Here is a 112,951-nt window from a genome sequence, read left to right as displayed (position 1 = left end):
GGCGTCGACTTCGTCGTGTTCGCGCCGCGCTGGCTGGTGGGCGAGGACACGTTCCGGCCGCCGTACTTCCACCGGAACGTGATGAGCGAGTACATGGGGCTCATCGAGGGCGCGTACGACGCGAAGGCCGAGGGCTTCGTGCCGGGCGGCGGCTCGCTGCACAACATGATGTCGGCGCACGGGCCCGACCGGGACACGTTCGACAAGGCGAGCGCCGCCGAGCTCAAGCCGCAGAAGGTCGACGACGGCCTGGCCTTCATGTTCGAGACGCGCTGGCCCGTCACCCTCGCCCCGCAGGCCTCGACAGCCGGGCACCTTCAGCGCGACTACGACGACGTATGGCGTGGCCTGGAGCGCCACTTCCGCGGGTAGCTGCCATGGCCGCCGCATTGCACCATTCCCCCGACGACCGGTACGGATAACCCGTGACGTCATTCGCCCCGGACTCGATCGTCCTGAACCGCAAATTGCCGCTCTGGTATCAGGTGTCGCAGTCCCTGCGCGCCTCGATACTCGGAAGATCGCCCCAGGACCCGCTGCGCCTGCCCACCGAGGAGCAACTCGCGGGGCACTACGGGGTCTCCGTGCTCACCATGCGACAGGCGCTGAAGGAGCTGGAGGACGAGGGACTCATCACGCGGCACCGGCGCCGCGGCACGTTCATCGAGCCGGATGCCCAGCAGGGCGCGCCGGTGCGCCTGTTGGGCTCGGTCGACGCGATCGTCGCGCAGCAGTCCGGCATGACGACGCGGCTGCTCGACCACGGCACGGTGCCGGTCCCCGTCGCCTTCGCCGAGCACTTCCCGGGGGCCGGGGCCGTCCCCACGTACCACCGGCTGCGCTTCGACGAGAAGACCGGCGAGCCGACGAACCACGCCCGCAACTACCTCCGTCCGGACCTCGGCGACCGCGTCGACCTCGCGGACCTGGAACGGTGGCCGATGACGAAGGTGCTGCGGGACGTGGTCGGCGTGCGGATCAGCCGGATCACGGACTCGGTGCAGGCGCGGCTCGCGGATCCCGAGACGGCGCGGCTCCTCGAAGTGCCGCTGCTCAGTCCGATCCTGCATTACACGGGTGTCACGTACGACGAGGAGGGCAGGGTGTTGGATGTGGCGGTGATCCATTACCGGGGGGACCGGTTCTCGTTCACGGTGACGTTGGACGCGGATTGAGCAGGTTCAGCCCCGCCGGCGTTTGAGGCGCGGGGTCCGGGGCGGAGCCCCGCGTCCGCAACACCGTTGCCGCGAAAAGGGGGAGACGTACCATGCCGGTCGTGACGAACGACCCGCTCACCGAGGCCATCGGACTCGCGGACCTCATGCCCTGGTCCGTCGCGCCCCTGCGCCTGGGACGCGGCTGGCCGGTCGCGCCGGACGCCGCGTCCCTGAAGGCCCGTTGGAACGCCTTCGTGCGCGCAGGACAGGACGAGCGCGAGGGGCTCCTCGAACCCTCACGCGCCCGTACCCTGCACACCGCCGCCGCCCAGCTCCCCGGCCAACGCACCGGCACCGAGCCGCTCGCGCACGCGGAAGGGCCCTGCCCGGACCCCGTACCGCTGCTGCACGGCCCGTTCGACGAGCAGTGGCTCATCCCCGACCAGCGGCTGCTCGACGCGGCCCGGCCGGAGCTGTGGCGGGTCATGGACGAGCGGCAACTGTTCCTGGTCGAGCAGGGGCACGTGCCCGGCGCCGGCGGCCCCGCGCTGCTCGCGTCCGCCGTGCTCCCGGAGGGCCGCTCCCCCGCCGGCCGGCCCGGCCGCATCCGCCCGCTCTACCGCCGCCCCGGCGGCGTGGAACCGAACGTGGCGCCGGGCCTGCTCACCCACCTCTCCGGCGCGTACGACCGAGAGGTGACGGCGGCCGATCTGTTCGCGTGGATCCTGGTGGCGGGCGCCCGCGACGGCTCCCCCGACATCCGCGTGCCGCTGCCGGACGACGCGGACGTGTGGGTGCGCGGGGTCGAACTCGGGCGCCGCGTCCTGTGGTTGGAGCGGCGTGGGGCGGACGGCGACCGGCCGAAACTTCCCGGCGGCCGCCGCCCGTACGTGCGCGCCCCGCTGCCGTCCCGGCCCACGGAGGTCCTCTACGACCGCGAGGAGGAGGCCCTGGTCGTCGGCGACGGGCGCATCTCCCCGGTACCGGCGGCGGCCTGGGACTTCCAGGTCAGCGGGGTCGGGGTCCTGGAGCAGTGGTTCGCGCGCCGCACCGCACCCGCCGAACCCGGCACCCTCGCGGCCCTGCGCCCGTCGACCTGGCCGCAGCCGTGGACGTCACAACTCCTGGAACTCATCACGGTCCTGACGCTCCTCGCGGAACTCGGGCCGCAGCAGGACGAGTTGCGCGAGGCCGCCCTCGCGGACCCGCTCACGACGAAGGACCTGGAACGGGCCCGCGTGCTGCCCGTCCCGGACCCCGCCCGCCATCCGGCCACCGTCCTGGACCACCAAGAAGAGGGCCCGGGCGGCCAGTTCGCGATCCTGTGAACCCGCCCACTGTCAGCGCGGCGGCTCATCCGCCGCGAACCCCTCCAACGTCCGCCGCAGCGCCCGCTCGAACACCGCCTCCAGGTCGATCGGGCCCGCGTCCTCGGCGAACGACGCCGCGAGGCGCGGGTACCGGCCCGAGGCCACCTGCCCGCCCAAGTAGGCGATCCGCACCGCCTGTTCCTGCTCGGCGCTCCACGGCAGGGAGCGGGTCCGCTCGGCCGTCGCGATCTCGTTGGCGACGTACGTCGTGACCACGCTCGTCACCGCCGCGACCAGCTCCATCTTCGTGCCGTACGGCAGGTCGAGCGGGTCGAGGCAGGTCAGGCAGTACTCCAGGTACGCGAGCGCGTTCGGGCTGAAGCCGTAGACCGGTGACATCAGCCCCGGCAGCCACGGATGCCGGTGCATCAGCGCCCGCGACTGCCGGGCGAGGCCGAGGATGTCCGCCCGCCAGTCGCCGCTCGGCTCGGCGAACTCGTACTCGGCGCTGACGGCGTCGACCATCAGCTCGTACAGGTCCTCCTTGCGCGGCACGTAGTTGTACAGCGACATCGTGCCCATGCCCAGCTCGCCGGCGATCTTCCGCATGGACACCGCGTCGATGCCCTCGGCGTCGGCGACGCGCACCGCCGTCGCCGCGATATCGGCCCTGCTGTGCGCGGGCCTCGGCCCCCGCCCGGCGCGCTCGGGGCGCGCCCAGATCACTTCGGGTTCGGCCGCTCGGCCCGCCATTGATCATCACCTCGCGCACCATCCTAGTTACGTACACCGTACGTAGTGCGCTACGGTGATCCCATGACTTCTACGTACGCTGTACTTAGTGAAGGTCTGGAAAAGCGCTTCGGCAAAGGGCCGAAGGCCGTGCACGCCGTGCGCGGACTGGATCTGGCGGTGCGCGAGGGCACGGTGTGCGGTCTGCTCGGGCCGAACGGAGCCGGCAAGACGACCGCCGTCCGACTGCTCACGACCCTGCTCCGCCCCGACGCGGGCACCGCGCGTGTCGCCGGGCACGACATCACCGCGGACCCGCACGCCGTGCGCCGCCGCATCGGCGTCACCGGCCAGTACGCGTCGGTCGACGGGGACCTCACGGGCCGCGAGAACCTCCGCCTGTTCGCCCGCCTGCTGCGCGCGCCGGGCGCCCGGGTCCGCGCCGACGAGCTGATCGAGCGCTTCGAGCTGACCGACGCCGCCGACCGCACGGCCCGTACGTACTCCGGGGGCATGCGCCGCCGTCTCGACCTGGCCGCGAGCCTGATCACCCGCCCCGCCGTGCTCTTCCTCGACGAGCCGACCACCGGCCTCGACCCGCACAGCAGGAACGGCATCTGGGAGGCCGTGCGCGAGCTGTCCCGCGAGGGCACGACCGTCGTCCTGACCACGCAGTACCTGGAGGAGGCCGACCAGCTCGCCGATGACATCGTGCTGATCGACGAGGGCCGCGCCGCCCACTCGGGCACGCCCGCCGAACTCAAGGCACAGATCGGCCACTACGCGGAGGTCGTCGTGGCCGAGGAGGCGGGCGAGCAGGCGCTGCACGCGGCCGCTGTCGTCCTCGACCAACTCACCGGCGCCCGGCCCCGGTTGGACGCGGAGCGCCGCACCGTGGGCGCCGTCGTTCTCGATCCCGCCGTCACGCTCCCCCGCGTCGTGCGTGAACTCGACGCGTCCGGCGTCCCGTTGCTCGACGCGACGCTGCGCCCGCCCACGCTCGACGAGGTGTTCCTGCGCCTCACCGTCACCGGTCACCAGGCCCAGGAGGTCGCCGCATGAGTACCGCCATCCTCTACGACGGCACAGCCATGCTCGGCCGGCACCTCCAGCGCGTCCGGCACGCCCCGGCCATCCTGCTCATGACGCAGACCATGCCGATCGTGTTCCTGCTGTTCTTCGGCTACGTCTTCGGCTCCGCGCTCGCCATGCCGGGCTCGGACTACCGGGCGTTCCTGGTGCCGGGCATGCTCGTGGCGACCGCGGCCAACGGGATCATGACCGGGATGTTCGGCGCCGCCCAGGACTCGCACCGGGGCGTGATGGACCGCTTCCGTACGCTGCCGATGAGCCGGGCCGCCGTGCCGCTCGGGCAGGCCGTCGCCGATCTGCTGACGACGGCGGTCGGCCTGGTGCCGCTCGTGCTCGTGGGGCTCGCGATGGGCTGGCGGATCGAGGGCGGGCCGCCCGCGGCGTTCGGCGCGTTCGGGCTGCTCCTGCTCTTCCGGTTCGCCGCGACGTGGGTCGGGATCCTGCTCGGGCTCGCGTCGCAGAGCGAGGAGGCGGCGGGACAGTTGGGCGGCGCCACGTTCATGCTGCCGCTGCTGTCGAACGCGTACATCCCGACCGACGGGATGCCCGGCTGGGTGCGCACCCTCGCCGAGTGGAACCCGATCAGCGCGGTGGCCACGGCCGTGCGCGAACTGTTCGGCAACGCGCCGGTGCCGCACGGCGCGGCCTGGCCCGTGGCGCATCCGGTGGCGGGCTCGCTGGCGTGGTGCGCGGTGCTGCTCGCGGTGTGCGTGCCGCTCGCCGTCCGCCGCTACGCGCGCGGCGGACGGTGAACAGCCGCCCGTTACGGGCTACTTCTGGGGTTCAAGCGCCGGTCCGAGCGAGGAGAACTTCTCCTGGGACACGACCCGCTTCGGCGGCCAGGTGATGTTGTTCGGCGGCCACTTCTGCCCGGTCTTCTTCAGGAACCACGCCGGCGGCTCGTACATGGGCGGCTCATAGCCGTCCGGGATCGCCGTCTTCCACTCGACGTCCTTGGTGCGGTCCTTGAACTCGTCCTTGATCGCCTTGAGCCGCTCCGGCTGGGTGATCAGGTCGACCGCCGTGGCCGCCAGATACTTCGCGGCGGCGAGCACGGCCGCCTGCCCGGGGGCCGCGGCGGCGCAGGCCGCGGTGGACCAGGTGTGCATCTTCGTGCCGATGGGGGCGAGCGCCGAACCCATCGACACGGTCGGCACGTTCCAGCTGATGTCGGCGACGTCGGTCGAGCCGCCGCCGAGGAACACCGGGTCGGGCGGCTTGAGTTCGCCGACCTTGTCGTGCATCCCGGCCTCGGGAAGCCCGAGCGACTTCTGCAGATCCTTCGCCAACTGGTGTGCCTCGGCGCTGAATTTCGGCGGGCCGATCTGCCGCATGTTGTCGTGCAGCAGCTCCGCGAAGGACTTGGAGGGCAGCTGGTTCCAGCAGGCGGAGGTGATCCGGTGCCGCACCGTGGTCTGCGAGGCCTTGGCCGCGGCCTCGGAGATCGCGATCACCTTGTCGAGCAGCACCTGGACGCGGGCGGTGCTGCCCTCGCGCACGTAGTAGCTGATCTCGGCGATCTCCGGCGTGACGTTCGGGATGTCGCCGCCGTTGTTGATCACCCAGTGCAGCCGGGCGGAGGGCGCCATGTTCTCCTCGCGCAGGAACTCCGACATGGTCGCCATCATCACGGCGGCGTCGAGCGCGGACTTGTTCCCGAGCGGGGTGCCGCCGTGTCCGGCGACGCCGAGGAACGTGAAGGTCACGGCGGTCATGGCGTTGCTGGTGCCCCAGCCGGTGGCGTTGGCGGTGGAGGGGTGCCAGTCGAGGAAGGCGTCAAGACCCTCGTACACGCCCTTGCTGACCGCGTACGTCTTGCCGATCAGGGTCTCCTCGGCGGTGGAGCCGAAGAATTTCACGGTGACGGGGAGCTTGTGCTGCTTGGCGGCCTGCGCGACCGCCGCCGCCGCGGCTGCGGCCGCCGTGCCGAGCGCGCTGTGCCCGCAGCCGTGTCCCGGGCCGTAGCTCGGGGCGAAGGGGTCGTGGATGTACTCGCGCGGGTCGTGGTGTCCGACGCCCTTGTTCTGCGAAAGGCCCGGCAGCGCGTCGTACTCGCCGCTGAACCCGAGCACCGGGCCGCCGCTGCCGTAGGAGTAGGTCGCGGTGAACGCGGTCGGGAAGCCGGCCGTCCCGAACTTCACGTCGAATCCGGCCCGTTCGAGGAAACCGGCCTCGGCGAGCGAGGAGTTCCACTCGCGCAGCGACAGCTCGGCGTGCTCCCAGATCTCCTCGTTCAGGCCCGTGATGCGGGAGCTGTTGGCGCCGATCCAGCCGAGGGCGGCGGACTTGGCGGGGCTGTCCTCCGCGAGGCCCTCGGGCGCCTTGTATTCGAGCGGGGCCGCGTCCGCGGCGTCCGCCGCGGCGGCCATCGCCGGGTCCGCCTGGGCGGTCATCGCGGCGGTGGTCACTCCGGCGGCGCCGAGCATCTGCATGATGCGGCGTCTGCTGATCTGCGGGCCGGGCGTGGACTCGGGCATCTCGTGCTCGTGGTGGTCGTGCAGGTCACACACGCGTACCTCCCGGGGGTGAGGTGGGTGTAGCTGTAACTGCCATCGACGATCACGCGCCACACTGGCCCCTGGAGGTTGCCCCGTCAACATCTGTGCGTGACAAGGGCGTTACGCGATGTGCGGACCAGCGGGCACGACAAAGGCCCGCATCGTCCTCTCTGCCGGAGTGTCCGCCGCGTGCCGTGGGGATGACGGTCGCTGTGATGCGCGGCGATGCACCGGACGGCGCGGAGGCGCGATACGGGCCTTGTCTCTTGCTTGAGCGGCCGCTGTCTAGTGGCCGCCGAACAGCGAGCGGCGAAGCCGCCGCAGTGGCGCGAAGAGCGAGACCCTCCGCATCCGTGCGCGGCTGCCGCTGCGCTCGTGCGCCGTGTCACGCGTGGTCAGCTCGCGCATCAGTGACGTCGCCTCCACCGTCTCGCGCTGCGGGACGGCAGGGCCGCCGAGCACCGAGAGATGGCGGTCGAGGCGCGAACTGGTCGCACTGTTCCCGCAGGTGATCGCAGGCACTCGCGGCCTGCTGCGCACTGTTATCTGTTCCATGTCACTCCCCACCCGTACGAGGGCACCCGGCCCGGGCAGGTTAACCCTATCGCCCCAGCGCGACACTCGTGTATCCCGGTCGCAGTATTCACCTCCCTCGTAAGGGGGTTGACGGTTCGAAAGCGATCACTCTCCGAATCCGACCGATTCCAGGGCGAGTTGGACAAGTGGGGCTTCTGTGGGGCGCTCAGAACCGCCGTCCGGCTCCGTCGTGACAGCGAGTGAGGAGGCGTCCGGAGTCAAGCCGGAGGCCACCACCGGCGTGTCGGAGCCGTCCTCGGGCAGCACACCGAGGGAGCGCGGCGGCGCCGACGGCTCCATCAGCCACAACTGGTGGACCTTGCCGCGGGGCGGCGCCTGGAGACCTGTGACAGTGATCACCGCGCTGCCCCGCTCCGGCGACGCGACGACATTCAGCCCGTCCGCGCGGACCGCACTGGCGTCCGGAGCCGCGAGCACCGCCGCCACCTCGCGCGCGGCGGCGCGCTGCTCGTCGAGCCGGTCCGAGGTGCGCTCCAGCTGCACGGCGAAGAGCGCGGCCACGGTGAGCGCGCCCGCCCCCGTGGCCACGCCGAGCGGCACGAGGAGCCCACGCGCGCGTGGCGCGGTGCGGGGTCCGTCCGCCGCGGGGGCCTGGGGCGCGGGCACCTGGGCCGTGAGCTGTACGGCGGCCAGCACCCGTTCGCGCAGTTCGGCGGGCGGGGCCACGGAGGCCGAGCAGGCGAGCCGCACCGAGCTCTCCGTCAGCGCGCGCACCTCGTCGGCGCAGGAGTCGCAGCGCGTCAAGTGCCGCTCGAACCGGGCCCGTTCGCGGTCCTCCAGGGCGTCAAGGGCGTAGGGCGCGGCGAGGGCGTGGACACGCGGCCCCCACGGGACGCGGTGCCTCTTCGGAGCCCTGTCGTTCCTCGGGCCCCTGTCGTTCCTTGGGGCCCTGTCGTTCATCGGTGGCCTGTCGTTCATGCGGCCCTACCTTCTTGAGTGCGTCCCAGTAGGTCGCGACCCTGGGACTGCGCGGGTGGGGCAGGGATGGTTTTCATGCTGGCTGCCCTTGATGGCTCGGGACGCTGATCCCCCTGCCCCGCCACTTCTTCCGGACTGCTGATTAGGCTCTGCGGACCATCGCTTGGTAGGGCGAGGACAGGCGGAAGGAGGTGCGCCGCACGTCGTCCGACCAGGGGAGGAACACTGTGTCCAGCACCGCCGGGTACGACATCGCCAAGGAGTTCCACTGGCTTACGGCCCTCGACGACCGGGGCCGTGCGTTGCTCAGCCACCGGGTCGACAACACACCCGAGGCAATCGAGCACTCGATCAGCGAACTGCACGTCATCGAGGCCGAACACGGCACCGTAACCATCGGGCTGGACATCCTCGGCGGCATCGCCGGCCTGCTCGCCGCGATGCTGCTGGCCGAGGGCTTCACCTGCGTGCACGTGCCCGGCCTCGCGGTCAATCGGGCCCGCCGAGCGACCCGCGGCGGCGAGAACAAGTCCGATCCGCGCGACGCCAAGGTCATTGCCGAGCAGGTCATGCTCCGCGATGACCTGCGGATCGTCGAACTGCCCGAGGAAACCACCGTGGAGCTGCGGCTGTTGGTCTCCCATCGCACCACGCTGGTCAAGGACGCCACCGCCCGCACCGCGAGGCTGCGCGACCTGCTCACCGGCATCCATCCCGGCCTGGAACGCGCCACCGACCCGACCCGCAAATCCAGCCTGATCCTCCTCAGCCACTACGTCACCCCGGCCGAGATCCGCCGGGCCGGAGCCGCCCGCATCGCCGACTACCTGCGCCGACGCGGCGTCAAGCAACCCACTGCGCAGACGCTGGCCGACGCCGCGCACACAGCGGCCCTCGCCCAGCCCACCACCGTGGTGGGCGAGCGACGCACCGCGATGCTCATCCGTGAGCTCGCCGCCGAACTCCTCGCGGGCAAAAACCGGTTGAAGCAGATCGAGACCGAGATCGCCGGCCTGGTCGACGTCCACCCTGACGGGGCCCTCATCCAGAGCCTGCCGGGGATGGGGGCCGCACTCAGCGCCGAGTTCCTCGCCGCAGTCGGCGACATCCACCGCTTCACCGGGGGCGACGCGCTGGCCGCGGCCGCGGGTCTGGCCCCGGTCCTCTCCCAGTCGGGAAAGGTGCGCTACTCGCGCCGCGCGACCGGCGGCGACAAGGCCCTCAAGCGGGTCTTCTACCAGGCCGCGTTCTGCTCGATCCGGCGCGATCCCGCCTCGCGAACCTTCTACGACCGCAAACGAGCCGAGGGCAAACGACATCATCAGGCCCTGATCGCCCTGGCCCGACGCAAGGTGAACGTCCTCTACGCGATCCTGCGCGACCGCCAGCCCTACCGAGCCCGGCCGCCTCTTCGTCTCGTGGCTTGACAACAGCATTAGGCAGCGTCCCCCAGGCAGGCGCGCAGCCGGGTGAGACCGTCGCGCATCCGCGTCTTGACGGTGCCGAGCGGAACGGAGAGGCGCTGCGCGACCTCCCGGTAGGTGTACCCCTCGTAGTAGGCGAGGGTCACGGAGCGGCGCTGGAGTTCGGTGAGCCCGTCGAGGCAGCGGCGGACCCATTCGCGGTCGAGGTTGGTCTCGACCTGCTCGGCGACCTCGTCGAAGGCGGTGCGGTGCCAGCGGCTCGCGGCCCGCTCCTCGCGCTCCCTGGACGCGCGGGCGCTCCGTACCCGGTCGACCGCTCTGCGGTGGGCGTGGGTGAGCACCCAGGCCATCGCGGTCCCCCGGCGCGGGTCGAAGCGTGCGGCGTCCCGCCACAGTTCCAGGAACACCTCCTGGGCGACCTCCTCGGACTGGGCGGGGTCGCGCAGCACCCGGAGCACGAGCCCGTACACCGCGCCCGCCACCAGCTCGTACAGCTCCTCGTACGCCCGCACGTCGCCCTGCCCGACCATCGGCAGCAACTTGTCCGCCCGCATCGGTTCCCCTCCCGCCCGGCGGCGCGGCCCGGTGCCGCGCCGCCCCCACTACGTGGTTCGCGGCCGGGCCCGGTCCGGATCGGGGGCGCCGCGAAGTTTCGTGAAGGAAGTACGGGCGGACGGGCACGGAACGCGGGCGGGCCGCTCGGTAATCCGCCGCGCATCGGTCCGCGGTCGACCAATCCGCCGGGCGCGGTGCGCCGAATGGCTTGGCGTCAACCGCACTTCGTGCACGGACCGCGTGAGGACGGACCCATGACCTCTCAGTCAGCGAAGCCGACGAACACACCGGCTTCGGAAAGCCCAGACACGGCACGCGGCGCACCCCGCGCGCGCATGCGGCACCGGCGACGGGGCCTGGCGCTCCTGGTCTGCGGCGGCCTCGCCGCGGGCGGTGTCGCGGCCGCCGGCGCGACGGGCCTCGGACCGCAGTCGGCCGAGGCCTCCAGCCACCGCGAGGCCCCGCTGATCTCGGGCCAGCCCCAGTACGACAACACCGACGTGTACGCGTTCGTGAGCCCCGACAAGCCGGACACCACGACCCTAGTGGCCAACTGGACCCCCTTCGAGGAGCCCGCGGGCGGCCCGAACTTCTACCCGTTCCCCGAAGACGCCCATTACGACCTGCACATCGACAGCGACGGCGACGCGCAGGGCGATCTGCTGTACCGGTGGACGTTCAAGACCCACACCAAGAACGGGAACACGTTCCTCTACAACACCGGCCCGGTGAAAAGCCTCGACGACCCGAACCTGAACGTCACGCAGACCTACGACATCGATCTGCTGCGCCTGAAGGACCAGAAGATCGTGTCCAAGTCGAAGATCGCCGACGATGCCCCGGTGGCGCCGTCGAACGTCGGCAAGGCGTCGATGCCCGACTACAAGACGCTGCGCGACCAGGCGGTCAAGAAGGTCGGCGGCGGCGTCACCTCGTACGTGGGCCAGGCCGACGACCCGTTCTTCCTCGACCTGCGCGTCTTCGACCTGCTGTACGGCGGGAACCTCTCCGAGGTCGGCCGGGACACGCTCAAGGGCTACAACGTGAACACGGTCGCCCTCCAGGTGCCCACCGCGTTCCTGACGGAGTCGAAGGACCAGCCGACCATCGGCGTGTGGTCGACGACCTCGCGCAAGGACGCGCAGGGCGACTGGACGCAGGTGTCCAGGCTCGGCAGTCCGCTGGTCAACGAGGTGGTGAACCCGCAGAAGGTCAAGGACCGCTTCAACGCGTCCTCACCGTGGAACGACAGCCAGTTCCTGCCGTTCGTGACGGAGCCCGAACTGCCCAAGCTGATCGAGTCGATCTACAAGATCAAGGCTCCGAAGACGCCGCGCAACGACCTGGTGGACGTCTTCCTGAAGGGCGTGAAGGGCCTCAACCAGCCGCCGGGCGTGCGCCCCTCGGAGATGCTGCGCCTCAACACGTCGATACCGCCGACGAGTTCACCGAAGCGTCTCGGTGTCCTCGAGGGCGACAAAGCGGGCTTCCCGAACGGGCGTCGGCTCTCCGATGACGTCGTGGACGCCGAGCTCCAGGTCGTCGAGGGCGAACTACTCGGCAAGAAGAACGACCTGGGCGACGCCGTCGACGCCAACGACAAGAAGTTCGAGTCGACGTTCCCGTACGTGGCGCTGCCCACGGAGGGTTCGCGCGGGCCGCTCGCCAAGAACAAGACGCAGAGCGACACCGAGGTCCGCGACCAGCTCACCGGCAGCTCGGTGTCCTCGGACTCCGGCGACGACGACACGCTCATGACGGCCTCCTTCGCGGCGGCCGGCGCCGGCTTCCTGCTGATCGGCACCGCGCTCGTGTGGTGGCGCGGCCGGAGCAGGCGGCGCGCGGGCTTCGGCCCGCCGTTCTCGGGCTGAGAGCCGCTGGGTGTCCGGTAACCAATGAACGGCGCGGCCCGCGTGCCTGATCCTCCACACCGCGGGCCGCGCCTCCCACCCGTCTTTTTGTCTCCTCACCGCTTCGTCTCCTCACCTCTTCGTCTCTCGGAACTCGTCCCTAGGAGCGCGCATGCAGGCCTTGTCCGGCAAGGGGATCGGGGCGTCGGGGCTCGGGCGGCTGCTCGCCCTGGGCGCCGCGCTCGCCCTCGCCCTCACCGCGGGCGCCCTGGTCGCCGACGACGGCTCCCCGCCGAAGGCCGTGACCACGGGCACCGCCCCGAACCCGGCGCCGGCCGGGCTCGCCTCCGGCGACCTCGACCGGGGCGTGTCCCAGCTGCAGAAGCATCTGAAGGCGCAGCCCAGGGACCACGCCTCGTGGGCGTCGCTCGGTACGGCGTACGTCGAGCAGGCGCGGGTGGGCGCGGACCCGTCCCGCTACCCGCAGGCCGAGCGCGCCCTGGCCCGCTCCCTGAAGCTGCGCCCCGGCAACGACCCGGCGCTCGCCGGGCAGGCCGCGCTCGCCGCGGCCCGGCACGACTTCGACGGAGCGCTGCGCCTCGCACGCAGGGCCCTGAAGGTCAACCCCTACGGCGAGGCGGCACTGGCGCTCCGCGTCGACGCGCTCGTCGAACTCGGCGACTACAAGGGCGCGTTGAAGGCGGCCGGCGTCGCGGACTCGCGCCGCCCCGGCATCCCGAGCTTCACCCGCTTCGCATACGTACATGAGCTGCGCGGCGACGCTACGACAGCGCGCAAGGTCCTGGGCCGGGCGCTCGCCGGCGCCACAGCGCCCGGCGACGTCTCGTACGTGGCCACCGCACTCGGCCAACTCGCCTGGCGTCAGGGCGAGTACAAGGACTCCCTGCGCCACTACGCGACGGCGCTGCGCGCGGACCCGGACGCGGTCGCCGCCCTGGAGGGGCGCGGCAGGGCGCGGGCCGCGAGCGGGGACACGGCGGGCGCGATCCGCGACCTGAAGACCGTCGTCGCGCGCGCCCCGCTGCCGACCGCGCTGGTGGAGCTCGGCGAGCTCTACGAGGCGCGCGGCGAAGACAAGGCGGCGAAGCGCCAGTACGCCCTCGTCGGCACCTGGCTGCGGCTCGCCCGAGCGGGCGGCGTCGACGTCGACCTGGACACGGCGCTCGCCTCCACGGAGCACGGCGACCGGGCCGCGGGCCTCAAGGCGGCGCGCGCCGAGTGGCAGCGCCGGCACACCGTGCACACGGCGGACGCGCTCGCCTGGGCGCTGCACGCGGCCGGGCAGGACGAGGAGGCGCTGCCGTACGCGCGGCGGGCCACGGCCACCGGCTTCGGCGAGGCCGCGTTCCTCTACCACCGGGGCGTGCTCGAACTGGCCGCGGGCGACCGGGCCGAGGGCCGCGAGCTGCTGCGCGAGGCGCTGGACCGCAACCCCGCCTTCTCGCCGCTGGGCGCGAAGGCGGCGCGGGCGGCGCTGGCCGGGGCCACGGGGAAGGGGGCGGGGCGATGAGGCGCTGGAAGCGGTACGTCGCCCTGCCCATGGTGCTCGGCGCCGCCACGGCCGGGCTCCTCCTGGCCGGCGCCCCGGGGGCCGCCGCGCACCCGCTCGGCAACTTCACCGTCAACCACTACGACGGGCTGCTCGTCGGCTCCGACACCCTGCGCGTCGACCACGTGGAGGACCTGGCGGAGATCCCGACGCAGCAGGCACGGCCCGAACTCGACGCACGGGGACGGACGTTGTGGGCGAAGGAGCGCTGCGCGAGTGCCGCGCGGCGCGCCGAGGCCGACGTCGACGGGCGTCGGACGGCCCTTGAGGTGCGTACGGCCGACGCCCGCCTGCGCCCCGGCCAGGCGGGCCTCAAGACGCTGCGCGTGGAGTGCGCGTTCAGCGCGCCGCTGCCCCGCGAGAAGCCCGGCGGGAAGCACAGCGATCAGCACGGCGGAAAGGTACGCGTCGAGCTGCGCACCGGCGCCGCCGAGGGCCCCGGCTGGCGCGAGATCACCGCGCGCGGCGACCGGATGACGCTGAAGGCCTCGAACGTGCCCGACACGTCGACCTCGGACCGGCTGACCCGCTACCCGAAGGACCTGCTGTCCTCGCCGCCCGACCGGGTCGCCGCCTCGGTCACGGCCGTGCCCGGCGGCCCGGCGGCCCCGGCGGCGGGCGGCGCGGCCGACGCCGACCGCGGCCGTCCTGTCGGCTCCGAGGTGCTCCCCCGCGGCGCCGACCGCTGGACCGAGGCCCTCACGGGGCTGGTGTCACGGCACGAACTCGGCCCCGGGTTCGGGGCGTTGGCCCTCGGTATCGCGATGGTCCTCGGCGCCCTGCACGCACTCGCGCCAGGACACGGGAAGACCCTGATGGCGGCGGCCGCCGCGGCCCGCAGCCGGGCGAGGCTCCGGGACGTACTGCCACTCGCCGCGTCGGTGACGGTCACGCACACGCTCGGCGTGATCGCCCTGGGCATCCTCGTCACGGCCGGCTCCGCGGCCGCGCCCTCGGTGATCGCCTGGCTGGGCCTGGCGAGCGGCGTGCTGGTCACGGCCGCCGGGGTGGGCCTGCTCCGCAGGGCGTGGCGCTACCGCACGGCGGCACGAGCGCACACACACGACCATGACCACGATCACGGCCATGAGCACGAACCCGAGCACGAGCACACGCATGACCACGGGCACGATCACGGCCACGCGCACCCGCACCCGCACCCGCACGCCATGCCCCAACCCACCCTCCGTGGAACCCTGTTCCTCGGATTCGCCGGAGGCCTCGTCCCCAGCCCCTCGGCCGTCGTCGTGCTCGTCGGCGCCTCCGCGCTCGGCAAGGCGTGGTTCGGCCTGTTGCTCGTGTTCGGCTACGGCGTTGGACTCGCGCTCACCCTCACCGCGGTCGGCTTCACGGTGGTGCGCGTCGGCGGCCGGATCGCCCAGGCCCTCACCGATCTGCCGCGGCCCGGACGCGGCCCGCTCGCCGCGTTCGTACGCCGTGGCCTGAGCCGCGCGGTGCCGTTCGGTTCGGCCTTCGTCGTGGTGGCCCTCGGCTGCGGATTGGTGTTCAGGGGGGCCGCAACAGCGCTCGGTTGAGCTACTTTTGTTCAGACTTGTCGTGCCGCGCTTGCTTGTCTTCCCACGAATGGGGGCGCCCGTGGTTGAGCGTGTGGTCGCCGGAAGGTACCGGCTGCTCGACCCTCTCGGCGAAGGCGGCATGGGAACGGTGTGGCGGGCCCGCGACGAGGTGCTCGGGCGCGAGGTCGCCGTGAAGGAGGTGCGCGCCCCCGCCGGGCTCCCGGACTCCGAGGTGCAGCGGATGTACGCGCGCCTGGAGCGGGAGGCGTGGGCCTCGGCGCGGGTCACGAACCGCAACGTCGTGACGGTCTACGACGTGGCCACCGAGGAGCAACGCCCTTGGATCGTCATGGAGTTGGTCCGTGGCGTCTCGCTCGCCGAGCAGCTGGACGCGGAGGGCCCGATGCCCCCGGCCCGCGCCGCGCACATCGGCGCCGAGGTGCTCGCCGCGCTGCGCGCCGCCCACGACGTGGGCGTGCTGCACCGCGACGTGAAGCCCGGCAACGTACTCCTGTCGAACGAGGGCAGGGTGGTGCTCACCGACTTCGGCATCGCCATGGTCGAGGGGACGTCGGCGCTCACCATGACGGGCGAGGTCATCGGCTCGCCCGAATTCCTCGCCCCGGAACGGGCGTTGGGGCGCACCCCCGGGCCCGAGTCGGACCTGTGGTCGCTCGGTGTGCTGCTGTACGCGGCCGTGGAGGGGCACTCGCCGTTCCGCCAGGACACCCCGCTCAGCACACTGCGGGCCATCGTGGACGAGGAGTTGCCGCCGCCGCGCCGCGCGGGACCGCTGGCGCCCGTGATCGAGGGGCTGCTGCGCAAGGATCCGGCCGAGCGGACCCCGGCGTCCGAGGCCGAGCACGACCTGCGCATCGTCGGTTCGGGCGGCACCCTGCGCGCGGGCCCGGTGCAGGCATCGCCGCTCTCCTCGCAGCCGACGATGACGTCGCAGCAGGCGCACACGCCCATGCCTCCCCCGGCTCCACTCCCGATGGGTGCACCGCAGACGGCCACCACGGCCCCGGTCCGCACCGACCCCGACTCCCGCTACCCGCGCCGCGCGTCGATGGCCATGATCGCGGGCATCGTGGTCCTGCTCCTCGCCATCGGAGGACTCACGTACGTCATGCTCAACCGCGACGCGGACCCGGGCGGGAACACGAACAACGGCGGCGGCACATCCGGAGGCGGGAACAGCGGGAACGGCGGGGGCACCACGGGCGACAACAACGGCGGCAGCGGGGGCGACACCGGCGGCAGCACCACTGGCGACAACAACGGTGGCAGCAGCGGCGGTTCCACCAACGGAGGAAGCGGCGGCGGCTCCGGCAGCGGCGGTCACACGACCACCCCGGCACAGTCCGTGCGGGTCAATGTCCGTGCGGTGCGCGGCAGTTATTCGGGCCCGTGCCCGCCGCCGGCCGCCGCGGCCCCGGCCTTCACCGCGACGATCACGGTCGGCCGCGCCCCGGCCTCCGTGCAGTACCGCTGGGTGGTGCGGGGCGGCGAGGCCTCGGACCCCGGCTGGAAGACGCTGAACGTCCCCAAGGGCGCCACGAACAAGTCCCGTACGGTCACCACCACGCAGACGCACTACGAGGAGGGCGGGACGCTGCGCGGCCAGATCGGTGTCGAGGTGCGCAGCCCGGTGGCGGTGACGTCCAACTACGTCTCGTACGCGATCACGTGCAAGGTGGTGACCCCGACGAGCGGGGCCACCACCGGTTCACCCACGTACTGAGGTCGGCCTAGGCAGCGGAGGCGAACACGGGCAGGTAGCCGCCGGACTGTCCGGCGGCCGTGGGGTGGTAGGACTCGCCGATGTTCGCCCAGTTGACGCTGTGCAGCCACGCGTCGCCGGAGCAGATCTCGTGCCCGGTGAACGTGCTGGTCACATCGCCGAAGGCGAAGCCCCGGGTGGCGGCGTTCTGCTTGATGGTGGAGTTGAGGAGGTCCGCGGCGCCGTTGATGGCCGAGCGCTCGTTCTCGGAGAGGCCCGCCACGCAGGTGCCGCTGAGCTTGTAGAAGCGGGGGTAGCCGAGCACCACCACGTGGGCGGCGGGCGCCTTGGTGCTGATCGCCGAGTAGACGTCGGCGAGCTTGCTCGGCAGGGTCGAAGTGACGTACGCACGAGCCTCGTTGACGCGGTTCACGCAGGTGGACTCGGAGTACAGGACGCAGGTCGTCATGACGTCGGCGAAGCCCGCGTCATTGCCGCCGATCGAGATCGACACGAGCCCCGTCCCGGCGCCGAGCGGGCCGAGCTGGTTGGCGATGACATCACCCGTACGAGCACCCGAGCACGCGGTGAAGTTAAAGCTTGAGGGTGAGTGGGCCGCCGCCCACAAGGCCGGGTAGGCCTTCGTGGAGCGCTTGCAGGCGCCGCTGCCGGAGTCGTAGCTGCCGGCGCCGACACCGGAGGAGTAGGAGTCGCCAAGGGCCACATAGCCCGTGGCGGCGGCGGAATCGGAGGCTTGCGCGGCACTCGCCCCGGTCAGGGCTGCCACCGCGGCAAGAGCGAAAGAGGAGACGTAGGCCGCAATCCGGAAAGATCTCATGGAACCTCCCTTTAGCAGGATCAGCAGGGTCTCTGCCGCCCGCTCTTGTTGCAGGTTCATGTCACGGATGTGACTTACCCTCGGCTCACCGGCGCTACGCCCGTAGAGCGCCGCCCAACTGGACTGCGGGGCTCCGGAGTTGCCCACGTGGCGTCCTTGACGCCACCCCCGGGACTGCGCCACATTGAAGCCCGGCATCCGGCGCTTCGGGGGGCAAAGTCGCCAATGCAGACCATCGGCATCAAGCCGTCTTCATCGGACGGCCTTCAGCTGCTCGCGGGGGCGGGCGTCGTCGCGGGAGGGGCGGGGCTCGTCCTCGCGCTCTCGCACGCCGGATCCCCGCTGCGCGGACCACTCGCGCTCTTCTTCCTGCTCGCCGCGCCCGGCGCCGCGTTCGCCGTCGCCCTGCGCGGACTCGACCCGTGGGCCCGGGCGCTCACCTCGGCGGCCGGCGCGGTCGCGGTCGTCATGCTGGTCGCCCAGGGCATGCTCGCCGTGCACCGCTGGTCGGTGGACGGCGGGGTGATCGCCGTGGCCGTACTCAGCGCTTCCGCTTTTCTTCTGCAATGGATCATCCGGCAACTGCGCGGGGGTGCGGGCCAGGAGATTCGTAAACGGATCGGGAAAATCCACTAAGAGGGGACGCAAGTTAAGGGAATGGCCAAAACAATAAAAACGTGAGGCCTCGTTCCAGGTATTGCCATACAGTCTCAATCATCAATACCGTCGTACATCCACCCGCATCGGACCAGCACGAAATGCGATCAAGGGGAGGGACCGAGGTCGCGAAGGTCCGGGGCGGGGCGCGGCAGGGGGGTGCCGCGTTCCGGTGAGCCGCTCGCTCCGGCGTCCGGCGCAGCCGGGTCGCGTGCCGCGCGACCGGTCCGACGAACCGGTGTGCAATGCCAGCTCACCCGGCCTGTACGGAGAGCTCTTCCGGCACGGCCGTCAGTGAGAACCCCCCTTTCGAACCGGACACGAAGCCGGACCGCCCGGGGGCGGGCGGTCCACCGGACGAGAGGGACCAGACTCATGAGCAGTTCCGTTGTGCCTCCGGTGATACCCGAGGGGACACCGCCGGAAGGCAGAATTCCCGCCCGCTACCGGGCCATCTCGACGCACCTGGCGATCGCGCCAAGGGTCAGCGTGGTCATTCCGGCCATGAACGAGGCGGAAAATCTTCCGTACGTCTTCAAGACCCTTCCCGAGTGGATCCACGAGGTCGTTCTGGTGGACGGGAATTCCACCGACAACACCGTGGAAGTGGCCAGGGAATTGTGGCCGGAAGTCGTGGTCGTACCGCAGCACGGAAAGGGCAAGGGGGATGCCCTGATCACCGGCTTCAAGGCCTGCAGCGGCGACATCATCGTCATGGTCGACGCGGACGGCTCCGCCGACGGCCAGGAGATCGTCTCCTACGTCTCCGCGCTCGTCTCCGGCGCCGACTTCGCCAAGGGCTCGCGGTTCGCCAACGGCGGCGGCACGGACGACATGACGCCCATCCGCAAGCTCGGCAACTGGGCGCTGTGCTCGGCGGTCAACGCCAAATTCGGGGCCCGCTACACCGACCTCTGCTACGGGTACAACGCGTTCTGGCGGCACTGCCTCGAGGACATCGACCTCGACTGCACCGGGTTCGAGGTGGAGACCCTGATGAACATCCGGGTCGTCAAGGCCGGCCTGAAGGTCCAGGAGATCCCGAGCCACGAGTACCTGCGCATCCACGGCGCCAGCAACCTGCGCGCCGTCCGCGACGGACTGCGCGTCCTCAAGGTCATCATGAAGGAGCGCTCGAACCGTCGCGCCCTGCGCAGCAGGCAGACCGCGTCGAAGCTCACCCTCGTGCGGGGGGACGGGTCTTGACGGAGCGACACGGCACGCGGATGACGGCGTCCGTCGTCATCTGCGTGTACACCGAAGACCGTTGGAGCGACATCCTCGCCGCCGTCGACTCCGTGCGCGCACAGTCGTACACCGCCCTGGAGACGCTCCTCGTCGTCGACCACAACCCGGCCCTCCTCGGCCGGCTCACCGAGAAGTTCGCCGGCGAGCCGGGCGTCGAGGTACTGGCGAACGCGGGGCCGCGGGGTCTTTCCGCCGGGCGCAACACCGGGATCGCCGCCGCGCGCGGCGACATCATCGCGTTCCTCGACGACGACGCCGTCGCCGAGCGGGACTGGCTGCACTGGTTCGCCGCCGGGTACGCCGACCCGCGCGTCCTCGCGGTCGGCGGGCACACCGAGCCGATCTGGGCCTCGGGGCGCAGGCCCCGCTGGTTCCCGGAGGAGTTCGACTGGGTGGTGGGCTGCTCGTACAAGGGCCTGCCGCCCGGCAAGGTCGAGGTCCGCAATGTGCTCGGCGGCAACGCCTCGTTCCGGCGCGGCGCCTTCGACATCGCGGGCGGCTTCGCGACCGGCATCGGCCGGGACGGCGACAAGCGCCCGCTGGGCTGCGAGGAGACGGAGCTGTGCATCCGGATCACGCGGGCGAGACCGGACGCGGTGCTCCTGATCGACGACCGGGCCGTCATCCACCACCGGGTGCCGGCAGGACGTGAACGCTTCGCCTACTTCCGTACGCGCGCCTACGCCGAGGGCCTCTCCAAGGCGCTCGTCGCCCGAAGTGTCGGAGCGGGCAAGGGACTTGAGACCGAGCGCGCCTACTCGACGCGGGTGCTGCCGGCCGGAGCGGTGCGCGGCGTACGGGACTTCGCGCTCGGCCGGGCCGGGGGCGCGGGCCGCGCCGGAGCGATCGTGACCGGGGTGCTGGCGGCGGCCGGGGGCTATGTGCTCGGCAGCTGGCGGGCGCGGGGCGCGGGCGCGACATTCACCGTGGCGGAGATCGACGCGCCCGCGAAGGAAGTCGGGAGAGCGGAGGCGGCGGCGTGAACGCCCAGCAGCGGTGGTCCGACGGCGGGTCGGTGCCGATCCTCATGTACCACGCCGTCTCCCCCGATCCGAAGCCCGAGACCCGTCAACTGTCGGTCTCGCCCGCCCAGTTCGCGGAGCAGATGGAGCTGCTCGCCGACCGCGGCCGTACGCCGCTGACCACCGCCGAGCTCGCCGGGATCTGGCGCGGCGGCGGCCGGGCGCTCCCGGACCGGCCCGTCCTGATCACCTTCGACGACGGCTACGAGGGCGTGCACACGCACGCCCTGCCCAGCCTCGCCAAGCACGGCTTCGTGTCCACCCTGTTCGTCTCGACGGGGTGGCTGCGCGGCTCGTACGACACCGGGGGCGGGCTCGACGCGATGCTCGACTGGCCCCAGGTGCGGGCGCTCGCCGGGCAGGGCATGGAGATCGGCGGGCACAGCCACACGCACCCGCAGCTCGACCAACTCGACGACGCAGACCTGGAGTTCGAGCTGCTGCGCTGCCGGGAGATCGTCACCGACGAGCTGGGCCGGGCACCGGTCTCCTTCGCGTATCCGTACGGGCACTCCGACCGGCGGGTGCGGCAAGCGGTGCGCGCGGCCGGGTTCGCCCAGTCGCTCGCCGTCGGCAACGCGCTGGCCCGGCGACCCCAGGGCCCCTACGCGCTGCGGCGGGTCACCGTGCGCCGCTCGACCGACGTCACCGAGTTCGAGCGGCTCGTCGACGGCCGTGCCATCGGCCGCACCTTCGCCAGGGACCGTGCCCTCACCAAGGGCTACGCCGTGGTCCGCAGAGCCCGGCAGGCCGGCCGCAGGGCGACCGCCCTGATCCCCGGCCCGCTCCGCCAGAAGGGCCCACGTACCCGTGTCTGACACGACGACCGCCCGCGCCAAGGCCGACCCGGCCACCACGACCGAAGCCGGATCCCCGGCCCCCGCAGGCCGCCGGCTCCGGCTGCCCGGCATAGGGCGCGGCAAGAAGGGCACAGAAGACGGCATGGGCGGGTCGGGGGGCGGGAGCCAGCTGTTCCGGAACGCCTATGCGCTGATGCTGAACACCGGCATCTCCGGCGTGCTCGGCGTCGGCTTCTGGCTGGCCGCCGCGCACTACTACACGGCGGACGCGGTCGGTCAGGGCTCGGCGGCGATCGCCGCGATGAAGTTCCTCGCGGGGCTCACCGCGGTGACGCTGACCGGGGCCCTCGCCCGCTTCATCCCGGTCGCGGGGCGCGCCACCGGCCGGATCATCTTCCGTACGTATGCGGGGAGTTCTGCGGCCGTCGCGTTCGCCGCGCTGATCTTCCTGCTCACGCTCGACGTGTGGGGGCCCTCGTACAGCTTCCTGCACGGGACGCTGAACGGGCTCGGCTTCATCGCCGCCGTCATCGCCTGGTCGCTGCTGACGCTGCAGGACGGGGTGCTCACCGGGCTGCGCAGCGCGCTGTGGGTGCCGGTGGGCAACACGGTGTTCTCGCTGGTGAAGTTGGGGCTGCTCGTCGCGTTCGCGGCGTCGTTCACGGCGACCGGGGTGTTCGTGTCGTGGGTCGTCGCGATCGCCTTCTCGGTGATCCCGCTGGGCCTGCTCGTGTTCCGGCGGCTCGTGCCGCGGCACATCGCGGCCACGGACAGCAAGGCGAAGCCGCCGTCGCTGCGCGAGATGGGCCGGTTCCTCGCGGGCGACTACACGGGCTCGCTGTTCTCGCTCGCCGTCGTCTACCTGGTGCCGGTGCTCATCGCCTCGCAGGTCAGCTCGGCGGACAACGCGTACTTCTACATCGCGACCACGATCGGCGGCACGGTCAACCTGCTGGCCATCAACATGGGCGCCTCGCTGACCGTGGAGGGTTCGCACGACCCGGCGCAGCTCGCCGCCAACACCCGGGCCGCGCTGCGCCGCATGGCCCGGATCATGCTCCCTATCTGCGCCCTGCTCTTCATCCTCGCGCCGTTCGTGCTGCATGTCTTCGGCGCCGCCTACGCGGACGCGGCGACCCCGCTGCTGCGCTGGTTCGCGGTCGGGGCGGCGCTGCGGGTGGTCATGGAGACGTACTTCGCGGTACTGCGCGCGCAGAGCCGCACCTCCGGACTCGCTTGGCTCCAGGGCCTGTTGTGCGTGCTCGTGCTCGGCCTGACGCTGCTGCTCCTGCCCCGGATGGGGCTCACCGGGGCGGGCGTCGCGGAGATCTCCTCGCTCGCCGTGATCGTGGCGATCGCCGCGCCGAAACTGTGGCGCGTGGTGCGCGCCGCGCCCGCCGCGGCGACGCCCGAGGACGCGCCGCCCGACGGGGACCTGGCCGACCTCGGCACGCCGAAGCCGGAGCCGGCCACGAAGGAGGGCCCCAAGTGGGCGCTGCGGGACGCGATGGACTCGGCCACGCTGCAGCTCGCGGTGCAGCTGAACCTGGACCACCAGGAGCGGCGGCCCGACGTCCGCCCGGGACCCGTGACACCGCCGGCCGGCACGCGCAGGCCCACGTGGGTGACCACGAAGGCTTCCGCCTCTGCCTCCGCTTCCGCCTCGCAGGCGTCGAGCGACATCCACGGGGAGGACGACTCGACTGTCCTGCCCGACCCGTATCCGGAGGCCGTGGACCTGGCCTTCGAACCCGAAACCGAGTTCGGGCGCGAATCAGATCCCGAATCAGATCTCGAATCAGATCTTGATACTGATCTCGGATCCGAACCCGGCCCCGGCCCGAGCGCGGTACCGGGGTTGGAGCCGGAGGCGGATCCGGCCGCCCCGGTACGCCCCGCCCAGCCCGCGCAGCGGACCCGGCTAACCCCCACCGTCGTCGTCCTCGCGCTGCTGCTCGTGGCGGCCGTCGGGCTCTACTGGGGGCCCGTCCTCGGGATGGGCGAGGCCGATCTGGACCGGATGGGCGGGCTCGGACTGATCTCCGTCCTGTCCCCCGTGACACTGCTCGGCGCGGCCCTGCTCATCGGCGTATTCGCCTCGCTCCTGTGGCTCGAACGGCCGCACAAACGCCTGCTGTTGCTCACGCTGCTCGCCACGGTCGTGTCCCTGCACGCGCTGCCCGCCGTCATCGAGGCGGAGCCGCGGTTCGCGACGGCCTGGCAGCACCTGGGCTTCATGGACTACATCGACCGCACCGGCTCCGCGGTCCCCGACCTGGACGCCCGCTGGAGCTGGCCCGGCTTCTTCGCCGCGGCCGCGTTCCTCGCGAAGGCCTGCGGTGTCAGCGATCTGACCGAGGTCATCCGCTGGTGGCCGACGGCCATCCAACTCCTCTACCTGGCACCGATGTTCCTGCTGCTGCGCTCCGTACGGGCCGGCTGGCGCGCCAAGTGGACCGGTGTCTGGATCTTCGTCCTGAGCGGCTGGGTGGGCCAGGACTACTTCTCACCGCAGGGTTTCACGTATCTCCTCTATCTGGTCTTCGTGGCGATCCTGCTGGTCTGGTTCCGGGCGCCCCGGATGCTGTGGGCGAAGCGGCGCCCCGGCGAGACCGAGGTCGAACCGACCGACAGACGGCAGCGCGCGGTGCTGCTCGTCGTCCTGATCGCCCTGTTCGCGGCGACGGTCCCGGCGCACCAGCTGACCCCGTTCGTGATGCTGGGCGTCCTCGCGGTCCTGGTCGTGGTCGGCAGGTCCGAACTGCGCGGCCTGCCCCTGCTGTTCGGCGTCATCGTCGTCGTCTGGCTCGGCTTCCTCGCCGAGCCGTACTGGTCGGGGCACTTCAACGATCTGTTCGGCGGCATCGGAGGCGTCGGCGGCAATGTGACGTCCTCGGTCTCCGGCCGTATCCAGGACGGCAGTTCGAGCCACAAGCTCGTCCTCTACACGCGCGTGCTGCTCGCAGGATCCGTCCTCGCGCTCGCCTGCTGGGGCTGGTGGCGGCGCCGCGAATGGAAGTACCGCGAGCGCTCGCTGCTCGTGCTGGCCTTCGTGCCGTTCCTGGGCTTCGGCATGCAGTCCTACGGCGGCGAGATGGCGCTGCGCGTCTTTATGTTCGCCCTGCCCGGCGTCGCGATCCTCGCCGCCCTCGCGCTCTTCCCGCGCACCGGCGCCACGGTGAAGGAGCGCGACAAGGACCGCATCAGCCTCGCCCCGCTGGCCGCGCTCATGGCGGGCCTGATCCTCATGGGCGGCTTCCTGGTGGCCCGTTGGGGCAACGAGCCGTTCGAGCGGATCCGTCCCGGCGAGGTCGCCGCGATGGACTACGTCTACGCCCATGACGACCCGACCGTGCGGCTGCTGTGGATGAGCAACGACACGGTCGACAACGTCACGCCCGCGCTGCCGTGGGGCGCCCGTGACATGGAGAAGGTCAATTACGTGCCGACGCTCGCACCCGTCGACCCGGTCCTGGTCGGCGGGCTCGTCAAGGCGCTCAAGGACGCGGGCCCCAACTCGTACCTCATGCTCAACAAGAGCCAGGTCGTCTATCTCCAGATGGACGTCGGCTACTCCAAGGCCTGGCCCACGCGCCTCGTCGAGAACCTGGACCGGCGCGAGGAGCTGAAGAAGGTCTACGTCAACGCGGACGTGACCATGTACCAGCTCCGCAAGGAACCGCCGGGCCCGGTCGCGAAGGCCGAGCCGGGGCCGATCGGACCGCAGATCACCTGGACGCCGTGGTCGCTGGTGGGCGCGCTCGCGGCGGCCGCGCTGATCGTGCTGCTCACGGCGCGCGAGGTGGTCCGGGTCGCACTGCGGCCGAGCGTGCGTCAACTCCGTTGGCTGCAAAGCACGTTCTGGTTCTCGCTGCCGCTGCTCGCGGTGGTGCTCGCGTCGCTGATCCAGCGGTTCATCACGATGGGCCTGAACTGACGACGGGCCTGAACTGACGACGCGCAGGGGGTGAAGTGGCTGCGGCAGCACTACCGCCGCAGCCACTTCACCTCGTAGCCCCGCATCTCGAACCGCTTGCCGTCGATCTTCGCGCTGATCGGCCGCTTCAGCGTGTTCACGACGAGCACGGCCTCGTCGTCGGCGAGCACCCGCACGTTCGGCACGTCGTCCTTGGCCACCGCGACCTTCTCGAACTTCGTGCCGGGCCCGAACTCCTCGTTGAACCGCGACACCAGGCCGTACATCGGCAGCGCGCCGCCGCCCGATGCACGGTCGGTGGGCCGCCACAGGCAGCCGGCGCAGCCCGCGCCCTTCTCGTCCTCGGGGTTCCAGTAGAACCCGGACGTCGCCCCGCCCATCACCATCGCGATCATCCCGGAGGCCTGCACGGCGACGCGGTGCGGCTCGCTCCAGCCCTGCCGCTCGTCCCTGCTGTCGGCGGGCTCCACGTAGTACTCGGCCCACCACAGCGGCAGCCCGTCGGTCTCCCGCTCGATCCACTCGCTGACGTCGGTGAACTTGTCGGTGGCGGCGAACTCGTCCGGCAGCAGCTCGTCGTCGTTCGTATAACTGGACCCGTCGACGACGACGAAATCGGCGCCCGCCTTGTTCTTGTTCCAGTAGTCGAAGGCGTCGACGATCCGCTCATCCATCCGCCCCCAGGCACCCTTGACGGCATCGGAGGTCCCGTCGGACTGCTGGGGATGGAGGCTGTCCATGACGAGATAGGGGCCGCCGACCATGATGTCCTTGTCGACCCTCTTCAGGGCCTTGTACACGAGGTTGTAGAGCTTCGTGTAGCCCTCGTAGTCCCAGCGGCCCTTGCCGTCGTTCCAGAAGCCCTTGAACTCGTTCCAGACGATGAAGTGCCGTACGTACGGGTACCGCTTGGCGACCGTCGCCGCGAGGTTCGCGTAGTCCTTGTAGTGCTCGGGGGACGGAGCGGTCTCCAGGCTGGCCTTGCTCCAGTCCGTGTTGCCGACGCCGGCCTTGCCGCCCTTCATCCAGTCGGGCGCGCAGCAGAGCGTGACCACGGGCGTGCCGCCGGACTTGCGGACGAAGTCGATCCGCCGGTCCATCTCCTCGAACTGGTAACGCCCCTTCACCGGCTCCGGGTTGCTCGCACCCCAGCCCATGATGTGCTGGTTCTGCGGCATCGGCCGCTCACCAAGGAGCTTCTCCGCGCGCTCGGTCGCGGCGGACGAGCCCTCGTCGGCGGAGAACTGCGTGTGCGTGAACCCCCAGCCGACCTGCGGCCCCAGCTCCTTCGGCGGCTCACCTGGCGTGCCGTGCACCCTGTCACCGTCGGTGGTGGTGCCCGCGGTGCTCTGCTTGCCGTCCGGCAGCGTGCTGATCACGGTCAGTACCAGGGCCAGTACGGCCATGCCCACGCCGAGCAGGGCGATGAGTCGCCATCGCCGTGCCCCCGATTCCCACCCATGACGTCCCATCAAGGACAAGAGTAACGAGGGGAGTTGGCGGAAGAACCAGCTCCGCTGCCACGGACTCGTAACGAGGTTCGACAGCAGGGGTGGGCGTGTCGGCCGGTACGAGGCCGGGGCACGCTGCGGAAATTGCGTGCGGGAGACCCGTTCGTGCCGGATCATGGCGGCATGTCTGCGAACCCTTTCGACGCGCTGCCGGTCCGGCTGGGCGTCGACGACAGCGACTCGCCTTCCGACGTCGTCGACGCGCTGTTCCTCGGCCGCTTCGCCACGGGCGAGCAGCCCTACTCGCACGCGATGAACATCGACCGGGTGCGCTCGGCCGCGACGCTGCTGCCGCCGGGCGCCCGGGTGCTGCGGTCCGCGCGCGACGACGACCGCAGCGCGACGCTCGCCGAGGGCGACGGGTGGACGCTGCTCATCTCCCGGTGGAGCAGGGGCGCTGACGTCACCGTGACGGCGACGACGGCGGAGCTGGCGGAGAAGGTGCTCGGGCAGGCCACGGACGGTGCGGCCGACGAGCCCGAGCCGCAGCCGGAGCACGTGGCGATGGGCTTCTGGTACGTGTCCCCGCGCCGCGGTCCGCACCGTACGACGCGCCAGATCTCGGCCGGTACGTGGGAGGAGGTGCGGCCCAACTACACGGCGCCGGTCGCCGAAGCGATGGACGGGCTGATGAAGACGCGCCCCGAGGACATCGCGGGCCGCCTGCTCCTCCTGCACGGCCCTCCGGGCACCGGCAAGACGTCGGCGCTGCGCACCCTCGCCCGCTCCTGGCGGGACTGGTGCCAGGTCGACTGCGTCCTTGACCCCGAGCGGCTCTTCTCGGACGTGGGCTATCTGATGGACATCGCGATCGGCGAGGACGACGGCTCGGCGAACGGGCGTTGGCGCCTGCTCCTCCTGGAGGACTGCGACGAGCTGATCCGCGGCGAGGCGAAGCACACGGCGGGCCAGGCGTTGTCGCGGTTGCTCAATTTGACCGACGGTCTACTCGGCCAGGGCCGCAACGTCCTGGTCGGCGTCACCACCAACGAGGACCTGGAACGCCTCCACCCCGCGGTGGTCCGCCCCGGCCGCTGCCTGGCCCGCATCGAGGTCTCCCCGTTGACCCGCCGCGAGGCCACGGACTGGCTCGGCACCGACGAGGGCGTGGGCCGCGAGGGCGCGACACTGGCGGAGCTGTACGCGTTGCGCCGGGGCATCTCCCCGACGTCGGTCCCGGACCAGCGGGGTGGGACGGAGGCGGGGCTGTACCTGTAGCCCGTCGTCCCGTTACGCAACGGGCTCGAGGTGCCGCTCCGCCTTGGGCAATCTGCCGCCTTGGGCGGCAGGGTGGGCAATGCGGCACCCCGGTGCCGCGCACCGCTACGAGTGGCCCTGCACCGCCTACGCGTACGCCGCCCGCACCGCGTCCCGCACCGCGGAAAGCGCCGCATCCTCCGACAGCCCAAGCCGCCGCACCCGCTCCGCATACGCCTGCGCCGCCGCCGAGGCCTCCCGCTCCGCCGCGTCCCCCGCGGCCGCGATGAGCGTGCCGTTGCGCCCCCGCGTCTCGATCACCCCGTCCGTCTCGAGGGCCCGGTACGCCTTGGCCACCGTGTTCGCGGCGAGGCCGAGTTCCTCCGCGAGCCCGCGGACCGTGGGCAGCCGGTACCCGACGGGCAGCACCCCCGACCGGGCGAGCTCGGAGATCTGGGCCCGCACCTGTTCGTACGGCGCGGCACTGTCGTCAATGCGGATCTTCAAGGTCACGCCGTCGATTCTCCCGCAGCACCGAAAAATAGGAGGCACCCGGTGGCGCGCGGCGCGTAGCGTGCGCCCCCATGACCGTGATCGTGCGCGCGCTGCACCTCGACCGTCCGGCCGACACCGAGGCCTTCGCCCGGATCCGCCGCACCTGCCTCCCCGCCATGCTCGCGACGCCGGCCTCCGTCGCGTACGATGCCGCAAACGCCCACCCCGACGCCCACTACCGCCAACTGCTCGCGCAGACCGGCGACGGCGAGGTGATCGGCACGGCGCAAGTCGGTATCGCGTACGACAGCCCGGAGCCCGGCCAGGGCTACGCGAACGTATACGTACACCCCGAGCACACGGGCCACGGCGCCGGCACCCTCCTCCTGCGCACGGCGGAGGAGCACCTCGGCCGGCACGGCGCCACGGAGGTGCACTGCTGGGCCCTGGACGCCCCGCGCAACCTCGCCTGGGCCGCCGCCCGCGGCTACCGCTCGAGCCGCAGCGCCCACTTCCTCCGCCTCGACCTCACGACCGGCACCCTCCCGCCCCGCCAACCCGCCCCGCCCCACGTGGAGTTGCGCACCGCCTCCGACTACGCGGCGGACCCCCGCCCCCTCTTCCACCTGGACGCGGAGACGGTCGCCGACGAACCGGGCGACATCCTGACCGAATTCACCGACTACGAACAGTGGTTGCGCGACACCTGGCACCACCCCCTCCTCAACCACGACTTGACGACGGTCGCGGTCGTGGACGGCCGCCCGGCAGCGTTCACGGCGGCCCGCACAGACGACGAGGGACGCTACTCGACGGGAATGACCGGCACGGCCCGCGCCTTCCGCGGCCGCGGCCTCGCCAAGCTCGCCAAGAACGACTCCCTGCACCGGGCCCGCACGGCCGGCATCACGGTGGCGTACACGGGAAACGACGCCGGAAACGAACCCATGCTCGCGATCAACAAATGGTTCGGCTACGTACTCGACGCGACGGAGATCCGCCATGTCCGCACCCTCCCCCGCTGACGACGCCCTCCACGTGCACCTGATCAAAGCGGGCCGCACAAAGATCAGTTACCCGGTGGACCTCCTTCACGACGACGGCACCCGCATCACGGTCCGCGCTCCCTGGGCAGGCGACGGCGTACGCGACTTCGGCTTCGTCCGGTTCGCCCCCGGCGACGTCTTCACCGAGCACTACTGGCGCGACCGCTGGTACGCCGTCAAAGAGGTCCGCACCGGCGACGGCACGCTGAAGGGCTGGTACTGCGACATCACCCGCCCCGCGGTCCGGACCGACGACGGCGACATCCGCTCCGAAGACCTGGACCTCGACCTGTGGGTGTCGGCGGACGGCAGCGACATCATCCGCCTGGACGAGGACGAGTTCGCCGAGAGCGGCCTCACCGACCGGGACCCGGAGGCCGCGCAGGCGGCGACGCAGGCCCTGGACGACCTCGAACTCCTGGCGGAGCGAGGCGAGTTCCCGCCCCTCCCGGATCCCCGCCCGGATCACCTCACGTAACGCCGACCACCGCGTACCGCTCGTCCGCGACTTCCCGCCCCCACAGCCGCGCGTCTGCCGACAGCGGCTCCCGCCGGACGTCCGCGACGAGCGGTGCGAGCGCGTCCACCAGCCGCGCCGCAGGTATCCCCGCCGGACTCACCTCACCCCACACCCCCTCCACCAGCACGAGCCGCCCACCGGGCCGCAGCAGCGAAACCCACCGCGCCAGCACCGCCCCGACATCGGGCAGCATCCACAGCACGTGCCGCGCGAACACCACGTCGTACGCCCCCGCCGCCACCGGCGGCTCCGCCGCGTCCCCGAGCAGAAACTCCGCGTCACGCCCCACGAGCTTGCGCCGGGCGAGCTCCAGCATCCGGGGCGCACTGTCCACCCCGGTCACCCGGTGCCCCCGCTCGGCCGCGAGGAGTGACATACTCCCCGTCCCGCATCCCAGGTCGACCACGTCACAGCAGCCCTCCGGCAACCACCCGGCCAGCCTCTCGGCCCAGGCGGCACGCACCTCGGGATCCCGCAGCCCATGGTCGGGGTCATCGTCGAACTTGCCCGCCATCGCGTCCCAGTCCAACGGTTCCAGCAATTGCATCATCTCCGGGGTGTGACATCCGCCAGTCAACTTCCCGACGAGCTGCCGGGCTTGCCGCTCAGGTCCATCACCGGCTGTGACGTCCTGGCTGCGTCCAGAATTCACGCGCCGAGGGCGAGTTCAGGGACCGTTGACCCGGCCCCGCAGACCCACACCATCCAACCCCTGTAGGCGATGTTGTGGGACGCATTGAGGTCAGCAGTCTCAACGAAGCCGCAGACCTGGCAGGCAAACACGGCCTGGGAAGGCCGGTTGCCCCGTGCGATGTGATGGCACTCGGAACATTCCTGGCTGGTGTACGCCGGATCGACATACACCACCGGTACTCCCGCCCGCTTCGCCTTGTAGACGATGAACGCGGCCAGTTGCGCAAACGGCCAGGAGTGGAGTGCGGCGCGTTGGGGCCTTCTCAGCCGTGCCCGTTCGCGGATGCCCGTGAGGTCTTCCAGAGCAATCCCGCGACCGGTGCGTTCAGCCTCCGCCACGATCCACTTCGAGATTTTGTGATTGGTGTCTTTGTTGCGGCGAGCCTCTTTACCCACTCGCCTCTTCGCCCGTCGTCTGGCGGACTTGGTGTTCTTCTTCTGTAGTTTGGCGCGAAGCTTCCGGTCGCACTCCCGCTTCCGGTTGGTTCTGCGGCCGGAATACCGTCGGCCGTCGCTGGTGGCTGCGATATTCACGATGCCGAGATCCACTCCAAGGAAACCGGCAGGTCGGCCGTTGAACTCCGCCTCGGAAACCTCACAGGTCGCGATCAGAAACCAGGATCCGTTCTCACACGTCAGATCGGACTCACCGCGACTGCTGGCCGCGAGCAGCACAAGCTGTTCAGCTTGCCCGGTGAAGGGGAGCTTCTTCAGGCGTCCGGACAGAGTCCAGATCGACACGGTGCGCTGCTCGTGCTGCCACGACAGCATCCGGTCGTCGTACGGCTGAGCCGCCTTTGCCCGGAAGGCAATCGGCTTGCCCGATACACGCTCACGCCGTCTGGAGCCGGGTTTCCCATAGCGGCATGCGCGCATCCCCGCGGCCAACGTCGCATAGGCATCGCAAGTCTTCTTGATCGTATGTTGGGCAGCCTGCGATCCCAGCTTCCAGCGCTCCCGGATCGTCCGGTACGTGAGCTTGCGCAGCTCCAGGGGGCGACGCGCGCTCTCTTCGAAGGCTGTGCGCGCTGCCCAAGTCGCCGCCTCGTTGCAGGCGTGCAGTGTCGTCTCAAGTGCCACCGCCTGCTCCGGCGTCGGCAAGAGCTTGACCCTTACCACCAGCTTCATACTCCGGGACGCTAGCCGATGAGTTCAGGCCGGGCATTCGAACAGATGACACCTCGCCCCCAGCGCGAACGAAGCACAGACCCACGGGGAACGCCCCGCTGTGGGACACGCCACTGACATTTGCGCTTCAATGAGTCACTCTCCGGGAACAGGTCTACAACGGCACCACGTTGGGGTCCGTGTAGGTACAGGAGGCACCATGCGCCGAGTGACCATGCACAAGCCGACCGGAGCGAGCACCATCACGCGCCGGCTGCGCGAAGACGCGGCCGACATGAAGCAGGACCGCCCCGAAGTGCGCAAGGACGTCCGCAAGACGTGGTGGCCGGACGAGTGAGCGGGGCCGGACGGATGCCGCGCAGACCCTGAGCCGTCAGGACGGCCCCAGCCGCTTGCGGTAGTGGATCCGGTCGTAGGGGCCGTCCGTGCGGCGCTCCACGATCTCGTATCCGTGGCGCGGGTACAGCTCCTGGTTCTCCCACATGAGTGCGTTCGTGTAGAGACGCACCTCGAACAGCCCGAGAGCGCGCGCGTGCTCGTCCACGAAAGCGAGCAGGCGGCGGCCCACCCCCTGCCCGTGGGCGTCGGGGTGGACCGCGATGCTGTCGAGGAAGAGGTGGTCGGGGTGTGGCTCGACCACGACCAGGCCGACCGGCTCCCGCGCCCCGGTGACGTACACCAGGCCCGCCGCCACGTTCGCCGCGTGGTCGGCCTCCATGGGCGCGGGTACGACGCCGATGCGGGCGATGTAGTGGTGGTACGCCGCGTCCGTGACCGCCTTGACGGCGGGCACGTCCGCGGCCGTCGCCAGGCGGATCCCGGGTTCTCGGCTCTCGTTGGTCATGTCGTCCTGTCTACGTCACTTCCCCTCTCGCGCACCACCAGCTTCTTCAGCAGCGGCCACGCCACGATGAGCAGGACGACCGCGTAGACCGTCACGGAGAACGGCGTGTTGACCAGGCCGCTGACGCTGCCGTCGCTGATCTGGAGGGCGCGGCGCAGCTGTTGCTCGGCGTTCGGGCCGAGGATGACGCCGATGACGGCGGGCAGGACCGGAAGTCCGTAGCGGCGCATGCCGAAACCGATGAGGCCGATGATCAGGAGGATGATCAGGTCGATGGCTTCGCCGCCTACCGCGTACGCGCCGACCGCCGCGAAGAAGAGGATGCCGGCGTAGAGGTACGGGCGCGGGATGCGCAGCAGCTTCGCCCAGACGGGGGCCAGGGGGAGGTTCAGGGCCAGGAGCAGCACCATGCCGACGAAGAGGGATGCGATGAGGCCCCAGACCAGTTCCGGTTCGCGTTCGAAGAGGAGCGGTCCTGGCTGGATGCCGTACTGCTGGAAGGCCGCGAGCATGACCGCGGCGACCGCCGTGGTCGGGAGGCCGAGCGTCAGCATCGAGACCAGCGTGCCGGCCGCGGATGCCGAGGACGCCGATTCGGGGCCCGCGATGCCTTCGATGGCGCCCTTGCCCCACTCGTCCTTGTGCTTGGACAGGCGCTTCTCGGTGACGTAGGAGAGGAACGTGGGGATCTCGGCGCCGCCCGCGGGGATCGCGCCGAACGGGAAGCCGATGAGCGGGCCGCGCAGCCACGACTTCCAAGTGCGCTTCACGTCGGAGCCGCCGAGCCAGGGGCGGCCGACCGGGATCGCCTCGCCGCTCGTGCGGCGCAGATGTGCGGCCACCCACAGGGCCTCGCCGATGGCGAAGAGGCCGACCGCGACGATGACGACGTCGATGCCGTCGGCGAGCTGCAACGAGCCGAAGGTGAGCCGTTGTTGGCCGGTCATCTGGTCGAGCCCGACCAGGCCGATCGTGAGGCCGATCAAAAGGGACGCCAGTCCTCGTACGCGGGACGAGCCGAGCACCGAGGTCACCGCGATGAACGCGAGGACCATGATGGCGAAGTAGTCGGGCGCGCCGATGTCGACGGCGAGCGAGGCGACCTTCGGGGCGAGGGCGACCAGCAGGATCGTGCCGATCATGCCGCCGGCGAAGTGTCCGATGGCGGCGGCCGCGAGGGCCTGTGCGCCGCGTCCGGACTTCGCCATGGGGTTGCCCTCCATGGCGGCGACCACGGCGGCGCTCTCACCTGGGGTGTTGAGGAGGATCGAGGTCGTCGAGCCGCCGAACATGGCGCCGTAGTAGATGCCCGCGAACATGATGAACGCGCCGGTGGGTTCGAGTCCGTACGTCACCGGGAGGAGCAGGGCGACCGCCATCGCGGGGCCGATGCCGGGCAGGACGCCGATGGCCGTGCCGAGCAGGACGCCGATCGCCGCCCAGAGGAGGTTGATGGGGGTGAGGGCCGTACCGAAGCCGTCGAGGAGGGAGTTGAGGGCGTTCATGGGGTCACAGCACCTCCATCAGGGGGCCGCCCGGCAGGGGGACGCCGAGCAGGTTGTTGAAGAGGACGAAGGTGAGGAGGGAGAGGGCCGCGGCGATCAGGGGGTCGCGGGTGAGGTGGCGGCTGCCGAGCGCGTACGCCGCGCCCCAGAACAGCAGCGCGCCCGCGATCGGGAAGCCGATCGGTTCGATGAGCACGGCGGTGGCGAGGAAGACGCCCGCGAGCAGCAACACGGTGCGCCAGTCGGCGGGTTCGGACAGGTCGACGTCCTCGCCGGCCTCGGCCTCTCCCCTGCCGCCGCGCAGTACGTCGACGGCGAGCAGGAGGGCGACGGCGAGCAGCCCGATGCCGACGACGATCGGGACGGTCTTCGGGCCGACGGGGCCGCGCTGGGCGATGTCGACGTTCATGGTGAGCGCGTCGGTGAGGACGAGTACGCCGAGCGCCAACAGGAGTACGCAGACGCCGAGTTCGGAGTGTTCGCGCAGCCAGGACGTGTGCGTGTCCTCGGCCGGGCGGGTTTCGGTGGCGGTCACGGGCTCTACCGGATTCACAGGCCCAGCTCCTTCAGTACGGACACGACCCGCTTGTCCTCGGCGTCGAGGAACGTCCCGAAGTCGTCGCCGACGAGGAACGCGTCGTCCCAGCCGTTCGTCTTCAGCGACTTCTTCCACTCCTTGGAAGCGTGCAACTTCCGTACGAGGTTGGTGAGTTTGTCGCGCTGGGCGCCGGACAGGCCGGGCGGGGCGACGATGCCGCGCCAGTTGGTGAAGTCGACGTCGTAGCCGGACTCCTTGAGCGTGGGCCCGTCGAGGCCGCTGGCGCGTTCGGGGCCCGTGACGGCGAGGAGGCGCAGTTCGCCGCTCTTGATCTGGTCGAGGTACTCGCCGACGCCGGAGACGCCGAAGGCGACCTTGTTGCCGAGGATGGAGGCGAGGAGTTCGCCGCCGCCGTCGAACGGCACGTAGTTGACCTTCTTCGGCTGGATGCCCGCGGCGCGCGCCATCAGCATGGGCGCCAGATGGTCGGGGCCGCCGGGCGAGGAGCCGCCGCCGACGGGCAGCTTGCCGGGGTTCTTCTTCCAGGCGTCGATGAGCTGCTTGATGTTCTTGTACGGGGAGTCCTTCGCGACCACGACGACGTCGGGCTCCTCGGTGAGCCGGGCGATGGGTGTGGTGTCGGCGAGGGTCTTCGGGGAGTGGTTGGAGCGGGCGGCCCCTACGACGCCGAGGCCCATGGACATCGCGAGTTTCCCGTTGCCGTGTTCGCCGGCGAGGCGGGTGAGGCCTACGGTGCCGCCCGCGCCGGGCAGGTTGAACACCTCGACGTTGTGGGTGAGTTCGGCGTCCTCCGCGTTCTTCGCGGCGGTGCGTGCCGTGATGTCGTAGCCGCCGCCGGGGGTGTTGGGGACCATGAGGCGCAGGCCGGGGATCTGGGTGCCGGTGTCGGCGCCGCTGCCCGAGGTGAGCAGCGGCGGCCCCACCAGGACGAGCAGCGCGGCCCCGAGCAGGGCGAGGGGTGTGCGCAGGCGCACGTGTGCCACCTACTTCTTGGGTTCGTTTTGACCGTGGGCTGGTTGTGAGGTGGCCCACATGTTGCCTACGCGTTAACAAGCTGTCTCCCTTCCGCAAGCAACGGACGTTGTGGTCCTTGTGGTCGCGCACCTACTCTGCGCCAGTGACAAAGGTCTTGATCAAGGTCTTGATCGTGGACGACGACTTCATGGTCGCGAAGCTGCACAGCCGGTACGTGTCCGCGATGGACGGGTTCGTGGTGGCCGGGGTGGCGCACAGCGGCGCGGAGGCGCTGCGCGCCGCGGAGTCGTTGCGCCCCGATCTGGTGCTCCTGGACGTGTACTTGCCGGACATGGACGGCATCGAGGTGTTGCGGGCGCTGCGGGCCGCGGAGGAGCGGGATCCGGCCCGTACCTCGGTGGACGCGCTGTTCATCACGGCGGCGCGGGACGCGGAGGTGGTGCGGGCGGCGCTGCGGGCGGGGGCGCTGCACTATCTGATCAAGCCGTTCAACCAGGCGGCGTTGCAGGAGCAGTTGAGGCATGTGGCGGCGCTGCGGACCCGCCTCGACGACCTGGACGAGGCCCGCCAGGAGGACGTCGACCAGATCTTCGGTGCCCGCCCGCCGGGTTCGCGGGAGCTGCCGAAGGGGCTCGCCGCACACACCGCGGACCTGGTGGAGCAGACGCTGCGCGCCCACCCCGGCGGCCTGTCGGCGACGGAGTGCGCCCAGGAGGCGGGCACGTTGTCGCGGGTGAGCGCGCGCCGGTATCTGGAGTTCTTCGCGGGTACGGGGCGGGCGCGGGTGACGCTCCGGTATGGCGGGACGGGGCGGCCGGAGCGGCGGTATCGGTGGGTGTCCTGAGCGGAGTCTGAGGGGCGCCTTAAGGGGGCCATAAAGATCCACTCGGAGCGCTCCCACGGGCCGAACAGCGGGTTTTTTCGGGCTAACTTCCTTGCCGCACCCCCCAATGCACTCGATGCGCTCGGTGCACTCAATGCACTCGATCAAGGAGTACCCCCATGCCCGCAAGCCGCCGCAAGCTCGCCGCGCTCACCACGGTCGGGGCGATCCCCCTCGCCCTCACCGCCCTGTCCGCAACGCCCGCGGCAGCCCACGGCACGCTCGGTGATCCGGCCAGCCGGGTCGCCGCCTGTTACGCGGAGGGCGCCGAGAGCCCCACGTCGGCGGCGTGCAAGGCGGCGGTCGCCGAGGGCGGCCCGCAGGCCCTGTACGACTGGAACGGCATCCGCGACGGCGAGGCGGCCGGCAAGCACCAGGAGAACATCCCGGACGGCAAGCTGTGCTCGGCGAACTCCGACGAGTTCAAGGGCATGGACCTGGCCCGCGACGACTGGCCCGCGACGAAGGTCTCGGCCGGCTCGTACACCTTCAAGTACAAGGTGACCGCCCAGCACAAGGGCACCTTCAACCTCTACATGACGAAGCAGGGCTACGACCCGTCGAAGCCGCTGAAGTGGTCCGACCTGGACATGGAGAACCCGGTCGCGACGAAGACGGACCCGACGGCGTCGGGCGGCTACTACACGTTCTCCGGGAAGCTCCCGGACCGCACGGGCCGCCAGCTGATCTACGGCATCTGGCAGCGTTCGGACAGCCCGGAGGCGTTCTACTCCTGCTCGGACGTGACGTACGGCGGCGCGTCCACCGCCTCCGCCACGACGAAGGAGGCGACGACGCCCTCGGACGAGCAGATCGCGGCGGACGCCGACAAGTCGACGGTCGACCACAGCGGCATGGACATGGGCGACGACGCGCACGAGACCCACGAGTCGGCCGCGCCCGCCGCCGATGACGCCAACTCCCCTGCCGCGCAGGGTGGTTTGCAGAAGCAGAGCCTCGCGGAGACGGGCGGCGACTCCACGACCCCGTACATCGCGATGGGCGGCGCGGCCGCCCTGGCGATCGGCGCGGCGGGCCTGTTCGCCTCGATGCGTCGCCGCGCGACGACGGCCGGCCGCCACGGCCGCTGATCGCAGCGTCACAAACCGGACCGCCGCCTCCCTGCCCTTCGGGAGGCGGCGGTCCTCATGCGTGGATCGGACGGACCGTCACCAGGTGGGCCTGATGGGTCCGTTGGGCGCGATGGCGAGCAGTCGCTCCGCGAGCGCGTGAGCCTCGCCCGCCCCGAGCCGCTCCACCCAGGGCCGCACCGCTTCGGCGGACGCCTCCTCCGCGGCCCGCGTGCAGTCCCACCCGCGCGCGGTCAGCACGACGAGCCGGGCCCGCGCGTCCTGCGGGTGGGGCCGCCGCTCGGCGTACCCCTTGCGCACCAGCTCGTCGACGAGCTGACTCGCGGCCTGCTTGGTCACACCGAGGTGGCCGGCGAGCTCCGTGGCGGTGGCGTCCCCCGGACCGTTCCACCACCCCGCCGAGGACCTCGTTGCCGGCCCCGCGGCGACCGCCAGATGGAAGCGCGAGTCGACCCGGTGACAGGCGGCGAGGTCGGCGACCTCCCCGTCGAGCATCCGCACCAGGACCCGCCGGTCCGCGGTGGAGCCGCGCCGCGCCGCGAGAGCGGCCGCGAACGGCTCGACCGCCGACCGGTACTCCATGTAGTCGCGGATGGTGGCCCTGAAGACGGCGGCCACCGCGGCCCGTTCCTCCTCCACCGCCGAGGCGGGCCGCACCCGTGTCCCGCCGGAGCGGCCGAGCGTGGTGACCACGAGGCCCTCCTCGGCGAGCCTGCGCACCGCCTGGCGGACCGTGTTGCGCCCGACGTCCAGCGACGCGTCCCCGCACACCCTCGCGCCCGGCGACACCGCCATCGTGAACGCGGGCACGGCGCTCGGGGTGGAGAACCCGGCGGACGAGCCCGCGACGATGTGGGTGACGACGTCGGTGGGCCTGGAGGCCGAGCTGGCGGACGGGACGCGGATCGCTCCGCCGTGGGCCCGGTAGCGCCGCCCGGTCAGGCCGCATGCGGCGCCGTCCCGTCAGGCCGCGTGCGGTGGCGCCGCGGCCGGGCGGATCGCGGTCGGGCCGAACTTCCTCCGGGCACGGTCGACCGCGTCCTCGATGCGGCGGTCCCGCTCGTCGGCCGGATCGAACAGGAGCTGCCGGGAGGCCAGTTCGGCCGGGATCAGGCGGTCGGCCCGCAACGCGAAGGACCGCACGCGGGCCCGCTGCAACCCGAGCCGGTCGTGGAGTTCGTACGCGAGCGAGGTCAGCGTCGGGGTGTGGGCGGACGCCTCACGCAGGGCGCGGGTACGCGTGGTCGTGCTGCGGTCCACGTAGCGCACGGTGAGGGTGAGGGCGCCGGTCGCCTGCTCCTCGGCGCGCAGCCGCAGGCCGAGCCGGTCGGTGAGCGCGAGCAGCACGGCGCGCTGCCGGTCGCGGTCCAACTCGTCCTGCGGGAAGTCGTGTTCGACGCGGATCGAGCGGGCCGGGGCCGCCGGGACCACCGGTGTCGGGTCGAGGCCGCGAGCCGCGTCGTACAGTCGACGCCCCGCGGCGGCGCCGAGGATGCGTTGCAGGGTGCCGAGCGGCGCGGCGGCGATCCTGCCGACGCTGTCGAGACCGTACGAGGACAGGGTGCGGGCGGTCGCGGGCCCCACGCCGTGCAGGGCGGCGGCGGACTTGTGGGCGAGAAAGGCGGCGACCGCGTCCAGGTCGTCGGGCAGCTCCCGCACCGCCGACGGCGGCCCGTCGACGGCGACCATCCGGGCCAGCATCGGATTCGCGGCGACGCCGATGGTCGAACGCAGCCCGTAGAGACCTCCGGTCCGCGCCCGGATCCGCTCGGCCAGAGCCACCGCGTCCGTGCCGAAGTAGCGCAGGCTGCCCGTGACATCGGCGAGCGCGGCGTCCGGCGGCAGCGCCTGCACGAGGGGCGTGAACTCGGCCAGCAGGGCGAGCAGATGGAGGTAGAGCTGCTCGTCCACCAGGTCGTGAAAGTGGACGTACAGGATCTGTGTCGGCACCGCTTCCCCACTTCCTCGCGTCGTCCGTGTCGTCCGCGTCATCCCGCACTCCCCGGGCTCTGGTGCCACAACTTGCGGCTCTGCTTGACGGGTTCGCCGGGCGGCTGGAGGTCCGCCCAGGGGTGCAGGTCGTAGCCCGTCTCCAGGCGGATGCTGCGGCCGTCCGCCGCCGTGTCCGTCGCGGGGCGCTCCGCGGTGAGCCGGTCCGTCACCGCGGACAGGCCGCCCGTGCGGCGCAGCTCGGCCAGTTCGGCCAGGTCCCAGGCGGCGGATCCGGTGACCGACAGCGCCTTGCCGCTGCCGCCGCCCCTGCGCTGCACCACGCCGCGTACGAGCAGCAGCCAGGAGTGGAAGACGGTGTGCGCGCTCGCGTCGTGGCTGTCCTCGAAGAACGCGCAGTCGACAAGGCCCGAGGTGTCGTCGAGCGTTGTGAAGATGACGCGCTTGCCGGAGCGGACCGGCGGCGTCTGCACGGCGCCCTTCGCGCCGGCGACCAGGACCACCTGTCCGTGCGGCAGGTCCTTCAGCCGGTGCGCGGAGGACACGCCCAGTTCGTCGAGCAACTCCCGGTGGTCGCCCAGGAGATGGCGCGAGGTGTCCATGCCGAGCACGCCGAGCTCGGCGCCGAGCCGTTCGGCGTCGTCGAGGTCGGGCAGCTGGGCGGGGGCGACCGTATCGGGGGCCGCGTCGGTCTCGCCGAGCGCCAACTGTCCCTGGGCACCGCCCTTCCCGCTCCGCTGCGACTCGGCGATGTGCAGCATCAGGTCCCGCCGGTTGCGCCCGAAGGCGTCCAACGCGCCGACCTGCGCGAGCCGTTCGGCGACAGGCCGGGAGGGGCGGGCGCGGGAGAGGAAGTCCTGGAGCGAGACGTAGGGGCGCCCCGCGACGATCCGCTCCGCCTCGGCCTCGCTCATGCCGCGCACATCGTCGAGCGCGAGCCGGAGCCCGTGAACGAAACCACCGAAACGGCCCGAACCGTCCCCACCATCAGACACCAGTTCGATTCGATAGGCCGGATCCGACGCGTTCACATCGAGCGGCAGCACCGGCACCCCCCACCGCCGCGCGTCCGCGAGCAGCAGACGCTTCGGGTACATGCCGGGGTCGTGCGTGAGCAGCCCCGCGTAGAACGCGGCCGGATGGTGCGCCTTCAGCCACGCCGACTGGTACGAGGGCACGGCGAACGCGACGGCGTGCGCCTTGCAGAACCCGTACGCGCCGAACGCCTCGATGATCTCCCAGGTCCGTGTCACGACCTCCTCCGTGTATCCGCGCGCCCGGGCCTGTTGCTCGAACCAGGTCCGCACCCGTCCGACCTGGTCCGCCTTCGAGAGCGCCCGCCGCGTGTAGTCGCCGAAGGCGAGGCTGCACCCGGTCATCACGTGCAGGATCCGGATGATCTGCTCGTGGAAGACGACCACGCCGCACGTCTCCTCCAGCGCGTCCTTCAGATCCGGATGCGGGTACGCGGGCGCCTGCTTGCCGTGCCGTGCTTTGATGAACGGGTCGACCATGTTGGCCGCGACCGGCCCGGGACGGAACAGCGAGATGTCCACGACCAGGTCGTGGAAGGTCTCGGGCAGCAGCCGCGCGAGCAGATCGCGCTGGCCCGGCGACTCGGTCTGGAAGCAGCCCAAGGTCTGGGAGGACTTGATGAGTTGATACGTCTTCGGGTCGCCCGGCGGCACCTGTTCGGGGTCGTCGAGATCGATGCGGTTGCCGGTCACCCGCTCGATCTCGCGCACCGAGTGCGCCATCGCGGACTGCATCCGCACCCCGAGGACGTCGAGCTTGAGCAGCCCGAGGTCCTCCACGTCCTCCTTGTCGAACTGGGACATGGGAAAGCCCTCGGTGCTGGTCGGCACGACCGGGGTGCGCCGCAGCAGGGTCGTGTCGGAGAGCAGCACCCCGCACGGGTGCATGGCTATCCCGCGCGGCAGCGCGTCGAGCGCCTCGACCAGGTCCCACAGCTTCGGCGGGTACGCCTCCGGGTCGATGCCGCGCAGCTCCGGCAGCTCCTGGAGCGCGAAGCGGGCGTCGCGGGCGCGGATGTGCGGGAAGGACTTCGCGAGCCGGTCCACCTCGGCCGGTTCCATGCCGAGGGCGAGGCCGACGTCCCGTACGGCGTGGCGGACCCGGTAGGTCTCCGGCATGGACACGGTGGCGACCCGCTCGGGCCCGAAGCGGTCCAGGATCGCCCGGTAGACCTCCAGGCGGCGGGCGGACTCCACGTCGATGTCGATGTCGGGCAGCTCCATGCGCTGCTCGGACAGGAACCGCTCCATCAACAACCCGTGTTCGACCGGGTCGGCCGTAGCGATGCCGAGCAGATGGTTGACCAGCGAGCCCGCGCCGGAGCCGCGCGCCGCGACCCGGATGCCCAACTCCCGCACATCGGACACCACTTGGGCGACGGTGAGGAAGTACGAGGCGTAGCCCTGCCGTTCGATGAGGCCCAGTTCGTCCTCCAGGCGCTCCCAGTACCGGCGCTTGTAGTCGTAGCGGCGGGCCAGCATCGCGGCATCGCAGCGCGAGCGAAGCACCCGGTCGGGGGTGCGCCGGGCGGCGCCGACGAGGTCCGGCTCGGGGAAGTGCACCCGGCCGAGCCCCAGGTCGTCCTCGGGGTCGACGCGGCAGGCCTGGGCGGTCTCCTCGGTGACGGCGAGGAGGCGGCGCGCGGTGTTGGCGCCGTATCCGGCGGCCTCGGCGACCTGCTCGGCGACGCGCGCCATGTCGGCGGCGGGCTTGAGCCAGCGTCCGCCGCTGTCGAGCGTGCCGCGCGGGTCGATCGGCACCAGGCGGCGCGCGGAGTCCAGCACGTCCGCGACCGGCCCCTGTCCGGCGTCGGCGTAGCGGACGGCGTTGCTGAGTACGGGGAGGATCCCCTGGTCGGCGGCGAACCCGAGGGCGCGGGCGGCGTGCCGCAGCGAGCCGGGTCCTGTGCCGCTCAGGCCGTGGGAGACGACCTCGATGCGCAGCGCGCCGCTCCCGTACCGCTCACGCCAGGGCGCGAGGAGCCGGGCCGCGCGGTCCGGGCGGCCGGCGGCGAGCGCGCGGCCGACGTCCGAGTCGGGGCCGAGCAGGACGAACACGTGGTCCGCACCCTCTTCGCCGAGCGCGTCCCAGGGCAGCAGCGGGCGTCGGCCCTGCCCGGAAACGGCGGTGACATCGCGGTGCGCCGCGGTGACGAGCCGGCACAGTTCGGCCCAGCCGTCCGCGCCGTCCCGGGCGAGGAACGTCACGCGCTGCGCCGACTCGTCGACGAAGGCGCCGCCCCGGGCGGGGGTGCGCCGCCGTTCGGTGCGTTCGACGGCTTCGGCCGGTGCGGCGACGGCGAGGTCCACCCCGAACAGTGGCCGGATACCGGCCCTGCCCGCGGCCTTGGCGAAGCGGACGGCGCCGCCGAGGGTGTCCCGGTCGGTCAGGGCGAGCGCGTCGAGGCCGCGCGCGGCGGCCCGCTCGGCGAGCGCGTCCGGGTGCGAGGCCCCGTACCGCAGGGAGAAACCCGAGGCGGTGTGCAGATGCGTAAAACCCCGCATCCGAACCACCTCGTCACTACTCCCCCCTCTATCCGACCTGTCACACCAGCCTCATCAGGGCCGATGCCCTCACCGTAAACCATGTTCGAATATTTGTGCGAGCCGAAACCGCCACCCGGGAGCCACCGCTCGGGAACCGCCGCCCAGGAACCCGCCCCCACCCGTTCGGCCCTCCCCGACTGCATGAGCCGGGGCCCCACCCGAGCGTTGAGGCATGAAGTTCGCCGAAGAGTTCAAGAACGCCGTCACACCCAGAGCCGCGCTCCTCGTCATCGGTGTCCTGGCTCTCCAGCTCCTGTTCATCACCTCGTACGTGGGGGCGCTGCACAATCCGAAGCCGAAGGACGTCGCGTTCGGCGTCGTCGCGCCGCAGCCCGCGGCGGCGAAGCAGCTCGCGCAGCAGCTGGACAAGCTGCAGGGGTCCCCGCTCGACGCGCGGGTGGTCAAGGACGCGAAGACGGCGCGCGAGCAGGTCCTGAACCGGGAGATCGACGGCGCCCTGGTGTTCCACGCGAAGGGCGCGCAGGACACCCTCTACGTCGCGTCCGGCGGCGGCACCGTCCTGGCGTCCGCGCTGGAGGGGCTGGCCACCACGATCGACGCCCAGCAGCAACGCACGGTGAAGACCGTCGACGTGGCGCCGGCGTCGGCGTCGGACTTCGACGGCCTGTCGGCCTTCTACCTCGTCGTCGGCTGGTGCGTCGGCGGCTATCTGTGCGCCTCGATCATGTCGATCAGCGCCGGGTCCAAGCCGGCGAGCCCGCAGCGGGCCGCCATCCGGCTCGGCTCGCTCGCGGTCTTCTCGATCGTGGGCGGCATCGGCGGCTCACTGATCATCGGCGACTCGATCCTGGGCGCGCTGCCAGGGTCCTTCTGGGGCCTGGCCGGGCTCGGCGCCCTGGTCACCCTCGCGGTCGGCGCGATCACGCTCGCCCTGGAGGAACTCACCGGCGTCGTCGGCATCGGACTCGCGGTGCTGCTGATCGTCGTCGCGGGCAACCCGAGCGCGGGCGGCGCCTTCCCGCTGCCGATGCTGCCGCCGTTCTGGCAGGCGATCGGCCCGTGGCTGCCGCCGGGCGCGGGCACCTGGGCGGCCCGCTCCATCGCCTACTTCAAGGGCAACGACCTCACCCAGTCCCTGCTCGTCCTGTCCGCGTGGGCGGTGGTGGGCATCGCCGCGACGCTGCTCGTGTCGGGCCTGCGCGAGAAGCGGCGGGGCGTACGGACGGCGGCCGCGGCGGAGCCCGCCGAATCGTGACGGTCACATGCTGCGGCGGAGCCCGCCGAATCGTGAGGTGACACGACTCGGCGGGCTCGGCCCGAAGCCCCGAGGGCCCTACTCGGTCCCGTAGTACGCCTGCCGCATCAGCCGCTTCATGTCGTCGATCATCGGCATCCGCGGGTTGGCGGGCGCGCACTGGTCGGCGTAGGCGTTCATGGCCTGCTGCGGCAGGGCCGCCATGAACTCCCTTTCGTCGACGCCCTCTTCGCGGAACGACGCCGGAATCCCGCACCGCTCACGCAGTTCCTCGACCGCCTTCGCGTACGACTCCACGCCCTCCTCGGGGGTGGCGGCCGGCAGGCCCAGCATCTTCGCGATGCCCTGGAGCCGCTCGGGCGCCCGGTACGTCTCGGCCTTCGGCCACGGCGTCGCCTTGTACGAGACGGTGCCGTTGTGCCGGATGACGTGCGGCAGCAGCAGCGCGTTGGTCCGGCCGTGGGCGACGTGGAAGGTGTTGCCGAGCGTGTGCGCCATGGCGTGGACGAGGCCGAGGAAGGCGTTGGCGAAGGCCATGCCCGCGATGGTCGACGCGTTGTGCATCTTCTCGCGCGCCTCGGGGGCCCTGGCGCCGTCCCTCACGCACGCTTCCAGGTTCTCGAAGATGAGCTTGATCGCCTGGAGGCACTGGCCGTCGGTGAAGTCGTTCGCGTACACGGAGACGTACGCCTCGGTGGCGTGGGTCAGCGCGTCGAAGCCGGAGTCGGCGGTCACCGTCGGCGGCAGGTTCATCGGCAGCATCGGGTCGATGATCGCGACGTTCGGGGTGAGCGCGTAGTCGGCGAGGGGGTACTTCTGGGCGGCGGCCGGGTCGGAGATGACGGCGAAGGGGGTGACCTCGGAGCCCGTGCCGGAGGTGGTCGGGATCGCGACGAGCTTCGCCTTCTCCCCCAGCTGCGGGAACGTGTAGGCCCGCTTGCGGATGTCGAAGAACTTCTCCTTCGTGTCCGCGAACTCGATCTCCGGGTGCTCGTACATCAGCCACATGATCTTCGCGGCGTCCATCGGCGAACCCCCGCCGAGCGCGACGATCGTATCGGGCCCGAAGTCCCGCATCGCGGCGGCGCCCGCCTGCACGGTGGCCAGCTCCGGGTTCGGCTCGACGTTGTCGATGACCTGCAAAGTCACCGCCGTGGAACGGGAGTTGAGAATGTCGGTGATCTTCTGCACGAAGCCGATGGCGCCCATCGTCTTGTCGGTGACGACCGTGACGCGGTGCACGTCGTCCATCTCGGCGAGGTACTTGATGGCGTTGCGCTCGAAGTAGATCTTCGGCGGGATCTTGTACCACTGCATGTTGGTGTTGCGCCGGCCGATCCGCTTGATGTTGACGAGGTTGACCGCGGAGACGTTGTTGGAGACGGAGTTGTGGCCGTAGGAGCCGCAGCCGAGGGTCAGCGACGGGAGGAAGGCGTTGTAGACGTCGCCGATGCCGCCGAAGGTGGAGGGCGAGTTGACGATGACGCGGACCGCCTTGACGCGGCGGCCGAACTCCTCGGCCAGCTCATCGTCCTCGGTGTGGATGGCGGCGGAGTGGCCGAGGCCGTTGAACTCGACTATCTGCGCGGCGAGTTCGAGGCCGTGCCCGGTGTCGTTCGCCTTGAGTGCGGCGAGGACCGGGGAGAGCTTCTCGCGGGTGAGCGGCTCAGCGGGGCCGACCTCCGCACACTCGGCGACGAGGATCGAGGTGTCGTCCGGCACCTCGAAACCGGCCTGCTCGGCGATCCAGGTCGCGGGCCTGCCGACGACGGACGCGTTCAGCTTGGCGCCCGCGCAGTCGCTGCCGTGGGCGGCGGCGCCGAAGACGAACTCCTCCAGCTTGGCCTTCTCGGCGGCTGTCACCACGTGCGCCTTCAGGCGTTGCAGCTCGGCGATGCCGTCCTCGTAGATCTCCTGGTCGAGGATGACGGCCTGCTCGGAGGCGCAGATCATGCCGTTGTCGAAGGCCTTGGAGAGCACGATGTCGTGGATGGCGCGGCCCAGCTTGGCGTCCTTCGCGACGTACGCGGGGACGTTGCCCGCGCCGACGCCGAGGGCGGGCTTTCCGCACGAGTAGGCGGCCTTGACCATGGCGTTTCCGCCGGTGGCGAGGATCGTGGAGACGCCCTCGTGGTTCATCAGCGCGCCCGTCGCCGCCATCGACGGCTCCTCGATCCACTGCACGCAGTGCGCGGGTGCGCCGGCCTCGATCGCCGCGTCACGCACGATGCGGGCGGCCTCCGCGGAGCAGTTCTGGGCGCTGGGGTGGAAGGCGAAGATGATCGGGTTACGGGTCTTCAGGGCGATCAGCGCCTTGAAGATCGTGGTCGACGTGGGGTTGGTGACGGGGGTCATCGCGCAGATCACGCCGACGGGCTCGGCGATCTCGGTGATGCCGTTGATCTCGTCGCGGGAGATGACGCCGGCCGTCTTCAGGCCGCGCATCGAGTTCACGACGTGCTCGCAGGCGAAGAGGTTCTTGACCGCCTTGTCCTCGAACAGGCCCCGGCCGGTCTCCTCGACGGCGGCCTTCGCCAGGTCGCCGTGGTGGGCGAGCGCCGCGAGCGACGCCTTCTTGACGATGTGGTCGACCCGTTCCTGGTCGTACGTCTCGAACCTCGCGAGCGCCTCACGCGCTCCAGCGACCAGTTCGTCGACCGTCCCCTCGGCTGAACCCTCGACATCCACGGCAGGCTCCCTTTTTCGCGCCTTTTCGCTGATGTCTCAATTCCACACCTTTACGCTCCGCTCATGGGGCGGAGAACGGCCCGACCCCAAGGGACCAAAGTCCCTGCGGATGCGGGGCGCCACGAAAAAGCCCCGCCCCCGGTTTCCCGGGGGCGGGGTACGAACGTGCTGGTCAGCCGATTTCCGTGCCCGTGGCGGAGAGCGCCTCCGTCACCGGCTGGAAGAAGGTCTCGCCGCCCGCCGTGCAGTCGCCGCTGCCGCCGGAGGTGAGGCCGACCGCCGAGTCGCCCGAGAAGAGCGAGCCGCCGCTGTCACCGGGCTCGGCGCAGACATCGGTCTGGATGAGGCCGTTGACGATGTCGCCGTTGCCGTAGTTCACGGTGGCGTCCAGGCCGGTCACCGTGCCGTCGTGCACCTGCGTGGTGGAGCCGGAGCGGGTCACCTTCATGCCCACGGTGGCGTCCGCCGCCTTGGTGATCTGCTGCGCGGAGCCGTTGTAGAGGTTGACCTCGCTGGGGTGGTCGACGTCGGCCGAGTACTTCACGAGCCCGAAGTCGTTGTCCGGGAACTGGGAGTCGGCGTTCGTGCCGATCTCCTGGCCGCTGGAGTCCGTCCACGTGGAGATCGACTCGGTGCAGTGGCCGGCCGTGAGGAAGAACGGCTCGCCGCCCTTGGTCACGTTGAAGCCGAGGGAACAGCGGCCGCCGCCCCCGGTGATGGCGTCTCCGCCCGCGATGAACGGCTTGAACTCACCCTGGCTGCGCTTGAGTTCGGCCTTGCCGCCGAGCTTGTCGACGACTCCGGTCAGCTGGTTCCAGTCGGAGCCCTTGACCGTGCGGTCGGCGGTGACGACGACCTTGTTGGTGGCGGGGTCGACGGCCCAGGACGTGCCCGGGATGGTCGCGTCCTGCTTCAGGGTCGTCCGCGCGCCCTTCAGCTCTGCGAGGGAGTTCTGGACGACTCTGGCCTTCGCGCCGGCGGCCTGCGCCGTCTGCGCGGCCTCGTCGTTCAGGACGTTGACGACGAGCTGCTTGGTCTTGGCGTCGTAGTAGCTGCCCGCCGAGTTCTCGCCCAGGTCCTTGGTCAGGCTCGAGGCGAGAGTTCCGGCCTTGGCGATCGAGAGCTTCTGGGCCACCAGGTCGGGAGTGTCGGTGCTGGCGTTCGCAGTCTGGAAGGTGATGCCCGCTGCGGCCAGGGCGAAGATTCCCGCTCCGACCACTGCGGCGCGCCGCTTGGGTATGCGTCGGTGCTTCAACTCACGTCCTCCTGTGGGGGGTTGGGATACCGGTTCGAGTGGGGTCGGACCGGTTCCGTGAGGCTGACTGGCCCACTATCCCGACCGTCACAGGGAGCACACAAGGTCGACTTCCGGACGCGCGTTCGTCAATCCTCGTACGCCCTTCACCACTTGAGTGCGCCCCCGCGCCGCACGTCGATCCCCACTGCAAACACTCCGTGCATCGATGGATGGGCGGAGGGTGAGGTCTAGTCCTGTCCGGATTTCGCCCCTGCTTGCTCGCCGTTCACCACGGGCTCGGGGGTGCCCGCCGCGCTCTTCTTCTCGAACGCGGGCGTGGGCGCCGGTGTCTCGGTGAGCCCCGGCAGCGCCCCCTCGGCGAGTTGGGTGACGGCCGCCTGCGCCGCGTGCGCCGCGTCCCCGGGCGTGGCCCGCTCCAGGAAGCGCAGGAGCTCGACCGGGAACGGCAGCACCAGCGTCGAGTTCTTCTCGGCGGCGACCGCCACCACCGTCTGCAGCAGCCTCAGCTGGAGCGCGGCCGGCTGGTCGGACATCACCTCGGCGGCCTGGGCGAGCTTCTTCGAGGCCTGCAACTCGGCGTCGGCGTTGATGACGCGGGCCCGCCGCTCACGGTCGGCCTCGGCCTGCCGGGCCATCGACCGCTTCATGGTCTCCGGCAGCGATACGTCCTTGATCTCGACCCGGTCGATCTGCACACCCCAGCCGACGGCCGGGCTGTCGATCATCAACTCCAGGCCCTGGTTGAGCTTTTCGCGGTTCGACAGCAGATCGTCGAGGTCGCTCTTGCCGATGATGGAGCGCAGCGACGTCTGCGCCATCTGCGAGACGGCGAACCGGTAGTCCTCGACCTGCACCACGGCCTCGGCCGCGTCGACCACCTTGAAGTAGATGACGGCGTCCACCCGCACCGTCACGTTGTCCCGCGTGATGCCGTCCTGCGCGGGCACCGGCATCGTCACGATCTGCATGTTGACCTTACGGAGCCGGTCCACGAACGGCACGACCATCGTGAACCCGGGCCCGCGCACGGACCGGGTGAGCCGGCCGAGCCGGAACACCACCCCGCGCTCGTACTGTTTGACGACCCGCGCCGCGGACATCACGTAGACCCCGCCGGCGCATACGACGGCCACTCCCGCCGTCACCAGTTCCTCGACCATCTCACGGTCCCCCAGGGTCCGAAGTGGGCGCAAAAGGCGTGTACTTCGACGGTAGCCCCGTAAGGGACACATAGGGAGAGCCCGCACACAGGGAGAGCCCCCGCCCGGCCGAAATGGCCGGACGGGGGCTCCTGCTGCTGGCTGCGACTGCCGAACGTGACGCGAAGGTGGAGCGGTCGGATCAGTAGACGCTCACGCCGTACGCGCTGAGCGCCTCGGTCACCGGCTGGAAGAACGTGGTGCCGCCGGAGGAGCAGTTGCCGCTGCCGCCGGAGGTGAGGCCGTAGGCGGTGGAGCCGCCGTACAGCGGGCCGCCGGAGTCGCCGGGCTCGGCGCAGACCGTGGTCTGGATGAGGCCGGAGACGACGTCGCCGCCGCCGTAGTTCACGGTGGCGTTAAGGGCGGTGACCCGGCCGCTGTGGATGCCGGTGGTGGAGCCGCGGCGGGTGACGGTGGTGCCCACGGACGGCGTGGCGGCGCGCGTGATGTCCACGCTGCCGACGGTGCCGGGAGGTGTGGAGACCCCGCTCGCGTACTTCACGATGCCGTAGTCGTTGCCGGGGAAGCTGGACCCGGTGGTGCTGCCGATGGTCGTGGTGTGACCGGAGTTGGACCACCAGGTCCCGGCGCCGTCGGTGCAGTGACCGGCGGTCAGGAAGTAGTAGGCCCCTGCGCTGTTCTTGACGTTGAAGCCGAGTGAGCAGCGCCAGCTGCTGGCGTAGATGGCGTCGCCGCCGGACACCAGCTTCTTGAAGGTGCCCGCCGTGCGCTCGATCTTGAGTGCGCCCGCGGTGTCACCCGCTTCCTTCCGGATCTTGTTGATCTCGGCCTGCGAGACCGTGCTGTCGACGGTGACGACGACCTGTTTGGTCTTGGCGTCGACGGCCCACGCGGTGCCGGCGACATCGGCGGAGCGCACCGCGTCGCGGGTCTGCGTGAGTTCCGCTGCGCTGAACGTGTTCGCTGTGTCGGACGCGTTGGCGGAGGGAATCGCGAAAGCTGCCACGGCGAGGAGACCGGAACCGACGGCGATCAGCCGGGTCGATCTGGCTCTGCCGCTGCGGGGGGTACTGCGCTTGTTCCTCACTGCTCGTTCCTCCCATAGGGAAGTCGGGGGCCCTCGTGGGGATGGGGCCCGTGAGGCGCAGCCAGGTGCACGGCGGCGATCCGGATTCCGGACACGTCGTGCTCCTGACAATCGCTGAACGGGAGTATTCGCCCGCTCAACTGCCCTGCACAAGAGCGCCTTTTGGACTTCCGCCAGATCTTCGCAATGCGCCCCCGCCCCGCTGGAGGAAGTGCGGGGCGGGGGCGTTCCGGGTCAACGGGACAGCGCGGGCGCCCGCCGTGGCCGCGTGCGCACCCCGATCACCTGGTCCATCAGCGCGCCGAGCACATCGCGTACGGACGCCCGGGCCCGGGCGTCGCACTCGACGACCGGCACATCGTCGCCGATGCCCAACGCCTCCCGGATCTCGGCCAGTTCGAACCGTTCCGCGCCTTCGAACCGGTTCACGGCGAGCACGAACGGCGCCCCCTGCGCCTCGAAGTAGTCGAGCGCGGGGAAGCAGTCCTCGATGCGCCGCGTGTCGACGAGCACCACGGTCCCGAGGGCGCCCTCCACCAGGTCGTCCCAGAGGAACGAGAACCGGTCCTGCCCGGGTGTGCCGAACAGGTACAGCGCGAGGGTCGGATCGAGCGTGATGCGGCCGAAGTCGAGGGCGACGGTGGTCGTCGTCTTGTCCTCGACCCCGTCGAGGGAGTCGACGCCCACGGAGACCTGCGTGATGGAGGCCTCGGTGTCCAGCGGTTCGATCTCCGAGACCGCCCCGATGAACGTGGTCTTGCCGACGCCGAGCCCACCGCTGACCACGATCTTCACGGCCAGCGGGGCGATGCGTTCAGAGCGCCCTGACATGGTCCCTGATCCTTTCGAGGGTGTGGAGCGGCAGCTCCGCGGGTTGCGAACACGACAGGCGGCCACCGACGACGAGGTCGGCGACGAGCACCTTGGCGACTCCGAGCGGAACCCCCACCGCCTCCGCGATGTGCGCGACGGTGGTGGGTTCCTGACACAGCGTCACGATGCGCTGGTGCTCGAACGCGAGCGGCGCGGCCCCCTCCGCCGCGTCGAGCGCGACCACGAGGGTCTCCAGGCGCAGATCGGCCTGCGCGGGCAGGGAGCGCCCACCGGTGATGATGAAGGGACGGACGAACTGCCCCTCGTCCGGCACTTCCGATGGCTCGCTCATCGCGGCAGCGTCTCCCGCAGATCGGCGATGAGCGCCGGCGTGAGGAGGTCCCCCGCCCGTTCGGCGAGGACGGCCATCTCGTAGCCCACGAGCCCGAGTTCACCGCTGCTGTCGGCGAGGACGCCGAGGCAGCTGCCGTCGCGGATCGCGGAGACGAGCAGGAAGCCGCGCCCCATCTCGATCATGATGAGTTTCACGCCGTCGAAGCTGTACCGCTTCGAGGCGCTGCGGGCGAGGCTGGACAGGCCCGACACGATCGCGGCGAGCCGGTCCGCCTCGGTGCGGTCGAGCCCGTCCGACACCGCGATGAGCAGCCCGTCGGAGGAGACGGCGACGGCGTCGCGCACGCCGTCGGTGGAGCGGACGAAGTTGGCGAGCAGCCAGTTGAAGGTCTGCGAGTCGCCCCGCGTGTCGACGGTGGTCACTTGGTGTCGTCCTGCCCTTCGGCGCCGTCCCCGGCCTCGGTGTTCCCCTGCTTGCCCCGCGTGGCGGCGCGCTCCTTCTCGACGCTGATGGAGCCGCGCATATGGGCGCTGCGCAGGCCCGACAGCATCCCGGACACCCCTTCGGGGGTGCGCTCGGCGGCGGGCCCCTCGGGCGCCGGCGACGACGGCGGCGCCGTCTCGTGCACGGCCTTGGAGATGGCGCTGCGCTGCGGCCGTTTGACCAGTCCGTTGCGGGTGCGGGAGGCAGAGGACGCCGAACCGGCGGGCTTCGTACGGGACTTGGCCTCGGCGCCTGCGGCGACCGGCGTCCGGGCCTCCTTGCGCGGGGCGGGCAGCTTGGCGGGCTGCGCGGCCGGCTCCTCGGGCTTCCCGGCAGCCTCGGCCTTCTCGGACTTCCCGGCCTTCTCCGCGATCTCGGCGATCTCGGCCTTCCCGACCTTGGGCCTGGCCTCCGTGAGCAGCCCCGCGGGCACCAGCACCCGGGCCACCACACCGGCGGCGGGCGCCTCGCCGAGCCGCACCTCGATGCCGCACTTGCGGGCGAGCGCGCCGACCACGAAGTGACCGAGGAACCGGGTGGGTTCGGCCATGAAGCTGGCATTCCCCGAGAGCCGTACGTTGGCCTCGGCGAGGGCCCGGGTGTCCATGCCGAGCCCGTGGTCGACGATGGCCACGAGATAGCCCTCACTGGTGCGCCGCCCCTCGATCTCGACGTCGGAGTCCGGCGGCGAGAAGCTGAGCGCGTTCTCCACCAACTCGGCCAGCAGGTGCGAGAGTTCAGCGACGACGGCACCCGAGATGTGGGCGGGCTCGACGCGCCGCAGCGTGACCCGCCGGTACTCCTCGACCTCGGACAGCGAGGCCCGCAGCACGTCCGTGACGGACAGCGGCGTCGACCAGGTGCGCGGGCTCGACTCGCCCGCGAGGACGAGCAGCGATTCGGCGTTGCGGCGCATACGGGTGGCCAGGTGGTCGAGTTCGAAGAGGTTGGCGAGGGTGTCGGGGTCGGCGTCCTCGTGCTCCAGCTTGTTGATGAAGCTGATCTGGCGGCGCACCAGGTTCTGGTTCCGCCGCCCGAGGCTGACCAGCGAGTCGGTGGCGTTCCTGCGCAGCACGGCCTGCTCGGTGGCGAGGTCGAACGCGGCGCTCTGCACCCGGTCGAAGGCATCGGCGACCTCCCGCACCTCGGCGCCCGCGCGGGCGTCCAGGGCGAGCGGCGCGGGCGGTTCGGGCGAGGCGTCACCGGCCGTCTGCACGGCGGCGACGGCCTGCGGCAGCCGCGCCCCTGCCACCTCGCGCGCCTCCCGGGCGAGGCCCGTGAGCGGCGCGGACACGGAGCGTACGCAGTCGTAGGCGAGCGCGCCGAGGGCGGCGATGACGGCGAGCGCGAGAAGCACGAACAGCAGCAGGTCGCGCTGGGCCGAACCCTCCAACTGCGCGGCCCGGTCCTCGACGTCGGCCCCGATGGAGACCTGTACGTCCCGCAGCCCGTTGATGGTCGACGTCATCGAGTCCCACCAGGCCATGGGCGGTACGTCACGGGGACTGAGGCGGCCCGCGCCGTGCACGGCGGTCGACTCGTAGCCGAGGGCCCGCTCGGCGTCGGGCGTGGCGAGCGCCGCGCCCAGGCGGCGTTCCTGCGCGTCCGTCGCGGTGCGCGGGAACGTGTCGAGCGCGGCGAGCCGGCCGGAGCGGATCTCCATGAAGCGGCTGTAGTCGTCGCCGCGGAAGTGCCCGCCGGCCCGTACCGAGCCGAGCACGATGGCCCGCTCCTGGCCCATGAACTCCTTGGCGGAGCCCAGGGTTTGGAGTGACTGGTAGGAGTCGCGCAGCGGCCCGTCGGCCACGTCGTCGAGGGCCCGGCCGAGCCCCGCGAGCTCGGCGATGGTGTGCGTGAAGTAGTCGAAGGTGGGCTTCACCTGCCCGGAGCCGTCGTCCGCGCCCTTGCGGATCCCGGCGAGCGAGTCGAGCCGCCCGAGCGCGTCGGACGCGGCCGCGGAGGTGCCCCGCTCGTCGAGCGCGCCTTGAAGGGCGACGCGCGCGGTGTCGGTCGCCTTGCGCTGGGCGGGCAGCTTCGCGCTGAACTGCCGCACCCCGCCGACGTATCCGGTGGTGAGGCCGCGCTCCTTCTGCAGCTCGTGGACGAGCCCCTGGATGGTGACCTCCAGCCGGGCGTCGGCGGCGGTCGCCGCGGCGTTGCGGTAGCCGGAGATCTGCTCGGTCGCGAAGAAGCCGAGCAGGGCGAGAAGTACGGCCGTGGCCAGGGCGAGGATGCGCAGGAGTCGTGTGCGGATGGTTCTGGGTCGGGAGGAGGCGGTGACGGATGCCGTCACCGACGAGACGAGGTCCACTGAAATGCCTTATGGAGAGGGCGAGTTGACGGTGCGGAAACGGTGCTTCCGCGCCCGGCCAACGAGCCCTCACCGGCTCCGGTCACCTCATCAGGTGGTTGTTTTACACCACCGAAACAGCCTTTCCGAAGGCGTGCAGGTGGCCCCGCACCACACCTTCGGGCCACCCCGGTCCGTATACAGGGCCAGCGCCTCACGCCCCGCAGTCACAGCACGAGCAGCAATCACAGCAGTCGCAGCAGTCGGGCCCGTCGCAGTTCCGGCAGCAGCCCTCGCGCTTCTTCCGGGACCACGCACCCTCGTACTCCTCGGCGCAGCACACCTTGCAGGTGCAGCACAGCCCGATCGCGACGGCACACCCGGCGAGGAATCCCCGCTTCCCCGGCTTAGGCGACTTCCCGAAGGGATCACCGCCGCCCGGACCACCGGGCCCGCCCGGGCCTCCGGATCCCCCTGGCCCTCCGACGCCGTTCGGATCGCCGCCGTAGGGATTGCCACCGCCGTAGGGATTCCCGCCGCCATGGCCGTCACCACCGCCGTAGGGATTCCCGCCCTCATACACCCCGTGACCCCCGTGCCCATGCGCATGCGCCTCCGCCCCGAACGCCCGGTCCACCGACCGCCCCAGCTCGTGCGCGAGCAGCAGATGCGCCAGCTTGCCGTCCACGAAGTCGACGTCGCGCAGCGCGAGCCGGATGCCGTGCAGGGCGTCGTCGGCGAGGCGCCGCGCCTCGGTGAGCGACGTGCCGGTGGCGGACAGCGGGTTCCAGGCGCCGGAGGCGGCATCGGCCTCCCGGTCCTCGACGGCGTCCAGCAGATGCGCGAGCCGCCCGAACAACCGGCCCACCTCGGCGAGCGGCTCGGCATTCCCCGGCCGCCCGGCGAGCACCGCCGTGTGCGCGAAGGCGGCAGCCGTCGCCGTCTCGGTCGGCTCGGTCACGGTCAGGACGGAGCCGCCCGGCCCGGCGAGCGCCTCGATCCCGGCCTGCCGCTCAACCGCGTCGAGCAGCACCGCCGTGTCGAACCCGACGTCAGATCCCGTACGCGCACCGGCCCTTCCCCAGCTCGCGGCGACCTTCCGCGCGGCCATGGCCACCGGCCTGCGCGCGAAAAGACCGTCCCGGTCGTCGACGTGATCGCGCACCTTCGCCGACGCGAGCACCAGGGAGACGGCCGCGGCGAGCCGCGCGCCCTCGCCCTGTGCGACGGACGCGCCACGCATGCCCCGGAGCGGACAGGGCCCGGCCTGCCGCCGCCGGCCACCGGCCGCGCCGGACCGCTCGCTCTGAGCCTCCGTCAGAACGGAGACGAGCAAACCGTCGTAGTTGGTGACGACACGGGCGAACTGCCCGTGGTCGCCGCGCAGTGCCAGACAGAGCCCGCAGAGATGGGCCGTCCACTGGGTTTTGAGGCTCTCACCGAGCCGATGAGAGCAGGGCCGAACCATGCCGAACAAGAAGACTCCCCCGTACGCCGGATGACGGCCCGTCACCTGGACCGCGCGACGACGGCATCGTATCGAGCCCTTGCGCGAGCTTCCCGTTCACCCGTACGCACCGAAGGTCACCCATACGCCGTGAAGAATCATATTTCACTCACCATCAGCAGCCGTATCCCGTACAACCCTTGGGAACTGGGGGACAACGTCACGCAGACTGTGCACCAGTACCGCAACGAAACCCCCGCGCGGCGGCTATCCCCTTGGCGCCGCATCTGCATCATGGACGAACATTGGGGATGCACGACATGCGGAACGCAGAGGAACCGCTGTGAGAGGAGGCGTCCATGGGATCGGTGCGCAAGGCGAGTGCCTGGCTTGGCCTCGTCGACGACAACGATGAAGAGCGTTACTACGACGACGACTACGACGAGGGGCCCGAGCCCGCCGCCGCCGGCGACGCGGCCTGGGTCACGGACCCGCGCGTGAAGGTCGCCTCCGAGGAGGCCCAGGAGAAGGGCCGCCGGATCGGCACCGTGACCCCGGACAGCTTCCGGGACGCGCGGCGCATCGGTGAGATGTTCCGGGACGGGGTTCCGGTCATCATGAACCTCACGTCGATGGAGGCGGCCGACGCCAAGCGCGTGGTGGACTTCGCCGCGGGCCTGATCTTCGGGCTCCGGGGTTCGATCGACCGGGTCGCCACGCGGGTGTTCCTGCTGAGCCCCGCGGACACGCAGATCGTGTCCGGCCGTGACGCCAAGGAACCGACGGACGGTTTCTTCAATCAGAGCTGAGCGGTTCGGGGGCCTCCCCCCGGACCGCGCGTCACGCGGCCGAGGACGCCGAGGACTCCGCCGGTGACGAAGCCCGCCGCGGCGCCGCCACATCCGCGTCGTCCGCCGCGGGCGCCACGTCCGTCTCGTCCGCCTCGCACTCCATCCGCTTCGGCAGTCGCAGCGCGGCGACCGCCCCGAGGAACAGCAGCACGGCGCTGACGACCAGCGTGACGTGCAGACCGTGCACGAACGCGGCGCGCGCGGCCTCCCGCAGTGCGTCCCCCGCCGCGCCCCCGAGCTGCGCGGCGATCTGGTACGCCTCCCCCAGCGAGTGCCCCGCGGCGGTCGACGTGCCGTCGGAGACCCCCGGCACACCTCCGAGTCCGGGCGCGTACGCGGCGTTCATCACGGAGCCGAGCAGCGCGATGCCCATGCCGGCGCCCAGTTGGTACGAGGTCTCGCCGATCGCGGCCGCGCCGCCCGCGTCGTCCGCGGGCGCCTCCGTGAGCATCGACTCGTAGGCCCCGAACAGCGTGGTCTGGAAGCCGAAGCCGAGCAGCACGAAGCCGAAGCCGAGCAGCCACGGCTGGTCCTGCTGGCCCATCGCGCAGAGCATCAGCACCGCACAGGCGGTGAGCGCGAAGCCGGACGAGACCATGGCGCGCGGCCCGAAGCGGCGCAGGTTCGCGGAGCCCAGGACGCCCGCGGTCATCGCGGCGAAGGTCAGCGGCAGCATCCGCAGGCCGGTCTCGAGCGGGCTGAGGCCGAGCACCAGCTGGAGGTACTGGACCGCGATCAGTTCGAGGCCGACGAGGGCGAGCATCGCGATGACGATGCAGCCGACGGACGTGGAGAACGCGACCCGCGAGAACAGCTTCATGTCGATGAGCGGGTGCTCGCGGCGGCGCTGGCGGCGCACGAAGAGGAAGAGCAGCACGACGCCGACGACGAACGGCAGCACGGCCTCGGCGTCGAGCAGATCGCGCTTGGTGCCGAGTTCCTTGATGCCGTAGACGACACCGAGCACGCCGAGCGCGGCGAGCAGCGCGCCGAACAGGTCCCACGGGCCGTCGCTGCGCCCCTTGGACTCGGGCACGAGGACCCGGCACAGCGGCAGCATGATCAGCATCAGCGGGATGTTGATGAGGAAGACGGAGCCCCACCAGAAGTGCTCGACGAGGAAGCCGCCGAGTACGGGCCCGGTGGCGGCGCCGACCGCGGCGACCGCGGTCCACACGCCGATCGCGACGGCCCGCTCGTGCCGGTCGGGGAAGACGTCGCGCAGGATCGAGAGCGTCGCGGGCATGATCATCGCGCCGCCGATGCCGAGGATCGCGCGGGCCACGATGAGCACCTGCGCGGTGTCGGAGAACACGGCGAGCGCGGAGGCCGCGCCGAACAGGGCGTAGCCGAGCAGCAGGATCCTGCGGCGGCCGACTCTGTCGCCCAGCGTGCCGAACAGGATGAGCAGCGAGGCGCACACCAACGGGTATGCGTCGCCGATCCACAGGAGCTCGACGGAGGTGGGCTTGAGGTCCTCGGTGACCGCGGGCAGCGCGACGTAGAGGATGGTCGAGTCGAGGGCGACCAGAAGCAGACTTGTGCACAGGACGACGAGGACGACCCAGCGGTGGGGTCGGGTGCCCATGGCGGCCAGGCGCCCGAGCGCGCGCCCGGAGGCCGTGTTCGTCCCGGACATGTACGTACCTCCCAGTGTTCCTCGCGTTCGGCGGTTTCCAGGACTGGGGAGGCCCATGGGCCTTGTCCTGGTTCCGGCTCGGGAGGAGCGGTCTCCCGGCCCCGCGGCGATAAGGCGAGTAAGCCGTCAGCGTACGCGAGTTCTCGCCAATGACACGTGGCGGACCTCTCAAGGCAGCCGCGAGCGGGTGTGGCGTGCACCACTCCGGGGAAAGGGGCCTGCTGGTGAGGCGCGTGGGGCGGACGCCGATAATCGGGGCCGTGACGGACGTGGACCAACGACATCGACCCTCGCCGCGGCATGCCGCGCCCGCCCTGCTCGGATACGCCGCGGTGCGGGCGCTCGGCCTGCTGGTGCTCGCGGTGTGGAGCGCGGCGACGGGCAAGAGCGCGCACACGCTGCTCACGGCCCGCTGGGACTCCCTCTGGTACACGCGGATCGCCGAGCACGGCTACGGCTGGTCGGTGACGCTGCCCGACGGCACCGTGCACTCGAACCTCGCGTTCTTTCCGCTGCTTCCGTGGCTCGAACGTTTCGTCTCGGCGGTCAGTCCGCTGTCGTACGCGGACGCGGGCCTCGTGGTGAGCCTGCTCGCGTCGCTCGCGGCGGCGTGGGGGATCTTCGCCGTCGGGGATCTGCTGGGCGGACGGCGGGCCGGGATCTGCCTCGCGGTGCTGTGGGGTGCGCTGCCCGTCGGGATCGTGGCGTCGATGGCGTACAGCGAGGCGCTGTTCACGGCGCTCGCGGCGTGGGGACTGTACGCGGTGCTGCGACAGCACTGGGTGAGCGCGGGGCTGCTCGCCGCGCTCGCGGGTCTGACCCGGCCGATCGGGGCGGCCGTCGTGGTGGCGGTGTGGGTGGCGGCGGCGCTGTGGATCGCGCAGGAGCGGAAGGTTCCGTGGCGGCTCGTGCTCGGTGTGCTGCTCGCGCCGGCGGGCGCGGCCGCGTACGTGCTGTGGGTCGGGCAGCGGACCGGCGGCGGGCTCTTCGGCTATCTCGACGTGCAGGCGCAGTGGGGCAACGGCTTCGACGGGGGCGCGGCCTTCGCCCGCTTCATCGGGGACCAGTTCACGTCACCGCTGGGCGCGCCGGCCGGGATCGGCCTGATCGTCGGGGTCGCGCTGGTGATCTGGCTGTACGTCGCCGGGGTGCGGCAGCACCAGCCCGTACCGGTGCTCGTCTACACGGGCATCGTGGTCGTGCTCGCGCTGTGCGCCTCCGGGTACTTCGGCTCGAAGCCGCGGCTGCTGCTGCCCGCGTTCCCGCTGCTGCTGCCGCTCGCGGTGGCGCTCGCCCGGTGGCGTACGGGCAGGTCGGCATGGGTGATCGGCGGTCTCGCAGCGTTGTCGGCGCTCTACGGAGCGTTCTGGTTGAACGGTTCGGGCCCGCCGTGAGCGGTGAGTGAACGGCCAATTCCGCACGGGCATCAGGTGAACGCATTCATAAGCGTCATATAATGGGCCCCGGAAACGATCTTTGAATTCGGGAATCTTTCCTTCCGGGTGGCTGAAATCGTGGGAATAATGGGCCACCTGAGATCAATCCCACATCACATCGTCATCACAAAGCCCCTGATTCGTTCTTGTCCACCTGCCGGTCGCTGTAGCGTCGATTGGGTGCGTACCGAACGAAACCTGACCCGCCGTGTGGAGCGGGTCTTCGCCAGGCTCGATCGCGAGCCCGAACGACCGACCCATGTGGACATCCCCCACATGAGCCGGCACCGGGTCGTGCTCTTCGGGCTGACCCTGTCCTTCTACCTCACGATCGTGGTGGCGGTGCTCACCACGTCGTGGCTGGTCGCTGTCGACTGGCAGGTCATGTTCTTCCGGCCGTACCAGCAGTGGCCGGACATCCACGCCTTCCTCGACTACTGGGTCGTCCTCGGCCAGCGCGGTCCGACGGCCGTGATGGTGATGTCGTGGCTGGGCTGGCGTTCGTGGCGGCAGCACACGCTGCGCCCGCTGCTGATGTTCGGCACCTCGCTGCTGCTGCTCAACGTGACGGTGGGCGCCGCCAAGTACGGCATGGGCCGCGCGGGCCCGCACTACGCCACCACCATCGGGTCGAGCGAGATGTGGCAGGGCGGCGACATATTTCCCTCGGGCCACACCGCGAACGCGGTGGTGACCTGGGGCATCCTCGCCTACCTCGCCTCCACTCCGCGGGCCAGGCGCTGGCTGTCCGCGGTCTCCGCTGTGATCTCCCTGAGCGTCGGCCTGACCACGGTCTATCTCGGTACGCACTGGCTGAGCGACGTACTGCTCGGCTGGGCCGCGGGCCTGCTCATCCTGCTCGCGCTGCCCTGGTTCGAGCCGCTGGTGGCGCGCGCGGAGGCGTGGATCTTCTCGGTGCGCGACCGCTTGCGCAGTCGCCGCTCCGGCGCCCGGCTGCCACAGCCCGAGTCCGATCCGGTTCCGGTCCCCGCGATGACCCCGGCCCGCGCGCGCGACTCCGTCGGGGCCACGAGATCGAGCCGCCAGCTGCTCCCGCAGGGCCCACACACCCCGCGCGGCGAGCGCACGCCGATCACTCCGGCGGGCAGCCGCCGACCGACCTCGGAGAGACTCACACGCGGGACGCCCTCGACGAGAACGGTGTCCTGAGCGCGCCCATAGACGAGCGCGCCCACAGACAGCGGGGCCCGGTACGCACAACCAAGCCCCGCACCGCGAAGGCCCCCGAACCTCTTGCAGGTTCGGGGGCCTTCGCACGCTTCAGGGGCCTTCAGGCGGCCGCCCAGGGGGGCCTCAGCCCTTCCAGCAGCGCGTCACTCTTCCGTCCGTGACCTCGAAGTTCAGCCGGCCGGTCAAGTACTCCATAGTGATGATCGCGCCGGGCGGCAACTGCCTCACGGAGGTCCAGCCGCGGCCACGGGCCTGCGACTCGGCGGCCTCTGCTTCGAGGCCGAGATACGCGTCCGGATTGTCCTGCGGGTCGGTCGGCGGGGTGGGAATGGGTGCCATGCCGCCACCGTAGGCCGCGCGTCACACTTTTGTCACAAGATCACGACAGTTGACTATTAGGAGTTCCTCACACGTTCGAGGGTTTCCTGCTTCTTACTCGCTTCTTACTTTCGCTTTCTCTGCGCGGCGCGGGGGGGGAATTGCGACGGCCCACGCGCAATTCCTTGGGCATTCCGAATCCGGCGGCGGCACGGGCGAGTTGGGGCGTCCGGGAATTGTCTGTCCATGCCAGAAACAGGGGTACGCCCTCTGTCGCTCGGGTACCCGCGCGCGCATCATGGCCTGAGTCCGCAGCAGGCCCGAGGCGCGCAGCAGAGCAGCGAGGGGGCAAGCGATGGGTACGACCGGGGTGCAGGCCGGGCCTGCGACGGTGGGGGCTTCGCGCGAGCGGCGTCCGGGCCGGATCGTCGTGGACTGGCTGACCACGACCGACCACAAGAAGATCGGCCACCTCTACCTGGTCACGTCGTTCGCGTTCTTCCTCATCGGCGGGCTGATGGCGCTGCTCATGCGGGCCGAACTGGCCCGTCCCGGCATGCAGATGCTCTCCAACGAGGAGTACAACCAGCTGTTCACGATGCACGGCACGATCATGCTGCTGCTGTTCGCGACGCCGACCTTCGCCGGCTTCGCCAACGAGATCATGCCGCTGCAGATCGGCTCACCGGACGTCGCGTTCCCGCGCCTGAACATGCTCTCGTACTGGCTGTTCGCCTTCGGCGGCCTGATCGTGCTCGGCTCACTCATCGTGCCGGGCGGGGCCGCGGACTTCGGTTGGTTCGCGTACGCGCCGCTGAACAGCCTGACCCGCTCCCCCGGCATCGGCGCCGACCTGTGGATCATGGGGCTCGCGCTCGCCGGGTTCGGCACGATCCTCGGCTCGGTGAACTTCCTGACCACGATCATCGGGATGCGGGCGCCCGGCATGACGATGTTCCGGATGCCGATCTTCACGTGGAACACGCTGTTCACGTCGATCCTGGTGCTGCTCGCGTTCCCGGTGCTCGCGGCGGCGCTGCTCTGCCTAGAGGCGGACCGGCGGTTCGGTTCCGTGGTGTTCGAGGCCCAGTACGGGGGTGCGCTGCTGTGGCAGCACCTCTTCTGGTTCTTCGGGCATCCGGAGGTCTACATCATCGCGCTGCCGTTCTTCGGGATCATCAGCGAGATCCTGCCTGTCTTCAGCCGCAAGCCGATCTGGGGCTACTCGATGCTGGTCGGGGCGACGATGGCGATCACCGGCCTGTCGGTGGTCGTGTGGGCGCACCACATGTTCGCCACGGGCGGGGTGCTGCTGCCCTTCTTCTCGTTCATGTCGTTCCTGATCGCGGTGCCCACGGGCGTGAAGTTCTTCAACTGGACCGGGACGATGCTGAAGGGCTCGCTGTCCTTCGAGACGCCGATGCTGTGGTCGATCGGCTTCCTGACCACGTTCCTCTTCGGCGGCCTGACCGGCGTCATCCTCGCCTCGCCGCCGATGGACTTCCATGTCACCGACTCGTACTTCGTGGTGGCGCACTTCCACTACGTGGTGTTCGGCACGGTCGTCTTCGCGACCTTCGCCGGCTTCTACTTCTGGTGGCCGAAGCTGACGGGGAAGCTGCTCGACGAGCGGCTCGGCAAGATCCACTTCTGGACGCTGTTCGTCGGCTTCCACACGACGTTCCTGGTCCAGCACTGGCTGGGCGCGGAGGGCATGCCGCGCCGGTACGCGGACTATCTGGCGGCGGACGGCTTCACGGCGCTCAACACGCTCTCGTCGATCGGCGCGTTCCTGCTCGGCCTGTCCACGCTGCCGTTCCTCTACAACGTCTGGCGGACGACGAAGTACGGGGTGAAGGTCGAGGTCGACGACCCGTGGGGGTACGGCAGGTCCCTGGAGTGGGCGACGGCCTGCCCGCCGCCGCGCCACAACTTCGTCACGCTGCCGAGGATCCGCTCGGAGTCCCCGGCGTTCGACCTGCACCACCCGGAGTTCGCGGCCCACGAGGACCGGCCCGCCGTCTCGCACCGGAAGTCGTGATCGGGCCCCAAGGCCTGTCTCAGGCCGACGTCACCTGGATCGAGAGGTCGTTGGACCCCGTGTAGTAGGCCTCCGCGGCCAGTTCACCGCGGCCCGCGACGGACACCCGCGTCACCGGGTACGTGAAGATCGGCTTCTTGTCGGCGATGTCGTCGAGCAGCCGGGCGAGCCGCACCCGCGGCCCTTCGTCACCCGCGGGCCGCAGCCACAGGTCCCAACGGCCCTCGCGCAGCTCGTCGTAGCCGATGCGGAGCGTGAACCGCGGTCCGTCCCAGTCCAGTTCGCCGCGGAGCACCGGGCCGCGCTCCGCGCGGGAGCGGACCTCCGCGTACGCCTTCGCCGTGAACTCGGCGCCGTAGACCCGCCCGTGCACGGTCAACTCACCGTCGGCGATGAGCAGTTCACCGGCCTCCGCGTGCGGCGCCCGCAGCCAGCTGCGCACGGTGAGGTTGCCGTTCTTGGTGGTGTACGGGATGCGTACGGCGACGTAGCCGCGCGAGCCGCTCGGCGCCCGGTCCACCAGGGAGCGCAGATCGTTGACGCCCGGCATGAGCCGCACCGGCTCGTCCCCCGAGACCTGCGCGTACGCGTCCCAGCGGCCCTCCGCGAGGGAGACGCTTATCGGCAGCGACGCGCGCAGCCGCCCCTCGCCGGTCGGCGTCAGCGGCAGCCGCACCGTGTGTCCCGATGCCCGGTCGACGAGCATCAGGTGCGCCGGGTCGGGCGAGCCGTGGTCGGTGACGTCGAAGGTGAGCCCGCCGGCGGAGTCGGCGATGCAGTCGGCTCGGGGCGGCATGCGGACGCTCCTGTCGCTGTCTTCGGGGCACGGCGGTGGCGGAGCCGTGGGGGCTGTCATACGGGGTGTCCCTTCCGCTGCGGTCGCAGGGCGTCGCGCACCGCGTAGGCGCCGCCGAGGAGCGAGCCGCGGGCCCGGTGCAGCAGCCCGAGGGAGCCGCGGCTGGTGAGCGAGCCGAACAGGTCCTCGTAGCGCTGGGCGATCCGCGCCGGGTCGAAGCGCTCGGAACCTCGCAGGGCGCGGGCGCTCATCTCCTGGCGCAGGGTGTCGTTGTTGATGAGTTCGAGCAGGCCGCCGGAGATCGCCTCGACGCTGCCGGTCTTGACGAGCCGGCCGTCGACGCCGTTGTCGATGATCTCGCCGGGGCCGTGCGGGCAGTCGGTGGCGACGACCGGCAGACCGCAGCGCATCGCCTCGACGATCGTCATGCCGAAGGACTCGAACCTCGACGTCACGGCGGCGAGGGAACCTTTCGCCCACTCCGGCTCTATGGGGTGGGCGGGCCCCATGAGGTACACGTGGTTGTAGAGGCCGAGGTCGTCGATGAGCCTGCGCAGCTTGTCCTTCTGCTTGCCGCCCCCGTAGATGCGCAGGCGCCAGTCGGGCCGCTCGGCGCGCACCTGGTCGAAGGCGCGCACCAGCAGGTCGTAGCGCTTCACGGGCGCGAGCCTGCCGGCCGCCACGACCCACTTGCCGCTGCCGTCGGCGGGCGCGATGCCGGGCTGCGGAACGGGGTTGGGCATCGCCTCTATGCGCACGCCAGGGAGGCGCAGCTGCTCGCGGTAGGCGAAGGCGTCGGCCTCGGTGGTCGTGGTCAGCGCGTCGAGGCGCGGGTAGCTGCCGCGCAGTTCACGGCGGAGCCCGGCGGAGTGCGTGCCGAGGGTGAGGTGCTCCTGGCCGACGCGCAGCACTCCGCGCCTGGTGTCCCGGGAGAGGTGCACATTGAGCCCGGGCCGGGTGCCGACGACGACATCGGCGTCCAGCGAGCCGAGGTGTTCGGCGATCCGCCGGTCGGTGAGCGCGCTGTACTGCTCGTAGCGCCCCTCGCTGCGCGGGAAGACCGCGGCGGGACGCTGGAACTCCGGGTCGTCGCCCTCGTACCCCGCGGCGCCCTTGCGCAGGTCGACCAGGTGGCGGACCCGCACGCGCGGGTCCGGCGAGAACACCGGTTCGTCCCGGTGCCGGAAGACGGATACGACCTCCACGTCGTGGTGGTCGGCAAGCGCGCTGGCAAGGTTGTACGTGGTGCGGATCGTCCCTCCGATCCCGTACGCATTGTGAATCAGGAAAGAAATCTGCATGCGCCCTCGTATCTGTCTGAACAGTCCGTCTTCTCCGCCTACCGGGTAGTTAGACGGAGATGACCTGGCGAGGGTTGTTCCTCATCATCATGTTGTTCCTGAACAGATGCGGAATTGGTAGCTGTTTTCGGGAACCAACTGACCAAATCACCCATCAGGGGTCACGTCATGGCTGGTAGGAGAGCTGCGGGACGTCGGAACAGGTGTGCGTCATGCCACCGTTCTGGGTGACCCAGCCTTTCGCTTCGGTCCATTTCGCGACCGACAGGCACGTCTCTCGAGTTCTCGGCGGCTCCGCGTGCCTCGCGAATGTCACGGGAAGCAGCAGGCCATCGGCCGAGTACCGTACGCGGCGCTCCATGAAACGGTCGACGCACGTACGCGTGACGGCCCGGCAGGAGCGGGCGGCGTCAGTGAACCACATCGCGGCGGCCCAGCCCTCCAATTGCCACTGCGAGTGCGTCCTCAGATGCTTCGTGGCGGCCCGGAAGGCGCGTACGGCGGGGTGCCCGGTGTCCTCGTAGTTGCGGCTCGCGCCGGTGGCCCACAGGGAGGCGCGGCAGTGCGGCGCGTCCTTGTAGGCGGACCGGACGGACGAGGTCCAGTTCTGTACGTTCGTGACCTTCGCGGTGACGCGGGCGCCGACCTGGTCCATGGCCTCGCAGAGCTTCGCGTTGCCGTGCGCGTCGACGGCGTCGAAGACCAGGTCGGCCTTCTCGTCCTTGAGGTCGGCGGCCGCGGCCCGGAAGTTGGGCAGCGCGAAGTCGAGCTGCTCGCTGACGACGCGGTACCCCTCGGCCTTGAGTCCGCGTGTCACCAGGCGGGCGTACGCGGCCGAAGCGGCCTGGTTGTAGGAGACGACGGCGGCGGTGCGGGCGCCGTGCTCGCGCTTGAAGTAGCGGTAGACCTCGGTGCCGCCGTACAGCTTCCCGCCCCAGCCCGGCGTCCCGTTCCGCGGCGCGAGGCTGCCGTAGATCCCGTACAGGTGCGGGTAGGTGTCGTAGGCGGCGCCGATCGGCTGGCCCCCGATGTCGGGCACGCGCGCGTGGGAGACGCGTTCCGCGCCCGCGTAGTCCAGCGCCGTGGTGGCCACCAGGGCGACGACCTTCTGCTCGTCGACCAGTTTGTGCACGCAGGACGTGTTACCGACGCCGCTGCCGCCGTCGTCGCACAGGTGCACCTCGACGCGCCGCCCCTGGATGCCGCCTTGTCGGTTCAGGTTACGGAAGTACGCCTGTGCGCCGTCGCGGGTGTCGGTGAAGGTGGCGCCGCCGACGGGGCTGGTGGCGCTGGTGATGATGCCGACGTGGAGGGGCGCGGTGGAGCGTGGCGCGGGGGCGGAGCGGTCCTCGAAGTCGCTCTCCGGCAGCCGGGACCCGCAGGCCGCGACGGCCACCAGTGCCAGGCCCGCGGCGAGGGCCTCAGCAGCCAGGGCCCGGCGACGCATTCCCGCTCAGCTGCACCAGCGCGCACAGGGTGTTGACGGACACCTTCCAAGTACCGCCCTGCTCGACGGACGTCCCCTTGGCGTCGGGCAGCACCGTCGCCCCCTTGAGGGCGAGCGCGTACGTCACGTCCGCCTCGCTCCCCGAGGTGAAGGCGACCTCGGTGACGGTGGCCTCCACCTGGCCGCCGCGCTTGTCGCCGCTGAAGCCCTTCAGGACGGGGCGCATCTTGGCGCCGTTCTCCAGGACGGCCTCCTTCTCCTCCATCGACACCTTCGGGTCGAAGAACTTCTTCCAGTTGGTCTTGATCTCCTTCTCGGCAGCGGCCCGGTCGGCGGGCCCGCCCCCATCGGGCCGCTCCGACGAGGGCTCCTCGCTGGTGGGCTCCTCGTTGGTGGGCTCCTTGCTCGTGGCCGGCTTCGAGGTCGGCGTCGGCGGGGCGCTGTCGTCACCGCCGCTGTCGTCGCCGCAGGCCGCCAGGGACGGGCCGAGAACCAGGGCCAGGGCGAGCGCGAGCACCGGGCCCCGTCCGCGAGTCGCGCGAGGTGTGCGGGATGTACGAGGTGTGCGGAGTGTGCGAGGTGTGCTCCCGAAAACCATCAGGCTCACCGCCGGGTGTCGGCCCGGGGACGGGGCCGACCGGATCGAAGTGATCGGCCAACTGCCCCCGGAGCTTTCCGAGTTGGACTCCAGAAGGCATAGTGCAAGCGATCGGCGGACAAGACCAGACACACGCGCACACCAGTGGGGGCCGGCGATGCGGACTGCCCGACTACGTTCTGTGCACCCTGCCCTGTGGGCGGGGCTCGCGGCGCTCGCCGTCGGGGCGGTGCTCTGCGTGGTCGGCTGGTACGGCATGTCGGGCGAACGCTTCGCGGAGCGCCAGCTCCCCTATCTGGCCTCCTGCACGGTGCCGGGCGCGGCCCTGATCATCGCGGGCGCGGTGCTCCTCACGTACGGCAGGAACACGCTCGCCACGTCGCGCGTGGAGCGCCTCTACGAGCTGCTGGTCACGGCGGACCCGGCGCCCGACAGCCTCGCCCCCGCACCCCTGGCCGCCTCCAGCGGCCGGCTGCTGATGATGCCGGGCGGCACGCTCTGGCACCGCTCCGACTGCCCGCTCGTCGAGGGCAAGCCGCGGGCGGTCCCCGCGGACGCGGGCGCGATCACAGAGGCGGGCCTGGCCCCGTGCCCCATCTGCGAACCGCCCAACGGGAGTTGAGGAGTCCGGGTCGTGTCGTCCCTCACGTACGACCTCACGCTCGCCGGACTCTCGGTGGGAGCGGCGGCCGCGCTCACCGGGATCGGCCTGATCGTCACCTACCGGGCGACGGGCGTCCTCAACTTCGCGCACGGCGCGATCGCGATGCTCTGCGCCTATCTGCTGCGGCAGTTGGTGGTGGTGTGGGAGGCGCCACTGTGGGCGGCAGCTGCGCTGGTGCTCCTGGTGGTGGCGCCGGGCTTCGGACTCGCCCTGGAACGCTGGGTGTTCAGGCCACTGGCCGTGTCGGGCGGCGATCCGGCACGCACCCTGGTCGCCTCGATCGGCGTCTTCGTCCTCCTCGTCGGGGCGGCGGCGCTGCTGTGGGGCACGGGGGCGCAGGAGGACGCGCCGCGGCTGCTCCCCGGGGAGCCGTGGGGGCAGCTCGCGGTGGCCTGCGCGATCGGGGGCGCGGTGTGGGCGGTGACGCGCTGGACGCGGTTCGGGGGTGAGCTGCGGGCGGTCGTCGACAACCGTCCGCTGGCCGTGCTCGGCGGCATCGACGCGGACCGGGTCGCGGCGGCGGGCTGGGCGTTCGGCACGTTCACCGCGGGCCTGACGGGGGTACTCCTGGCCCCCTACGTACGCCTGGACCCCTACGGTCTGCCGTTGCTGGTGATGGAGGTCGTGGCGGTGGCGGTCGCGGCGGGCATGCGGCGGCTCGGGGTGGCGGTGGGGGCGGCGCTCGCGATCGGGGTCGCCCAGAGCCAGTTGACGCGGCTGCACCCACGCGGGTGGGCCGAGCCGCTCGTCCAGTCGGTGGGGGCGAACCTGTTCGTGGTGGCACTGCTGATCGCGGCGCTCGCCCTGCCGGGGGTCGGCGGGAAGGGGGCGCTGCCGACGACGGTGACACGCCGGACGCGGGCCGCTCCGCGGGAGGCGTGGCTGGTGGCGGGGGTGCTGTTCCTGCTGCCGCTCGGATTCGCGGGCTCGGACCTGCGGACGTCGATCCAGGTCCCGGCGCTGGCACTGATCCTGCTGTCGCTGGTGCTGGTGACGGGTAGGGCGGGCCAACTGGCCCTGGGCCAGGCCGCATTCGCAGGCCTGGGCGCCTTGTTCGCGACACTGCTCACGACGGGCCGCTTCCCGGGCGTCCCCCAACTCCCGGGCCTGGCAGCCCTCTTGGTGGCGATTCTTCTGGTGGCCCCACTGGGCCTCCTGACCGCCGCGCCCGCGATCCGGCGGCACGGCCTCGCGCTGGCGCTGGCGACGTTCGCGGTGGGGGTCGGGGTGAGCCGATTCGTGTTCGCGCAGCCGTACGCGACGTCGGGCCTCACGCCACCGCGCCCCGCGGGCTTCGGGGACGACCGGGCCTTCTGCCTACTCGAACTCACCCTGCTCGCCGGGGCGTTGACAGTCGTGGCAGGTCTGCGACGGGGGCGGGTCGGCCGGGCGCTCGCGGCGGTCCGGGACCACGAGGCGGGCGCGTCGGCGGCGGGGGTCCGGGTGCCGGCCCTGAAGGTCGCGGTGTTCGTGGTGGGGGCGGGCCTCGCGGCACTGGGAGGCGGCCTGCTGACGTTCGGCCTGCACTCCTTCGACCCGTCGGCCTACGACCCGATACGCGGCCTGCTGTGGTTCGCGGCGATCGTGGTACTCGGCGCGGACAGCCCCTTCGCCGCGCTGCTCGGCGCGGCCCTCCTGGTGACCCTGGACGCGGGAGCCCGGGGCGGGGTGGCGGCACTGGCCATCGGGGTACTGGCGGTGCTGGTGGGGCGCGGGGTGGGCGTGCGGGGCCGGAGTCGGGGCTGTGGCCGCCTGACCGGGCGGGGGACGAAGGCCCGGGAGATCCTGGCATTTCCAGCCCCTGCGGCATTTGATCAGGCCTTTCAAGCCCCAGCGCCAATCCAGCAGGCTCCTCAAGCCCCCGCGGCATCTCAAGCCCCAGCGCCAATCAAGCAGGCTCCTCAAGCCCCCGCGACATCTCAAGCGCCAGCGCCAATCGAGCAGGCTTCGCGAGCCCCCTCGGCATTTAAAGCCCCTGCGGCGATTGAGCAGCGGGGTCCGGGGCGGAGCCCCGTGACGTGGGCGCGGACCACCGCAACGAGACCGGCACCGGCGACCGCCACACTCACCGCCACCCACCTCACCGTCACCTACGGCCCCCACCCCGCCCTCCAGGACGTACGCATCCACCTCCCCAGCGGCAGCGTCACCGCCGTGGTCGGTCCCAACGGCGCCGGAAAGAGCACCCTGTTCCACTGCCTCGCCGGAACCGTCCGCCCCGACACCGGCAGGGTCCGGCTCGGCCCACGGGACGTGACCCGGCTGCCCGCACACACCCGCACCAGGCTCGGCATCGCACGGACCTTCCAACAGCTCGTCGTCTTCCCCTCGTTGACCGTGGCCGAGAACATCCGGATCGGCGCCGAACAGGGCCGCGTACGGGACCCGGCAGCCACGGAACGGATGACGCGCCTGTTCGGGCTGCGGGGCGAACAGGAGACGCGCGGCCTCCCCACGGGAACGCTGCGCCGCGTCGAGCTGGCCCGCGCACTGGCCGGCGACCCGCACGTGCTGCTGCTCGACGAACCGACCGCAGGCCTCGACCCCACGGAGGTCGCCACCCTCGCCCGGCTGCTGAGGGCACTCGCCGCCGACGGCGTCGCCGTGCTCGTCGTCGAACACGACCTGGACCTCGTCGCCGAACTCGCGGACACCGTCCACGTGATGGCGGCGGGCCGCATCGTGGGCTCGGGCGCCCCGGACTCCGTCCTCGACCGCACCCCGGAGCCCTCATGACGCCCGGCACCGGCCCCGGCGCCGGCATCCAACTGCGCGACGCCCGCGTCCGCTACGGCCCCCTGGAGGCCCTCCACGGCGCCACCCTCACCGCCCCCGCCCACGCGCTCACCGTGCTGCTCGGGCCGAACGGCTCCGGTCGAACCACCGCCCTGCGCGCCCTCGCCGGCACCGTACGGCTCACCGCCGGGTCCGTGGTGTGGGACGGAGTCGACGTCACCCGGCACACCGCCCACGCCCGCGCCGCGGCGGGCCTGCGCTTCGTACCCGACCGGCAGGCCGTCTTCGCCGGCCTCACCGTCGCCGAGAACCTCCGACTGGCAGCAACCAAAGCGGCGCCCAAAGCGGCCACCAAGGCAGCCAACACAGCAGCCGACAAACGGGACTTCGGCGCCGCCCTCGACGCCTACCCCGAGCTGCGCCCCCTGCTCGCCCGCCGCGCCGGCACGCTCTCCGGCGGTGAGCAGCGGATGCTCGCCGTCTCCCGCGCCCTGCTCGCCCCCGCCCGCGTCGTCCTCGTCGACGAGCCCACCCAGGGCATGGCCCCGCCGGTCGCCACCCGTACGTACGCCCTCCTGCGCGCACTCGACGCCTGCGTGGTGCTCGCCGAGCAACGCCTGCCGCCCGGCCTGCGCGGGGCGACGAGCGGAGCGCCGGACGAGGCGACGGTGTTCGTCCACGAACTCGGCCGCGGCGCGGTCGTGTTCCGCGGCGAGGCCACCGAGATCCCGCCGCACCGGCCGGACCCGATCAGCCCGCCGACTTCCCCGGCTCGGGAATGACCAGCGTCGCCCCCTCCTCGAGCCGGTCCGGGTGCGACCCGATCACGTCGCGGTTGGCCTTGTAGAGCGCCTGCGCGCCGCCCTCCACCTCGAAGCGCCGCGCGATGGACGCCAGCGTGTCGCCGCGCTGCACCACATGGACGCGCCCCTTGAGCCCGTACCGCTTGGAGCAGACCGGCCACGCCTCCCAGCCCTGGGTGCGCAGCACCTCCTCCGCGACCTTGATCTGCTCGGCACGGGTCGCGAGGTCGGCGCGCGGCGCGTACTTCAGGCCGCCGTGCTCCTCCCACGTGGACTGCTGGAACTGGAGCCCTCCGTAGAAGGAGTTGCCGCTGTTCTCGTTCCAGTCGTTGCCGCTCTCGCACTCCGCGAGGCAGGACCACGGCCACTCGGTCTTGGCACAGTCGTACGGTTCGGCGGCGTCCGCCCTGGCGGCGAGGGCCGGCAGCGCGGCCAGTGCGAGCAGCACGCCCAGCAGGGCCGCCGCCCACCGCCGCGGGCCGTGCGCCTTCGGAAACGTAGCGGTCACGTCCATAGCGCGGACGCTAGGCAGCCGGTGCGCGGCCGCCCGTCGTGCCGCGCCGTGCCCGCCGCGTGGCCCCACCCGGTCGGCGGACCGGGTGGGGCCACGCGGCGCATGTGCGGTCAGGCGAGGCGCAGCCGCTGCCCCGGCATGATCAGGTCGGGGTCACCCCCGACCACCGCCTGGTTCGCGGCGTACAGGCGCTGCCAACTGGTGCCGTGGGCCGCGGCGATGCTGCCGAGGGTGTCGCCGCCGCGGACGACGTAGCCGCCGCCGCGGGAGGCGCCGCGGTTCGTGTGGCCGGAATCGCGCTGCTTCTGCGCGGCCCGGGGCACGGCCTTCGGGGCGGTCTTCGGCGCCGCCTTGGGCACGGCCTTGGGCGCCGACTGGGCGCCCGGTGCGCTGCCGTACGCCCCGGCCCGTGCCGAACATGTGGGCCATGCGCCCCATCCCTGCGCACGCTGCACCCTGGTCGCGACAGCGATCTGCTGCCCCTTGCTGGCCCGGTCGGCCGTCGCGGCGTACGCACCGCCGCCGTAGGCACGCCAGGTGCCTGCCGAGAACTGAAGCCCTCCGTAGTAGCCGTTCCCGGTGTTGATCTGCCAGTTGCCACCGCTCTCGCAGCGTGCGATGCGGTCCCAGACGCCGCCGTCCGCCGCCTGTGCGGGGCCGGCGAGGGCGAGGAGACCGAGCGGGGCGGCGAGGGCCACCCCGGTGAAGACCGCTGTCGTGCGAGCCATACGGTTCGGCGCGGACATGAGAATCCCTCTCGTGGACTGCTCGTTGCGGACGGCGGTGGAATCTAGGCAGCGCACGAGGGCCGCGGCAACCAATGGCTTGTCCCGCCAGGCCAGTTCGCCGTTACTCCGGGTACCGGCGATTTTCGGCCAACCGATACATACAGGGATTTCAGTATTTGTCGACCTGTCGCCCTGATGATCTGTGACTCAGCTCACCGGTCCAACTTCCTTGGAAAACCAACAAGTTGGCGGGGAGTGACGGATTCCGGGCGGTCGTTCACGGTGTGCGCCGGATGAGGTGATTCCGTTCCGATCCGGGCGTGACCGAGGACACAGATCATCCGTTGTCCCTTCATAAGCACTCGCCTGACCGCGGCCGATCACCCCGATCGGTCCGACAGATCCCTGAGGAGTCCCCGTGCCTCGCTTGCTCGACGTCAGCAACGACGTACGCGCCGAGATCGGCGACGAAGAAGCCGACCGGCTGATGGCCGGTGACAACGCCCCCGGCAGTTACGACTGCACCTCCTGCCGCACGCCGGGCGACTCGCAGCAGCAGCCGACCAGCACCGTCCTCTTCGTGGGCGACGAGACCGCCGTGCTCGCCTTCGCCCACGCCAGCTGCCTGCCCTCGCAGGTCGTCCAGGTCGCGGAGGACCAGCTGCAGGGCGCCGTGCAGTCCATCGGCGGCGGCCAGGACCCCGCGGCCGCCCAGCCGGACGGCACCCCGGCCCCGCCCTCGCAGGCCGTGCTCGGCGTGACCAGCGGCCTCGTGCTGATCGGCGACACGACGCACCCCGCCCTCGTCGTCGAGCCGACCGGCCCCATCGCCCGCCCCGGCACGACCACGGACGGGGACGACTTCCTGCCGCTCCTGATCGAGCAGGGCTTCATGCCGGCCACCACGCTGGACGCGGTCCCCTCGGTCCTCGGCGGCTGGTCGGTGCTGCTCGCCATGGGCCAGCTGCACGCGATCCTGCAGCCCGGCACCGGGGGCTCCCCCGCCCAGGTCGCCTGGTGGCAGGCGCATCAGCCGCTCCTGGTGACGGAGGGCTGGCGGACCGCGGCGAACAAGACGCAGACGGTGCTCGTCTTCGCCGCCTCCCACGGTTCGATCGGCCACCAGCCGCGTGAGGACCTGCTCCGTCAGGCCCTCGACAAGGCCGCGGCGAGCGGCCGCCTGGTGGCCGCCGCCATGCCGCTCGCCGGCACCTGAGCCACCCCCGCCGTACCGCACGGGCCCCCACGAATGCGCCGGTCACACCGCTGACAGCCTGCAACAGCGCAGGCCAAGGGCGCATCCGTCGGGGGCCCGGTTCGTTGGCACATACGTGCACCCATACGACCCCACCTCATCCGCCACGTCCTCTTCGCCCCCTTCGTCCCGAAAGCACCAGCCGTATCAGAACCCCATCCCCTCGATGCGCCCGGCGGAGGGCCAGCCGGGCCGCCATGCCGGGGGTGGCCACGCGGGGGGCGGCCCCTCGGTGACCCCCATCTACGACGCCCTGTACGCGGAGTACAGCCGGTCCTTCCGGACGCTGCCCGGCGACCGCAGCGGCGAGGAGGACCTGGGGTTCAGGGGCTTCGACCCGCTGCACGGCCCGCGCCCGCACCACCCGCCGCGCTGGCAGCCGTACCCGCCGCAGCACACCACGGGACGGCACTACCCCGCGGCACTGCCGCCGGGAGCACGCCGGGAGCACTGACCTCCCCCCAGGGCCTGTCCTGGCCCGCACAGAAAAACGCCGCCGAGTGGATGTCTCCACCGGCGGCGTTCGTCCGCGCTGCCTCCTACTGAGGCTGCCTACTTCTTCTTGCCGCGCTTCTCACGCACGCGTACGGAGATATGGATCGGCGTGCCCTCGAAGCCGAACTCCTCGCGCAGCCGGCGCTCGATGAAGCGCCGGTAGCCGTGCTCGATGAAGCCGGAGGCGAAGAGTACGAACCGGGGCGGCTTGGAGGCGGCCTGCGTACCGAACAGGATGCGGGGCTGCTTGCCGCCGCGGACCGGGTGCGGGTGGGAGGCGACGAGCTCGCCGAGGAAGGCGTTGAGCCGGCCCGTCGGAACGCGCGTCTCCCAGCCCTCCAGGGCCGTCTCGATCGCGGGGACCAGCTTCTCCATGTGCCGGCCCGTGCGCGCCGACACGTTCACCCGGGGCGCCCAGGCGACCTGGCCGAGCTCCGTCTCGATCTCGCGCTCCAGGTAGTAGCGACGCTCCTCGTCGAGGGTGTCCCACTTGTTGAACGCGAGGACGATCGCGCGGCCCGCCTCGACCGCCATCGTCACGATCCGCTGGTCCTGGATGGAGATCGACTCGGAGGCGTCGATCAGGATGACCGCGACCTCCGCCTTCTCGACGGCGGCCGCGGTGCGCAGCGAGGCGTAGTAGTCGGCGCCCTGCTGCAGGTGGACGCGCTTGCGGATGCCCGCCGTGTCGACGAACTTCCAGGTGACGCCGCCGAGTTCGATCAGCTCGTCGACCGGGTCGCGGGTGGTGCCCGCCAGCTCGTTGACGACGACGCGGTCCTCGTCGGCCACCTTGTTCAGGAGCGAGGACTTGCCGACGTTCGGGCGGCCGATCAGGGCGATCCGGCGCGGTCCGCCGATCCCGGCGCCACCGAACTTCTGCTCCGGGGCCTCCGGCAGCGCCTCGAGGACGGCGTCGAGCATGTCGCCGGTGCCGCGGCCGTGCAGCGAGGAGACCGGGTGCGGCTCGCCGATGCCGAGGGACCAGAGGTATGAGGCGTCCGCCTCGCCGCTCGGGCCGTCGACCTTGTTGGCGCAGAGCACGACGGGCTTGTTGGCCTTGCGCAGCAGGCGCACGACGGCCTCGTCGGTGTCGGTGACGCCGACCTTGGCGTCGACGACGAAGACGACGGCGTCGGAGGCCTCGATCGCGTACTCGGCCTGCGCGGCCACGGACGCGTCGATGCCGAGGACGTCCTGCTCCCAGCCGCCGGTGTCGACGACCTTGAAGCGGCGGCCCGCCCACTCGGCCTCGTACGTGACGCGGTCGCGGGTGACGCCGGGCTTGTCCTCGACGACGGCCTCGCGGCGCCCGATGATGCGGTTCACCAGGGTCGACTTGCCGACATTCGGGCGGCCGACGACGGCGAGGACGGGCAGCGGACCGTGGCCCGCCGCGTCGAGCGCGCCCTCGACGTCCTCGAGGTCGAAGCCCTCCTCCGCGGCGAGCTCCATGAACTCCGCGTACTCAGCGTCGCCGAGCTCCCCGTGCTCGTGTTCCGGGGATCCCTCGGGCTGGATCTGGTCGTTCATGAAGTCCGTACCTCGTCGTTCATTCGTGGTGATCGGTGCGTGTACCCCTGAGGAACACACGCACTACTGAAAGTCTCGCTCAGCGCCCGGTCAGGCGCCTGGCATGGTCCAGGTGGCCGCTGAGCCGCTCCTGGATGCGCACGGTGGCCTCGTCCAGCGCCTTGCGGGTACGCCGTCCGCTGCCGTCGCCCGCCTCGAAGGGGTCGCCGAAGACGACGTCGACCCGGCTCCTGAGCGGGGGCAGCTTCTTTATCAACCGTCCCGGGCGCTCCGTGCTTCCCAGCACGGCGACCGGAACGATCGGCGCCCCGCTGCGCACCGCGAAGTACGCGAGTCCGGCCCGCAGCGACGCGAAGTCGCCGTCGCCGCGCGTGCCCTCCGGGAAGATGCCGAGGACGCCGCCGTGCTTCAACACGTCAAGCGCCCGCGTGATGGCCGTACGGTCCGCGCTCGTGCGGTCGACCTTCACCTGCCCGATCCCGTCGAGGAAGGGGCCGAGCGGTCCGACGAACGCCTCCTGCTTGATCAGGAAGTGCGTCGGGCGCGGGGCGACGCCCATGACCATGGGGCCGTCGATGTTGTGGGAGTGGTTCACCGCGAGGATCACCGGGCCGGCCGCCGGGACCCGCCAGGATCCCAGGACCCGCGGCTTCCACAGCCCGTACATGAGGCCGACGCCGATGCGCCGACCTGCTTCGGCGCCTCGCTCGGAGGGCGCTTGGCTCACTTGGAGGCCCGCTTCTCCTCGACCAGGGTGACGACGCACTCGATGACCTGCTGGAGCGTGAGGTCGCTGGTGTCGACCTCGACGGCGTCGTCGGCCTTGGCCAGCGGCGACGTCTTGCGGCTGGAGTCGGCCTTGTCGCGGGCGACGAGGGCCTCCTGCGTGGCCTTCACGTCGGAGCCCTTGAGCTCGCCGGAGCGGCGGGCGGCGCGGGCCTCGGGCGAGGCGGTGAGGAAGATCTTCAGGTCGGCGTCGGGCAGCACGGTCGTACCGATGTCACGGCCCTCGACGACGATGCCCTTCTCGGCGCCGAGCGCGATGGTGCGCTGCAGCTCGGTGATCCGGGCGCGCACCTCGGGGACGGCGCTGACGGCGCTGACCTTGGAGGTGACCTCGCCGGTGCGGATCGGGGCGGCGACGTCCGTGCCGTCCACCGTGATGGTGGGGGCGGCCGGGTCGGTGCCGGAGACGATGTCGGCCTTGCCTGCGACGGCGGCGATCGCGGACGGGTCGTCCAGGTCGATGCCGTTGTTCACCATCCACCAGGTGATCGCCCGGTACTGGGCGCCGGTGTCCAGGTAGCTCAGGCCGAGCTGGGAGGCGACGGCCTTGGAGGTGCTCGACTTGCCCGTGCCGGAGGGTCCGTCGATGGCGACGATCACTGCTGCGGCGGCGGTCGCGGCGGTTTCCATAGGTGACGGACACCTTTCTCACTGCACGGGGGCATGGGTACGAGGCGCGGAAGCGCCCCGCACAAGGTTACTGGCTCTGGAAGACCCCTTCTTACGTGCCTCCACCGGCGCCCCTGCCGACACCGCTACTGACGCATCGCCCAGCCACGCTCGCGCAGCGCGGCGCCCAGCTTCGGCGCCTGCGCCGGCTGCACCATGAGCTGGACGAAACCGGCCTGCTGCCCGGTCGCGTGCTCGATCCGCACGTCCTCGATGTTGACGCCCGCGGCGCCCGCGTCGGAGAAGATCCGGGCCAGCTCGCCCGGCTGGTCGGAGATGAGGACGGCCACGATCTCGTACGCCGCCGGGGCCGCGCCGTGCTTGCCGGGGACCCGGGACTGGCCGACGTTGCCGCGCCGCAGCATCGTCTCGACGCCGTCCACGCCCTCGCGGCGCTTGGCGTCGTCGGAGGACTGCAGGTGGCGCAGCGCCTGCACCGTCTCCTCCAGGTCGCCCGCGACGGCGGAGAGCAGGTCGGCGACGGGGCCGGGGTTCGCGGAGAGGATGTCGATCCACATCCGCGGGTCCGAGGCGGCGATCCGCGTCACGTCACGGATGCCCTGCCCACAGAGGCGTACGGCGGCCTCCTCGGCGTTCTCCAGGCGGGCCGCGACCATGCTGGAGACCAGGTGCGGCATGTGCGAGACGAGCGCGACGGCCCGGTCGTGGGCGTCGGCGTCCATCACGACCGGCACGGCCCGGCACAGGGCGACCAGTTCCAGGGCCAGGTTCAGGACCTCGGTGTCCGTGTCACGGGTCGGGGTCAGCACCCACGGCCGGCCCTCGAAGAGGTCGGCGTCGGCGGCGAGCGGGCCGCTGCGCTCACGGCCCGACATCGGGTGCGTACCGATGTACGGGGCGAGGTCGAGGCCCAGTTCCTCGAGCTCGCGGCGCGGGCCGCCCTTGACGCTGGCGACGTCGATGTAGGCACGGGCCAGGCCGCGGCGCATCGCGTCGGCGAGCGAGGCCGCGACGTGCGCGGGCGGCACGGCGACGATGCACAGGTCGACGGGGCCCTCGGGCGCCTCGTCGGTCCCGGCGCCGAGCGCGGCGGCGGTGCGGGCCTGCCCTGGGTCGTGGTCGGCGAGGTGCACGCTGACGCCGCGCGAGGCGAGGGCCAGGGCGGCGGAGGTGCCGATCAGGCCGGTGCCGATGACGAGTGCGGTTCTCACTGGGCGATGTCCTTGCGGAGGGTGGCCGCGGCACCGAGGTAGACGTGCGCGACCTCGGCCTTGGTCCGCTCGGTCTCGATGTGCGCGAGGATCCGGACGACGCGCGGCAGGGCGCCGGCGATGTCGAGTTCCTGCGCGCAGATCAGGGGCACGTCGACGATGCCGAGCTTGCGGGCGGCGGCCGCCGGGAAGTCGGAGTGCAGATCGGGGGTGGCCGTGAACCAGATGGAGATCAGGTCGTCGGCGGTCAGCTCGTTGCGCTCAAGAACGGCGGTGAGCAGCTCGCTCACCTGCTCGTCCATGTGGCCGGCCTCGTCCCGTTCGAGTTGGACGGCGCCCCGGACCGCTCGTACCGCCACGTCACTGCCCCTTTTCCACGTACGCGCAATCGGATAGGAGACCAGCGTAATCAAGGCGGGACACGCGGGCGCGCGCCGCCCGTCTGCCGAGACGGACACCGGGACATTCACCTGTGAGGAAACCCGGACCACCTCAATGTCAGACGAACCGCCCCCTGTCGCCACCCGGCCGGAGCTGCTTGCATGGAGGCGGTACCGCTGCCGCCTCGGGGGGAGGCTCGGCCATGAAGCGCTCCGGGCCGTTGTACACACTGCTCGCCGGACTGGCCCTCGGCCTGTTCGTGTTGTCGCTCAACGCGACGACGGGCGAGGGCACTTCGTCGTACGGGGACGCTCCCGCCGCGTCGGCATCGCCCGCGCCCTCCACTCCGGCCTCGGCCTCGCCCTCTGCGGAACCGTCGGCGTCGCCCTCGAAGGCGAGCCCGACGCGGAAGGACCGCGCCAAGACGAGCTACGCGGGCCGCACTGACGACGACTCGTCCGCGATCTCCATATCCGTCCGCGGCGACAAGGCGATCGCGTACTTCTGCGACGGCCGCACCAAGGAGTCGTGGCTGAAGGGAAACGTCGAGGACAACGGTGAGATGAAGCTGTCCGGAAAGCACGGCGCGAAGCTGGACGGCAGGCTCACAGGCGACCGGGTGCGCGGCACCACGACCATCGAGAAGCGCCCCTACGGCTTCACGGCGAAGAAGGCCGTCAAGCCGTCCGGCCTGTACCGGGCGACCACCGAGGTGCGCGGCGCGAAGGTCGACGGCGGCTGGATCGTGCTGCCCGACGGCCGCCAGGTCGGCATCGTGCGCCGTGACGACAAGCCGTCCGCCGCGCCGCCCATCGACCCGGAATCGGGGGCGGTGACGGTCGACGGCGACCGCCTGACGGCCCGCCCGGTCGTCCCCTGAGCACCACGCAGAGGGTTCAGAGAGGGTTCCCATGACCGCCGACCCGAACGCCGCCACCCAGAGCTTCCCGAACCCCGACCACCGCCGCCCGTCCGCGGCCCGCTACCTGGTGCCCGCGCTCGTCGCGGCGGCGGTGGCCTTGGCGCTCGGCGCGTACGGCAAGGTGCACGACCCGACGGGCACGGCGTTCAACCTCGCCGGCTTCTCCAGCACGAGCGCGGTGAAGTCCTGGCTGGGGACGGCGGCCTTCGCCTTCGCGCTCGTCCAGCTCGTCTCGGCGTTCATGGTGTACGGGAAGCTGCGCGGCCCGTCCTGGGCGCCCGCGCTGCACCGCTGGTCGGGCCGGATCGCGTTCCTGCTCGCGGTGCCGGTGGCGGTGCACTGCCTCTACGCGCTCGGCTACCAGACGTACTCGACGCGGGTCATGTGGCACTCGCTCCTGGGCTGCTTCTTCTTCGGCGCGTTCAGCGCCAAGATGCTGCTGCTGCGCACGGAGCGGCTGCCGGGCTGGCTGCTGCCGGTGGTGGGGGGTCTTGCGTTCGCGGTGCTGACGCTGCTCTGGTTGACGTCCGCACTGTGGTTCTTCCGGACCGTGGGAGTGACGACATGAGGCGCACCACCACATCACGCAGGAGCGTCCTGATCGCGGGCGGCGCGGGCGCGCTCGCGGTGGGCTGCAGCAAGTACGGGGACGAGGACCAGGGCGGCGGAGCCGACGACCAGGCGCCGTCCTCCGGAGCACCGGAGGAATCCGAGGCACCGGAGGAATCCGAAGCGCCGGAGGGTTCCGAGGGGTCGGACGACTCCGCCGAGCCCTCCTCCGGCGAACCCGAACAACCGCCCGCGGGCGACGAGTTGGCGAAGACGTCCGACATCCCGGTCGGCGGCGGCAAGGTCTTCCCCGACGACAAGGTCGTGGTGACGCAGCCCGCCAAGGGCGACTTCAAGGCGTTCACCGCGGTGTGCACGCACCAGGGCTGCACGGTCAAGGACGTCTCCGGCGGCACCATCAACTGCCCGTGCCACGGCTCGAAGTTCAAGGTCGCCGACGCCTCGGTGGCGAACGGCCCGGCCCGCAGCCCCCTCGGCCCCCGTCAGATCAAGGTCACCGGAAATTCGATCACGCTGGCCTGACGGGTGCCTCGACTCAGGCCGCGTCCCACTCCGCCCCGAACGCCAGCAGTTCGTCCCGGTGCTCGATGCGCTCCACCCAGTCCGCCGGCCACGCGTCCGCGCCGAGGTGAGCGCCCGCGAACGCCCCGGCCAGCGCCGCGATCGAGTCCGAGTCGCCGGAGGTGCAGGCGGCGCGGCGCAGGGCCAGGACCGGTTCGCCCACGAACATCAGGAAGCACAGCAGACCCGTGGCCAGGGCCTCCTCCGCGATCCAGCCGGCGCCCGTGGCGAGGCACGGGTCGGTCTCGCGGGACGGTTCGCGCAGCGCGTCCCGCAGCCGGTCGAGCACGCCGAGGCACTCGTCCCAGCCGTGGGCGATGAACTGCTGCGGCGTGGGGGCGTCGCCGCGCCGCCACAGGTCGCCGAGCCACGCCTCGTGGTACGTCTCGCGGTTCTCGTACGCGTACGAGCGCAGCATCCCGACGAGCCCGGTCGGCTCGGTGCCCCCGGCGAGGAGGCGTACGGCGTGCGCGGTGAGGTCGGCGGCGGCGAGGCCCGTCGGGTGGCCGTGCGTGAGGCCCGCCTGCAACTGGGCGCCGCCCGCCCGCTGTTCGTCGCTCAGGCCGGGGGCGAGCCCGAGCGGTGTGACGCGCATGTTGGCGCCGCAGCCCTTGGAGTGGATCTGACTGGCCTCCTGCCAGGACCGGCTCCCGGTCTCCAGCAGTCCGCACGCGCGCAGGCAGGTGTTGCCGGGCGCGCGGTTGTTGTCGGGCGAGCGGTACCAGTCGACGAACTCCGCGCGCAGCGGCCGCGCGAAGCCCTCCGGCCCGAGCGGTCCGCCTGTCGTGGCGGTGCGCAGCGCCCGCGCCACGGCGAGCGCCATCTGCGTGTCGTCGGTGATGTACGCGACGGGGTGGCCCGGCAGCTCCATCTCCCGCCAGGGCCCGTGCTTGTCGAGGATGGCGGGTACGTCGCTGAACTCGGTGGGGTAGCCGAGCGCGTCCCCGAGGGCGAGGCCGAGCAACGATCCGGTGGCGGGGCGGCGGGTCATGGGCGGGATCCTTCGGTCGGCTCGTGCGCGGGCCGCAGCAGCGGTGGGTGCAGGGATGTGGCGCCGCCCGCCCGGTAGAGCGCCGCGGGTTTGCCGCGCCCTCCGGTGAGCCGGGACGCGCCGGGGATCGGCTCGACGAATCCGGGCGTCGCGAGCACCTTGCGCCGGAAGTTCGCGGGGTCGAGGTCGGTCCCCCACACCACCTCGTAGACCTGCCGCAGCTCGCCCAGCGTGAACTCGGGCGGGCAGAACGCGGTGGCCAGGCAGGTGTACTCCAGCTTGCCGCCGATCCGGTCGTGGGCGTCGGCGAGGATCCGGTCGTGGTCGAAGGCGAGCGGGCCCTGCGTCCCGTACGGCAGCCAGTCGGCCCGCGCCGCGTCCCCGCCGCCGTGCGCCTGCGGGGCGTCCGGCACGAGCGCGGCGAACGCGACGGACACCACCCGCATCCGGGGATCGCGCCCGGGATCGCTGTACGTACGCAGCTGTTCCAGATGGAGCCCGGCGACATCGGCGAGCCCGGTCTCCTCGGCGAGCTCGCGCCGCGCCGCCCCCTCCGCGGACTCGTGCGGCTCGAGGAACCCGCCGGGCAGCGCCCAGCGCCCCGCGTACGGCTCGTGCCCGCGCTCGACGAGCAGGATGTGCAGCCGTCCCGACCGGAGCGTGAACACGGCCAGGTCGACGGTGACGGCGAAGGGCTCGTAGGCGTGCTTGTCGTAGCCCGCCACAGGACCGTTGTCGGACATGCGAAGACCCCCTCCCTTTATTGGTCCAACAGACCTTAAAAGGAGGGGGTCGCCGCACACAAGACCCGGGCGCGAACGCCCGCGGGCCGACCTACAGGTCGACCTCCTTCATCAGCATGCCGACCTCGGTGTTCGAAAGACGCCGCAGCCAGCCCGACTTCTGGTCGCCGAGCGTGATCGGACCGAAGGCGACCCGCACCAGCTTGTCGACCGGGAAGCCGGCCTCGGCCAGCATCCGCCGCACGATGTGCTTGCGGCCCTCGTGCAGGGTGACCTCGACCAGGTAGTTCTTGCCGGTCTGCTCGACGATCCGGAAGTGGTCCGCGCGCGCGTACCCGTCCTCCAGCTCGATGCCGTCCTTGAGCCGCTTGCCCAGGTCACGCGGGATCGGGCCCACGAGGTGCGCGAGGTAGACCTTCTTCACGCCGTACTTCGGGTGCGTGAGGCGGTGGGCCAGCTCACCGTGGTTGGTGAGCAGGATGACGCCCTCGGTCTCGGTGTCGAGCCGCCCGACGTGGAACAGCCGCGTCTCACGGTTGTTCGTGTAGTCACCGAGGCACTGCCGCCCCTCGTTGTCCTCCATGGTGGAGACGACACCGACCGGCTTGTTCAGCGCGAAGAACTGGTACGACTGCGTGGCCACGGTCAGCCCGTCGACCTTGATCTCGTCCTTCTCGGTGTCGACGCGAAGGCCCTGCTCGACCACGATCTCGCCGTTGACCTCGACACGGGCCTCGTCGACCAGCTCCTCGCAGGCACGCCGCGAACCGTAACCGGCACGCGCCAGCACCTTCTGCAGGCGCTCGCCCTCCTGCTCGGCACCGGGGAACGTCTTCGGGAGCTTGACGTCCTTCTTCCCCGCGTACCGCTCGCGATTGCGCTCCTCGGTCCGCGTCTCGTACTCGCGCGACCGCGAGGGAGCCGTACGGGGACGGCCGCCCGGACCCTGCTGCTGACCGCGCTTGGGTCCGCCCTTGGCGCCGCCGCGCGCGGAGGCGCCGCGGCCCGACTTCGAACCGTCCTTCGAGGCGTTCGGGCCTACGTCGTAGAGCCGCTCCTCGGGACGCGGCCGCTTCGGGCGCGCGGGCCTGTCGTCACGCTTGTCGTCGCGCTTTTCGGCGCGGCTGTCGGCACGGTTGCCGCCGCCACGCCTGTCGTCGCGGTTGTTGCCGGCGCCGCGCTGGCTGCCGCGACCCCCGCTGTTCCCGCCGCGGCCGCTGCTGTTGCCACCACGGCTCCCGCCGTTGTTTCCGCTGCTGTTCCTGCCGCTACTGCTTCGCATCAAAGTTCCGTCTGGTCGTGTACTGCTGCGCCACCCGGCGCATCGGGTGCGTCCGGGTCGAACGACGGGAGCCCTTCCTGCGTATCGCCCTCGATCGCGTCCGCCTCGGGGAGGAAGGGCGCGAGTTCCGGCAGCTCGTCCAGGCCGCGCAGGCCCATCCGCTCCAGGAAGTAGTTCGTCGTCCTATACAGGATCGCACCTGTTTCGGGTTCCGCGCCCGCCTCCTCCACCAGACCCCTCTGCAACAGGGTCCTCATGACCCCGTCACAGTTCACTCCGCGCACCGCGGAGACCCGGGAACGGCTGACCGGCTGCCGGTACGCGACGACGGCGAGGGTCTCAAGGGCCGCCTGGGTGAGCCTCGCCACCTGCCCGTCCAGCACGAAGCCCTCGACGGCGGCGGCGTACTCCGGCCGGGTGTAGAACCGCCAGCCGCCCGCCACGAGCCGCAGCTCGAAGCCGCGCCCCTGCACGCGGTACTCGTCGGCCAGCTCCCGCAGCGAGTCGCTCACGGCCCTCCTGGGCCGCTGCAGGATCTTCGCCAGATGCTCCTCGGTGGCCGGCTCGTCGACGACCATGAGTACGGCTTCGAGGGCCGGCTTGAGCTCCAGCTCGGCCACGCCACCGGGGACGTCCTGCTCGCTCACGTGGCAGCCTCCTTCTGGTCGGGCTTCTGGTCCGGTTGGTCGGGCACCTCGGGCGCCCGGTCGAACTCGTCCGTCACCACGGGCTCGGTCCCGTCCTCTCCCCCGGTCCAGCGCACGATCAGCTCGCCCAGCGGGGTCTCCTGCTCGAGGCCCACGGCCTTCTCCCGGTACAGCTCGAGCAGCGCGAGGAACCGGGCGACGACGGTGAGCGTGTCGTCGGTGTCGGCGACAAGGTCCCGGAACCGGGCCTCACCGACCTCTTTCAGCCGGGCGACGACGAGCTGGGCCTGCTCCTGCACGCTCACCAGCGGCGCGTGGATGTGCTCGACGTACACCTGCGGCTTGGGCTTGGGCTGCATCGCCTTCACGGCGAGCTTGGCGAAGCCCTCGGCGCCGATGTTGATGACGACGTCGGGCAGCAGCTCGGCGTGGTGCGGCTCGAGCCCGACGGTCCGCGGATACCGCCGCGCCTCGTCCTCCATGCGCCCGCTGAAGATGTCGGCGATCTGCTTGTACGCGCGGTACTGCAGCAGCCGCGCGAACAACAGGTCGCGGGCCTCCAGGAGGGCCAGATCGGCCTCGTCCTCCACTTCGGCGGCGGGCAGCAGGCGTGCGGCCTTCAGATCGAGCAGCGTCGCAGCGACGACAAGGAACTCCGTCGTCTGATCAAGATCCCAGTCGGGCCCCATGGCCCGGATGTGCGCCATGAACTCATCGGTGACCTTGGACAGCGCGACCTCGGTGACGTCGAGCTTGTGCTTCGAGATCAGCTGCAAGAGCAGATCGAACGGCCCCTCAAAATTATCCAGCCGAACCTTGAACTTCCCGTCGTCGACGTCAGCGACCCCGTCCCGGGAGTCCGCTTCCGGCTCCGCCCCGGGCTCCGCACCGCTTTCAGCCGCACCTTCCGGCTCCGCCGCCCCCGCCTCGGGCTCCGCCGCCCCCGCCTTGGGCAATCTGCCGCCTGGGGCGGCAGGGTGGGCAAGGCGGCCCCCGGCTCCGGCCGAGGGTTCGGACGGCTCAGGCCCCGGTTCAGCGAGCGCTCCACGGCCGAGCGCACGCCGCCGACCGGGCGACGACGACGGCTCAGACGATTCGTTCACGGACATCAACGCAGGACGCTACCCGGCCAGGGCCTAGCGCCCTCGCAGCCGACGCACAAGAATGCTCGCGTCCCCACGGGACTCGAGGTCGGCCAGCACCACGGCAACCGCCTCACGCACAATGCGCCCCCGGTCGACCGCGAGCCCGTGCTCACCACGCAGCACGAGCCGCGCGTGCTCGAGGTCCATCAGCTCCTCGGCGGACACGTACACGGTGATCTTCTCGTCGTGCCGCTCACGCCCACTGGGCCGCCGGTTGGCCGCCCGCGACCGCTTCCGCGCCGCCGCGGTGGAACCCCGCCCACCGGAACCTTCCTGCGCCCCGCCGGAGGCCCTGCGCTGCGCCTTGTCGGCGGCACCCTCCGCGGCAGCGGCCCGGCTCCGTGACCCGGCGTCCGACTCGGCCTCGGCGGCGGAGTGCTCACCGGAACCGGAGGACGCGGGAGCCGCCTCCGCGTCACCCTCGGAGGCCGCGGCGGCGGCCTCGTCGCTCTCCCCGGCAGGGGAGGGAACCCGCGCCTCCCCGTTCGCCGAGCGTCTCGGGGACGACGCCTGCAGCCCCATGCCCCCGGTCGTACGGAACAGTTCGTCGGCCCCCGGCAGACTCACTCGGCGTGACACCGGGCGAGCACCTCCCTGGCAAGCTGGCGATAGGCCGCGGCACCGACCGAGTTCGAGGCGTACGTCGTGATCGGCTCACCGGCGACCGTGGTCTCCGGGAAGCGAACGGTTCTGCCGATCACCGTGTGGTAGACGTTGTTGTCGAACGCCTCGACCACGCGCGCGAGCACCTCACGGCTGTGCACGGTCCGCGAGTCGTACATCGTGGCGAGGATCCCGTCGAGCTCCAGGTCCGGGTTGAGCCGCTCCTGGACCTTCTCGATCGTCTCGGTCAGCAGGGCCACGCCACGCAGCGCGAAGAACTCGCACTCCAGCGGAACGATGACCTTGTGAGCGGCGGTCAGCGCGTTCACGGTCAGCAGGCCCAGGGACGGCTGACAGTCGATCACGATGTAGTCGTAGTCGGCCATCAGCGGCTTGAGCGCCCGCTGCAGCGTGGACTCGCGCGCCACCTCGCTGACCAACTGCACCTCGGCAGCGGACAAGTCGATATTGCTGGGGAGCAGGTCCATGTTCGGAACCGCGGTCTTCAGGAGCACCTCGTCCGCGGCCATGCCCCGCTCCATGAGCAGGTTGTAGACCGTGAGGTCGAGCTCCATCGGGTTCACGCCGAGGCCGACCGACAGGGCACCCTGCGGGTCGAAGTCGACGAGCAGGACCCGGCGTCCGTACTCGGCGAGCGCGGCACCCAGATTGATGGTCGACGTGGTCTTGCCGACGCCGCCCTTCTGGTTGCACATCGCGATGATCTTCGCCGGGCCGTGGTCGGTCAGCGGTCCTGGAATCGGGAAGTACGGCAACGGACGCCCGGTGGGACCGACGCGCTCGCGGCGCTGGCGGGCAGCGTCGGGGGCGAGCGTGGCCGCGTACTCGGGGTCGGGTTCGTACTCGGCGTCGGGGTCGTAGAACGACCCCTCGGGCAGGGTGTCGTAGTCGGCGAAGTGACTTTGTGTGTCGCCACTTCGGTCGCCGGCCATGGCGTTCACGTGATGGCCATCCATGCTCTGGTCTGCTGTCTGCGTCGGCGTCTGCTGGGGGATGCCCTGATAACTGCTCTGATGGGCAGCGAAGGTACGCACAGCGACGGGGCCGACAGCCTGAAGCCCCGCGGGAACCTGTCCGCCTGGCTGGCCACCTCCGGGAGTAAATGTCGACTCATTCACAAGTCGTCTTACCTCCTTGGATATGGCCAGGAACATTTATCGATAGGTCAGCGTGGCACCATGCCGACGGTTGGCGACTCTATGGCGTGTCACCGGTCCGCAGCAACACAATCCGCCGGACCCGGCCCGATGTGTCGGTAACGAAACACCCTCATGTCAAGGGCGTACGACGGCTCTTCGGTGCATTTCGTCGCCGTGCGAATCGGGTAAAGGGTTACGTTCGCGGCGAGTTGACCATGTCCGGACCCGTACCTTTCCCCTACACGTACGGCCGGACCCCTCACAAGGTCCGGCCGTAGGCGTGAGATTGACGACTTTCGTTGACGTCGTCCGTGAAGCGGGTCAGCCGAGGAGGCTCTCCAGCTCGAGGTGCTCGAGGCCGTGCGCCTCCGCCACCTCCTTGTAAACGACCTTGCCGTCATGGGTGTTGAGGCCCAGGGCGAGGGCCGGGTCGCGGCGCAGGGCCTCGGCCCAGCCGCGGTTGGCGAGCTCCACGATGTACGGGAGCGTGGCGTTGGTCAGCGCGTGCGTCGAGGTGTTCGGGACCGCGCCGGGCATGTTGGCGACGCAGTAGAAGACCGAATTGTGCACCTTGAAGGTCGGCTCGGCGTGCGTGGTCGCGTGCGAGTCCTCGAAGCAGCCGCCCTGGTCGATCGCGATGTCGACAAGGACACTTCCGGGCTTCATGCGGGACACGAGCTCGTTGGTGACCAGCTTCGGCGCCTTGGCGCCCGGGATGAGGACGGCGCCGATGACGAGGTCGGCCTCCAGGCAGGCCTTCTCCAGCTCGAAGGCGTTCGACATGACCGTCTGGATCTTCGTACCGAAGATCTTGTCGGCTTCCTTGAGCTTGTTGATGTCACGGTCGAGCAGGGTCACGTGGAAGCCCATGCCGATGGCGATCGTCGCGGCGTTCCAGCCGGAGACGCCGCCACCGATGACGACGGCCTTGCCCGCGTGCACGCCGGGCACACCGCCGGGCAGCACACCGCGGCCGCCGTTGGCGGCCAGCAGGTGGTAGGCGCCGACCTGCGGGGCGAGGCGGCCCGCGACCTCGGACATCGGGGCGAGCAGCGGCAGCTGGCGGTTCGCGGTCTCGACCGTCTCGTACGCGATGGCGGTCGTGCCCGACTCCAGGAGCGCGTCCGTGCACTCCTTGGACGCGGCCAGGTGCAGGTAGGTGAAGAGCGTCTGGTCCTTGCGGAGGCGGTGGTACTCCTCCGCGATCGGCTCCTTGACCTTCAGGAGCAGGTCCGCCGTGGCCCAGACCTCGTCGGCGGTGCCGAGGATCTGCGCGCCGGCCGAGACGTACTCGGCGTCCGTGATCGAGGAGCCCACACCGGCGTTCTGCTCGACGAAGACCTGGTGGCCGTGGCGTACCAGCTCATGGACGCCGGCAGGGGTGATGGCCACCCGGAACTCGTTGTTCTTGACCTCGCGGGGGATGCCGACCTTCATCGTCGATCACGGTCCTTGGCTCAGGGATTAAACGGGCAATGCACTACATACCGGCACACCACGGGACGCACCGGGAGACGCCACGGATGACCGCGGCAGAGCCAGTCTAATGAAGGTTATTGAGCTGTCTAGCCTTTCGATGCATCAATCTTCAGCGGATGCGCTACGGATTTCGCAGGTGTTAGCGGCTTGTTCCGAAGGGTTTGCCTCCGCTCCGTCGGAGCCGGTGAGCTCCTCTCCCAGCATGCGCTCGGCCGCACCCCGGTGCAGCTTGGCCGCGGCGGGGTCGCCCAGCCGGTCGAGGGTGTCGGCGAGGCGCAGCTGGAGCGCGGCCTGCAGCCGTGCGTCCTTCGCCTGGCGCGCCCACTCGATCGCCTCCTGGCAGGTGTGCAGCGACTCCTCGGGCCGTCCTGCGTATTCGAGCACCCGCGCCAATTCGCTCAACGCCCGCGCCTGGGCGGGCACATCGCCCTCCTTGCGGTAGCCGGCGACGGCCGAGCGCAGGGAGCGCAGGGCCTCGCCGTAGCGGCCCGCGTACGTGTGGACTCCCGCGATACGTCCATGAAGGCGCGCGGCGTCGGCCCGCTCGCCGCGCGTGAGCCGCTGCGCGAGGGCCCGCCCGTACCAGTCGGCGGCCCGCTGCCAGTCCCCCAGTGACTGGTAGGCACCACCTACGGATTCCATCGCGCGGCCCGTCGCGTACGGGTCCTGTGCGGCGCGTCCGGCGTCGAGAGCGGCCCGGTAGCGGGCCAGTGCCTCGTGCGTGCGGCCGGTCCGCGCGTCGAGGTCGGCGAGGTTGAGGAGGGCCGCGGCCTTCTCCCTCGGCAGGTTCCGGCGCTCGGCGACATCGAGCACGAGCCGGTGGATCCCGTACAGCTCGGGCGCGGCGTCCTCGGTTCCCCGGTGCGCCACGATCGCCCGTACGAGAGCGGCCATGAGGCGCCGGGCCAGCGTGTCCAACTCCCCGTCGGCGACGGCAAGTCGGGCGGCGGCGAGCAGCGCGGGCTGCCGTGCGCGCAGCCACTCGGCGGCCGCCTCCCGGTCGGCGAAGCGCAGGGCGCTCGGCAGGCCGGCGAGCTTCTTGCGGGCCGGGGAGTCGAAGGGTTCGGTGACGGCGCGGCACGAGGTGAGCAGCCGTACGGTCCGCTCCAGCATGCGGGCGCGGGCCAGCTGCACCTCGCCCGGCCGGTCGACCGTCTCGGTGAGGCCGCGCAGGAACGGCGCGAGGCAGCCGGGCACCTCGTACTGCGGCAGCTCGGAATCCACGCCGCGGACCAGGCCGAGGGTGACGAAGGCGTCGAGGGTGGAGTGGGCCGCCGCGACCGAGCAGCCGGCGAGCGCCGACGCGGTGTGCGGGTCGACGTAGCCCTCCGGGGCGAGGCACAGATAGCGCAGTATCCGGGCGGCGGGCCCGGGCAACGATTCGTAGGCGAACCGGAAGACGCGGGCGAGAGCGGACCCGTCGGGCTCCAGGGCGTGCAGCTGCTTGGCCAGGTCCGCGACGGATTCCTTGGGGCGCGCGGCGAGCCAGCCGCCGGCGATCTCCAGGGCGGCGGGTCCGGCGCCGCAGAGCTCCACCAGGGACTCGGCGGAGCGCGGGTCGCAGGTGACGCGGACCGAACCGGTGTGCCGGGTGAGGAGTTCGAGCGCGGCCTTGGTGTCGAGGCCGCCGAGCGTGCAGGGCCGCACGTCCGGGATGCCGGTCAGCGGTCCCTCGGCGACGGCCACGGCGAGGCAGTCCGGGGTGTCGGGGAGCAGCGGGTCGACCTGCTCGGCGCTGCCCGCGTCGTCGAGCAGCAGCACCACGCGGCGCACCGCGAGTCCTTCGCGCAGCCGCTCGGAGAGGTCGTCGGCGTTCTCGCCGGGCGGGGCGGGCAGTTCGAGGGCGTCCAGCAGGTCGCGAAGGACGCGTTCGGTGGGGACGGGGGTGCCGTCGGGGGCGGTGAGGCGGGTCCGCAGGGTGCCGTCGGGGTACTGCTCGCGGACGTCCTTCAACAGCTCTTCGGCGAGGGCGGTACGCCCCGTGCCCGGGCGCCCCGCGATGAGCAGCACCCGCGCACGAGGCGCCTTCCGCCCGGAGAGCGTGTCGAGCCCGGCCCGCTCGATGTCGGACCGAAGCTGCGACAACTCCCTTTTACGCCCCAGGAACTGACGCTCCGCCACCTCTTGCCCCCGACGGGTGCGACGCCGCTTGCGGGACCGTCCGGGGGCCGACTCGACCTCCGTCACGTCGTCCGACTCGACCGCCTGATCCGTCACGGGCCACGCTCCGTCTCACCCATCCCCTCCGGGGGTCGGCAGGGGGCGTTCCCGAGCCTAGTTGAGGCTGCACGGACCCCCTTGGCGCGCGGCGCGCCCGAGTCCCCCGATCGGATCAGCGGATGATGTGACCTGTAACGGGGTTACGCCCTCGGGAGCCCCGCAACGGGGACCACGGTCCCCGCCCATCTCCCACCACCCGCCCCCCTCCGGGGGCGTCGACCCGACGGGGTACCGCCACCCGCCTTGGGCAATCTGCCGCCTTGGGCGGCAGGGTGGGCAAGGCGGCACCCCGGTGCGGCGCAACCAGTACCGCAGGGCTCCGCCCCGGACCGGGCTACGCCGCAGGCCTCACGCCTCGAACGGCCGCGCCGGCCACTCCGCCAGCGCCGGGCGGAGTGCGTCGAGGCCGTCCCCCGCCAACGCAGCGGCCAGCGAAAGCGTGCCCACCACAAGGCAGTTGTTGTGCAGCTCACCCGCGAGCACACCCCGGACCAGCTCGGCCAGAGGAACGCGGGCGAACTCCATGTCCGCCTCTTCCTCCTCCACCTCGAACCGCTCACCCTCCGCCTCGGAGAGATCCCGCGCGAGGAAGATGCGTACGGCCTCGGAGCAACCGCCCGGCGTCGTGTAGACGTCGGTGAGGACCCGCCAGTCCTCCGCCTTGACGTGCGCCTCCTCGTACAGCTCGCGCTGCGCCGCGTGCAGCGGGTTCTCGCCGGGGATGTCGAGCAGGCCCGCCGGGATCTCCCAGAGCTTCATGCTCACGGGGTGCCGGTACTGCTTGAGCAGGAGCACCCGGTCCTGGTCGTCGAGGGCCACGACGGCCACCGAGCCGGGGTGCACCTGGTAGTCGCGCCGGGCGACGGAGCCGTCCGGCATGACGACGTCGTCCGTACGTACGGAGGTCTTGTTCCCGACGAAGGGGGTCGCGGTCGCCCGGACCTCCCACTCCTCGGCCGTGTCCACCAGCGGCGTGTTGGCCGTCATACCGAAAGCCCTCCTACGTAAGAAACCGGGGCGCACGCCGCAAAAGGCGTACACCCCGGTTACCGTACCTCGCTCGTGTTACAAGCCCCGCAGAGCCTCTACTTGGCCTTCTTGGCCCCCGCGGAACCGGCCGAAGCGCCCTTCGCGGCAGCGACCTTGCGCTCGACCGCCGCCTTCACCAGACCGGCGAACAGCGGGTGCGGACGCGTCGGACGCGAGCGCAGCTCCGGGTGCGCCTGCGTGGCGACCAGGTACGGGTGGACCTCACGCGGGTACTCGACGTACTCGACGAGCTTGCCGTCGGGGGACAGACCGGAGAACTGCAGGCCCGCCTTCTTCTCCAGCTCGGCGCGGTACGCGTTGTTCACCTCGTACCGGTGCCGGTGGCGCTCCTCGACGTACTCCTTGTTGTCGTACACCTCGCGCACGATGGAGCCCTCGGCGAGCTTCGCCGGGTACATGCCGAGCCGCATGGTGCCGCCCATGTCGCCCTCACCGGCGACGATGTCGAGCTGCTCGGCCATGGTCGAGATGACCGGGTGGGCCGTGGCGGCGTCGAACTCCGTGGAGTTGGCGTCCGGGATGTCCGCGAGGTTCCGGGCCGCCTCGATGACGGTGCACTGGAGACCCAGGCAGAGACCGAGCAGCGGGATCTTGTTCTCGCGGGCGAACTGGATCGCGCCGACCTTGCCGGACACGCCGCGGTCGCCGAAGCCACCCGGGATGCAGATCGCGTCGACGTCGCCGAGCGTCTTCTTCGCGCCGGCCGGCGTCTTGCAGTCGTCCGACGTGACCCACTTGATCTTGACCTTGGCCCGGTTGGCGAAACCGCCGGCGCGCAGCGCCTCGGTCACCGACAGGTAGGCGTCGGGCAGGTCGATGTACTTGCCGACCAGCGCCATGACGATCTCGTGGTCCGGCTTGTGGACGCGGCCGAGCAGGTCGTCCCACTGCGTCCAGTCCACGTCACGGAACGGCAGGTCGAGCTTGCGGACGGCGTACGCGTCCAGGCCCTCGCTGTGCACGACCTTCGGGATGTCGTAGATCGAGGGGGCGTCGGGGCAGGCGACGACCGCGGCCTCGTCGACGTCGCACATCAGGCTGATCTTGCGCTTGATCGCGGTCGGGACCTCACGGTCGCAGCGCAGCACGATGGCGTCCGGCTGGATACCGATGTTGCGCAGAGCCGCAACCGAGTGCTGGGTCGGCTTCGTCTTCAACTCACCCGACGGGCCGATGTACGGCAGGAGGGAAATGTGGACGACCAGCACATTGTCGCGGCCGACCTCGTGGCGGACCTGGCGGACCGTCTCCAGGAACGGCAGCGACTCGATGTCGCCGACGGTGCCACCGACCTCGGTGATCACGACGTCGACCTCGTCCGTCGCCATGCGGCGGATGCGGTGCTTGATCTCGTTCGTGATGTGCGGGATGACCTGGACGGTGTCGCCCAGGTACTCGCCGCGCCGCTCCTTGGCGATGACCTGCGAGTACACCTGGCCGGTGGTCACGTTGGCCGAGCCGTCGAAGTCGATGTCGAGGAAGCGCTCGTAGTGGCCGATGTCCAGGTCGGTCTCGGCGCCGTCGTTGGTGACGAACACCTCGCCGTGCTGGAAGGGGTTCATCGTGCCCGGGTCGACGTTCAGGTACGGGTCGAGCTTCTGCATGACGACACGGAGGCCACGGGCCTTGAGCAGCATGCCGAGGCTGGAGGCGGTGAGGCCCTTACCGAGGGACGAGGCGACACCCCCAGTGACGAAGATGTGCTTGGTCGTCGAAGATTTCGGCTGCATGGCCAAGAGGGGGCTCCCGTGGTCGCGGTCGTGGGGGTGCGTGCCGACGCGCTCGCCCTGGTTTTCGGGAGGCGCCGTCGCTGCGGTTCGGGGGTTCTATGACCACCGGCTCACGGGCTACCAGGGTATCAGCGACGGGAGGAGGCTGCTTCCGGCCACGCTCCGCGCACAGCCCACCACGCAGGTGGGACAAGGCGCGGGCACTCACTCGTACGGCCGAAACGCGATGTACTGAGCGGCACGCGGATCACTTGAGCGCGTCGTATCCTGCTCGGACACTCGGCTGGCGAGTCACAACGGAATACGGCGTCACGACGGCAACACCCCCGCCCGTCCCCCACCGTTCACCGGAGCACTCCGTCCGTTCGCCGCGACCCCGACCGGAACAACCGGCTCGTCAGATCGTTTGACAACGACGTATCCGGACGGCGTATCAACGGAACTACACGATCCGTCGTCCCATCCCCCCAACTCGTCTCATCCCCCCAACCCTTCGCTCCAACTTTTCCCTCCAACCGTGGCCGTTCGACTGGAGATGCACGTGGCCGGGCGCATCGAGGATTACGCACTCATCGGAGACATGCAGACCGCCGCCCTGGTCTGCCGGGACGGCACAGTGGACTGGCTGTGCCTGCCCCGCTTCGACTCGCATGCCATTTTCGCCGGGCTGCTCGGCACCGAGGACCACGGCTTCTGGCGCCTTGGTCCCGCGCATGCGTCCGATACCGAGCCGCCGAGAGCGGCGCGGCGCGGATACCGCGGCGACTCGCTGGTCCTGGAGTCGGAGTGGGACACGCCGCGCGGCACGGTCCGGGTCACGGACTTCATGCCGCCGCGCGACGGCGCACCCCAGCTGACCCGGATCGTGGAGGGCGTGAGCGGGCGCGTGCCGATGCGTTCGGCGCTGCGCATGCGCTTCAGTTACGGCCGGATCACCCCGTGGGTGCACAAGGTCGACGGTCGTACGGTCGCGGTGGCCGGGCCCGACTCCGTGTGGCTGGACTCGGAGACCGAGACGTACGGCAAGAACCTCACGACGTACTCGGACTTCACGGTGGCGCCCGGTGACCGGGTCGCCTTCACGATCCAGTGGCAGCCCTCGCACCACCAGCAGCCGCCGCTGCCCGACCCCCAGGGCGCCCTGGCGGCGACGGAGCAGTTCTGGCGGGAGTGGGTGGAGCACTGCACGTACCACGGCCCGTACCGCGAGGCCGTCGTCCGCTCGCTGATCACCCTCAAGGCCCTGACCTACGCGCCGACCGGCGGCATCGTCGCCGCGCCGACGACCTCGCTGCCCGAGGAGATCGGCGGCGTACGGAACTGGGACTACCGCTACACGTGGCTGCGGGACGCGGCGATCACGCTCTCCTCGCTGCTGCGCACCGGGTACCGGGAGGAGGCGCGGGCCTGGCGCGAGTGGCTGCTGCGGGCGGTCGCGGGTGACCCGGAGAACCTGCAGATCATGTACGGCATCGCGGGCGAGCGGGAGCTCGGCGAGGCGGAGCTGGACTGGCTGCCCGGGTACGAGAACTCGGGCCCCGTCCGGGTCGGGAACGGGGCGGCGCACCAGCTCCAGCTCGACGTGTACGGCGAGGTCACCGAGGCGCTGCACCTGGCGCACATGACGGGCCTCGCCCGCAACGACTACGCCTCGCTGCTCCAGCTCAAGCTCATCCGCTACCTCGAAAAGCACTGGGACGAGCCGGACGAGGGCATCTGGGAGGTGCGCGGTCCGCGCCGGCACTTCGTGCACTCGAAGGTCATGGCGTGGGTCGCGGTCGACCGCACCATCAAGCTCATCGAGTCCGGTGACGCGGACGGCCCGCTGGAGAAGTGGCGCGACCTGCGCGACGACATCCACCGGGACGTCTGCGAGAAGGGGTACGACAAGGAGCGCAACACCTTCACGCAGTCGTACGGCAGCAAGGAGCTGGACGCGTCGCTGCTGCTGATTCCGCAGATGGGCTTCCTGCCGCCCGACGACAAGCGGGTCATCGGCACCATCGAGGCGATCCAGCGGGAGCTTTCGACGCCGGACGGCTTCATCCTGCGCTACCCGACGGACGGCGACGACGCCGGTGTCGACGGCCTTCCGGGCGACGAAGGGGCGTTCCTCGCCTGCTCGTTCTGGATGGCGGACGACCTCGCGATGATCGGCCGGGTCGACGAGGCCCGCAAGCTCTTCGAGAAGCTGCTGGCCCTGCGCAACGACCTGGGCCTGCTCGCCGAGGAGTGGGACCCGCGGCTGCAGCGCCAGGTCGGCAACTTCCCGCAGGCGTTCAGCCACGTGCCACTGATCGACACGGCACTGCGGCTGACGGCTTCGGGGGCGTACGGCGGTTAGCAAGGGACAACGGGCGGGGGCGGAGATGCCCCGCGCGCGTGTGCGCCGGTAGCGTCCGTGTCATGGACAGCACCTCGCCCGAGTTCTCCGCCTTCTCCTCGCCCGGCGGCATCACCGTGCGGCGCGCCCTGGAACTGCCGGGGCTGCGCAGCGGTCTTCCCGAGGTGGTGGCGGGCGGCGAGCGGCTGCAGCGGACCGTGCGCTGGGTGCACGCCGGCGAGGTGCCGAACATCGCGTCGCTGCTCAAGGGCGGCGAACTGCTGCTGACCACGGGTTACGGGGTCGGCACCCGCCCCGCCGAACAGCGCGCCTTCGTGCGCAAGCTGGCCGAGCGGGGCATCGCGGCGCTTGTCATCGAGCTGGGTCAGCGCTTCGCGCGGCTGCCCGCGGCCCTCGTGGAGACGGCGCGGACGGCGGGCCTTCCGCTGGTACAGCTGCACCGCGAAGTGCCGTTCGTGACGGTGACGGAGGAGATCCACACCGAGATCGTCAACGGGCACTACGCGCTGCTGCAGCGGGCGGAGGAGGTGCACCGACGCTGCACGGACGCGCTGCTCGGTGGCGGCGGAGTCCCTCAAGTCCTGCGTATTCTCGCCGAGTTCAGCGGGAACCCGGTCTTCCTGGAGACCGCCGACGGCCAACTGCTGTACGCGGCCGGGGCCGAGGACGACATCACCGATCCGCTCCAGGTGTGGGAGGGCATGCGCGGCACGCACCAGGACGAGCCGCCGGGCGGGGCCGTCCTCGTCGACGTGCCGGGCGGCGGACCGGGAGCCGGGTCCGTGCGGGCCAGGCTCGTGCTGCTGCCCGTGTCGGGGACGCTCGCGCCCGTGCACCGGATCGCCGCCGAACGGGCCGCCGGTTCGCTCGCCGTGGTGCTGATGCAGGCCCGCCAGGAGGAGGAGCTGGCCGCGCGAGGGCGCGGCGACTTCCTCACCGACCTCGCGGAGGGCCGGATCACGCCGGACGACGCCCCGGCGCAGGCCCGCGTCCTCGGCTTCAAGCCGACCGGGAGCGGGCCGCTGCTGCCCGTCGTGATGCGGCTGCCGGGCACGCCGGAAACGCCGATGGGCCTCTCGCCGGGCGGCGGCTGGGCGGTGCTGGCGCGGGCGGTGTCGGAGGAGCTGGCCTCGGTCGGGGTGCCGGTGCTCCTTGGCGTGCGTCCCGTGGAGGGGCGGGTGCCGCTGCTGCTCGGGCTCCGCTCGGACTCGGAGCGCACGGCGGTCGCCGACCGGGTCGCGGCGGCGCTGCGGGCGGGCGTGGCGCGGGCCGGGATGCAGCGGGCGGGCGGGCCCCCGCCGGTCGTCGTGGTCGGCGGGGCGGGCGGCTGGGCCGCGGCGGCGGCAGGGCTGCGGCACGCGGCGGAGACGGCGACGGCGGCGCAGGGCCTGGACGACCGGCCGTGGTTCGACGCGCGGCGCCTCGACATCGACCTGCTGCTGTGGCGGCTGTCCCGCCGCGACGAGGGCGCTCTGGCAGCCTTCGTGGAGCGGGCGATCGGCCCGCTCCAGGAGCACGACCGACGGGCCAAGCCACCGTTGCTGCCCACGCTCCAGACCTATCTGGCGCACGCGGGCCGCAAGGCGGAGACGGCGCGCGAACTCCATCTGAACCGGCAGACGCTCTACAACCGCCTTGCGCGGATAGGCGAGTTGCTCGGCACGGACCTGGACGATCCACAGACGGTGCTCGCACTGAGCCTGGCACTGCGCGCACGCCGCCACACCTCGGTCACGCCCTAGGCCCCGCGACCGGGCCTCTAGTGATAGCCCGTCACCTCGTCGTAGACGCTGAGCACTTGGGCGACCGTCGCGTCCTCGGTCGGCCAGGACGCCGCCTGCGCGGCGCCGCGCTCCTTGAGCTGGTCCCGCCGACGTGGGTCGGCGAGGAGCCGCTCCACGGAGCGGGCGAGCGCAGGCGCGTCTCCATAGGGGACCAACTCGGCTCCGTCTCCGACGAGTTCAGCCATACCGCCGACGTCCGTCGCCACGAGGGGTACGCGCGCGTGCAGCGCCTCCTGCGCGAGCAGCGAACGGGACTCCCAACTGCTGGGCAGCACCGCGACATCGGCGGCGTGCAGCAGTTCGGCGACGTCGTCGCGGCGCCCCGCGAGCCGCACCGGCAGGCCCTCGGTCTCGATGCGCCGCTGAAGCGCGGGCCGCTCGGGCCCCTCTCCCGCGATCACAAGGAGCGGCACGGGGTCGAGCCCGAGCAGCGCGTGCGCGGCGTCGAGCAGCACGTCGTAGCCGCGGTGCCGCTCCAGGCTGCCGACGGCCATCAGTAAGGGCCGGTCCACGCAGCCGAGTTCGGCCCGCGTCTTGCTGCGGGTGCGCTCGGCCTCCTCGCCTTCCGGGAGCGGTCCGCGCGGCGCGGGGAAGGACACCGCGGCGAGCCGGGCGTCCCGCGCGCCGCGCGACCGCGCCCGGTCCACCAGGTCGGAGGAGGTGCCGAGGACGACGGCCGCCGCCCTGGCCACGCGCCGCTCCAGCGCGCGCAGCAGGTGGGCGCGGGCCCCCTCGGCGTACGAGCGGGTGTGCCAGGTGACGACGAGCGGGACGCGGCGGCCGCTGAGCGCGAGGGCGGCGCGCAGCCCGGCGTGCAGCCCGTGCGCGTGCACGAGGTCGGCGTCGGTGCAGGCGACGCGGAGCGCGGCGACGGACGCCGGGTCGCTGCGGCGCGGCACCGGAAGGTGGTGGGCCCCCGCGTCCGCGAACCCGTACGCCCGCTCGGCCGCCATCGGCGCGCACACCGTGACCCGCACGCCGCGGGCCACCAACCCCGCGGTCAGGGACCGGACATGGGCGCTGCTGCCCGCACTGCCGCCGCCCAGCACCTGCACAGTGCGCAGCGTCGGCTGTCCGTGCGCTGACGGGCTGCTGGGGTGGCTCACGCGGCCGGGCTCCTGAAGGGTGTCGGCGAACTCGGTAGGTACGGAAGGGGTTAGGTATACGGAGAGTACGGGCTCAGGGATACGTATACCGTCGGTCCCCCAGGATGCCAGCCCGTACCGACGTTCCGGCACCGGTCGCCGTCCCGCACCGCCAGGGCCTGGGCAACACGGCACACCGGACCACCCGCATGGGTGAGTTGAGGGGCCCGATGCTTACGTAAGTGAGCCCTGGGCCAATGCGCTGACCCGGTCTCCGTACACGGTCGCCGCGACGAGCCCGGCGGCGTGCGCCACCAGTCCTGGCCGCCCGTTCCCCGCGACGATGGCGACGCCGACGGCGGCACCGAGCGCGTGCGCGCCCGCGTCGCCGAGCATCCCGCGCTCGGCGAGATCGTCGGGCAGCACGGCAGCGGCGGCGCCCATCGGCGCGGCGGCGAGCGGGCCGCGCAACAGGCCGGGAACGCCCAGGGCGAGGGTCACTTGGGCCGCGCGTCCCGGCCGTACGTCGACGAGGTTGACGAGGTGCGCGGTGCCGGCGATGACGACACCGGCGAGCGCCTTGTCGACAAACCGCTCCTTGAGCAGCCCGCCCGCGACGAGCCCAGCCGCCGAGATCCCGAACAACTTCACGGCGCCGCTGGTGAGTTCGCCGTCCCGCAGCGCGCCCAGGTGAGCCCGGAAGCCACGCCGTGGATCACCGGCCCCCGCCACGTCGTCGTATCCGCCGCAGGCGCCTGCCACGAGCGTGGCGAGCACCGCGGCGCCACGCGCGCCCGGCTCCGCCGCGACGAGCGCCCCCGCCGCGGCTCCCACCGTGGCGGCAGGCCCCGCACACAGATCGACGGTCCGCCCCGCGTAATTCTTCCGCTCCCCGACACCGTCGGGCTTCACGCGCCGCAAAAGACCGAGGGCACCACGGGTGACACCTGCGGAAATCACCGCGGGAAAAACCCGCCCCGCCGACGATCGAGTCGCGGGGCCCGGGGCAGAGCCCCATCCAAGCCCCGCCGACGATCGCGTCGCAGGCTCAAGGGCAGAGCCCCATTCCGGCCCCGCCGACGATCGAGGCGCGGGGCCCGGGGCGGAGCCCCATTCCAGCCCCGCCGGCGATTGAGGCGCGGGGTCCGGGGCAGAGCCCCGCGACCGGCGGACGCCCACCCGCAACAAACCCGTCACGCGTCCGCCCGAGCCGTCGCCAACAACTCCTCCGCATGCGCCCGCGCCGTCTCCGAGTCCTCCTGCCCGGCCAACATCCGCGACAACTCCCGCACCCGGTCCTCCCCTTCGAGCACGGTCACCCCGGAACTCGTCACGGAACCGTCGTGGGTCTTCTCGACCAGGAGCTGCCGATCGGCGAACGCCGCGACCTGCGGCAGGTGCGTGACGACCACGACCTGCGCCGACCTCGCGAGCTTGGCGAGACGCCTGCCGATCTCGACCGCGGCCTTGCCGCCCACGCCCGCGTCGACCTCGTCGAAGAGGTACGTAGGTACCGGATCGTTGCCCGCGAAGACGACCTCCACGGCGAGCATCACGCGCGACAGCTCACCGCCGGACGCGCCCTTCGCGATGGGCCGGGGCGGCGCGCCGGGGTGCGGGGCGAGCAGCAGCTCGACCTCGTCGACACCACTGGGCCCGCACACCACGTTCCGCCCGTCGACCTCGACGCCGTCGGCCGCGTCCGTCTCCGTATGCCGAATGTCGAAGGAGACCCGCGCGTGCGGCATCGCGAGCGAGGAGAGTTCCTCGGTCACCGCGGCCGCGAACCGGTCGGCCGCCTCCACACGCGCGTGGGTCAGTTCCTGCGCCAGTACGCCCAGTTCGCCGCGGAGCGACTCGCGCTCCGCGGTCAGCTCGCCGATCCGCTCGTCGTCGCCGTCGAGTTCGAGAAGGCGCGCGGCGCTCGTCTCGGCCCAGGCCAGCACCGCCGTCACGTCCTCGCCGTACTTGCGGGTGAGCGCCGTGAGCGCCGCGCGCCGCTCCTCCACCGCGGAGAGCCGCAGCGGGTCGGCGTCCAAGTCGTCCGCGTAGCCCGCGAGTTCGGCGGCGACATCGGTGAGCAGGATCTGCACCTCGCCGATCCGCTCCGCGAGCGTGCCGAGCGCCGAGTCGTGGGAGCGCACGGCCTCCAGGGCCCGGTGCGCGCCGCCGACCAGCGTCTGCGCGTCGACGCCCTCCGGGTCCTCGGGGTTCCCGGCGAGCGCGGCGTGCGCTGCGGCCGCCGCCGAGGCCAGCGCCTCCGCGTGGCCCAGCCGGGAGGCCTCCTCGGCCAGCTCCACGTCCTCGCCGGCCCTGGGTTCCACGGCGCCGATCTCCTCGAGCCCGAAGCGCAGCAGATCCGCCTCCTGCGCCCGCTCACGGGCGCGCGTGGTGATCTCCTCCAGCTCGGTGCCGACGGCCCGCAGCCGCTTGTAGACGGCTCCGTACTTGGCGAGCGGCGCCGCGACGGCGTCCCCCGCGTACCGGTCGAGCGCCTGCCGCTGCCGGCCGAGCTTCAACAGTCCCTGCTGGTCGGTCTGGCCGTGCACGGCGACCAGTTCGTCGGCCAGCTCGCTCAGCACACCCACCGGCACGGACCGCCCGCCCAGGTGCGCCCGGGAGCGCCCCTCGGCGGACACGGTGCGGCTGAGCAGCAGCACCCCGTCCTCGAGCTCGGCCCCGGCCTCCTCGGCTCGCTCACGCGCGCCTGAGTCGGCGGGCACGGCGATGCGCCCCTCGACCACGGCGTTCTTCGCGCCGATCCGTACGAGCGCGGGGTCGGCCCGCCCGCCGAGCAGCAAGCCGAGACTGGTGACGACCATGGTCTTGCCCGCGCCCGTCTCACCGGTGACCGCCGTGAAGCCGGGCGAAAGCTCGACCACGGCGTCGTCGATGACTCCGAGCGACCGTATCCGCATCTCCTCCAACACGCCTCTGACCTTACGAGGTCGGAGGCCGTCCGTGCGACGGACCCCGGCCCCCTACCCCGATTCCGCAGGTAGGAGGGCCGTTACGGCGACAAACCTTCACGCCGCCGTCACTCGAACGTGCCGGTCAGTGCGGGGCGCCGCGCCACCCGGCGACCGGGAGCGCGAACTTGGCCACGAGCCGGTCGGTGAACACCGCGTGGTGCAGCCGGGCCAGCCGGACCGGCACCTCGCCCCGGCGCACCTCGATCCGCGCGCCCGGCGGCAGCTCCACGGTGCGCCGGCCGTCGCACCACAGCACGCCGTGCGGCGTGTGCTGCTGCACCTCGACGGCGAGCACCGAGTCCGGCGACGTGATGAGCGGCTTCGCGAACAGGGCGTGCGCGCTGATCGGCACCATGAGCAGCGCCTCGACCTCGGGCCACACCACGGGCCCGCCGGCGGAGAACGCGTAGGCCGTGGACCCGGTCGGGGTCGCGCACACGATGCCGTCGCAGCCGAATCCCGTGACGGGCCGGCCGTCGATCTCGAGCACGACCTCCAGCATCCGCTCGGGCTCGATCTTCTGGACGGCCGCCTCGTTGAGCGCCCAGTCCCGGTGCACGACGTCGCCGTTGCGGTGCACGGCGACGTCGATCGTCATGCGCTCCTCGACCTCGTACTCCTTGGTGACGACGCGGTCGACGACCTTGTCCAGGTCGTCGCGCTCCGCCTCCGCGAGGAAGCCGACACGGCCCAGGTTCACCCCGAGCATCGGCACCCCGGACGCCCGCGCGAACTCGGCGCCGCGCAGCAGCGTCCCGTCCCCGCCGAGCACGATGAGCAGCTCACAGCCGTCGAGACAGGCGGGCGTCGCCTCCGACTCCTTCACCAGTTCCACGGTGTCGGGCAGCGGCAGGTCCACCGCCTCCGTCTCCAGGACCCGCACCCCGAGGCCGCTGCGCAGCAGCCCCTGTACGACGAGTTCGGCGCTGCGGATCGCAGCGGGCCGCCCCGTGTGGGCGAGCAGGAAAACCGTACGAGCTCGGGTCTGTGTCAACGCGGCCCCTCCGCCACTGCGCGATCTACGTCGGCCGGGTCGAGCTGATCCGCCCCGGCACGCAGCCACAGAAAGTACTCGACGTTCCCGGACGGCCCCGGCAGGGGGCTCGCGGTCACGCCACGCACGCCGTACCCGAGCTTCCATGCCTGCTCGGCGACCCTGCGCACCGCCTCGGCCCGCAGTTCGGGGCTGCGCACGACGCCCCCGCTGCCGAGCCGCTCCTTGCCCACCTCGAACTGCGGCTTGACCATCATCACGAGATCCGCCTCCGGAGCCGCGCACCGCACGAGGGCGGGCAGCACAAGGCCGAGCGGGATGAAGGACAGGTCCCCGACCACGAGGTCCACGGGTACGTCATCGATCGCCTCCAACGTCAATTCGCGTACGTTCGTACGGTCCTTGACGGTGACGCGTTCATCGCTCTGCAATGACCACGCGAGTTGCCCGTAGCCGACGTCGACGGCCACGACGTGCGCAACGCCGGCCCGCAGCAGCACATCGGTGAAGCCACCGGTGGACGCACCCGCGTCCAGCGCCCTGCGCCCCTTGACGTCGAGCCCCTGCGGGCCGAATGCCTCCAGCGCGCCGGCGAGCTTGTGCCCGCCGCGCGAGACGTACTCGGGGTCGCTGTCGTCGGCCGCGACGACGATGGACACGCCCTCGTTGACCTGCGTCGCGGGCTTGGTCGCGACGATCTTGGCGACGCTGACCCGGCCCGCGGCGATCAGCTGGCTCGCGTGCTCGCGCGAACGCGCCAGCTTGCGGTTGACGAGTTCGGCGTCGAGGCGGCGACGTGCCACACCTGCCACGGTGGTTCAGCTCCTGTTGTCATACGTAGACGGGGACGGGGGACGTGCGTCCAGCGCGGTCAGCGCGTTCCGCAGCCCCTGATGTACATCCTCGTACACCTCTGCGTGCCCGTCCGCGGCGAGGTGGTCCACATCGCCCAGCCGCTCCAGCGACGCGTCCACCTCGGCGTTGCCCGTAGGGGTGCGCCCGATGCCGAGCGGGGCGGGGGCCGCGGGGTCGTACGAGGGTTCCGCCGCCGGTTCCTGTGCGGGTTCCGGCACGTCGGTGGGCTCGGGGGGCGTCTCGCTCATGCCCCGACGCTACCCCGAAGCGCCGGTGTACCGTCGATCACGATGGCGACGACAGAGGAGTGCCGGGCGGCGCTCGACAAACTCTCGGACAACATGGCGGGGGCCGACGGGGACGTGCGCACGGCCGCGGCCCTGGACCGCTCGCTGAGCTGCCGGATCACCGACCTCGACGTGACGTTTTCCGGCCGACTCAAGGACGGCCGGATCGAGGTCCTCGACACGCGCCCCGGGCCGCCCGCCGAGAAGGCGCAGATCCGGCTCGCGATGACCGGCGACGATCTGGTGTCGATGGTCGAGGGCGAGCTGAACTTCGCGAAGGCGTGGGCGTCGGGACGCGTGCGGCTCGAGGCCTCGTTCCGCGACCTGCTGCGGCTCAGGACGCTGCTGTAGCGGTCTCCTTGCGGCGCGCGTGCCGCGCGGCCGGCACCACCAGCGGGGTCCCCGTCTCCGGGTCGTCGATGACCTGGCACTTCATTCCGAAGAGCTGCTCGACGAGCTCGGCCGTGACGATGTCCTTGGGCGCGCCCTCGGCGATCACCGCGCCGTCGCGCAGTGCGATGAGGTGGGTGGCGTAGCGGGCCGCGTGGTTGAGGTCGTGCAGGACGGCGACGAGCGTGCGCCCCTGCTCCTCGTGCAGCTCGGCGCAGAGGTCGAGGACATCGATCTGGTGCTGGATGTCGAGGTACGTCGTCGGCTCGTCGAGCAGCAGCAGCGGTGTCTGCTGGGCGAGCGCCATCGCGATCCACACGCGCTGGCGCTGGCCGCCGGACAGCTCGTCGACGTACCGCTCGGCGAGCTCGCCGACGCCGGTGGACTCCATGGACTCCCGTACGATCCGCTCGTCCTCGGACGACCATTGGCGCAGCAGCCCCTGGTGCGGGTAGCGGCCGCGGGCCACGAGGTCGCCGACGGTGATGCCGTCGGGCGCCACCGACGACTGCGGCAGCAGGCCGAGCGTCTTGGCGACCTTCTTGGCGGGCATCGACTGGATGACGCTGCCGTCGAGCAGGACGCGGCCCGCGCTCGGCTTGAGCATCCGCGACAGGGCGCGAAGCAGCGTGGACTTGCCACAGGCGTTCGGGCCGACGATCACCGTGAAAGAGTTGTCGGGGATCTCCACCGACAGCTTCTCGGCGATGACGCGCTGGTCGTATCCGAGGGTCACGTCGTCGGCTGTCAGCCTGTTCACTGCGGTGCTCCTTTGGTTCGTACGAGATGGGCGGGGCGTGTGCGGGCCGCGCGAGGTCATATCCGCCCCGCCTTCCGCTCGGTGACCAGCAGCCACAGCAGATAGATGCCGCCGACGACGCCGGTGACCACGCCGACGGGCAGTTGGTCGGCGCCGAACGCCCGCTGCGAGACCAGGTCGGCGACGATCAGCAGGGCCGCGCCCAGGATCGTCGACGCCGCCAGGTTCGGCCCCGGCGACTTGGTCAGCCGACGGGCGATCTGCGGGGCGGTGAGCGCCACGAAGGTGACCGGTCCCGCGGCCGCGGTGGCGGCGGCCGTCAGCACGACGGAGGCCGTGAGCAGCAGCAGCCGGGTCCGCTCGACGCGCACCCCGAGGCCGCCGGCCGCGTCGTCGCCCATCTCCAGCATCCGCAGCGGACGCGCGAACGCGGCGACGAGCGGGATCAGCACGACGAACATGATCAGCAGCGGCCAGACCTGCGTCCAGTCACGGCCGTTGAGCGAGCCGGTCATCCACACGGTGGCGCGGGCGGCGTCCACGAAGTCGGCCTTCGTGAGCAGATAGCCGTTGATCGCGGTCACGAACGCGGAGACACCGATACCGACGAGGACGAGCCGGTAGCCGTGCACGCCCCGCTTCCAGGCGAGGACGTAGATCGCGAACCCGGTGACGAGTCCGCCGACGAGCGCGCCGATCGCGACCTGCCCCGCGCTGCCCCCGAAGATCACGATCATCACGAGTGCGCCCGCGGTCGAGCCCTGCCCGAGGCCGAGCACGTCCGGGCTGCCCAGCGGGTTGCGGGAGACGGACTGGAAGAGCGCGCCGGACAGGCCGAGCGCGGCGCCGACGAGCAGGCCGACGAGGACCCGCGGAAGCCGCAGGTCGTTGATGATGAATTCCTGGCCCGCGTCCCCGTTGCCCACGAGGGTGCGCAGCACGTCGGAGACCGGGATCGGGAAGTCGCCGGTGCCGATGAGGAAGACGCTCGCGGCGAGCGCCGCCACGAGGAGGATCGCCACGACGACGAGCGAGCGGACATCGAGCCGGACGGAGAGGCCGCCCGGGGTGCGTATCGCCTTGGTCTTCGCGGGCTTGGTCGCGTTCTTGGTCGCGTTCACAGCTGGGCCATCCTTCGGCGACGTACGAGCACGATGAAGACCGGCGCGCCGATCACGGCGGTGACGATGCCGACCTGGAGCTCGGACGGGCGGGCCACGATCCGGCCGATGACGTCGGCGCCGAGCAGCAGGACGGGCGAGAGGACCGCCGCGTACGGCATGATCCAGCGCATGTCGGGGCCGGTGAACGAGCGGACCATGTGCGGCACCATCAGGCCGACGAAGGCGATCGGGCCGCAGGCGGCGGTGGCCGCGCCGCACAGCAGCGTCGCGGCGACCATGCTCAGCGCACGGGTGCGGCCGAGGTGGGCACCGAGCGCGCGGGCGGTGTCGTCGCCCATGGCCATGGCGTTGAGCGGGCGGGAGAGCAGCAGCGCGAGCACGGCGCCGACGGCGATGAACGGCCAGACCTGCTGGATGGTGTGCATGGTGGACGTGGCCAGCGAGCCGACCTGCCAGAACCGCATCCGGTTGAGGGCCATGTCGTCGGTGATCATCACCGCGTAGAGATAGCCGGAGAGCGCCGCGTTGATCGCGGTACCGGCGAGCGCGAGCCGCACGGGCGTCGCGTTGCGGGTGCCGCCGAGCGCGTAGACGAGGACGCCCACGGCGGCGGCGCCCGCGAAGGCGAACCATACGTAGCCGGTGAGCGAGGTCACCCCGAAGAAGCTGATGGCGGAGACGACGGCGGCCGAGGCACCCATGTTGATGCCGAGGATGCCGGGGTCGGCGAGGGGGTTGCGGGTCAGTGCCTGCAGGACGGCGCCGGCGAGGCCGAGCGCGATTCCGGCCAGCAGGCCGAGCAGGGTGCGCGAGACCCGCTCACCGACGACCACGTCCGCGTAGTTCCCGGTGTCCTGGAACAGGCCGTGCCAGACCTGGTCCAGGGAGAGCGGTTTGGCGCCCACGGCGATACTCGCCACAAGGACGGCCACCAGCACCAGGACAGACGCGAGCAGCCCGACGGTACGTATCACCGCACGACGGTCGGGGGGCGCGGGAGCGGTCACCGCGCTGGCTTCGGGAGGACTGTCGACCAACACGAAGTTAGGTTAGCCTACCCTGCAACTCGCCGACATCACGGTCCTGCCCCGCCGCCTTGGGCAATCTGCCGCCAGGGGCGGCAGGGTGGGCAAGGCGGCACCCCGATGCGGGGCGAGCACACATCCAGCCCCACCCCGTCGCGGGCTCCCACCGAAGCTCGGGCGCGGCTAAAGCCCCAACCGTGCCACCGCCTTCCCCGTATCCAGCTCGCAAACCCCTCCCCCGGCCACACTCCACGCCGCCCCACACAGCGCCCGCAGCCCGTCGATCGCGGCACCGTCCCCCTCGACGCGCAGCTCCCCGTCCCCGGCGAGTGCCGTCCAGCCCCCGCACCGGAACCCACCGTCGCCCCCCTGAACCTCCTCGACCTCCGGCTGCCCGGTGAGCAGCCCCCGCAGATCCACATCCACATACGTGGGCCGATGCTGCGGCGGCGCCGCAAGCAGCTGCGCGGCATCCGTGACACCGGTCAGTACGAGCAGCGAATCCACTCCCCCGTTGAACGCCCCCTCGATATCCGTGTCGAGCCGATCCCCCACCACCAGCGGAGCCTTCGCCCCGGTCCGCAGAATCGTCTCCCGGTGCATCGGAGGCAACGGCTTCCCCGCGACCTGCGGCTCCGCACCCGTCGCGATCCGGACGACCTCGACCGCCGCCCCGTTCCCCGGCGCGATGCCGCGCGCACTCGGAATCGTCAGGTCGGTATTGGAGGCGAACCAGGGCACACCGCGCGCGATCCCGTAACAGGCCTCCGCGAACCGCCCCCACGCCATGTCCGGCCCGCCGTACCCCTGCGCCACGGCGGCCGGGTCATCGTCCGCGGAGTCCACCGGCACGAGTCCCCGCTCGCGCAGGGCCACCCGAAGCCCTTCGCCCCCGATCACCAACACCCGCGCCCCTTCGGGCACTTGCTCGCTGATGAGCCGCGCGACGGCCTGCGCCGACGTGATGACATCGTCGGCCCCGGTCGGAATCCCGAGCTCGGTCAGATGCCCGGCCACGGCGTCCGGCGTGCGCAGCGCGTTGTTCGTGACGTACGCGAGCCCCATCCCGCCGTCGCGCGCCACTGCCAGCGACTCGACGGCATGCGCGATGGCCTGCCCGCCCGCGTACACGACCCCGTCGAGATCGAGCAGCGCGGTGTCGTACGCCTCGCTCAGCTTTCGCTCGCTGCCACCGGGCCGCAGCCGGGCCCCACCGTCGGCCGTTTCGCTCGCACTGTGGCCCTGGCTCATTCCGCATCTCTCCTCGCTCGATCCCACTCCCCCGATCATCCCTCACGGCACTGACACTCGTACGATGCGGGGATGAACACTGCAGGTCGCACGGCACAGTCGGGCAACAACGGCCTGGACCTGATCCCGTTCAGGGGCGTCCGCTACGTCCCCGAACAGGTCGGCAGCCTCGCCGCCGTGACCTCACCCCCGTACGACGTGGTCGTACGGCCGGACGGTCTGCTGCACCTGGAGAACGCGGACCCGCACAACATCGTCCGCCTGATCCTGCCGCAGGCCGTGGAGCCCCGGACCCGCAACGAACTGGCGGCCGCCACCCTGCACCGCTGGCTCGCCGAGGGCGTCCTCGCCCCCGACCCCGAACCCGCCTTCTACGTATACGAGCAGCGCAGCGGCGACATGCTCCAGCGCGGCATCATCGGCGCCCTCCACCTCTCCGAGGCCTCGGAAGGTGTGGTCCTCCCCCACGAGGACGTCATGCCTCATGTGGTCGAGGACCGGGCAGGGCTGATGCGTACGACGGCCGCGAACCTCGAACCGCTCCTGCTGACCTACCGGGGAAACGGCAACGCGACGGGCGCCACCGCCGTCATCGAGCGCACGGTCCAGCAGGCCCCGCTCCTCGCCACGACCACCGAGGACGGCTACAGCCATCGCCTCTGGGCGCTCACGGACCCCGCCGACCAGCGCCGGGTCCAGGACGGTCTCGCCGCCCACCAGGCACTGATCGCGGACGGCCACCACCGCTGGGCCACCTACCTGCGCCTGCGCACCGAACACGGCTCACCGGGCCGCACCCCCTGGGACTACGGCCTCGTCCTCCTGGTCGACACGGCCCGCTACCCCCTCCGGGTCCGCGCCATCCACCGTCTGCTGGGCCGCCTCCCCCTCGACCGGGCCCTGGCGGCGGCCGCCCCGCACTTCCGCGTACGAGAGGTCACCGGCCCGCTCCCGCACGCGATGGAGGCCCTGGCGCAGGCGGCGTCCCACGGCAACGCCTTCCTCCTCACCGGCACCGAGGACACGTACCACCTCCTGGACCGCCCCGACCCGGCGCTCCTGGACCGTACGATCCCGGCCGATCGCCCCGATGCCTGGCGCACCCTCGACGCCACGGTGCTGCACTCCACGCTCCTCGGCGACGTCTGGGGCATCCCGGAGGACTCCCCAGCCGACGTCACGTACATCCACGACACGCAGGCGACGGTCGACAAGGCGCGCCACGACGGCGGCACGGCGGTCCTGATGCACCCGGTCCGCGAGGAGGTCGTCCGCGAGCTGGCCCGCCAGGGCGTGACGATGCCCCGCAAGTCCACGTCGTTCGGCCCGAAGCCGGCCACGGGCCTCGTACTGCGCACGCTGACGGACGACTGAGAAAGACGGCCGAGAACGACGAACGGGCGGGCCCCTGAGGGAGCCCGCCCGTTCTTCATGTCACGCTCTACCGCTCGTCGCGCTCGACGCCCGCGCCCTCGCTGTCGCCCTGCGACGCCGGGGCGCCGTCCTCGGCACTGTCGTCAAAGGCGTCCACGAACTCGACACCGTCCAGCTCGGCGAGCCGGTCGGACGCGTCCGTGCTGCCGTCCTTGTCGGACTCGACGGCCTTGGCGAACCACTCCCGCGCCTCGCCCTCGCGCCCGGCCTCCAGCAGCGCGTCGGCGTACGCGTAGCGCAGACGCGCGGTCCACGGCTGCGTGGAGTTCGACGCGAGCTCGGGGCTCTGCAGCGTCACGATGGCGGCGTCCAGCTGCCCCATGTCCCGCCGCGCGCCGGCGGCCACGAGCCGCATCTCGACCTGCCCGGCCTTGTCCAGCTTCGACACCTCGGGGGCGCCGGCCATGTCCAGCGCCTTCTCGGGACGCCCGAGCCCACGCTCGCAGTCGGCCATGAGCGGCCACAGCTCCGCGCTCCCGGTCATCCGCCGCGCGGCCCGGAACTCGGCGAGCGCCTCGCTGTACTTCTGGTTGCCGTACGCGGCGAAGCCGGCGGCCTCCCGCACGGCGGCGACGCGAGACGCGAGACGCAGCGCGATCCTGGAGTACGCGTACGCGCGCTCCGGGTCCTCATCGATCAGCCGCGCCACCATCACGAGGTTCATCGCGACATCCTCGGCGAGCCCCCGCGGCAGGGACTGAAGCTCCTGCTGAACGCTCTTGTCGAGCTCCGCGCCGGAGACGTCGTCCGGGATCGGCAGCCGCTTGATCGGCTCACGGTCCCGCTCCCGGTCGTCCCGCACCCGGGGCCCACCGCGCCGGTCGTCACGGCGGTCGTCGCGACGGTTGTCCCGCCTGTCGTCCCGCCGATCGTCGCGCCCACGGAACCCACCGGGACGCCCGCCCCGGTCATCCCGCCGGAAGCCGCCACCACGGTTGTCATCACGCCGATCGTCGCGACGCGGCCCACGATCACGATCGCGGTCGCGGTCGTCGCGACGGAAGCCACCACCACGATTGTCATCGCGCCGATCGTCCCGCCGGAAGCCACCCCCGCGATTGTCGTCCCGACGGTCATCCCGACGCGGCCCACGGTCACGGTCCCGATCACCGTACGAACGGTCGTCACGCCTGAAGCCGCCACCGCGGTTGTCGTCGCGACGCGGCGCACGGTCACGGTCGCGGTCGTCGCGGCGGAAGCCACCACCACGGCTGTCATCGCGCCGATCGTCCCGTCGCGGCGCACGGTCGCGGTCACGATCTTCGCGCCGGAAGCCACCACGGTTGTCGTCCCGACGGTCGTCACGACGCGGCCCACGGTCACGATCACGGTCGCGGTCATCACGGCGGAAGCCACCGCCACGGTTGTCGTCCCGCCGGTCATCGCGGCGGAAACCGCCACCACGGTTGTCGTCCCGCCGGTCATCGCGGCGGAAACCGCCACCGCGATTGTCGTCACGCCGATCGTCCCGACGCGGCCCACGGTCACGATCGCGGTCGTCGTGACGGAAGCCACCGCCACGGTTGTCGTCCCGACGGAAGCCGCCACCGCGATTGTCATCGCGACGGTCGTCACGACGCGGCCCACGGTCACGGTCCCGATCACCGAACGAACGGTCATCACGCCGGTCGTCCCGCCGGAAGGGCGGACGCTCCCGGTCGCCATCCCGACGGTCCCGACGCGGGGCCCCGCTGTTGCCGCGGAACCCGCCCCGGTCCCCCCGGTCACCACTGTCCCGTCGGCGCTGATCGCGCTCCGGACGCTCATCGGGAGAGTTGGTGGCCATCGGTTGACTCCTGTCTTCGGTACCGCAGTCATTCTCGCGCAACCGGGGTGCCGGCGCGCTCCGAGAAAATCTCTGGAAATACAAAAAGGACCCTTGGTCCCAGCATGTGTGCCGGGACCAAGGGTCCTCTCAAAAATAGTTCGGCGGCGTCCTACTCTCCCACAGGGTCCCCCCTGCAGTACC

General features: G+C 71.3%; 100 protein-coding genes, 1 rRNA gene and 1 pseudogene (2 of these 102 cut by a window edge). 39 read left to right on the top strand and 63 right to left on the bottom strand.

The annotated features are described in order from the left end of the window. The 3 genes from hmgA to ACOKM3_RS32010 form a co-directional block, all read left to right on the top strand. On the top strand, positions 1-372 hold the final stretch of the coding sequence (gene hmgA / locus ACOKM3_RS32020; protein WP_426904665.1) for a homogentisate 1,2-dioxygenase. 966 nt of this gene lie to the left of the window's left edge; the window shows 372 of its 1,338 coding nt (coding positions 967-1,338); its start codon lies off the left edge, out of view; its stop codon occupies positions 370-372. 53 nt (positions 373-425) lie between these two features. Further along, positions 426-1,175: a GntR family transcriptional regulator gene (locus ACOKM3_RS32015; RefSeq protein ID WP_426904663.1), complete on the top strand. Its 750-nt coding sequence runs from the start codon at positions 426-428 to the stop codon at positions 1,173-1,175. 92 nt (positions 1,176-1,267) lie between these two features. After that, complete coding sequence (locus ACOKM3_RS32010; protein WP_426904661.1) at positions 1,268-2,485, top strand: type ISP restriction/modification enzyme; 1,218 nt, start codon at positions 1,268-1,270, stop codon at positions 2,483-2,485. 12 nt (positions 2,486-2,497) lie between these two features. Here ACOKM3_RS32010 and ACOKM3_RS32005 read toward each other — a convergent pair whose 3' ends face one another. Then, positions 2,498-3,220: a TetR/AcrR family transcriptional regulator gene (locus ACOKM3_RS32005; protein ID WP_426904659.1), complete on the bottom strand. Its 723-nt coding sequence runs from the start codon at positions 3,218-3,220 to the stop codon at positions 2,498-2,500. Positions 3,221-3,283: 63 nt separating this feature from the next. Here ACOKM3_RS32005 and ACOKM3_RS32000 point away from each other — a divergent pair, with 63 nt between their 5' ends. Further along, on the top strand, positions 3,284-4,261 hold the full coding sequence (locus tag ACOKM3_RS32000; protein WP_426904657.1) for an ATP-binding cassette domain-containing protein: 978 nt from the start codon (positions 3,284-3,286) through the stop codon (positions 4,259-4,261). Next, positions 4,258-5,043, top strand: a complete 786-nt coding sequence (locus tag ACOKM3_RS31995) for an ABC transporter permease (RefSeq protein WP_426904655.1) — start codon at positions 4,258-4,260, stop codon at positions 5,041-5,043. Before ACOKM3_RS32000 ends, ACOKM3_RS31995 begins: the two co-directional genes overlap by 4 nt. Before the next feature lie 18 nt (positions 5,044-5,061). On the opposite strand, the gene ACOKM3_RS31990 is transcribed toward ACOKM3_RS31995, so the two are convergent. The 3 genes from ACOKM3_RS31990 to ACOKM3_RS31980 form a co-directional block, all read right to left on the bottom strand. Continuing rightward, positions 5,062-6,801 (bottom strand): amidohydrolase, encoded by a 1,740-nt coding sequence (locus ACOKM3_RS31990; protein ID WP_426904653.1) that lies wholly within the window; start codon positions 6,799-6,801, stop codon positions 5,062-5,064. 273 nt (positions 6,802-7,074) lie between these two features. Further along, a complete protein-coding gene (locus tag ACOKM3_RS31985) occupies positions 7,075-7,344 on the bottom strand; it encodes a hypothetical protein (RefSeq protein ID WP_425835700.1) in 270 nt (89 codons plus the stop codon). A 126-nt stretch (positions 7,345-7,470) separates the two neighbouring features. Next, positions 7,471-8,304, bottom strand: a complete 834-nt coding sequence (locus ACOKM3_RS31980; protein WP_426904651.1) for an anti-sigma factor — start codon at positions 8,302-8,304, stop codon at positions 7,471-7,473. Between the two features lie 227 nt (positions 8,305-8,531). Between ACOKM3_RS31980 and ACOKM3_RS31975 the strand changes: the two genes are divergently transcribed. Further along, the gene (locus ACOKM3_RS31975; protein ID WP_426899647.1) at positions 8,532-9,731 is read left to right on the top strand and encodes an IS110 family RNA-guided transposase; all 1,200 of its coding nucleotides are present in this window, start codon (positions 8,532-8,534) and stop codon (positions 9,729-9,731) included. 8 nt (positions 9,732-9,739) lie between these two features. Here the strand turns inward: ACOKM3_RS31975 and sigK are convergent, their stop codons facing one another. Further along, complete coding sequence (gene sigK, locus ACOKM3_RS31970) at positions 9,740-10,282, bottom strand: ECF RNA polymerase sigma factor SigK (RefSeq protein WP_426904649.1); 543 nt, start codon at positions 10,280-10,282, stop codon at positions 9,740-9,742. Positions 10,283-10,618: 336 nt separating this feature from the next. Here sigK and ACOKM3_RS31965 point away from each other — a divergent pair, with 336 nt between their 5' ends. From ACOKM3_RS31965 to ACOKM3_RS31950, 4 genes are all read left to right on the top strand, one after another. Next, complete coding sequence (locus tag ACOKM3_RS31965; RefSeq protein ID WP_426904647.1) at positions 10,619-12,154, top strand: DUF4331 domain-containing protein; 1,536 nt, start codon at positions 10,619-10,621, stop codon at positions 12,152-12,154. A 151-nt stretch (positions 12,155-12,305) separates the two neighbouring features. Further along, positions 12,306-13,664 carry a tetratricopeptide repeat protein gene (locus ACOKM3_RS31960; RefSeq protein ID WP_426904645.1) on the top strand — a complete coding sequence of 453 codons (1,359 nt, stop codon included), beginning with the start codon at positions 12,306-12,308 and terminating at the stop codon, positions 13,662-13,664. Next, on the top strand, positions 13,661-15,238 hold the full coding sequence (locus tag ACOKM3_RS31955; protein WP_426904643.1) for a nickel transporter: 1,578 nt from the start codon (positions 13,661-13,663) through the stop codon (positions 15,236-15,238). The genes ACOKM3_RS31960 and ACOKM3_RS31955 overlap by 4 nt, the downstream gene beginning before the upstream one ends. Positions 15,239-15,287: 49 nt before the next feature. Next, complete coding sequence (locus tag ACOKM3_RS31950) at positions 15,288-16,964, top strand: serine/threonine-protein kinase (protein ID WP_426904641.1); 1,677 nt, start codon at positions 15,288-15,290, stop codon at positions 16,962-16,964. Positions 16,965-16,971: 7 nt separating this feature from the next. On the opposite strand, the gene ACOKM3_RS31945 is transcribed toward ACOKM3_RS31950, so the two are convergent. Continuing rightward, positions 16,972-17,781, bottom strand: coding sequence for an SGNH/GDSL hydrolase family protein (locus ACOKM3_RS31945; RefSeq protein WP_426904639.1), 810 nt, complete (start codon positions 17,779-17,781; stop codon positions 16,972-16,974). 225 nt (positions 17,782-18,006) lie between these two features. Between ACOKM3_RS31945 and ACOKM3_RS31940 the strand changes: the two genes are divergently transcribed. The 5 genes from ACOKM3_RS31940 (at position 18,007) to ACOKM3_RS31920 (ending at position 25,445) form a co-directional block, all read left to right on the top strand. Beyond that, complete coding sequence (locus ACOKM3_RS31940; RefSeq protein ID WP_426904637.1) at positions 18,007-18,417, top strand: hypothetical protein; 411 nt, start codon at positions 18,007-18,009, stop codon at positions 18,415-18,417. Between the two features lie 396 nt (positions 18,418-18,813). After that, a complete protein-coding gene (locus ACOKM3_RS31935) occupies positions 18,814-19,644 on the top strand; it encodes a glycosyltransferase family 2 protein (RefSeq protein ID WP_426904635.1) in 831 nt (276 codons plus the stop codon). 20 nt (positions 19,645-19,664) lie between these two features. Then, entirely contained in the window at positions 19,665-20,669 is a 1,005-nt protein-coding gene (locus tag ACOKM3_RS31930) for a glycosyltransferase family 2 protein (RefSeq protein WP_426906956.1), read from the top strand. Between the two features lie 44 nt (positions 20,670-20,713). Further along, positions 20,714-21,526, top strand: a complete 813-nt coding sequence (locus ACOKM3_RS31925) for a polysaccharide deacetylase family protein (protein WP_426906955.1) — start codon at positions 20,714-20,716, stop codon at positions 21,524-21,526. Beyond that, on the top strand, positions 21,519-25,445 hold the full coding sequence (locus tag ACOKM3_RS31920) for a lipopolysaccharide biosynthesis protein (protein WP_426904633.1): 3,927 nt from the start codon (positions 21,519-21,521) through the stop codon (positions 25,443-25,445). The genes ACOKM3_RS31925 and ACOKM3_RS31920 overlap by 8 nt, the downstream gene beginning before the upstream one ends. Before the next feature lie 50 nt (positions 25,446-25,495). On the opposite strand, the gene ACOKM3_RS31915 is transcribed toward ACOKM3_RS31920, so the two are convergent. Continuing rightward, a complete protein-coding gene (locus tag ACOKM3_RS31915) occupies positions 25,496-26,917 on the bottom strand; it encodes a GH39 family glycosyl hydrolase (RefSeq protein ID WP_426904631.1) in 1,422 nt (473 codons plus the stop codon). Between the two features lie 162 nt (positions 26,918-27,079). Here ACOKM3_RS31915 and ACOKM3_RS31910 point away from each other — a divergent pair, with 162 nt between their 5' ends. Continuing rightward, positions 27,080-28,174, top strand: coding sequence for a DUF5925 domain-containing protein (locus ACOKM3_RS31910; protein ID WP_426904629.1), 1,095 nt, complete (start codon positions 27,080-27,082; stop codon positions 28,172-28,174). A gap of 126 nt (positions 28,175-28,300) precedes the next feature. On the opposite strand, the gene ACOKM3_RS31905 is transcribed toward ACOKM3_RS31910, so the two are convergent. Then, complete coding sequence (locus ACOKM3_RS31905; protein WP_426904627.1) at positions 28,301-28,666, bottom strand: GntR family transcriptional regulator; 366 nt, start codon at positions 28,664-28,666, stop codon at positions 28,301-28,303. Positions 28,667-28,737: 71 nt separating this feature from the next. Between ACOKM3_RS31905 and ACOKM3_RS31900 the strand changes: the two genes are divergently transcribed. Together ACOKM3_RS31900 and ACOKM3_RS31895 are read left to right on the top strand one after the other, a co-directional pair. Next, positions 28,738-29,673: a GNAT family N-acetyltransferase gene (locus ACOKM3_RS31900; RefSeq protein WP_426904625.1), complete on the top strand. Its 936-nt coding sequence runs from the start codon at positions 28,738-28,740 to the stop codon at positions 29,671-29,673. Next, a complete protein-coding gene (locus ACOKM3_RS31895; RefSeq protein WP_426904623.1) occupies positions 29,651-30,172 on the top strand; it encodes a ribonuclease FAU-1 family protein in 522 nt (173 codons plus the stop codon). The genes ACOKM3_RS31900 and ACOKM3_RS31895 overlap by 23 nt, the downstream gene beginning before the upstream one ends. Here ACOKM3_RS31895 and ACOKM3_RS31890 read toward each other — a convergent pair. Both ACOKM3_RS31890 and ACOKM3_RS31885 read right to left on the bottom strand, forming a co-directional pair. Next, positions 30,165-30,764 (bottom strand): class I SAM-dependent methyltransferase, encoded by a 600-nt coding sequence (locus ACOKM3_RS31890; RefSeq protein ID WP_426904621.1) that lies wholly within the window; start codon positions 30,762-30,764, stop codon positions 30,165-30,167. The genes ACOKM3_RS31895 and ACOKM3_RS31890 overlap by 8 nt on opposite strands. Before the next feature lie 98 nt (positions 30,765-30,862). After that, positions 30,863-32,035 carry an RNA-guided endonuclease InsQ/TnpB family protein gene (locus ACOKM3_RS31885; RefSeq protein WP_426904619.1) on the bottom strand — a complete coding sequence of 391 codons (1,173 nt, stop codon included), beginning with the start codon at positions 32,033-32,035 and terminating at the stop codon, positions 30,863-30,865. A gap of 199 nt (positions 32,036-32,234) precedes the next feature. Between ACOKM3_RS31885 and ACOKM3_RS31880 the strand changes: the two genes are divergently transcribed. After that, on the top strand, positions 32,235-32,372 hold the full coding sequence (locus ACOKM3_RS31880; RefSeq protein ID WP_266721280.1) for a hypothetical protein: 138 nt from the start codon (positions 32,235-32,237) through the stop codon (positions 32,370-32,372). 36 nt (positions 32,373-32,408) lie between these two features. Here the strand turns inward: ACOKM3_RS31880 and ACOKM3_RS31875 are convergent, their stop codons facing one another. Genes ACOKM3_RS31875 through ACOKM3_RS31860 form a run of 4 tightly spaced genes read right to left on the bottom strand, consistent with a single transcriptional unit; the run spans position 32,409 to position 35,917 of the window. Then, positions 32,409-32,879 (bottom strand): GNAT family N-acetyltransferase, encoded by a 471-nt coding sequence (locus ACOKM3_RS31875; RefSeq protein WP_426904617.1) that lies wholly within the window; start codon positions 32,877-32,879, stop codon positions 32,409-32,411. Continuing rightward, positions 32,876-34,384, bottom strand: a complete 1,509-nt coding sequence (locus ACOKM3_RS31870; protein ID WP_426904615.1) for a tripartite tricarboxylate transporter permease — start codon at positions 34,382-34,384, stop codon at positions 32,876-32,878. The genes ACOKM3_RS31875 and ACOKM3_RS31870 overlap by 4 nt, the downstream gene beginning before the upstream one ends. Before the next feature lie 4 nt (positions 34,385-34,388). Beyond that, complete coding sequence (locus tag ACOKM3_RS31865) at positions 34,389-34,919, bottom strand: tripartite tricarboxylate transporter TctB family protein (protein ID WP_426904613.1); 531 nt, start codon at positions 34,917-34,919, stop codon at positions 34,389-34,391. Positions 34,920-34,933: 14 nt separating this feature from the next. After that, complete coding sequence (locus tag ACOKM3_RS31860) at positions 34,934-35,917, bottom strand: Bug family tripartite tricarboxylate transporter substrate binding protein (RefSeq protein WP_426906954.1); 984 nt, start codon at positions 35,915-35,917, stop codon at positions 34,934-34,936. A gap of 155 nt (positions 35,918-36,072) precedes the next feature. Here ACOKM3_RS31860 and ACOKM3_RS31855 point away from each other — a divergent pair, with 155 nt between their 5' ends. After that, positions 36,073-36,762: a response regulator gene (locus tag ACOKM3_RS31855; RefSeq protein WP_426906953.1), complete on the top strand. Its 690-nt coding sequence runs from the start codon at positions 36,073-36,075 to the stop codon at positions 36,760-36,762. 158 nt (positions 36,763-36,920) lie between these two features. Next, positions 36,921-37,892 carry a lytic polysaccharide monooxygenase auxiliary activity family 9 protein gene (locus ACOKM3_RS31850; RefSeq protein ID WP_426904611.1) on the top strand — a complete coding sequence of 324 codons (972 nt, stop codon included), beginning with the start codon at positions 36,921-36,923 and terminating at the stop codon, positions 37,890-37,892. 78 nt (positions 37,893-37,970) lie between these two features. Here ACOKM3_RS31850 and ACOKM3_RS31845 read toward each other — a convergent pair whose 3' ends face one another. After that, a complete protein-coding gene (locus ACOKM3_RS31845) occupies positions 37,971-38,474 on the bottom strand; it encodes a MarR family winged helix-turn-helix transcriptional regulator (protein ID WP_426906952.1) in 504 nt (167 codons plus the stop codon). Between the two features lie 193 nt (positions 38,475-38,667). Here ACOKM3_RS31845 and ACOKM3_RS31840 point away from each other — a divergent pair. Further along, positions 38,668-38,820: pseudogene (locus ACOKM3_RS31840) on the top strand (cupin domain-containing protein); the annotation flags it as partial. 35 nt (positions 38,821-38,855) lie between these two features. Here the strand turns inward: ACOKM3_RS31840 and ACOKM3_RS31835 are convergent. Together ACOKM3_RS31835 and ACOKM3_RS31830 are read right to left on the bottom strand one after the other, a co-directional pair. Continuing rightward, positions 38,856-39,884, bottom strand: coding sequence for a DNA polymerase Y family protein (locus ACOKM3_RS31835; RefSeq protein ID WP_426904609.1), 1,029 nt, complete (start codon positions 39,882-39,884; stop codon positions 38,856-38,858). Further along, positions 39,881-43,381, bottom strand: coding sequence for a DNA polymerase III subunit alpha (locus ACOKM3_RS31830; RefSeq protein WP_426904607.1), 3,501 nt, complete (start codon positions 43,379-43,381; stop codon positions 39,881-39,883). Before ACOKM3_RS31830 ends, ACOKM3_RS31835 begins: the two co-directional genes overlap by 4 nt. Positions 43,382-43,595: 214 nt before the next feature. Between ACOKM3_RS31830 and ACOKM3_RS31825 the strand changes: the two genes are divergently transcribed. Continuing rightward, the gene (locus ACOKM3_RS31825) at positions 43,596-44,639 is read left to right on the top strand and encodes a DUF3533 domain-containing protein (protein WP_426904605.1); all 1,044 of its coding nucleotides are present in this window, start codon (positions 43,596-43,598) and stop codon (positions 44,637-44,639) included. A gap of 78 nt (positions 44,640-44,717) precedes the next feature. On the opposite strand, the gene adhE is transcribed toward ACOKM3_RS31825, so the two are convergent. The 9 genes from adhE to ACOKM3_RS31780 form a co-directional block, all read right to left on the bottom strand. Beyond that, positions 44,718-47,327, bottom strand: coding sequence for a bifunctional acetaldehyde-CoA/alcohol dehydrogenase (adhE, locus tag ACOKM3_RS31820; RefSeq protein WP_426904603.1), 2,610 nt, complete (start codon positions 47,325-47,327; stop codon positions 44,718-44,720). A 172-nt stretch (positions 47,328-47,499) separates the two neighbouring features. Continuing rightward, positions 47,500-48,582 carry a S1 family peptidase gene (locus ACOKM3_RS31815; RefSeq protein ID WP_426904601.1) on the bottom strand — a complete coding sequence of 361 codons (1,083 nt, stop codon included), beginning with the start codon at positions 48,580-48,582 and terminating at the stop codon, positions 47,500-47,502. A gap of 230 nt (positions 48,583-48,812) precedes the next feature. Continuing rightward, positions 48,813-49,745: a slipin family protein gene (locus ACOKM3_RS31810; protein WP_426904599.1), complete on the bottom strand. Its 933-nt coding sequence runs from the start codon at positions 49,743-49,745 to the stop codon at positions 48,813-48,815. Positions 49,746-49,926: 181 nt separating this feature from the next. Beyond that, positions 49,927-50,832, bottom strand: coding sequence for a S1 family peptidase (locus ACOKM3_RS31805; RefSeq protein ID WP_426904597.1), 906 nt, complete (start codon positions 50,830-50,832; stop codon positions 49,927-49,929). A gap of 234 nt (positions 50,833-51,066) precedes the next feature. Beyond that, positions 51,067-51,663: a GTP-binding protein gene (locus tag ACOKM3_RS31800; RefSeq protein ID WP_426904595.1), complete on the bottom strand. Its 597-nt coding sequence runs from the start codon at positions 51,661-51,663 to the stop codon at positions 51,067-51,069. Next, positions 51,647-51,997, bottom strand: a complete 351-nt coding sequence (locus ACOKM3_RS31795; RefSeq protein WP_426904593.1) for a DUF742 domain-containing protein — start codon at positions 51,995-51,997, stop codon at positions 51,647-51,649. The genes ACOKM3_RS31800 and ACOKM3_RS31795 overlap by 17 nt, the downstream gene beginning before the upstream one ends. Next, complete coding sequence (locus tag ACOKM3_RS31790) at positions 51,994-52,422, bottom strand: roadblock/LC7 domain-containing protein (RefSeq protein ID WP_327664068.1); 429 nt, start codon at positions 52,420-52,422, stop codon at positions 51,994-51,996. Before ACOKM3_RS31790 ends, ACOKM3_RS31795 begins: the two co-directional genes overlap by 4 nt. Further along, complete coding sequence (locus ACOKM3_RS31785; protein ID WP_426904591.1) at positions 52,419-54,794, bottom strand: sensor histidine kinase; 2,376 nt, start codon at positions 54,792-54,794, stop codon at positions 52,419-52,421. Before ACOKM3_RS31785 ends, ACOKM3_RS31790 begins: the two co-directional genes overlap by 4 nt. Before the next feature lie 193 nt (positions 54,795-54,987). Continuing rightward, complete coding sequence (locus ACOKM3_RS31780; protein ID WP_426904589.1) at positions 54,988-56,250, bottom strand: DUF5685 family protein; 1,263 nt, start codon at positions 56,248-56,250, stop codon at positions 54,988-54,990. A gap of 329 nt (positions 56,251-56,579) precedes the next feature. Here ACOKM3_RS31780 and ACOKM3_RS31775 point away from each other — a divergent pair, with 329 nt between their 5' ends. Beyond that, entirely contained in the window at positions 56,580-57,029 is a 450-nt protein-coding gene (locus ACOKM3_RS31775; RefSeq protein ID WP_426904587.1) for a cell division protein SepF, read from the top strand. Positions 57,030-57,060: 31 nt separating this feature from the next. On the opposite strand, the gene ACOKM3_RS31770 is transcribed toward ACOKM3_RS31775, so the two are convergent. Further along, positions 57,061-58,710 (bottom strand): MFS transporter, encoded by a 1,650-nt coding sequence (locus ACOKM3_RS31770; protein WP_426904585.1) that lies wholly within the window; start codon positions 58,708-58,710, stop codon positions 57,061-57,063. 260 nt (positions 58,711-58,970) lie between these two features. On the opposite strand from ACOKM3_RS31770, the gene ACOKM3_RS31765 reads away from it, so the two are divergent. Further along, on the top strand, positions 58,971-60,104 hold the full coding sequence (locus ACOKM3_RS31765; RefSeq protein WP_426904583.1) for a hypothetical protein: 1,134 nt from the start codon (positions 58,971-58,973) through the stop codon (positions 60,102-60,104). Positions 60,105-60,326: 222 nt separating this feature from the next. Further along, positions 60,327-61,316 carry a phosphatase PAP2 family protein gene (locus tag ACOKM3_RS31760; protein WP_426904581.1) on the top strand — a complete coding sequence of 330 codons (990 nt, stop codon included), beginning with the start codon at positions 60,327-60,329 and terminating at the stop codon, positions 61,314-61,316. Between the two features lie 144 nt (positions 61,317-61,460). On the opposite strand, the gene ACOKM3_RS31755 is transcribed toward ACOKM3_RS31760, so the two are convergent. Then, complete coding sequence (locus tag ACOKM3_RS31755) at positions 61,461-61,676, bottom strand: I78 family peptidase inhibitor (protein WP_327664062.1); 216 nt, start codon at positions 61,674-61,676, stop codon at positions 61,461-61,463. A gap of 334 nt (positions 61,677-62,010) precedes the next feature. Here ACOKM3_RS31755 and ctaD point away from each other — a divergent pair, with 334 nt between their 5' ends. After that, positions 62,011-63,696: an aa3-type cytochrome oxidase subunit I gene (gene ctaD, locus ACOKM3_RS31750; protein WP_426904579.1), complete on the top strand. Its 1,686-nt coding sequence runs from the start codon at positions 62,011-62,013 to the stop codon at positions 63,694-63,696. A 19-nt stretch (positions 63,697-63,715) separates the two neighbouring features. On the opposite strand, the gene ACOKM3_RS31745 is transcribed toward ctaD, so the two are convergent. From ACOKM3_RS31745 to ACOKM3_RS31730, 4 genes are all read right to left on the bottom strand, one after another. Then, entirely contained in the window at positions 63,716-64,492 is a 777-nt protein-coding gene (locus ACOKM3_RS31745) for a hypothetical protein (protein WP_426904577.1), read from the bottom strand. A gap of 56 nt (positions 64,493-64,548) precedes the next feature. After that, on the bottom strand, positions 64,549-65,793 hold the full coding sequence (locus ACOKM3_RS31740) for a glycosyltransferase family 4 protein (RefSeq protein WP_426904575.1): 1,245 nt from the start codon (positions 65,791-65,793) through the stop codon (positions 64,549-64,551). Positions 65,794-65,959: 166 nt separating this feature from the next. Beyond that, positions 65,960-67,240: an ABC transporter substrate-binding protein gene (locus tag ACOKM3_RS31735; RefSeq protein WP_426904573.1), complete on the bottom strand. Its 1,281-nt coding sequence runs from the start codon at positions 67,238-67,240 to the stop codon at positions 65,960-65,962. Next, a complete protein-coding gene (locus ACOKM3_RS31730; protein WP_426904571.1) occupies positions 67,215-67,838 on the bottom strand; it encodes a hypothetical protein in 624 nt (207 codons plus the stop codon). Before ACOKM3_RS31730 ends, ACOKM3_RS31735 begins: the two co-directional genes overlap by 26 nt. Before the next feature lie 157 nt (positions 67,839-67,995). Here ACOKM3_RS31730 and ACOKM3_RS31725 point away from each other — a divergent pair, with 157 nt between their 5' ends. Genes ACOKM3_RS31725 through ACOKM3_RS31715 form a run of 3 tightly spaced genes read left to right on the top strand, consistent with a single transcriptional unit; the run spans position 67,996 to position 72,020 of the window. Beyond that, positions 67,996-68,460 carry a hypothetical protein gene (locus ACOKM3_RS31725; protein WP_426904569.1) on the top strand — a complete coding sequence of 155 codons (465 nt, stop codon included), beginning with the start codon at positions 67,996-67,998 and terminating at the stop codon, positions 68,458-68,460. Positions 68,461-68,472: 12 nt separating this feature from the next. Continuing rightward, a complete protein-coding gene (locus ACOKM3_RS31720; RefSeq protein WP_426904567.1) occupies positions 68,473-71,238 on the top strand; it encodes an ABC transporter permease subunit in 2,766 nt (921 codons plus the stop codon). Continuing rightward, entirely contained in the window at positions 71,235-72,020 is a 786-nt protein-coding gene (locus tag ACOKM3_RS31715; RefSeq protein WP_426904565.1) for an ATP-binding cassette domain-containing protein, read from the top strand. The genes ACOKM3_RS31720 and ACOKM3_RS31715 overlap by 4 nt, the downstream gene beginning before the upstream one ends. Here the strand turns inward: ACOKM3_RS31715 and ACOKM3_RS31710 are convergent. Both ACOKM3_RS31710 and ACOKM3_RS31705 read right to left on the bottom strand, forming a co-directional pair. Further along, positions 71,989-72,555, bottom strand: a complete 567-nt coding sequence (locus tag ACOKM3_RS31710) for a transglycosylase family protein (protein ID WP_426904563.1) — start codon at positions 72,553-72,555, stop codon at positions 71,989-71,991. The genes ACOKM3_RS31715 and ACOKM3_RS31710 overlap by 32 nt on opposite strands. Positions 72,556-72,665: 110 nt before the next feature. Beyond that, the gene (locus ACOKM3_RS31705) at positions 72,666-73,301 is read right to left on the bottom strand and encodes a transglycosylase family protein (RefSeq protein WP_426904561.1); all 636 of its coding nucleotides are present in this window, start codon (positions 73,299-73,301) and stop codon (positions 72,666-72,668) included. A 400-nt stretch (positions 73,302-73,701) separates the two neighbouring features. Between ACOKM3_RS31705 and ACOKM3_RS31700 the strand changes: the two genes are divergently transcribed. Together ACOKM3_RS31700 and ACOKM3_RS31695 are read left to right on the top strand one after the other, a co-directional pair. Further along, entirely contained in the window at positions 73,702-74,499 is a 798-nt protein-coding gene (locus tag ACOKM3_RS31700; RefSeq protein WP_426904559.1) for a hypothetical protein, read from the top strand. 271 nt (positions 74,500-74,770) lie between these two features. After that, complete coding sequence (locus ACOKM3_RS31695) at positions 74,771-74,992, top strand: hypothetical protein (protein WP_426904557.1); 222 nt, start codon at positions 74,771-74,773, stop codon at positions 74,990-74,992. Between the two features lie 98 nt (positions 74,993-75,090). Here ACOKM3_RS31695 and der read toward each other — a convergent pair whose 3' ends face one another. The 5 genes from der to aroH form a co-directional block, all read right to left on the bottom strand. Beyond that, on the bottom strand, positions 75,091-76,566 hold the full coding sequence (gene der, locus ACOKM3_RS31690) for a ribosome biogenesis GTPase Der (protein ID WP_426904555.1): 1,476 nt from the start codon (positions 76,564-76,566) through the stop codon (positions 75,091-75,093). 79 nt (positions 76,567-76,645) lie between these two features. Beyond that, entirely contained in the window at positions 76,646-77,233 is a 588-nt protein-coding gene (locus ACOKM3_RS31685) for a lysophospholipid acyltransferase family protein (protein ID WP_426906951.1), read from the bottom strand. A 56-nt stretch (positions 77,234-77,289) separates the two neighbouring features. Then, complete coding sequence (cmk, locus tag ACOKM3_RS31680; RefSeq protein WP_426904553.1) at positions 77,290-77,982, bottom strand: (d)CMP kinase; 693 nt, start codon at positions 77,980-77,982, stop codon at positions 77,290-77,292. A gap of 125 nt (positions 77,983-78,107) precedes the next feature. Next, on the bottom strand, positions 78,108-79,193 hold the full coding sequence (locus ACOKM3_RS31675) for a prephenate dehydrogenase (protein ID WP_426904551.1): 1,086 nt from the start codon (positions 79,191-79,193) through the stop codon (positions 78,108-78,110). Further along, positions 79,190-79,552: a chorismate mutase gene (aroH, locus tag ACOKM3_RS31670; protein ID WP_266721209.1), complete on the bottom strand. Its 363-nt coding sequence runs from the start codon at positions 79,550-79,552 to the stop codon at positions 79,190-79,192. Before aroH ends, ACOKM3_RS31675 begins: the two co-directional genes overlap by 4 nt. Before the next feature lie 224 nt (positions 79,553-79,776). Between aroH and ACOKM3_RS31665 the strand changes: the two genes are divergently transcribed. Genes ACOKM3_RS31665 through ACOKM3_RS31655 form a run of 3 tightly spaced genes read left to right on the top strand, consistent with a single transcriptional unit; the run spans position 79,777 to position 81,588 of the window. Then, positions 79,777-80,454 carry a hypothetical protein gene (locus ACOKM3_RS31665; RefSeq protein ID WP_426904549.1) on the top strand — a complete coding sequence of 226 codons (678 nt, stop codon included), beginning with the start codon at positions 79,777-79,779 and terminating at the stop codon, positions 80,452-80,454. A 31-nt stretch (positions 80,455-80,485) separates the two neighbouring features. Next, positions 80,486-81,064, top strand: coding sequence for a DUF6529 family protein (locus ACOKM3_RS31660; protein WP_426904547.1), 579 nt, complete (start codon positions 80,486-80,488; stop codon positions 81,062-81,064). Further along, positions 81,061-81,588, top strand: a complete 528-nt coding sequence (locus ACOKM3_RS31655; protein WP_426904545.1) for a Rieske (2Fe-2S) protein — start codon at positions 81,061-81,063, stop codon at positions 81,586-81,588. The genes ACOKM3_RS31660 and ACOKM3_RS31655 overlap by 4 nt, the downstream gene beginning before the upstream one ends. A gap of 13 nt (positions 81,589-81,601) precedes the next feature. On the opposite strand, the gene ACOKM3_RS31650 is transcribed toward ACOKM3_RS31655, so the two are convergent. The 11 genes from ACOKM3_RS31650 to ACOKM3_RS31600 form a co-directional block, all read right to left on the bottom strand. Then, entirely contained in the window at positions 81,602-82,618 is a 1,017-nt protein-coding gene (locus ACOKM3_RS31650) for an ADP-ribosylglycohydrolase family protein (RefSeq protein WP_426904543.1), read from the bottom strand. Then, positions 82,615-83,361, bottom strand: coding sequence for an NUDIX hydrolase (locus ACOKM3_RS31645; protein WP_426904541.1), 747 nt, complete (start codon positions 83,359-83,361; stop codon positions 82,615-82,617). Before ACOKM3_RS31645 ends, ACOKM3_RS31650 begins: the two co-directional genes overlap by 4 nt. A gap of 91 nt (positions 83,362-83,452) precedes the next feature. Further along, a complete protein-coding gene (locus tag ACOKM3_RS31640; protein WP_426904539.1) occupies positions 83,453-84,643 on the bottom strand; it encodes a pseudouridine synthase in 1,191 nt (396 codons plus the stop codon). Beyond that, positions 84,643-85,290, bottom strand: coding sequence for an SMC-Scp complex subunit ScpB (gene scpB / locus ACOKM3_RS31635; protein WP_426904537.1), 648 nt, complete (start codon positions 85,288-85,290; stop codon positions 84,643-84,645). Before scpB ends, ACOKM3_RS31640 begins: the two co-directional genes overlap by 1 nt. After that, on the bottom strand, positions 85,287-86,399 hold the full coding sequence (locus tag ACOKM3_RS31630; RefSeq protein WP_426904535.1) for a segregation and condensation protein A: 1,113 nt from the start codon (positions 86,397-86,399) through the stop codon (positions 85,287-85,289). Before ACOKM3_RS31630 ends, scpB begins: the two co-directional genes overlap by 4 nt. A gap of 27 nt (positions 86,400-86,426) precedes the next feature. Next, the gene (locus tag ACOKM3_RS31625) at positions 86,427-87,014 is read right to left on the bottom strand and encodes a hypothetical protein (protein WP_426904533.1); all 588 of its coding nucleotides are present in this window, start codon (positions 87,012-87,014) and stop codon (positions 86,427-86,429) included. Continuing rightward, a complete protein-coding gene (locus ACOKM3_RS31620) occupies positions 86,999-88,177 on the bottom strand; it encodes a ParA family protein (RefSeq protein ID WP_385765075.1) in 1,179 nt (392 codons plus the stop codon). Before ACOKM3_RS31620 ends, ACOKM3_RS31625 begins: the two co-directional genes overlap by 16 nt. Before the next feature lie 342 nt (positions 88,178-88,519). After that, on the bottom strand, positions 88,520-89,635 hold the full coding sequence (gene ald / locus ACOKM3_RS31615) for an alanine dehydrogenase (protein ID WP_426904531.1): 1,116 nt from the start codon (positions 89,633-89,635) through the stop codon (positions 88,520-88,522). A gap of 144 nt (positions 89,636-89,779) precedes the next feature. Continuing rightward, the gene (locus ACOKM3_RS31610; RefSeq protein WP_426906950.1) at positions 89,780-91,762 is read right to left on the bottom strand and encodes a tetratricopeptide repeat protein; all 1,983 of its coding nucleotides are present in this window, start codon (positions 91,760-91,762) and stop codon (positions 89,780-89,782) included. 483 nt (positions 91,763-92,245) lie between these two features. Further along, the gene (locus tag ACOKM3_RS31605; protein WP_426904529.1) at positions 92,246-92,884 is read right to left on the bottom strand and encodes an NUDIX domain-containing protein; all 639 of its coding nucleotides are present in this window, start codon (positions 92,882-92,884) and stop codon (positions 92,246-92,248) included. A gap of 98 nt (positions 92,885-92,982) precedes the next feature. Further along, the gene (locus ACOKM3_RS31600; RefSeq protein ID WP_426904527.1) at positions 92,983-94,677 is read right to left on the bottom strand and encodes a CTP synthase; all 1,695 of its coding nucleotides are present in this window, start codon (positions 94,675-94,677) and stop codon (positions 92,983-92,985) included. A gap of 541 nt (positions 94,678-95,218) precedes the next feature. Here ACOKM3_RS31600 and ACOKM3_RS31595 point away from each other — a divergent pair. Both ACOKM3_RS31595 and ACOKM3_RS31590 read left to right on the top strand, forming a co-directional pair. After that, positions 95,219-97,021 carry a glycoside hydrolase family 15 protein gene (locus tag ACOKM3_RS31595; protein WP_426906949.1) on the top strand — a complete coding sequence of 601 codons (1,803 nt, stop codon included), beginning with the start codon at positions 95,219-95,221 and terminating at the stop codon, positions 97,019-97,021. Positions 97,022-97,083: 62 nt separating this feature from the next. Continuing rightward, a complete protein-coding gene (locus ACOKM3_RS31590) occupies positions 97,084-98,763 on the top strand; it encodes a PucR family transcriptional regulator (RefSeq protein ID WP_426904525.1) in 1,680 nt (559 codons plus the stop codon). A gap of 17 nt (positions 98,764-98,780) precedes the next feature. Here ACOKM3_RS31590 and ACOKM3_RS31585 read toward each other — a convergent pair whose 3' ends face one another. From ACOKM3_RS31585 to ACOKM3_RS31560, 6 genes are all read right to left on the bottom strand, one after another. Beyond that, a complete protein-coding gene (locus tag ACOKM3_RS31585; protein WP_426904523.1) occupies positions 98,781-99,911 on the bottom strand; it encodes a glycosyltransferase family 4 protein in 1,131 nt (376 codons plus the stop codon). A gap of 213 nt (positions 99,912-100,124) precedes the next feature. Next, a complete protein-coding gene (locus ACOKM3_RS31580; protein WP_426904521.1) occupies positions 100,125-100,850 on the bottom strand; it encodes a hypothetical protein in 726 nt (241 codons plus the stop codon). A gap of 233 nt (positions 100,851-101,083) precedes the next feature. Next, positions 101,084-102,808, bottom strand: coding sequence for a DNA repair protein RecN (gene recN, locus ACOKM3_RS31575; protein ID WP_426906948.1), 1,725 nt, complete (start codon positions 102,806-102,808; stop codon positions 101,084-101,086). 136 nt (positions 102,809-102,944) lie between these two features. Further along, the gene (locus ACOKM3_RS31570) at positions 102,945-103,856 is read right to left on the bottom strand and encodes an NAD kinase (RefSeq protein WP_426904519.1); all 912 of its coding nucleotides are present in this window, start codon (positions 103,854-103,856) and stop codon (positions 102,945-102,947) included. Further along, a complete protein-coding gene (locus ACOKM3_RS31565) occupies positions 103,853-104,668 on the bottom strand; it encodes a TlyA family RNA methyltransferase (RefSeq protein ID WP_426904517.1) in 816 nt (271 codons plus the stop codon). The genes ACOKM3_RS31570 and ACOKM3_RS31565 overlap by 4 nt, the downstream gene beginning before the upstream one ends. A 6-nt stretch (positions 104,669-104,674) precedes the next feature. Next, a complete protein-coding gene (locus tag ACOKM3_RS31560) occupies positions 104,675-104,959 on the bottom strand; it encodes a hypothetical protein (RefSeq protein ID WP_426904515.1) in 285 nt (94 codons plus the stop codon). A 42-nt stretch (positions 104,960-105,001) separates the two neighbouring features. Here ACOKM3_RS31560 and ACOKM3_RS31555 point away from each other — a divergent pair, with 42 nt between their 5' ends. Next, complete coding sequence (locus tag ACOKM3_RS31555) at positions 105,002-105,349, top strand: SCP2 sterol-binding domain-containing protein (RefSeq protein WP_426904513.1); 348 nt, start codon at positions 105,002-105,004, stop codon at positions 105,347-105,349. On the opposite strand, the gene ACOKM3_RS31550 is transcribed toward ACOKM3_RS31555, so the two are convergent. The 4 genes from ACOKM3_RS31550 to ACOKM3_RS31535 all read right to left on the bottom strand — a co-directional run bounded on the left by ACOKM3_RS31550 (position 105,333) and on the right by ACOKM3_RS31535 (position 109,548). Beyond that, positions 105,333-106,208 carry an ABC transporter ATP-binding protein gene (locus ACOKM3_RS31550; RefSeq protein ID WP_426904511.1) on the bottom strand — a complete coding sequence of 292 codons (876 nt, stop codon included), beginning with the start codon at positions 106,206-106,208 and terminating at the stop codon, positions 105,333-105,335. The two genes, ACOKM3_RS31555 and ACOKM3_RS31550, sit on opposite strands and share 17 nt — an antisense overlap. After that, positions 106,205-107,269: a FecCD family ABC transporter permease gene (locus ACOKM3_RS31545; RefSeq protein WP_426904509.1), complete on the bottom strand. Its 1,065-nt coding sequence runs from the start codon at positions 107,267-107,269 to the stop codon at positions 106,205-106,207. The genes ACOKM3_RS31550 and ACOKM3_RS31545 overlap by 4 nt, the downstream gene beginning before the upstream one ends. Further along, complete coding sequence (locus ACOKM3_RS31540) at positions 107,266-108,312, bottom strand: FecCD family ABC transporter permease (RefSeq protein WP_426904507.1); 1,047 nt, start codon at positions 108,310-108,312, stop codon at positions 107,266-107,268. The genes ACOKM3_RS31545 and ACOKM3_RS31540 overlap by 4 nt, the downstream gene beginning before the upstream one ends. 168 nt (positions 108,313-108,480) lie before the next feature. Then, positions 108,481-109,548 (bottom strand): HAD hydrolase-like protein, encoded by a 1,068-nt coding sequence (locus ACOKM3_RS31535; protein ID WP_426904505.1) that lies wholly within the window; start codon positions 109,546-109,548, stop codon positions 108,481-108,483. Between the two features lie 72 nt (positions 109,549-109,620). Here ACOKM3_RS31535 and ACOKM3_RS31530 point away from each other — a divergent pair, with 72 nt between their 5' ends. Continuing rightward, positions 109,621-110,922 carry a DUF1015 family protein gene (locus tag ACOKM3_RS31530; RefSeq protein WP_426904503.1) on the top strand — a complete coding sequence of 434 codons (1,302 nt, stop codon included), beginning with the start codon at positions 109,621-109,623 and terminating at the stop codon, positions 110,920-110,922. 67 nt (positions 110,923-110,989) lie between these two features. Here the strand turns inward: ACOKM3_RS31530 and ACOKM3_RS31525 are convergent, their stop codons facing one another. The 3 genes from ACOKM3_RS31525 to rrf all read right to left on the bottom strand — a co-directional run. Further along, complete coding sequence (locus ACOKM3_RS31525; protein WP_426906947.1) at positions 110,990-111,742, bottom strand: tetratricopeptide repeat protein; 753 nt, start codon at positions 111,740-111,742, stop codon at positions 110,990-110,992. Further along, positions 111,643-112,602, bottom strand: a complete 960-nt coding sequence (locus ACOKM3_RS31520) for a hypothetical protein (RefSeq protein WP_426904502.1) — start codon at positions 112,600-112,602, stop codon at positions 111,643-111,645. Before ACOKM3_RS31520 ends, ACOKM3_RS31525 begins: the two co-directional genes overlap by 100 nt. A gap of 304 nt (positions 112,603-112,906) precedes the next feature. Continuing rightward, positions 112,907-112,951 (bottom strand): 5S ribosomal RNA (gene rrf / locus ACOKM3_RS31515); it runs 72 nt beyond the window's last position.

It is taken from the genome of Streptomyces nidicola (assembly GCF_050106155.1).
Taxonomy (GTDB): Bacteria; Actinomycetota; Actinomycetes; order Streptomycetales; family Streptomycetaceae; genus Streptomyces.
Note: the sequence above shows the minus strand (reverse complement) of the source record. Positions and strands in the feature narration are given on the sequence as shown.

Excerpts from the sequence above, each read along its gene's own strand:
- ACOKM3_RS31825 (WP_426904605.1), top strand. The coding sequence starts at position 43,596 with ATGAAGTTCGCCGAAGAGTTCAAGAACGCCGTCACACCCAGAGCCGCG.
- ACOKM3_RS32000 (WP_426904657.1), top strand. The coding sequence starts at position 3,284 with ATGACTTCTACGTACGCTGTACTTAGTGAAGGTCTGGAAAAGCGCTTC.
- ACOKM3_RS31925 (WP_426906955.1), top strand. The coding sequence starts at position 20,714 with ATGTACCACGCCGTCTCCCCCGATCCGAAGCCCGAGACCCGTCAACTG.
- ACOKM3_RS31705 (WP_426904561.1), bottom strand. The coding sequence starts at position 73,301 with ATGTCCGCGCCGAACCGTATGGCTCGCACGACAGCGGTCTTCACCGGG.
- ACOKM3_RS31650 (WP_426904543.1), bottom strand. The coding sequence starts at position 82,618 with ATGACCCGCCGCCCCGCCACCGGATCGTTGCTCGGCCTCGCCCTCGGG.
- ACOKM3_RS31965 (WP_426904647.1), top strand. The coding sequence starts at position 10,619 with ATGCGGCACCGGCGACGGGGCCTGGCGCTCCTGGTCTGCGGCGGCCTC.
- ACOKM3_RS31985 (WP_425835700.1), bottom strand. The coding sequence starts at position 7,344 with ATGGAACAGATAACAGTGCGCAGCAGGCCGCGAGTGCCTGCGATCACC.
- ACOKM3_RS31940 (WP_426904637.1), top strand. The coding sequence starts at position 18,007 with ATGCAGACCATCGGCATCAAGCCGTCTTCATCGGACGGCCTTCAGCTG.
- ACOKM3_RS31910 (WP_426904629.1), top strand. The coding sequence starts at position 27,080 with ATGTCTGCGAACCCTTTCGACGCGCTGCCGGTCCGGCTGGGCGTCGAC.
- ACOKM3_RS31640 (WP_426904539.1), bottom strand. The coding sequence starts at position 84,643 with ATGCGAAGCAGTAGCGGCAGGAACAGCAGCGGAAACAACGGCGGGAGC.
- ACOKM3_RS31730 (WP_426904571.1), bottom strand. The coding sequence starts at position 67,838 with ATGGTTTTCGGGAGCACACCTCGCACACTCCGCACACCTCGTACATCC.
- ACOKM3_RS31930 (WP_426906956.1), top strand. The coding sequence starts at position 19,665 with ATGACGGCGTCCGTCGTCATCTGCGTGTACACCGAAGACCGTTGGAGC.
- ACOKM3_RS32010 (WP_426904661.1), top strand. The coding sequence starts at position 1,268 with ATGCCGGTCGTGACGAACGACCCGCTCACCGAGGCCATCGGACTCGCG.
- ACOKM3_RS31810 (WP_426904599.1), bottom strand. The coding sequence starts at position 49,745 with ATGGTCGAGGAACTGGTGACGGCGGGAGTGGCCGTCGTATGCGCCGGC.
- ACOKM3_RS31735 (WP_426904573.1), bottom strand. The coding sequence starts at position 67,240 with ATGCGTCGCCGGGCCCTGGCTGCTGAGGCCCTCGCCGCGGGCCTGGCA.
- ACOKM3_RS31890 (WP_426904621.1), bottom strand. The coding sequence starts at position 30,764 with ATGATGCAATTGCTGGAACCGTTGGACTGGGACGCGATGGCGGGCAAG.
- ACOKM3_RS31665 (WP_426904549.1), top strand. The coding sequence starts at position 79,777 with ATGAAGCGCTCCGGGCCGTTGTACACACTGCTCGCCGGACTGGCCCTC.
- ACOKM3_RS31520 (WP_426904502.1), bottom strand. The coding sequence starts at position 112,602 with ATGACCGTTCGTTCGGTGATCGGGACCGTGACCGTGGGCCGCGTCGTG.
- ACOKM3_RS31830 (WP_426904607.1), bottom strand. The coding sequence starts at position 43,381 with ATGCGGGGTTTTACGCATCTGCACACCGCCTCGGGTTTCTCCCTGCGG.
- ACOKM3_RS31550 (WP_426904511.1), bottom strand. The coding sequence starts at position 106,208 with ATGACCTCGCGCGGCCCGCACACGCCCCGCCCATCTCGTACGAACCAA.
- ACOKM3_RS31915 (WP_426904631.1), bottom strand. The coding sequence starts at position 26,917 with ATGGGACGTCATGGGTGGGAATCGGGGGCACGGCGATGGCGACTCATC.
- ACOKM3_RS31835 (WP_426904609.1), bottom strand. The coding sequence starts at position 39,884 with ATGACGCGGACGACACGGACGACGCGAGGAAGTGGGGAAGCGGTGCCG.
- ACOKM3_RS32005 (WP_426904659.1), bottom strand. The coding sequence starts at position 3,220 with ATGGCGGGCCGAGCGGCCGAACCCGAAGTGATCTGGGCGCGCCCCGAG.
- ACOKM3_RS31685 (WP_426906951.1), bottom strand. The coding sequence starts at position 77,233 with ATGTACGGGCTGTGGAAGCCGCGGGTCCTGGGATCCTGGCGGGTCCCG.
- ACOKM3_RS31800 (WP_426904595.1), bottom strand. The coding sequence starts at position 51,663 with ATGTCAGGGCGCTCTGAACGCATCGCCCCGCTGGCCGTGAAGATCGTG.
- ACOKM3_RS31745 (WP_426904577.1), bottom strand. The coding sequence starts at position 64,492 with ATGCCGCCCCGAGCCGACTGCATCGCCGACTCCGCCGGCGGGCTCACC.
- ACOKM3_RS31715 (WP_426904565.1), top strand. The coding sequence starts at position 71,235 with ATGACGCCCGGCACCGGCCCCGGCGCCGGCATCCAACTGCGCGACGCC.
- ACOKM3_RS31960 (WP_426904645.1), top strand. The coding sequence starts at position 12,306 with ATGCAGGCCTTGTCCGGCAAGGGGATCGGGGCGTCGGGGCTCGGGCGG.
- ACOKM3_RS31935 (WP_426904635.1), top strand. The coding sequence starts at position 18,814 with ATGAGCAGTTCCGTTGTGCCTCCGGTGATACCCGAGGGGACACCGCCG.
- ACOKM3_RS31895 (WP_426904623.1), top strand. The coding sequence starts at position 29,651 with ATGTCCGCACCCTCCCCCGCTGACGACGCCCTCCACGTGCACCTGATC.
- ACOKM3_RS31885 (WP_426904619.1), bottom strand. The coding sequence starts at position 32,035 with ATGAAGCTGGTGGTAAGGGTCAAGCTCTTGCCGACGCCGGAGCAGGCG.
- ACOKM3_RS31630 (WP_426904535.1), bottom strand. The coding sequence starts at position 86,399 with ATGTCCGTGAACGAATCGTCTGAGCCGTCGTCGTCGCCCGGTCGGCGG.
- ACOKM3_RS31655 (WP_426904545.1), top strand. The coding sequence starts at position 81,061 with ATGAGGCGCACCACCACATCACGCAGGAGCGTCCTGATCGCGGGCGGC.
- cmk (WP_426904553.1), bottom strand. The coding sequence starts at position 77,982 with ATGGAAACCGCCGCGACCGCCGCCGCAGCAGTGATCGTCGCCATCGAC.
- ACOKM3_RS31645 (WP_426904541.1), bottom strand. The coding sequence starts at position 83,361 with ATGTCCGACAACGGTCCTGTGGCGGGCTACGACAAGCACGCCTACGAG.
- recN (WP_426906948.1), bottom strand. The coding sequence starts at position 102,808 with ATGCGGATACGGTCGCTCGGAGTCATCGACGACGCCGTGGTCGAGCTT.
- ACOKM3_RS31535 (WP_426904505.1), bottom strand. The coding sequence starts at position 109,548 with ATGAGCCAGGGCCACAGTGCGAGCGAAACGGCCGACGGTGGGGCCCGG.
- ACOKM3_RS31870 (WP_426904615.1), bottom strand. The coding sequence starts at position 34,384 with ATGAACGCCCTCAACTCCCTCCTCGACGGCTTCGGTACGGCCCTCACC.
- ald (WP_426904531.1), bottom strand. The coding sequence starts at position 89,635 with ATGAAGGTCGGCATCCCCCGCGAGGTCAAGAACAACGAGTTCCGGGTG.
- ACOKM3_RS31850 (WP_426904611.1), top strand. The coding sequence starts at position 36,921 with ATGCCCGCAAGCCGCCGCAAGCTCGCCGCGCTCACCACGGTCGGGGCG.
- ACOKM3_RS31590 (WP_426904525.1), top strand. The coding sequence starts at position 97,084 with ATGGACAGCACCTCGCCCGAGTTCTCCGCCTTCTCCTCGCCCGGCGGC.
- der (WP_426904555.1), bottom strand. The coding sequence starts at position 76,566 with ATGAACGACCAGATCCAGCCCGAGGGATCCCCGGAACACGAGCACGGG.
- ACOKM3_RS31875 (WP_426904617.1), bottom strand. The coding sequence starts at position 32,879 with ATGACCAACGAGAGCCGAGAACCCGGGATCCGCCTGGCGACGGCCGCG.
- ACOKM3_RS31530 (WP_426904503.1), top strand. The coding sequence starts at position 109,621 with ATGAACACTGCAGGTCGCACGGCACAGTCGGGCAACAACGGCCTGGAC.
- ACOKM3_RS31660 (WP_426904547.1), top strand. The coding sequence starts at position 80,486 with ATGACCGCCGACCCGAACGCCGCCACCCAGAGCTTCCCGAACCCCGAC.
- ACOKM3_RS31560 (WP_426904515.1), bottom strand. The coding sequence starts at position 104,959 with ATGAGCGAGACGCCCCCCGAGCCCACCGACGTGCCGGAACCCGCACAG.
- ACOKM3_RS31900 (WP_426904625.1), top strand. The coding sequence starts at position 28,738 with ATGACCGTGATCGTGCGCGCGCTGCACCTCGACCGTCCGGCCGACACC.
- ACOKM3_RS31710 (WP_426904563.1), bottom strand. The coding sequence starts at position 72,555 with ATGGACGTGACCGCTACGTTTCCGAAGGCGCACGGCCCGCGGCGGTGG.
- ctaD (WP_426904579.1), top strand. The coding sequence starts at position 62,011 with ATGGGTACGACCGGGGTGCAGGCCGGGCCTGCGACGGTGGGGGCTTCG.
- ACOKM3_RS31995 (WP_426904655.1), top strand. The coding sequence starts at position 4,258 with ATGAGTACCGCCATCCTCTACGACGGCACAGCCATGCTCGGCCGGCAC.
- ACOKM3_RS31740 (WP_426904575.1), bottom strand. The coding sequence starts at position 65,793 with ATGCAGATTTCTTTCCTGATTCACAATGCGTACGGGATCGGAGGGACG.
- ACOKM3_RS31795 (WP_426904593.1), bottom strand. The coding sequence starts at position 51,997 with ATGAGCGAGCCATCGGAAGTGCCGGACGAGGGGCAGTTCGTCCGTCCC.
- ACOKM3_RS31555 (WP_426904513.1), top strand. The coding sequence starts at position 105,002 with ATGGCGACGACAGAGGAGTGCCGGGCGGCGCTCGACAAACTCTCGGAC.
- ACOKM3_RS31950 (WP_426904641.1), top strand. The coding sequence starts at position 15,288 with ATGGGGGCGCCCGTGGTTGAGCGTGTGGTCGCCGGAAGGTACCGGCTG.
- ACOKM3_RS31605 (WP_426904529.1), bottom strand. The coding sequence starts at position 92,884 with ATGACGGCCAACACGCCGCTGGTGGACACGGCCGAGGAGTGGGAGGTC.
- ACOKM3_RS31775 (WP_426904587.1), top strand. The coding sequence starts at position 56,580 with ATGGGATCGGTGCGCAAGGCGAGTGCCTGGCTTGGCCTCGTCGACGAC.
- ACOKM3_RS31980 (WP_426904651.1), bottom strand. The coding sequence starts at position 8,304 with ATGAACGACAGGCCACCGATGAACGACAGGGCCCCAAGGAACGACAGG.
- ACOKM3_RS31725 (WP_426904569.1), top strand. The coding sequence starts at position 67,996 with ATGCGGACTGCCCGACTACGTTCTGTGCACCCTGCCCTGTGGGCGGGG.
- ACOKM3_RS31600 (WP_426904527.1), bottom strand. The coding sequence starts at position 94,677 with ATGCAGCCGAAATCTTCGACGACCAAGCACATCTTCGTCACTGGGGGT.
- ACOKM3_RS31845 (WP_426906952.1), bottom strand. The coding sequence starts at position 38,474 with ATGGAGTACCGGTCGGCGGTCGAGCCGTTCGCGGCCGCTCTCGCGGCG.
- ACOKM3_RS31755 (WP_327664062.1), bottom strand. The coding sequence starts at position 61,676 with ATGGCACCCATTCCCACCCCGCCGACCGACCCGCAGGACAATCCGGAC.
- ACOKM3_RS31880 (WP_266721280.1), top strand. The coding sequence starts at position 32,235 with ATGCGCCGAGTGACCATGCACAAGCCGACCGGAGCGAGCACCATCACG.
- sigK (WP_426904649.1), bottom strand. The coding sequence starts at position 10,282 with ATGCGGGCGGACAAGTTGCTGCCGATGGTCGGGCAGGGCGACGTGCGG.
- ACOKM3_RS31770 (WP_426904585.1), bottom strand. The coding sequence starts at position 58,710 with ATGTCCGGGACGAACACGGCCTCCGGGCGCGCGCTCGGGCGCCTGGCC.
- ACOKM3_RS31945 (WP_426904639.1), bottom strand. The coding sequence starts at position 17,781 with ATGAGATCTTTCCGGATTGCGGCCTACGTCTCCTCTTTCGCTCTTGCC.
- ACOKM3_RS31955 (WP_426904643.1), top strand. The coding sequence starts at position 13,661 with ATGAGGCGCTGGAAGCGGTACGTCGCCCTGCCCATGGTGCTCGGCGCC.